Genomic DNA, 104,808 nt, shown 5'->3' with positions numbered 1-104,808 from the left:
GTCTTCAGGGCAGGTTGCCTACGTGTTACTCACCCGTCCGCCGCTAACTCAGTTTGTAGCAAGCTACAAACTAAATCCGCTCGACTTGCATGTATTAGGCACGCCGCCAGCGTTCGTCCTGAGCCAGGATCAAACTCTCCATAAAGGGTAGTTCGACTTGCTCATTTCATTGCTGGTATAACTTTTGCTTCCGCCCCGAAAGGCTTCAGCGTCCGTTTGTTTTAACGCTCGATGTTCAGTTTTCAAGGAGCAATCTTGTCTTCGCTCTCGGCCTCTTGCTCGGCGGCCTCTCAGCGGCGACTTGAATAATATATCACAGGCGCCCAGACGATTGCAAGCTTAATTTCAATAAATCTCACTAGGAATTTTATGACATACATTGACCTTTAATTTGCCCGATTTACGCACCATGAATGGCTTATTTATAAATAGAAAGAGACCGAACGTCTGACCTGTCCGGTCCCTTTCTTTGCTCCGTCCCTCAGGATGAATATACCGCGGTAATAAAGAGGTTCCGATCCTTGGCGAGGTTCACGATCTCGCCGAAGATCGACACCATGGGTCTCGTCGGATTCGCCCTGTCGGTGAATACGATCTCCCCGACCCGGTTGTCGTTCAACTGGACGAGCATACCGTTGTAGAACTGGGTGTTGCGTTCAATAAAGCATTGGATCATCAAAGGATCCAGCTTGCCGAACGCTTCCTTCTGCAACTGCTCCAATACGATATACGGCGATTGAGCCGTTCGGTACGAACGAGCGGACGTCATCGCATGGTACATGTCCGCGATCGCCACGATCTTGGCGTACGGATGAATCTTGTCTCCGATCGCCTTCATGGGGTAGCCGCTGCCGTCGATCCGCTCGTGATGCTGCAGCGCGGTCAGAATGATCCCCTGGTTAAGCGACGTGACGCCCTCTAGCAGCTTGTAACCGTAGACGGTGTGCTGCCGCATCTCGGTCAACTCGTCGGTCGTGAGCCGTCCCGGCTTGCGCAGGATCGTTGAGTCGATTCGCGTATTGCCGATATCGTGCAGCAGCCCGGACAGCGCTACCGCTACCCAGTCCTTCTCCGGCAGCTTCATCCACTTGGCGAGCTGGTAACCCGTCAGCGCCGTCAATACGCTGCCGCGGATCCAAGGCTCCGCAGCAGGATCGTATGGCGGCACGAACGTCAGCACGTGATATTCGTCGATATGATCGAGCAGATCCTTAAGCCCGCCTCGAATCTCGAAAATCGGGAGTTTCTGCCCCGGACCCATCATCTGAAACGTATGTTTTAGCAGCCGCTCCATTTTCAAAAAGTTCTGATGGAGCGAGGAGAGCGGCACCGACTTGTCTTCCTCGATCTCGAGCAGGTCCGACTCCTCGAGGCCCGCTCTCTTGATGTCCGCATCCGGGATGAGGTACGCCTGCAGGATCTCTAGATCGCGCGCGCTGAGCGTACGGCCCTCCGGGAACAGCATATTACCGAAAGACGTCTGCACTTCGCGCAGCAATAGATCTCCCGTCTGTACTTGCGATACCGGCAGCACAGCCACGACGTCTACCTCCCCTTAGATCCGTTCCTTATTCAGAATCTTCCGCGCCTTCGGCGTCTACGCCTTCGGTGCCTGCGCCTTCGGATTCTTCCGCATCTTCTTCATCGTCTTCGTTGCGCGGCGCTCTCGCTACCGTCGCTACGGCGTCTTCGTCCTTGATGTTGATCAGCTTGACGCCTTGGGTGATCCGGCCCATCGTGTTGATCGTGGACATGCTCATCCGGATCAACGTGCCGCCCGAGGTCATGATCATCAAGTCTTCTTCGTCCTGGACGACTTTGAGGCTGACGATCGCACCGTTCTTGTCGGTGACGTTCAGCGTCTTGATGCCCTTGCCGCCACGGGTCTGCGTGCGATACTCGCTCAGCGGCGTACGCTTGCCGTAACCCTTGGAGGTGACGATGAGCACGGTCTGCTCCGGATCGACGATATCCATGTCGATGACCTCGTCGCCTTCGTCCAGCTGAATCCCCTTCACGCCGGTGGAGGAGCGTCCCATCGAGCGGACATCGTCCTCGGAGAAGCGAATCGACATGCCCTGTGCCGTGCCCATGACGACCTCGCGGCTGCCGTCCGTCAGCTTAACGCCGATCAGATCGTCGTCTTCGCGCAGCAGGATCGCGATCAGACCGACCTTGCGGATGTTCGCATAGTCGTCGAGCGGCGTCTTTTTCACGATACCGCACTTGGTCGCGAAGAACAGATATTGATTCGGCTCGAACGATTCGACCGGGATGACCGCGTTGATCGTCTCGCCCTGTTCGATCTGAATCAGGTTGATGATCGGCGTGCCCCGCGCGGTCCGGCTCAAATCCGGTATCTCGTACGCCTTGAGGCGGAATACGCGTCCCTTGTTCGTGAAGAACAGAAGGAACTGGTGCGTATTGGACACGAAGAGCCGCTCGATAAAGTCGTCGTCCTTCGTATCCATGCCTACGACGCCGCGGCCGCCGCGCCGCTGACTGCGGTACGTGGAGACGGGCAGGCGCTTAATGTAGCCGGAATGCGTCATCGAGATAATGACGTCCTCGCGCGGGATCAGATCCTCGTCGAGAATCTCCTCGTCGCTCGTCGTGATCTCCGTGCGGCGGTCGTCGCCGAACCTCTGCTTGATCTCTTCGAGCTCGTCGTGGATGATTTCCAGCACAAGTCCTTCGTTGGCCAGAATCTCTTGATACTCGGCGATTTTGACCATGAGCTCCTGATACTCCTGCTCGATCTTCTCGCGCTCGAGTCCGGTCAGACGCTGCAGGCGCATCTCGAGGATCGCCTGGGCTTGATCGTGGGACAAGCCGAACCGCGTCATCAAACCCTCACGGGCCTGCTCCGTCGTCTGCGAAGCGCGGATCAGTGCGATGACTTCGTCGAGATGGTCGAGCGCGATGCGCAAGCCTTCGAGGATGTGGGCGCGCGCCTGCGCCTTCTTCAGATCGTACTCGGTTCTGCGGCGGATGACTTCGATCTGGTGCTGAATATAGTAATGGAGCACGTCGCGAAGGTTCAATACCTTCGGCTCCTTGTTCACGATCGCGAGCATGTTGATGCCGAACGTCGACTGCATCGCCGTCTGCTTGTACAGATTGTTCAGGACGACGCTCGGATTGACGTCGCGGCGCAGCTCGATGACGATCCGCATGCCGTTGCGGTCGGACTCGTCGCGCAGATCGGTGATGCCCTCGATCCGCTTGTCCCTCACGAGCTCGGCGATCTTCTCTACGAGACGCGCCTTGACGACCTGGTAAGGCAGCTCATGGACAATGATCCGGGCTTTGCCGCCGTTCTCCTCGATCTCGGCGCGAGCGCGCATCGTGACCGATCCGCGTCCCGTGCTGTAAGCCTGCCGAATGCCTTGGCGTCCAAGGATGAATCCGGCGGTTGGGAAGTCAGGACCCGTGATGTACTCCATAAGATCAAGGGCCGTCAGGTCAGGGTTCTTGATGAGGGCCTGCGTGCCGTTAATGACCTCGGTCAAATTGTGCGGTGGAATATTGGTCGCCATGCCGACCGCGATGCCCGTCGTGCCGTTGACCAACAGGTTCGGGAACCGGGAAGGGAGCACGTCCGGCTCTTGCTCTTCGCCGTCGTAGTTCGGGACGAAGTCTACGGTCTCTTTGTTGATGTCGCGCAGCATCTCCATCGCGATCTTCGACAGGCGCGATTCCGTATAACGCATCGCTGCCGCCATGTCGCCGTCGATGGATCCGAAATTGCCGTGACCTTCGACCAGCATATAGCGAAGCGAGAAATCCTGCGCCATCCGAACCATCGTTTGATAGATGGAGGAGTCGCCGTGCGGGTGGTACTTACCCATGACGTCGCCGACGATACGCGCGGACTTCTTGAACGGCTTGTCCGGGGACATGCCGAGCTCGGACATCCCGTACAGGATGCGGCGAAGTACCGGCTTCAACCCGTCTCTAACGTCGGGCAGCGCGCGGCTGACGATGATGCTCATTGCGTAATCCATGAACGATTCCCGCATCTCCACGCCGATATCCCGGTCGCGGAGGGGGGAACGCTGTTCCTCGGCCATGCTGATCCTCCTTCAATACCCTGCACTATTGTCAAATCGCCATGGTCACCCAGGGCAGAAGCGTCATACTCTAAAAAAGGATGAATGAAAACATTATACCATATTGATGGCGCGAAAGGTGGCGTGAACGCCTATGCCGATCAGGCGGATCAGCAGCAAATGGGCGAAAACCGAAGCGCTGCTGGCTTCTACGGAGCTGCGCGGCCTCGTGCCGGACACCCGGCCGTTCGAACCTGATACGGTCCGCGATATGCTGGACGAATACGGCATGATCTACGTGAAGCCGGTGAACGGTACTTTCGGCAATGGCGTCATCCGTCTGGCCAAAACGATCGGGTCCGATGATGGTTACACGCTCCAAGCCGGCGAAAAGCAGATTTCCTTTCCAAGCTTTGACGACATGTACGACGCGCTTCTGAAGTTAAAGCGTCCTCGTCCCTATCTGTCCCAGCAGGGTATCGAATTGCTCAAGCAGGACGGTCGCCGATTCGATTTTCGCGTGATGGTTCAGGTCAGTCCGACCGGACAATGGGAGACGACCGGCATCATCGGGAGACTCGCCCACCCGCGCAAAATCGTGACCAACTACCATGCCGGCGGTACGCCGCTGCCCATGGAGACGCTGATGAAAGCGCACCTGGAAAAGGCGGGGCGAACGAGCCGCGGCTACCGTCTGGAACTCTCGAGGCTCGGCGTGGACGTCGCTTCAGTGCTCGGCAAGCGTTTTCCAGGACTCAAAGAGATCGGCATCGACGTCGCGGTCGACACGGAGCTTAAGCCTTGGATCCTCGAGGTCAACACGCTGCCCGACCCATATATCTTCCTGCGGCTGCCCGACCGCAGCGTATATCGCCGGATCCGTAAGTACGCTACAGCCTACGGACGTTTTCGCCGCGGAACCCGCGCTTCGGCAAATTTCAGGCGACGTCGCGCCGGCAAGCGATAACGGCCATAAAAAAGCACCCGCTGAACGCATCGCTGCGCCCGGCGGGTGCCGAAGCCTCACACGTCCAGATTCTTGACATACCTGGCGTACTGATGGATGAAATCCCGCCGCGGCTCGACGCTGTCTCCCATAAGCGTATCGAAGATCAAGTCGGCCCGGATCGCATCCTCGATCCGCACTTGTAGCATCGTACGGCTGTCCGGATCCATGGTCGTATCCCATAGCTGGTCGGCATTCATCTCGCCCAGACCTTTGTACCGCTGCACGTTGACCTTGGCGCCCTCGCCGAACTCGGCGATGATCGCGTTGCGCTCAGCCTCGGACTGCGCGTAGCGGACGACCTTGTTGCGCTCGATCTTGAAGAGCGGCGGCTGCGCGATGTAGACGAAGCCCTCCTCGATCAGGTTCCGCATATACCGGTAGAAGAAGGTGAGGAGCAGCGTGCGAATGTGCGCGCCGTCGACGTCGGCATCGGTCATGATGATGATCTTGTGATAGCGCGCCTTGGCGATATCGAAGTCGTCGCCGATGCCGGTGCCCAGCGCCGTAATGATCGCCCGGATCTCCGCGTTGGACAGAATCTTGTCCAGGCGCGCCTTTTCAACGTTCAGAATCTTGCCCCGCAGCGGCAGGATCGCTTGGAAGTGACGATCGCGGCCTTGCTTGGCCGATCCGCCTGCGGAGTCGCCTTCGACGATGTACAGCTCGCTGATCGAAGCGTCCTTGGACGAGCAGTCCGCCAGCTTGCCCGGGAGCGAGCTCACTTCGAGCGCGCCCTTGCGGCGGGTCAGCTCGCGCGCCTTCCGCGCGGCTTCACGTGCCCGGGACGCTTGAAGGGACTTGTCCACGACCTTGCGCGCGACGGCCGGATTTTCGCCCATGAACTCCAGCAGCTTGTCGGCGAAGAGCGACTCGACGATGCCTCGCGCCTCGCTGTTGCCGAGCTTGGTCTTGGTCTGTCCTTCGAACTGCGGCTCCGGAATCTTGACCGAGATGATCGCCGTCAAGCCTTCGCGGCAATCGTCGCCGGTGAGGTTCGACTCGTTCTCCTTGACGAAGCCCATCTTGCGCGCGTAGTCGTTGACGATACGGGTGAGCGCGCTCTTAAAGCCCGACTCGTGCGTGCCGCCTTCGTGCGTGTTGATGTTGTTGGCGAACGAATAAATGTTCTCGGTGTAGCCGTCGTTGTACTGCATGGCGATCTCGACCGCGATGCTGTCCTTGGTGCCCTCGACGTAGATCGGCTGCTCGTGCAGCGCCTCGCGCGTACGGTTCAGATACTGAACGAATTCCTTGATGCCGCCGTCGTACTTGAACGAATCGTGCATGCTGGTCCGTTCGTCGGTGAGCGTCAGCTGGATGCCCTTGTTCAGGAACGCCAGCTCGCGAATCCGTCCGACCAGCACGTCGTATTCGAACACCGTCGTCTCGGTGAAGATCTCCGGGTCCGGCTTGAAGCGCGTCTGCGTGCCGGTATCCTCTGTCTCGCCGATGACCTTGAGATCGTATTGGGGCGCGCCTCGGCGATATTCCTGTTGATGGATCTTGCCGTCCCGCTTGACGGTGACGCTGACCCACTCAGAAAGGGCATTCACGACGGAGATGCCGACGCCGTGCAGACCGCCGGACACTTTGTAGCCTTCGCCGCCGAACTTGCCGCCGGCGTGAAGGACGGTCATGACGACCTCGAGGGTCGATTTCTTCAGCTTGGCGTTCTCGCCGACCGGGATGCCCCGGCCGTTGTCGATGACGGTCACGCTGTTGTCTTCATGTATTATGACGTCGACGCGGGTACAATAGCCTGCGAGCGCCTCGTCGATACTGTTGTCGACGACCTCCCAGACAAGGTGATGGAGACCCTTGCCGCTGGTCGACCCGATGTACATGCCGGGACGCTTGCGGACGGCCTCCAACCCTTCTAGTACCTGTATCTGACTCTCATCGTATGTGTTGTGCTGCGAATTCACGGACAACTCTTCCACCGCCTTCTTAACGTTGACGCGCTGCTCCTACAAATCGACCAGATGATGCGCCCGCTTCTTGAGGGTAGAAGACGATATGGGCGAATAATACACTCTCTCCTCGGTGACGACGATAGACTTGGGATCTTCCTCGCCGATCGTCTCCACGATACGGTTTTTCCGGGCCTGCGCCACGAACTGCCTGGACAGCTTCGAGGACTGCTCGATCGAGATATCGAAGATCGCGACCAGCTGCGAAGTCCGGACGATTTTCTCCCCGCCCAGATGAATGTACATATTGAGCCCCTCCACATTCCCTGCCTTAGGGCAGCACGGTACCGCCGCGTACGTGATAGATAGCGGCATCCTTGAGCCTGCTCATGTTAACGCTCTCCAAGCCCGTCGTCGTGATGAACGTCTGCACGCGGTTCTGGAAAGTCTCGATGAGCTGCGTCTGCCGCTCCTGATCAAGTTCGGACAAGACGTCGTCGAGGAGGAGCAGCGGATACTCCCCGATCTCTTCGCGCATAAGCTCCAGCTCCGCCAGCTTGAGCGACAGCGCCGCCGTCCGCTGCTGACCCTGCGAGCCGAAGGTCTGCACGTCCCTGCCGTTAATGGCAAACGCCAAATCGTCCCGATGCGGACCGATGAGCGTCGTGCCGCGGCGGAATTCCTGTTCCTTGCCTTGTGTTAACTTTAACATAAATTGTTGCAATAAAGAAGATTGATCTTGGGGCGGGGTCCCTTCCTCCGCGGCGAGAGAAGGTTTGTAGACGACGGTCAGCGATTCCTTGTCTCCGGTGATGCCGGCGTGGATCTTCTCGGCCCACCCTTGCAGCTTATGAATAAAGTTTTGCCTTCTCTGCATCATTTTAACACCGGAGGCGGCTAATTGTTCATTCCAAACGTCGAGCATCTCGGCGGATGCCCTGGAGGCGTCGGTAGACTTCAGGTAATTGTTGCGCTGCTGGAGGATTCGTTGATACTGCAGGGAGTCGTGCAGGTAGGCCGGATGCACTTGGCCGATCTCCATGTCCATGAACCGTCGTCTGATGCCTGGTGCGCCCTTTACGATGTCTAGATCCTCGGGTGCGAACAGCACGACGTTGACCGTGCCGACGAAGGCGCTGAGCTTGCGCTGCTCGAGTCCGTTGATCTTCGCTTTTTTGCCTTGCGCGGAGAGCTGGAGCTCCAACGTGACCTTGCCGAGCTTGCGCTCGATCTCGGCTTCGATGCGGGCCGACGTCTCGTTCCAGCCGATCAGCTCGCGGTCTTTGGAAGTACGGTGCGACTTGGTCAGCGCGAGTACATGAATGGCTTCCAGCAGGTTCGTCTTGCCCTGCGCGTTGGGACCGATGATGATATTGACGCCTGCGGCCGTCGCTAGCGACAGTTCGCCGTAGTTGCGGTAGCCATGCAGTGCGATCTTGTTCAGCTGCATGCGGGACTTCCTCTCTGGACTGCCCGACGGCAGCTCGTACGAAATACGGCTGCGCCGGCGCAGACTATGGCTTAGCGCGAACGGCGAAGCTGCCGCAGCCAGCCACTTCGATGACGTCGCCGGGGCGCAGCTTGCGACCGCGGCGGTTTTCTTTTTCTCCGTTCACGAGCACTTCGGTCTCCTGCAGGAAATGCTTCACTTCGCCGCCGGACCCGATGCAATCGCCGAGCTTGAGCAGCTGCTGCAACTGGATATATTCGGTCGAGATCTCGATTTCCTTCATGAGTCGCTCCTCAATTCGTCGTCCGGTAAGGAAGAATGAGATGCAGGCTGTTGTCGTGATCGCGCGGTTTGAAGATGATCGGGCTCATCGCGCCGTTGAAGCCGATGTACAGCTGCTCGCTGTCCACGACCTTCAGCACGTCGAGCATATACTTGGAGTTGAAGGCGATTCGCAGAGGCTCGCCGGTCAGATCCGTGGCGTCCAGATGCTCTTGTACGCGTCCGAGCTCGGAGGAGCTGGAGTTGATCTCGATGTTGCCGTCATCCGTCGTCAGCAGGCGGACGATGTTCGTCTTTTCTTCGCGCGAGAGCAGGTAAGCGCGGTCGATCGCGTCGCTGAGCGATTTTGTGTTCAGGACGAGTTCTGTTTTGAACTGGCTCGGAATAATCTTGGAAGTGTCGGGATAAGCGCCGTCGAGCATCCGTGAAAAGAACAACACTTCGCCGAGCTTGAACAGCACCTGATTATCGGCGACGACGATGTCGACGAGGGTGTTCTGGTCGGGAATGATCTTCGACAGCTCGTTCAGCGTCTTGCCTGAGATGACCACGCCGGCGAACTTCAACGCCGGATCGGTGTCGATGTTGGTCTTGCAAGTGGCCAACCTGTGCCTGTCGGTCGCGACGAACTTAAGGACGCCCTCTTGCAGGCTCCAGAGCACGCCGGTCAGGATCGGCGTCGATTCGTTGGTCGTGACGGCGAACACCGTCTGACGGATCATCGAACGAAGCAGGTCTCCCGGAATAGAGAAGACGCGGTCTTCTTCCAATATGGGGAGCACGGGGAATTCCTCCGGATCGAGTCCGACGAGTTGGATCTCGGTCGCGCCGGAATGGATGAGCGTCTGGAAGCGTTCGCCGACTTCAAGATTGACTTCCTCGTGCGGCAGCTTTTTGACGATCTCGACGAAAAACTTGGCTGGCAGCACGACGCTCCCCGGACGTTCGACCTTCACGACCGTCTTGCTCGCGGATTCGAGCGGAATAAAGTGTTGAATGGAAATGTCGGTATCGCTGGCGGTCAACGTGACGCCGCGATCGCTCACGTCTATTTTAATGCCGCTTAGGATCGGTATCGTGCTGCGTGCGGATACCGCCTTGGATACGTTTTGAACCGCTTCGTTTAACTCCGTGCGCAATATCGTCAATTTCAACGGGATCACCTCGTCTATTCGCCTTAATGGTATGGTCTTAAAAGATAGTCGTAGTAGTAGGGGCCCTGAATATGTGGATAAGCCCAAAAAAGCCGAAAACGACAACCTATCCACATGTGTACGAGTTGTGCATAGGTTTTTTCGTTATTCACGTTTTAAATGCGGCGTTTTTGTCCACAGGTGGATATCGAGGTTCGCGTTTACGTCAGGTTTTTGATCTTCTCCGTCAGGTTGCCGACGATCTTGTATAGCTCGGCGTCGACTTTCAGCTGCTGCGTGATTTTCTCGTGGGCGTGGATGACCGTCGTGTGGTCTCTCCCGCCGAAGTTGTCCCCGATCTTAGGCAGCGAATAGTCCGTCAGTTCCCGGGATAGATACATCGCGATCTGCCGCGGGAAAGCGACGGCCTTCGTACGCTTGCGCGCTTTGAAATCCTCGAGTTTCAGTCCGTAGAATTCGCCGACGCGCTGCTGGATATCCTGAATGGTGATGAGACGGTTGCGTCCGTTCGGCAAAATGTCCTTAAGCGCCTCGGCGGCCAGATGCGTAGACACATCCTGGTTCGTCAACGACGAATAAGCCACAATTCGAATCAGGGCGCCTTCGAGCTCCCGGATGTTCGAATCGATCATGTTCGCGATGTATACCATCGCCTCGTTCGGAATGTCCAGATTCTCCGCCTTCGCTTTCTTGCGAAGGATCGCGATGCGCGTCTCAAGGTCCGGCGGCTGGATGTCCGTGATCAGGCCCCACTCGAAGCGCGAGCGCAGGCGCTCCTCCAGCGTCGGGATCTCCTTGGGCGTGCGGTCGCTGGAGATGATGATCTGCTTGCTCTCTTCGTGCAGCGCGTTAAAGGTATGGAAGAACTCCTCTTGCGTGCCGTCTTTGCCGGCGAGGAACTGGATATCGTCGATCAGAAGCACGTCGATGTTGCGATACTTGTTGCGGAAGCTCTCGCCGCGGTTGTCCCGGATCGCGTTGATGAATTCGTTCGTGAACTTCTCCGACGATATGTAGAGTACCTTCGAAGATGGGTTGTGCTCCAAAATATAATGTCCGATCGCGTGCATCAAGTGGGTCTTGCCCAGTCCTACGCCTCCATAAAGGAAGAGCGGATTGTACGCCTTGGCCGGCGCTTCCGCGACCGCGAGGGAAGCGGCATGGGCGAAGCGGTTGCCGGCCCCGATGACGAACGTATCGAAGGTGTACTTAGGATTAAGCATATGTCCGACGGGTTCTTCGGGTCCCGCATTCTTGACGACGGGCACCGCGGGGAACGGCGCGGGCGGCTCGGGCGACCGGAACTCTTCGATCGCGAACCTGACCTCAACCGAATGGTCCAAGTAATCTGCCAACGTCGAAGAGACGAGTTTCTTGTACCTATTCTCCAGCCATTCCGCCGCAAAGGTGGTGGGAGCGGTTACAACCACTGTCTCGTCATTAAGGAAATTCGCTTTGGTGGCTTTGAACCACGTATCGTAACTCGGTTTGCTTAATTTTGTCTGGATGACCGACAAGACCTGCTGCCAGATCTCGTTCGTACGGCTGTCCACATGGAGTCACTCCTTTAACCCGACAGGCGGACAAGAGGGAGGGCGGCGATGTCGAAGGATGTCCTTTGCAACAAGTTATCCACACAATTCCTCTTTATTCTTTATCGAGATGTCCATAAGAAGGGATTTTGTTCACAGATTTATACACAGGGTGTTAATAAAAAGAGGTTTAACAGCCGTTATCCACGTCGAATGGGTGAACTTATCATAGCAGATGAACCCGCTGAATTCAACGGAATTCGCCCTGTTATCCACATTTTCAATAACTTGTGGATGAAATCTGTGCACAACACAAGATATTGTTGATATTCTGTGCGAAGATTCGACAAAATGAGCGACGAGTCTTTTTTCTCTCCCTTTTTATGCACATGTGAATATCTTCCGAAACCGCCTGCCTTTGAGTTCATTGACTTCTGGGCCCCCTTATGGTTTAATAAATGGACATATGAGTTCTTTTCGTAAGGAGGTATCAAGAAGTGGGACCGACATTTAAGCCGAACGTGAACAAGCGGAAGAAGGTACACGGATTCCGCAGCCGGATGAGCTCGAAGAACGGACGCAAGGTTCTCGCCGCTCGCCGTCAAAAGGGCCGCAAAGTATTGTCCGCTTAAGGATAAAGACCACGTGAGGTGGTCTTTTTTCATGTATATGGGAATAACTGATGTACGGACTTCAGTCCATAATCCGGCGATGAGGGATGAGGATGGAAAGAAAACTGCGGCTGCGAAGCAAGGAAGACTTCAGCCGTATCTATAGAAGCGGAAAATCGTTCGCGAACTCGCAGTTCGTCGTCTACTGGCGGCGCAAGCCGGATCCCGGGCTGTACCGGCTCGGGATCTCGGTGAGCAGCAAGCTGGGAGGCGCCGTGGTCCGCAACCGCATGAGGCGGATGATCAAGGAGATCGTGCGGCTTAACGGTTCGCGCATCGTCGAAGGCACCGACATGATCCTGATCGTACGCAAGCCCGCCATCTCTCTTCCATATATAGAGATGGAGCGAAGCGTGCTTCACGTGCTTCGCAAAGCGGGTCTGACCAAAGGGTCCACGCCGCCTCCGGCGCAGGACAGAAGGCCCTACCGGCCGGGGCCTGGCGGAGGCAAACCGAAGACGCCTGGAGGCGCTCCGCGCGCTTTCCATTGCCAATAATCTTATGGTATAGTTGACTTGTGTTTTGGGCTTTGAAAGAGACGGATCTGCCCCTCGGTTCCGGGACGGCGAATTCGTACGGATGCATGAACGGCGATCCGTTTTTTCTGCCGTTTCGCCTATTTCCGGGATCCCCGCAAAGTCCCATTCGGCTTCAAAGTCACGGCTCCACCTTGGTGGGGTTATTTTAGAGGGGAGTTTTGAGGTTTGTTGTTGCGCAATCGCAAATTCTGGATGGTCTCCGGTCTTCTGGTTTCCTTGATGGTATTCCTGTCCGGATGTACGCCGCCCACTACAAGAAAATCCACTGCGGACCTGGCTAATGGGAACTGGTGGGACAGCAATGTCGTATACTGGTTCTCGCTTATGCTGGACAAGTTCGCCGAATGGTTTAACGGCGAATACGGCCTCGCAATTCTCCTGCTCGTGATCATCGTGCGGACGATTATTCTGCCGCTCATGATCAAACAGTACAAGAGCACGAAGGCGATGCAGAAGCTGCAGCCGCAGATGAAGGAGATCCGCGAGAAGTACAAGGACGACACCCGCAAGCAGCAGGAAGAGATGATGAAGCTCTACCAGGAGCATCAGGTCAATCCGCTCGCAGGTTGTTTCCCGCTTGTCATCCAGATGCCGATTTTTATCGCGCTTTATCGCGCCATTACCGTCAACGCCAACGTTTATGAGCATACATTCCTGTGGCTTCAGCTCGGCAAGCCGGACAAGTTCTATATTCTTCCGGTGATCGCCGCATTGACCACGTTCGTTCAATCGAAGATGATGCAGTCCCAGCAGCCGCAGCAGATGGGCGCGATGAAGGGCCTGATGCTGATCTTCCCCGTGTTGATCTTCGTCATGGCGCTTTCGTTCCCGGCCGCGCTTCCGCTTTACTGGATTTACAGTAATATCTACACCATCACGCAGAACTATTTCATGTATGGACGCAAAGCCGAGCCGCAAGGCAACGGCAAGGAGGCCATCGCAGATGAAAAAGGTCGAAGCAACAGGAAAGTCGGTGGAGGAAGCGGTAAGAAAAAGCCTCGTCACTCTCGGGGTAAGTGAGGACCGCGTTAAAGTAACCGTGCTCGAGCAGCCCAGCAAGGGGCTGTTCGGCCTGATCGGCGCCAAGGAAGCCCGCGTGCAGCTGGAGCTGCTGCCGGACGGCGTCGATCACGCGGTCGCTTTTCTTCAGGAAGTAACCGACGCCATGCATTCGACCGTGGAGATCGCTCGGGACGACAGTGCAGACGAAGTCTTGATCAACCTGTCGGGTGCCAACCTGGGCATGCTGATCGGACGCAGAGGCCAGACATTGGACGCGCTTCAGTATCTGGCGAACATCGTCGCGAATCGTCATTCCGACCGTCATCTGCGAATCGTCCTCGATGCGGAGCAGTTCCGGCAAAGACGTAGAGAGACGCTCGAAGCCCTGTCCGACCGTATGGCGCTTCGCGCCGCGAAGACGAGGAAGGACATCGTGCTCGAGCCGATGAGCGCCTCCGAACGGAAGATCATCCATGCGAAACTTCAAGGCCATCCGAACGTGCGCACCTACAGTCAAGGCGATGAACCGAACCGCTGCGTCGTCATTGCTATCAAGTGAATGAATGTCCAACGCAATGGCTTGCAGATGCAAGCGGACCATTGCGTTTTTTGTTTATGGCAGGTATTGGGGTTTATATCAGCTTAGCGCTAAATGAGGGAACGATATGAATGAAGATACGATAGCGGCGGTAGCTACGGCGCTCGGAGAAGGCAGCATCGCCGTCGTCCGCGTGAGCGGGGCGGAGGCGATCGGCAAGGTGGCGCCGCTCTTCAAGTCGCGAGAGGACTTGCGGGAGGTACGGTCGCATACCGTGCATTACGGGTGGATCAAGGATCCGGATAGCGGAGACGTGCTGGACGAAGTGCTCGTGACCGTCATGAAGGGTCCGCGTTCGTTCACCGCGGAGGACGTCGTAGAGATCAGCACCCACGGTGGCATCGTCGCCGTCCAATCGGTGTTGGAGCTGCTGCTGCGGAGCGGAATCCGCATGGCCGAGCCAGGCGAATTTACCAAGCGCGCCTTTTTAAACGGACGGATCGATCTTGCGCAAGCGGAAGCGGTCATCGACCTGATCCGGTCGAAGTCCTCGAAGGCGTTCCAAGTGGCGCGCAAGCAGGCGGAGGGAGCGTTGTCGAAGCGCCTTGTGCCGCTTAAGGAGCAGTTGATCGAATTGCTCGCGCATGTTGAAGTCAACATCGATTATCCGGAGCATGATGTCGCGGAGGTCACTGCCGGCGTTATTAGGGACCACTGCGGCGCCGTGCTACGGCAAGTGGAGACGCTGCTTAAGACGGCAGCGGAGGGAAAGATTCTGCGGGAAGGCATCGTAACGGCGATCGTGGGCCGCCCGAATGCAGGCAAGTCGTCACTACTGAACGCGCTGGTGAAGGAGAATCGGGCGATCGTGACCGATATTCCCGGGACGACGCGAGACATCGTCGAGGAGTCGGTCACGCTGTCGGGCATTCCGCTGCGGCTGCTCGATACGGCTGGCATCCGGGAGACGGAGGATGTCGTCGAACGGATCGGCGTGGAGCGCTCGCGCGGTGCGCTCGGCGATGCGGATCTGATCCTGCTCGTATTAAGCAGAAGCGAAGCGCTTCACGAGGAGGAGCGGCGTCTGCTAGAGGAGCTGAAGGACCGGCCGACGATCGTCATCTTGAACAAGTCGGATCTGGCACCTTGCCTCGAAGAGGAAGAGGTACGCTCTATGTATCCGAGCGAGCGGATCGTCTCTTTATCGGCCAAGGAAGGCTTAGGGATGGAGGATCTGGAACGGGCCGTCTCCAAGCTGTTTATGAGCGGCGGAATCGAGTCGGCGGATGCCACGTATGTTAGCAATGTTCGGCATATATCGCTGCTGCATGCATCGGCGCGTTCGCTGCAGGATGCCATCGACGGCGCGGAGCAAGGGCTGCCTGTCGATCTGATCCAGATCGACATCGCGGCGGCATGGGAGTCGCTCGGCGAGATCGTAGGCGACACGGCATCCGAATCGCTGCTGGACCAGATATTTTCAAAATTTTGTCTTGGAAAATAAATATTTACAACTAAAAAAGGAGTGTTTCCACAGTGGGATATCTAGCAGGCGAGTACGACGTTATTGTTGTCGGCGCCGGGCATGCAGGCGTTGAAGCTGCGCTTGCGGCTGCGCGGATGGGCTGCGAGACGCTGCTGCTTACCATTAATCTCGACATGATCGCATTTATGCCGTGCAATCCGTCGGTAGGCGGACCGGCGAAGGGACATGTCGTTCGCGAGATCGATGCGCTTGGCGGAGAGATGGGGCGCAATATCGACAAGACCTTTATTCAGATGCGAATGCTGAATACGGGTAAAGGACCGGCGGTTCACGCTCTGCGTGCACAAGCCGACAAGTTTCTGTACCAGCATGCGATGAAGGAGACGATCGAGCGGGAGGAGAAGCTGACGCTTCGCCAAGGCATGGCCGAAGAGTTGATCGTCGAAGACGGCGTATGCCGGGGCGTCGTCACGAAGACGGGCGCGGAATACCGTGCGAAGACCGTCGTTATCACGACAGGCACCTACTTGCGGGGCAAGGTCATCATGGGAGAACTGATGTATGAGAGCGGTCCGAACAATCAGCAGCCGTCGGTGAAGCTGTCCGAATCGTTGCGCGAGAACGGTTTAAAGCTCGTACGTTTCAAGACAGGTACCCCGCCGCGCGTTCACAAGGATACGATCGACTTCTCGAAAACGGAGATTCAGCCTGGCGACGACAAGCCGAAGTATTTCTCTTATGAAACGGAGTATTCGGAGCGGGCAGGAGAACAACTGCCTTGCTGGCTGACTTACACATCTGAAAATACGCACAAGATCATTAACGACAACTTGCATCGCGCGCCAATGTTCTCGGGTGCCATCGAGGGGACAGGTCCGCGATATTGTCCTTCGATCGAGGATAAGATCGTCCGCTTTGCCGATAAGCCGAAGCATCAGATTTTCCTGGAACCCGAAGGTGCGAACACGAAGGAGTATTATGTACAGGGACTGTCGACGAGCATGCCAGAGGATGTTCAGCTGCAGATCCTTCGTTCAATCCCCGGTCTGGAGAAAGTGGAGATGATGCGTACTGGCTATGCGATCGAGTACGATGCGGTCGTGCCGACGCAGCTGTGGCCGTCTCTGGAGACGAAGGTCATTTCCGGATTGTTTACTGCTGGACAGATAAACGGCACGTCCGGTTATGAAGAGGCTGCAGGACAAGGCATTATGGCCGGTATCAACGCAGCGCGCAAGGCGCAGGACAAGGAACCGGTCATCATCGACCGTTCCCAAGGATATATCGGCGTTATGATCGACGATCTGGTCACCAAGGGCACGAACGAGCCTTATCGTCTGCTCACGTCTCGCGCCGAATATCGTCTGCTTCTCCGTCATGACAATGCGGATCTGCGCCTCACGCCGCTGGGCAAGGAGATCGGTCTAATCTCCGACGCGCGCTTTGCTTTGTTCGAGGACAAGAAGGAGAAGGTAGAAGCGGAGTTGTCCAGGCTGAAGGAAGTACGGATCAGACCCGACGAGCCCACGCAAGCGCTCCTGGCTTCCATCGAATCGGCGCCGCTTCAGAATACGGTAGACGGCATTACCTTGCTTCGACGTCCGGAAGTGACGTATGCGCATATCGAGAGCTTCTCGCCCTCCCCTGTGGCCCTATCTGAAGATATGAAGGAACAAGTCGAGATTCAGGTGAAATACACGGGATATATCGAGAAGCAGCTGGCCCAAGTGGAGAAGCTGGCCAAGATGGAGAAGAAGCGTATTCCGGACGATATCGACTATAGCGCCGTGCACGGGTTGGCGACCGAAGCGAAGCAAAAGCTTCATCAGATTCGTCCGCTTAATATCGGGCAGGCTTCGCGGATCTCCGGCGTGACGCCAGCCGACTTGTCCATTTTGCTCGTGCACTTGGAGCATTACAATCGCGTGACGGCGGCTAGGAGCAGCTAATGGCTGATGAACTGCAGCGTTGGTTCAGCGAGCGGGTTCGTACGGACTTAGGAATCGAGCTGAATGATATTCAGCTCGATCAGTACGAGTCTTACTATCGCTTGCTTGTCGAGTGGAACGAAAAGATGAATCTGACGGGCATCACGGAGCGAGGAGCCGTCTACGAGAAGCACTTCTACGACTCTTTGACATTAGGTGCGCTGCCCGAAGCTGTATCAGCTCGCAGCATGGCGGATATCGGGGCGGGAGCTGGATTCCCGTCCATTCCTTTTAAGATCGCCTTTCCCCAACTGGAAGTCACCATCGTCGATTCGCTAGCCAAGCGCATTCGCTTTCTGCAGACGGTAGTCGACGAGTTGCAGCTGGGCAACGTTACGCTCGTCCACGGAAGGGCGGAGGATATCGGTCGATTGGGCGAGCACCGAGACCGATACGATCTCGTGACGGCTCGCGCTGTCGCTCGGTTGGCGGGACTAAATGAGTTATGCCTTCCTTTTGTTAAAATCGAAGGACACTTCGTTGCGATGAAGGGATCGGACATCGCAGTTGAGTTGGAAGAGTGCGCCAGAAGTATACGTTTATTGAATGCGAAGCTTAGATATACGCGAGAGCTCAAGCTGCCGCTAGAACAATCCGAGCGCCAACTGATCGTCATCGGCAAGCTTGGAAAGACGCCAAAAGATTACCCTCGCAAAGCCGGAATTCCGCTGAAGCAGCCTCTAGTCTAAATTAATGTTCCACGTGAAACAAAATTGCCATATTTTCGTGTTTCACGTGGAACAAATCAGCCTTCAAAACGAGGAAACTCTTTTCAAGAGAAGGATTCAGGCGTACAATAGAGAATATATATAGTACTGCAAAATCGTCGTGCCGCATATGCGCCTCGAAGGCGTGAAATGGCGGCGCTTTTTTCGTCACTCTGCACCTCCGGCATGGTTTAATCCTTGCCTTTTCTCCATGCAAAGAGCACCTTCGAATGGTAAGTTCCTGCATGCGAATGTCCTGTCTGTCGACGGTTCCTGTCGAATATTGTGTAGATACGGGTAGTTTGAAGGCTGCACCAGACTCTATTAGTCTGCTGTTTAACGTGCTAGAACTAGAGCAGATTTGTTTTAACCGGAACCTCATTACAGATGAACGTGGTGGGATGGAAGACATGAGAGAACCGTTATCTCGTTTGTTCGGATTGTCCGAACGGAGCGGCCAGGAAGAAGTTCGGCAGATTGCCGTAGTGGATATCGTCCCGAGCCCATATCAACCCAGGTCTGTCTTTGATGACGACCGGATCGACGAGCTATGTCAGACGATCAAGACGCTTGGCATCATCCAGCCGATCGTAGTCCGTGTCCGAGACGGCAAATACGAGCTCATAGCGGGAGAACGCCGCTGGCGTGCGGTCACCAAACTGGGCATGGAACACATCCCGGCGATCGTCAGAGAAATTAACGATTCGCAGGCTGCCTCGATGGCTTTGATCGAAAATCTTCAACGCGAAGGCCTGACTTCGATCGAGGAAGCCGTCGCTTATCAAAAACTGATCGATCTGCATCAGTTGACGCAGGAAAGTCTGGCACAGCGACTGGGTAAAAGCCAGTCTACGATCGCCAATAAAATTCGCCTGCTTCAACTGGGCGAGAACGTTAAGTTGGCGCTCATGGAACGCAAGATTACGGAGCGTCATGCCCGTGCCATGCTGGCGCTGCCGAACGAAGAAGCGCAGAACAAGCTTCTTCAAGAGATTATCGATAAAGAACTCAACGTGAAACAAACGGAAACTCGCGTCGCCTTTCTCCTTGAAGCGAGTAAGCCCGCCAAGTCGCGCCGCGTATCTTTTTCCAAGGATATTCGGCTCGCAATCAATACGATACGGCAGTCGGTAGATATGGTTACGGGATCGGGCATCCCGATCAAGTCCAGCGAACGCGAACTGGACGATCATATCGAGATCGTCATTACGATACCGAAGAAAAACAACAGCAATCCAAGCTAGTTGGGAGTCATGATACTCCAGCAAGTTTAGGCGGCTGACGATGAGGTGAACGGGTTGTCCAAAATTATTGCCATTGCCAATCAAAAGGGCGGTGTCGGCAAGACGACAACGGCTGTCAACCTAGGCGCCTGTCTGTCTACGTTGGGACGTAAAGTGCTCATCGTGGACATCGACGCACAGGGCAATACGACAAGCGGTGTCGGCATCAATAAAGCCGATGTGGAATATTGCATCTATGATATCTTAATCAACGAGATCCACCCCAAACAGGCGATTGTGGATACGGCTCTGCCGAATCTGAAGCTCATTCCTGCGACGATTCAGCTCGCAGGTGCCGAGATCGAGCTGGTGCCGACCATCTCCCGCGAGGTTCGCCTGAAAAAGGCGCTAGCGATGGTTCGCAATGAATTCGATTATATTTTGATCGATTGCCCGCCTTCTTTGGGCATTTTGACGATCAATTCGCTGACGGCCTCCGACTCGGTCATTATCCCGATTCAATGCGAGTATTATGCGCTTGAAGGTTTGAGCCAACTGCTCAATACGATTCGACTTGTTCAAAAGCATCTGAACACCTCGCTTCAAATCGAAGGCGTTCTTCTCACGATGTTCGATGCGCGCACGAACCTGGGCATTCAGGTCATCGAAGAAGTTAAAAAGTATTTCCAACAAAAGGTTTATCAGACGGTTATCCCGCGCAATGTTCGTCTTAGCGAGGCGCCATCGCACGGGCAATCGATCATCACATACGATCCTAGATCCAAAGGGGCCGAGGTTTATCTCGAGCTGGCGAAGGAAGTGATTACGTATGAGCAAGCGGCTAGGTAAAGGGCTCGACGCGCTGATCACGTCGCTATCCATCAAGGAAGACGACAAGATCGTAGAGATTCCATTAGCGCAGCTCCGCGCGAATCCGTATCAACCGCGCAAGACATTTGAAGAAGAAGCAATCAAGGAATTGGCTGAATCGATTCGCGAGCATGGCGTCATTCAACCGATCATCGTTCGCACGGCACTCCGCGGCTTTGAGATCATTGCGGGCGAACGTCGATTCAGAGCATCGCAATTGCTTGGCAATCCGACGATTCCAGCTGTCGTGCGTGCATATAGCGATCAGCAAGTCATGGAAATCGCGCTCATCGAAAACGTACAGCGCGAAGATTTGAATGCAATCGAAGTGGCAATCGCTTATCAATCGATCATGAACCAATTCGCTTTGACGCAAGAGGAGCTATCGCTTAAAGTAGGCAAGTCCCGATCCCATATTGCCAACTTTCTACGGTTGCTTGCGCTGCCGGACGAGATCAAAGAGCATGTTTCACGTGGAACATTGTCGATGGGACACGCAAGGGCATTGGCGGGAATCAAAGAAGACGCCAAACGCAAAGATCTAGCGAAGCAGACGCTGGCTAACAATTGGAGCGTCCGCGAGCTCGAGAATGCCGTGCAACAAATGGACGCAGTCGTTAAAGGGAAAACCGTTAAGGCAAAGTCTAAAAAGCGCGATCCTTATATTGAAGAAATTGAGGAGACGCTTCGCGAAAGGTTCCAGACAACGGTGCGGATCAAACCGAACAAGGACAAGGGACGCATCGAGCTTGCCTACTTCAGCAAAGGCGATCTGGAGCGATTGCTAGAGATCCTGCAAGCGATCAAAGCATAAGATCTGCCATCCACGATCGAAGGCTCGTGGCGGAAGCGGAGAATAAAACGGCTTCGCGCTTGGAATGCCAAGAGCGAGGCCGTTTTCGTTCGCGGCGCTTGCGTTCGCCGTTGGGCATAAGACGAGAAACCTTAGCAAATGAATCAAGCAGCAGTAGGTGAAACGAGGAGGCGCTTTAAATGCAGGAAAGGCCATTGATCTATCTGGACAATGCGGCGACCTCCTGGCCGAAGCCTCCGGGCGTGATGGAAGCCATGGAGAAGTCGATGCGTGAGGCTGCTGCCAATCCCGGCCGCGGCAGCCATGAGATGGCGGTCAAAGCGAGCAGGGTGCTGTTCGAAGGACGCAAGATGCTGGCACGTCTGTTCAAGATCGCAAACCCGAACGACATTGCCTTCATGCTCAATACGACGCACGCGCTAAATCAAGCGATTCAAGGACTGCTAAAGCCGGGCGATCATGTCGTAACGACAGCGATGGAGCACAACTCCGTACGGCGTCCACTTGAAGCGCTGAAGCGCAAACTGGGTATTCAAGTGACCTATGTGCCTGTCGGCGCGGACGGCATATTAAAACCGGAAGATGTCAGGCTAGCGATTACCCCGGCTACGAAGCTCGTGGCCGTCACGCATAGTTCCAACCTGCTGGGGACGATAGCACCGATCGGCGACATAGGCACCGTCACGCGAGCGGCCGGCGTGCCGCTGCTCGTCGATGCGGCGCAAAGCGCGGGCGTGCTGGAGATCGACGTGGAAGGGATGAATATCGATCTGCTGGCATTTCCGGGACATAAGGGATTAATGGGACCGCAAGGGACGGGAGGCCTGTACATCCGACCGGAGCTGGAGCTCGAGCCTCTTATGCATGGAGGCACCGGAAGCCGCTCAGAATCGCCTGAGCAGCCTTCTATGAGACCCGACAGATACGAGGCAGGCACGCCGAATACGATCGGCATAGCCGGCCTTACGGAAGGCGTGCGGTTCGTCTTAGGCGAGACCGTGCAGCGTATTCACGCCACAGAACTAAGCTTGACCCGGCAGCTGATGGCGGGCCTCGCAGAGATGCCTGGCGTTCACCTATTAGGGCCGAGTCCGGAGATCGAGCGTACGGCCATCGTCGCCTTTACGGTGGACGGCGTCGATCCTTCGGAGACTGCATTTCTATTGGACCGCCAGTTCGGCATCGCCGTGCGGTCCGGGTTTCATTGCACGCCGCTTGGACATGAGAGCGCAGGGACGACGGAGACGGGGGCAGTAAGAGCCAGTCCAGGATATTTTACGCAGCAATCGGATATTGTATCGTTGATAAGCGCCGTGAAGGATATCGGAGAAACGTTGCGGGCATAAGGCCGGCAGAATGACGGAAGGCGGTCCGGCATCCGCGGGGCCGTCCGATCCGGAGAGCGGGGGAGCAATCGAGCGTGAACGGGATGGACGAGGATGCAAGCTTGGCGGCGCTCGGAGGCGCCGGCATACTGATTTTCATATTGTTGATCTGGGTCATTATCTTAAGCGTCAAACTATCCAAGCTCGCAAGGGCGCACCGGCGAATGATCGGCGAGACCGGCGTTCCGAAGCTAGAAGATGTACTGATGAAGGTTCACGATCGAATGGGGGACGTGCAGGCCAAGCAGGCCGTGCAAGAGGCGACGATGGCGAATCAAGAAAAACGCCTCGTAGCTCTCAAAGGGCGCGTAGGCGTTCATCGGTTCAACGCTTTTTCCGATCAAGGCGGCGAGATCAGCTTCGCGGTCGCTATCGTCAACGATGAAGAGGACGGCGTCGTCCTGACAGGCATTCATAGCCGGGAGCAGACCTTCTTGTATGCGAAGCCGGTGTCCAAAGGAGAGTCGAGTTATCCCTTGACGCCGGAGGAGAAGACAGCGATCAGTCAGGCAGCGCGTAAGGAATAGGTGCGCCGCGAATATTGCGAATGGCGGTGGAGATGCAGCCGGCGATGATGTCGGCCATCTTCACGACCAGATTGAGTCTCGTATTTTGAAGAACGAAGTATTCCATAAAACCGCCGACGTTCACGATGCCCGTCATATGTATATCGCCGACCGGGGGCAGATCCTTGTTCACGCCGGCGCCCGGACGTACGGGACCCGATGCGAGATGGATGCAGCCGACGCTGGCAACTTGTCCGAGACAAGCGTCGATCGCGATGACATAGGGCTGCTTGGAGTTTCGCATGATGGTGTAGAGCGTCTCGCTCAAATTCATCGCATGTACAGGTTCGTCCAACGTGCCGTAAAGATCGAACATGCCTTGCGCATGCCTGGCCAGCGTAGTCCCTACGAGCGGTCCGAGCGCGTCGCCCGTGGACCTGTCGGTACCTACGCAGACGACGACGATCTGCCGGTCGGAGGGAAGGTGAAGCAGCTCGCGCGTGAGCCGCTCGGACAGCCGCTGCATGACGGCAGGTTCGTTGTAGGGTATTTTCAAAGAGAGCGCGGTGGCTTCCGCCGCATAGCCGGCCCTTTTATCCCAAGCGCCATTCATTCGTCCGCTTCGCCTCCTCCGTGGAATAGTAGTAGTATATGGACGAGAGGGGCAATTTATACTTGTTCGGACCGCATGCTAGCAATCGATGCAAGAAGAGGGAGAGGCCATGGATCCATTATTGATCGCGTTCGACTCGACGCAGCAGGCGCTGCGGGCCGAAATGCTGCTTGAATACGCGGAGGTAGAGATCGATATCCGGCCGACGCCGAAGGAGATCACGGCTGGTTGCGCGCTGTCCATCGAATTTCCCCAAGAGGCTCTGGACCAAGTCAGAGGGATCATAGCCGAAGAGAAAGTGGAAATTCGCGGCTTGTTCAAGCGATCGAGCGTCGGCTACGAACGAATCGACTAGAGAGGTGAAGAGAGGATGTCCGGATATCCACAGCCCTTTTTATTGGCAGATGCCGGGGAGGCAATTGAAAAAAAACTAACGCTGTGGCAGCAATTTTTGGACGACATATGGGACTCTTTAAGCAATACCCACATGTGGATGAGCGTATTGAAGGTCGTGCTGCGGATTCTCGTTATCCTCATCGTCAGTCGGATCATTCGCATCGTGATCAACCGGGTTGTGGATAATTTCATGAATCCCAAAGCGTCGAAGAGGCTTAAGCTCAGGACAAGACGCGTTCAGACGGTAGGCAAGCTGCTTAAAAATACGGCGACCTATATTATCAACTTCATCGTTCTCCTGCTCGTGCTGAACGAGTTCAATATCAATCTCGCGCCGCTGCTCGCGGGAGCGGGCGTGATCGGGCTCGCGATAGGCTTCGGCGCCCAGAGCCTGGTAAAGGACGTCATCACGGGATTCTTCGTCATTCTCGAAGATCACTTCTCGGTCGGGGACGTCATCGAGGTCGGGGGCAAGTTTAAAGGAACGGTCGAGATGATCGGCCTTCGCGCGACGCGGATCCGCAGCTGGACAGGCGAGGTATTCATCCTGCCGAACGGCAACATCTCCGACGTCACGAACTATTCGGTCAATAATGCGCTGGCCGTGGTGGACGTATCCGTAGCGGCGACGGAAAATCTCGACCATATGGCGGAGATCGTCAAAAGCGCTGCGGCGAAGTTCGAAGATACGAATATCGTAGGCAGGGCGGAGTTTCTCGGCATTCAGTCGGTAACCGCGAGCGACGTGATCCTGCGGCTAACGGTGCTGTGCCGGCCCAATACGCAGTCGACCGTATCCAGGCATCTGAATGCGGAGGTTAAAAAGGCGTTCGAAGCCGCGGGCAATCCGCGATATTATTCGATCGAGGCCATGGAGAGGGCGGGGAGCTGACGGATGGAAAGGAAGGAATTCGGACTCGGCGACATCGTGCAGATGAAGAAGCCGCATCCCTGCGGCGCCAATGAGATGGAGATCATCCGGATGGGGATGGACATCCGGATCAAGTGCGTCAAGTGCAAGCACAGCATCCTGCTGCCCCGGGCGAAGTTCGAGAAAAGCATGAAGAAAATGCTGCAAGCTGCGCCGCGCGAAGAGGTCGATCCGGCCGAATAAGAGGCAGAATAAGCTTGTACATTTTGATCGCAAAACAGGGTTGCAAGTTGTCCTGGATTGTGATACGATATTCCTTGCTGCGGAGAGGTACCCAAGTGGTCCAAGGGGGTTGACTCGAAATCATCTAGGCGTCGCAAGGCGTGCGTGGGTTCGAATCCCACCCTCTCCGCCATACATAAGACATCAAGCGGTTCCCAATCGGGAGCCGCTTTTTTGCAGCTAAGCGAAGAGACCCGAATGCAAAATTCGGGTCTCTTCTTCTTCGTGCAGCGCCATTCATCTCCGCCTTGGCGGGATGACCTCGATCGAGCAAATCGGATCGATCTCGCGTGCGATTCGGGTCAGGGCGACGGCTTCGATACAGAACACGGGATAGCCGAGTGTCGCCTTGCACCCACACGCGCTTCAGGTTGAGCTGCGCCGAGACCGCCTCGTGAATATCAGCCGCCCGGCGGCTGGTCACGCAAGTGACAGGGCGGAGGAACAGACCGAGCTGGCGAAGGTTGTTGGATAGACCGGCGCTACGAACCGCCAGAGGGACGGCGACAAGCGCCTAAAATGACGAAAGACCCCTTGCGGGGTCCTCCGGGCGACGTTAGTTGAAGCTGGACTTCCATGTCGTACGTGACGTTGCCGGTTCATCCCGGCGCTTCGGCTACTTGAAGGCTCGCTAACGCGATAACGTGTATTGCAAGACCATGTCTGCGACACAACCCCTCGCTTCCTACTCCGTCTTCGACGTTCCTCCTGCGGGTTGTTGCCTGCAAAGGTTCAACGGAACCAACACCTCTCTGTTCGTCGCCGGTAATTAGAATGTCCGCCTACGGGGGGCAATATACGCGCCGTTTAAAATTGTTTCACCTTTTTCCACTTGCGATTGTGATTCGTCGTCTCCGGGAACCGCTCGCCTTTCTCCAGCGTGACATGTTTCGGATCCTCGATGTTCATGTGAAAAGCATCCTCGCTCACTTCCATGTAATGACCGTTGTTCGGCGCGCGATCGCCCGGCTCGAATTGCGTTTGTTCGCCCATTTTGATGATCACCTCCCGGCTTTAGTGTTGCGGGAAAAACCTTGCGGTATGCGGGCCAATGTGATAAAGTATTCAGGTATGCGATAAAAAGGCATACTCCTTGCTCCTCAGCCGTGGACAGGTTCCATGGTATAAATAATGAGGGGCCAAAGACCAAAAGGAGGTAACGAAGATGCGCAACTACGAGTTGATGTACATCATTCGTCCGGACGCGGACCAAGAGTCCGTTCAAGCTGTCACGGAGAAATTCCAGGGCATCATCGCGAACGGCGGCGAGCTCACGAAGCATGAGGTACAAGGCAAGAAGCGCCTCGCTTACGAGATCAACAAGCACCGCGACGGGACGTATGTGCTGGTTCACTTCACGGCCGAGCCGGCTGTGGTCACCGAACTGGAACGCGTACTCAAGATCACCGACGAAGTCATTCGTCACATCGTCGTACGCGATGTCGCTTAAGGAAGTCGCTTAAGTCAGCACAGCACGCAATACCCGGCGGTTAACGCCGTTCAAGTCGTCACTCGCAGGAGGGGACCGAAGATGTTGAACCGTGTTATTCTGATCGGACGCTTAACCAAAGATCCCGAGCTTCGCTACACGCCTGCAGGCGTGGCCGTAGCCCAATTTACGCTGGCTGTAGACCGCCCGTTCTCCCGCGATTCCGGCGGGGGCGAACGCGAACGCGAGGCGGACTTCATCCCGGTCGTCACTTGGCGCCAACTGGCCGAGACGTGCGCGAACTACCTTCGGAAAGGCCGTCTGGCCGCCGTCGAGGGGCGCATTCAAGTGCGCAACTACGAGAACAACGAAGGTCGCCGCGTCTATGTCACCGAAGTCATCGCAGACAACGTACGCTTCCTCGAATCGCCGAACCGCGAAGGCGGATCGCAAGGACGGGACGAGTACGGCGGAGGCAATGGCGGCGGCAATAGCGGCGGAGGATATGGCGGCGGCGGCAGCTACGGCGGAGGCAACTCCGGCGGCAGTCGCAGTTCCGGATCAAAGGGCGGGAACAATCAATCGGATCCATTCGCCGACGACGGCAAGCCGATCGACATATCGGACGATGATCTGCCATTCTAAGACAGGGAAGGACGGTACTATAAATGAGCGAACAACAAGCACCAGCCGCTCGTGAAGAGCGCACTTATACGCCCCGCGAGAACCGCGGACCCGGCGGCGGAGGCGGCGACCGCGAACAACGCGAGCCCCGCAAGTTCCGTCGCGGACGCAACAAGCGCCGCAAAGTTTGCTACTTCACGGTTAACAAGATCACGCACGTCGACTACAAGGATCTGGACCTGCTTCGCAAGTTCATCTCCGAGCGTGGCAAGATTCTGCCGCGCCGCGTGACGGGCACGAAGGCGAAGTACCAACGCATGCTGACGGTTGCGATCAAGCGCTCCCGCCAAATGGCGCTGCTGCCTTACACGACCGACTGAGTCGGCTTCACGAAGGAACCCCCTTTTCTCCGTATCCCGGAGGCTCGGGGGTCCTTTTTGCGTTCGCGCGAATCACGTGGAAGCAAGAGGAAGCGCTCTCTCTAATCGCCTTGGAGGCCGCCTGCGGCGCATGTTATAATGGGTTGGATTCGAATCGCAACGCGCTAGAGGAGAGGAACAAATGAATATCGCGTTTTTCCTCCTGCCGAAGCAGGAGGTCGTATGCCTGCCTTCGAACGCCACGCTGCGTCAGACGCTCGAGCGGATGGAGCGCCATCGGTATACGGCCGTGCCCGTGCTCGGCGAGGACGGGAAGTACGTCGGGACCGTAACGGAAGGCGATTTGTTGTGGTATCTCAAAAATCGCGAAGGGCTATCATTCGAGCAAACCGCTCGCATTCCATTATCGGAAGTGCCTCTGCAGACCACGAACAAGCCGGTACGAATCGATGCGAATATGGAAGATCTCATATCGCTCGCCAAAGGACAGAACTTCGTCCCGGTCGTGGACGATACCAGCGCGTTCATCGGCATCGTTCGTCGCAGCGATATCATCGATTATTGCGCCGGATCGTTGATCGGACACGGCACGGATGATAAAAAGGTAAAACGGGAAGCTTAAAGGTGGAAAAGGATGGCATCGCAAGCAGCGGGCGCCATTCGAAGCTACCTTGGAGGCATCCCGCATGAATAAAAAGAAAACATGGAAAGCGATCGGCTATTCGATCGCGGCCCTGACGGCAGCATCGATCGCTGTCGCGGCTGTAAAAGGAAGCGGCAGTCCGTTCGGGTATCCGGCACGGGAAGCCGCTTCTTTGAGTCGTCCGGAAAAAGCGGCGACGGCCCAGCGCGGAGGGACCAGCGTAGCAAGCGGGGCGATGCCGGCACCCGTACTTGTCGAGCCCTCAGAAGCAGAGCTAGCTCGCGTGTACGACACCGTCATCGTCGGCGGCAGAGTGATTAATCCGGAGACGGGGCTCGACCGCAGAGGCATCAACGTCGCCATCGAAGAGGGCCGTATCGCGCTGGTTACGGACCGACCGGTCAAAGGGCGGCGGACGATCGACGCGCGCGGGCTCGTGGTCGCGCCAGGCTTCATCGACAATCTGTCCTACGACCCGAACCCGCTGGGCGTCTGGAACAAGATCGCCGACGGCGTAACGGCCAACATCGCCATGCACGGCGGCACGGATGCGCCGCGCAAATGGTACCCCTACTACGAACGCGCGGAGACGCCGCTCCACTATGGCGCTTCGTTCTTCTACACGAAGGCGCGCAACAAGCTGGGAATCGGCCTGTACCAGCCCGCGACCGCCGCGCAGACCCGGCGCCTTGCTTCCGAGGCGGAGCAGGCCCTGCAAGACGGCGTGCTCGGCATTTCGTTCAGCCTGGAGTACGTGCCGGGCATCGGCGCCGAAGAGGTGCTGCCGCTCATGCGGCTCGCATACAAGTACAACGTGCCGGTCTATTTTCACGCGAGATACTCCGACATGACCGAGCCGGGCACGAACATCGACGCGATGAACGAGATCATCGGTTACGCCCGGGAAACCGGCGCCTCCGTGCACGTCGATCACATCAACAGCACGGGCGGCACGTTCTCCATGAAGCGGTCGCTCGATATGCTGGCGAAGGCGCGCGCGGAGGGGCTCGACATCACCGCATGCACGTACCCGTACGACTATTGGGGAACGTATCTCAACTCGGCGCGGTTCGACGAGGGCTGGCAGGAGCGCTTCAGGATCACGTATAAGGACCTGCAGATCGCGGGTACGGCGGAGCGGCTGACGGAGACGACGTTCGGCACGTTCAAGAAGGAAGGGAAGCTCGCCGTCGCCTACGCCATCCCGGAGCAGGATATCGAGGACTCGCTGGCCGCGCCCTTCGTCATGATCGGCAGCGACGCCATCCTGGAGCCGGGCAACAACAACCATCCACGCGCGTCAGGCACGTTCGCTCGCACCGTCGGCTTATACGCGCGAGAGCATCGCGTTATCTCGCTCATGGACGCCGTGGCGAAGATGTCGTTAATGCCGGCCAAGCGTCTCGAGCGGCAAGCGCCGGCCCTGCGGAAAAAGGGACGGATCGCGCGCGGGATGGACGCGGACATCGTGATCTTCGACTACGGGAAAATCGGGGACCGTTCCACGGTCGAGCGGCCGGAGCTGCCTTCGGCGGGCATCCGCTACGTGCTGATCGGAGGCCGGATCGCGCTCGACGGTCAGGGGCTGCACAAGAACGTGCGCGCCGGCAAGCCGATCCGCAGCGAATTTGTCCGCGTGCCGGCAAGGGGAGCGGGCTTGCTCGAACTGGCCTCGTCGCCGTCGCGGACTTCTGTGCCGGCGGTATCCTATCGCGGCGAGGCCTACGCTGACGTTCGCGTGCTGGAGGCGCTAGGCTATACGCTGAGCTGGGACGGGCGGTCGCATACGTTCGTGGCGGAGGCGGGTGTTGGAGACGGATCTCGCGCCAGCGATACGGCGGTAGCCGATCAAGCCGTGCCGGCGGGAAGGTCCGAGGCTGCCGCAGCAGCAAAAAAGGCGCCGGAAGCGGGCGAATTGATGCTGGAGCGCGGGCACCGGCTGACATGGCCCGAGGGCGAGGCCGAGCTGCTGTCGATCGGCATCCGGGACTACGTGCCGCTGTCGGTGCTGAAGCGGCTGGGCATGGACGTCCGCGAGACCGGACAGCATGCTTGGACCGCCGTCAGGCCGGGATAGCGAAGGCCTCGCACGGCGAGTCCGACTTCGCTCCTGCAGAGCGGTATCCAAATATAGCTGCACCGGCGGTTGAACCGGTGCGGCTTTTTGATTTTCGCGAAGGGCAAGAGCCTGGCAAGAAAGGAATATTCGGCGGTCCGGGACCGCATGTGCGCCGTCTTAGACTAGCAAATGCCATTGTGGGAGCGGCGAGTTTATGTGCTATAATGATGGATACAGCTTTAGCGCGATATTCGCACGCGGCAGCCGTCAGACAGGGATTTTTTCGGAGGAGGGACACGACTTGTCTTCAATCGATCAGAATCTGGATGTCGCCGGGAGAGCCCGGTCTATCGAATGGCTTAAGAGCGAGGTGCTGGACCAGGTATCCCGTCTGTTCAAGGCCATGTGGGAAGGCAGCACCGCGCGCATCACGGACAGTCTGTCCGGGCTCATCGCGAGCGCGTATATCCTTGGCCGCCGGCTGGGCATCTCCTACCGCGACCTCGACAAGGCGGTCGAAGACAAGCTTAGCCGCCTGAAGCAGGAGGGACATCAGCTGGAGGATCAGTACCGCGACCTCTCGGCGCTGGAAGAACACATTCGCAAGAGGTGAAAACTCGTTGAACACGGCCTTGAAGTCACTGGCCTGGAGTGCCGTGGCGCTGCTGATGCTGCTCAGCGTCGCTACCCCGTTAAGCGGTATTACGATATTTCTGTTGATGACGCCGATGGTCGTGCTCTATACGATGCTGCGGCCCGTTTCGTTTGCCGTCCATATCGCTTGCATCGCCGTGCTGGCTTTCCTTATCCTCGGCAGCTCCGGGGCGCTGGCGCTAACGTTCGGATTTTTCTTTCTCGTGCCTTCGATCGTCATGGGGCATTTATACAAAAAGCGGACCGCCGCTAAAACCGTCGTCACGGTCGGCTTCATCATCCTGCTCGCGCAGCTGGTGACGGAGCTTACGCTGTTTTCGATCCAGTACGACATCGACTTCACCGCGCAGCTCGCCTCCTTCCTGGACGAGCGCATTCAAGAGCTCCAGGCCAGCGAAATGCTGACGGGAGACTGGACAGGTACCGCGCAGGCGTTCGGCGAGGCCGTCGTACGTCTGCTGCCGATGCTGCTCATGCTTTGCTCGTTTTTGCTGGCAATCATTACGCACGGTATCTCCCGCAAGGTGCTCGCTTGGTCAGGCATCGTCGTGCCCGCGCTGACGCCGATGCGCAGCTGGATGCTGCCCAAGAGTACGGTGCTGCTGTACGTGATTGTCTGGATCATCCAGTTTACCATGCCCGCGAACAGCTCCAACTTCTGGGCGGTGGCGTCGGACAATGCCGTGCCCGTGCTGGACTTCTTGTTCCGCATCCAAGCGCTCGCATTCTTCTTTTACCTGGCGCATCAGAAGAAGTGGTCGAACGTCGTGCCCGTTCTGATCGCGATCCCGCTGTTTCTCGTTCAACCGTTGTATTTGATCGGTCTGCTGGATACGGCGTTTCCGCTGCGCCGTTATTTTGACAAGAAGTAGGGGAGCGAAGCCACAATGCCCAAATTTCTCGTTCAGCGGTGGCACGGCATGCACAATGTCTGGGCGCTCGCTCTCATCTTCTTGCTCACGGCCGCGCTTACTTGGTTCTATTGGCCGCTAGGGATCGTCGCCTTGGTGGCGGGGGGCGCCGTCGGCGTCTTCTCGCTGTTTGCCGAGCGGGCCTTTCGCAAGGAATGGAACGACTACGTGCTGACGCTGTCCTCCCGCATCCGAGGCGTCGGCACCGAAGTCGTCGGCGGCTTGCCTTTCGGTATCATTCTCTATAACGAAGACCGCGAGGTCGAATGGCACAACGGATTTATATCTAGCATCATGGAGCGAACGTCCGCCGTCGGCGCGCCGCTGTCGGAGCTGTTCCCCGGCATCCAGCAAGCGAAGGAAAAGGATAAGACGCTGGGCCGCTGGGAGACGACGCTGAACGGCCGGGTGTTTGAGCTCTTGTTCCGCCCGACGGAGCGCATGCTGTTCGTCACGGACGTGACCGATCACTGGACGCTCTCGAAGCGGTACGAGGACGAGAAGCTCGCCATCGGCATCGTGATGATGGACAATCTCGAAGAAGTCGCCCAGGGCATGGACGAACAGCAGCGGGCGCTCATGCTGTCCAAAGTGACGGGCGAGATCAACGAGTGGGCGCAAAAGTACGGCTTGTTCCTGCGACGGCTGTCGTCGGACAAATATATGGTCATCGCGAACCAAGCTGCGCTCAAGCTGCTGGAGCAATCCAGGTTCGAGCTACTCGACGAAGTGCGCGAGATCACGATGAACCTGAAGCTGCCGATGACGCTGTCAATCGGCTTCGCCTCGGGCGCGGAAAACATCGCGGAGCTCGGCCAGCTGGCGCAGGGCAGCCTCGATATCGCGCTAGGCCGCGGCGGCGACCAGGCAGTGGTCAAGTTCGGCCAGCGGCAGAGCTTCTACGGCGGCAAGAGCAACGCCGTGGAGAAGCGCACCCGCGTGCGCGCGCGCGTCATCTCGCATGCGCTGCGCGATCTCATGAAGGAGAGCGACCATATCATCATTATGGGCCACCGAATGCCCGATATGGACTCGATCGGCGCGGCCATCGGAGTGCTCAAGGCGGCGCAGCACGTCGGCAAGGAAGCCTTCATCGTGCTCGAAGGCGTGAATCCCGCGATTCAGCGGATGATGCATATGCTCAAGGAAGACGAGAAGCTGATCCGCCGCTTCATCACGCCCGAGCAGGCTTCGCAGCTCACCGGCAAGCGTTCGCTGGCGGTCGTCGTCGACACCCACCGGGCGTCGATGGTCGCCGAGCCCAAGCTGCTCCAGCAGACGGATCGGATCGTCATCGTCGACCACCACAGGCGCAGCGAGGAATTCATCGAGGATGCGGTGCTCGTCTACATGGAGCCGTACGCTTCCTCCACCTGCGAGCTGGTGACCGAGCTCCTCCAGTACATCCACGAACGGGTCGTGCTGGACGTGCGCGAAGCGACGGCGCTGCTAGCCGGCATCACGGTCGATACCAAGAGCTTCGCGATGCGAACCGGCTCGCGGACGTTCGAGGCGGCTTCGTTCCTCCGCCGCAACGGCGCCGATCCGGCGCTGATCCAGAAGATGCTCAAGGAAGACCTGGAAGAATACATCAAGAAAGCGGAGATCATCCGCAACGCAGAGACGTATATGGAATATATCGCGATCGCGGTCGCCGATCCGGCGAAGCCGGTGCCGCAGCTGCTGATCGCACAGTCGGCGGATACGCTGCTCAATATGACGGGCATCAAAGCATCGTTCGTCATCGCCCAGCGTCCGGACGGCACGGTAGGCGTCAGCGCACGGTCGCTCGGGCAGATGAACGTGCAGGTCGTCATGGAGCGTCTCGGCGGAGGCGGCCATCTGACGAACGCAGCCTGCCAGGTGCAGGGCACCGTCCAGGAGGTCGAGTCGAAGCTTAAAAAAGTGCTCAATGATATTAACGGGGAAGAGGGTCTTTTCGAATGAAGGTAATATTCCTGCAGGACGTGAAGGGTCAAGGCAAGAAGGGCCAGGTCAAGGAAGTATCGGAGGGCTATGCGCGCAACTTCCTGCTGCCGAAGGGCTACGTGCAGATCGCGACCGACGGCGCCAAGAAGACGCTCGATCAGATCCAGGCATCCGTCGACAAGAAAAAGATGCAGGAGAAGGAAGACGCGAAGGCGCTCGCGGCCAAGCTCGGCGAGATGACCGTCGTCATCAAGGCGAAGGCCGGCGAAGGCGGACGCCTGTTCGGCGCCATCACGAGCAAGCAGATCGCCGAAGCGCTCGAGAAGCAGAAGATCACGATCGACAAGCGCAAGATCGAGCTCGACGACCCGATCCGCACGCTCGGCGTCACCCAGGTGCCGCTCAAGCTGTACCCGGACGTCAAGGGTACGCTGAACGTGCAGGTCTCGGAGGAGTGACGGCATGAGCGAACGGGGCGATCAACTGACGTTCGATCGCGTACCGCCTCAGAACCTCGAAGCGGAGCAGGCGGTACTCGGCGCGATCCTGCTCGAGTCCGAAGCGCTCATCACGGCGATGGAGCGGCTGAACACCGAGGACTTCTATAGCGTCGCGCATCAGCGGATCTTCGAGGCGATGGTCGACCTGAACGAGGACAATCAGCCGATGGACCTCATCACGATCACCGCGACATTGCGCGACCGCGGCCAGCTGGAAGAAGTCGGCAGCGTCTCGTATCTCGCCAAGCTGGCGAGCGCCGTTCCGACGGCAGCCAACGTGGACTACTACGCGCAGATCGTCGAGGAGAAGGCGATGCTTCGCCGGCTCATCCGCACGGCGACGCAGATCGTCTCCAGCGGCTACGCCTCAGAGGACGACGTCGGGGCGCTGCTGAACGACGCCGAGGCGCGCATCATGGAGCTGTCCAACCGCCGCGCGGCGCACGGCTTCATCAGCATCCGCGACGTGCTCATGGACGTGTTCGAACGGGTCGAATTCCTGTTCAACCACAAGGGCGGCACCACGGGCATCCCGAGCGGATTCATCGACCTGGACAAGATGACGTCCGGCTTCCAACGCAACGACTTGATCATCGTCGCCGCCCGTCCTTCGGTCGGCAAGACCGCCTTCGCGCTCAACATCGCCCAGAACGTGGCGGTGCGCGCGCAGGAGACGGTCGCGATCTTCAGTCTCGAGATGTCGGCCGCGCAGCTCGTCCAGCGTATGATCTGCGCGGAATCCAACGTGGACGCGGGACGAATGCGGACCGGCTTCCTCGAAGGCGACGACTGGGAAAAACTCTCGATGGCGATCGGCTCGCTGTCCGAGGCGCAAGTATATATCGACGATACGCCGGGCATTACGGTAGCGGAGCTTCGGGCCAAATGCCGCCGTCTCAAGAAGGAAAAGGGGCTCGGCATGATCCTGATCGACTACCTGCAGCTCATCCAGGGCCGCGGCAAAGCCGGGGAGAACCGGCAGCAGGAAGTCTCCGAGATCTCGCGTACGCTCAAGCAGATCGCCCGGGAACTCGAAGTGCCGGTCATCGCGCTGTCGCAGTTGTCGCGGGGCGTCGAGCAGCGGCAAGACAAGCGTCCGATGATGTCCGACCTTCGGGAATCGGGATCGATCGAGCAGGATGCCGACATCGTCGCGTTCCTGTACCGGGACGACTACTACAACCACGATACCGAGAAAAAGAACATCATCGAGATCATCATCGCCAAGCAGCGTAACGGGCCCGTCGGTACCGTAGAGCTCGTCTTCCTGAAGAACTTCAACAAGTTCGTCAGCCTGGACCGGGCGCACGGGGAAGCGATGGTCGGCAGCGCTTCCTGATGACGAAAATCCGAACATTTCCGAACGATCACGGGTACCCCATCCGGATCGTTCGGTTTTTTTATTTGACTTGAACGCTTTAGCTTGCTAAACTAGACAATGCCGCGATAGCGGCCATTTGCCGTCCATCGGGGGAGAGGACTCTTCCCGGTGCGTTGTCGCGTGCGCTCGAAGTCGGCGCCCTCGGCATCCTCGCATCCGTGCGGGCGGCACTAATCATGCCGGCTGGCCAAGCGCCGATACGCCGGATGGAGGGATTGCATTGTCTACAGTAGTTGTTGTAGGAACGCAGTGGGGAGACGAAGGCAAAGGCAAGATCACGGACTTCCTGGCGGAAAAGGCAGACGTCGTCGCCCGCTATCAGGGGGGCAACAATGCCGGACATACGATCCTCATTCAAAACAAAAAGTATAAGCTGACTATGATTCCTTCCGGCATTTTTAACGAAAACAAAGTATGCGTCATCGGCAACGGCATGGTTATCAATCCGGCCGCGTTGGTGGAAGAACTCCAATATATCCGCGACAATGGCTTCAGCACGGACAACCTGCGCATCAGCGACCGCGCGCACGTCATCATGCCGTACCACCTCGTGCTCGATGCGCTCGAAGAGGACCGCAAGGCCGACAACAAGATCGGCACGACGCGCAAGGGCATCGGACCTTGCTACATGGACAAGGCCGCCCGCAACGGCATTCGCATCGCCGACCTGATGGATGCCGAAGAGTTCACGCTCAAGACGCGCCGTCTCGTAGCGGAGAAGAACCAAGTCATCGAGCAAATGTACGGCGGCGACAAGCTGGACGCCGACGAGATCATCTCTACGTATCTGAAGCTCGCCGAAGAGCTGCGCCCGCTCGTGACCGACACGTCCGTCGTCTTGAACGACGCGATCGACGCCGGCCAAAAGGTGCTGTTCGAGGGCGCTCAGGGCGTCATGCTCGACATCGACCAAGGCACGTATCCGTTCGTGACGAGCTCGAATCCATCCGCGGGCGGCGTCTGCATCGGCTCGGGCGTCGGCCCGTCCAAGATCCAGCAAGTCATCGGCGTGGCCAAGGCCTATACGACGCGCGTCGGCGACGGTCCGTTCCCGACCGAGCTGCATGACGATCTCGGCAACTGGATTCGCGACAAAGGCCACGAATACGGCACCGTCACGGGCCGTCCGCGCCGCGTCGGCTGGTTCGACAGCGTCGTCGTCCGTCATGCCCGCCGCGTGAGCGGCATCACGGGCCTGTCGCTCAACTCGCTCGACGTCCTGAGCGGGCTTGAGACGGTGAAGATCTGCACCGCCTACAACTATCGCGGCGAGCTCATCGAGCACTATCCGGCCAACCTCAAGATGCTCGCCGAGTGCGAAGCCGTCTACGAGGAACTTCCGGGTTGGAGCGAAGACATCACCGGCGCCAAGACGCTGGACGATCTGCCGGAGAACACCCGCCGCTACGTGCAGCGCGTCTCCGAGCTGACCGGCATCCCGATCGCGATCTTCTCCGTCGGCCGCAACCGCGAGCAGACGAACCAAGTTACGGAGATCTACGCTTAATCGAAAGCATAGCTACCCATAGACCTTAGATTATCTCAAGCTCTCTTGCCCTCCCTCGCGGATCGGCGGGGGAGCTTTTTTATTTCCGAAAAATGGTTTACATGGGAATCCCTTAAATTGTATAATGTGTACTAGTTAAAGTGGTACACATAAAAGGAGCTGACCCGCTTGCCTTATGATACGAATCGATGAGAGGAGTCCGACGCCGATCTACGAGCAGATCGTGCAGAACTTCAAAGCGCTGATCGCGAAGGGAGGGCTGGCGGAAGGCGATCGGATCCCCTCGGTACGGGAGCTGTCGGCGACGCTGCTCGTCAACCACAATACGGTGGCCAAGTCGTACCAAGAGCTCGAGCGACAAGGGGTCATCGTGTCGCTGCGGGGAAAAGGCGCATTCGTGACGAAGGCCGCGGAGGAGCCTGGCATGGAGCGGGAGCGGCTGCTGCGTCTAAGGGACGAACTGCGCCGGATCGCGGTCGAGGCTCACCACTTGGGCGTCGATAGCGACAAGCTGCTCGCTTGGCTGCAGGAAGAAATCAAGGAATACGGCAAGGGGAGGGAATCCGATGCTGAAGGCGCGCCATCTAAGCAAAAGGATTGACGGCAAGCCCGTGTTGACGGAGGTGGGCTTCGAGCTGGAGGCGGGCAAGGTGGCCGGCTTGATCGGACGGAACGGCGCAGGCAAGACGACGCTTCTTAAAATCATGTCGGGCATCCTCGACCCGGATGGCGGCGAAGTGTTGTTCGAGGACCGGTCAATCCATCGGGAGCCGGAAGCGAAGCGCGAGCTGGTGTTCATCCCGGACACCCCGGAGGCATGGTACGGCTATACGGGCTGGGGAGCCGCCTATATGTTCGGTCAGATCTATCCGCGCTTCGATCCCGTCTATTTCAAGGATACGATGAACCGGTTTGGCCTGCCGCTCGACCGCAACATTCGTCATTTCTCGAAAGGGATGCGGATGATGTTCAGCACGGCACTCGGCCTGTCGACGCGCGCGAGGCTCGTGCTTCTGGATGAACCGACCAACGGGATCGATCCGATCGCCAAAAAGCAGGTGCTGACCCTGCTGATGGAAGCTGCCGCGGACGGCATGTCCCTCGTCGTTTCCTCGCATCTGCTGGAGGAGCTTGAACGGATGACGGATGCGATATGGATCCTGCGATCGGGCACCGTCGAGACGCATGCATCCGAGAGCGCTGCCGAAGGCATTGTATCGAAGCTTCAAGTCGTTTTCCAAGGAGATGCGCCGGCAGCATGGCTGAATTCCGCCGACGTCCGGGTGCTCGATCATATCGGACGCGTCTACACGCTGCTGCTGAACGTCGCCTCCGGGAGCACGGCGGCGGCGGAGCTCGAGTCGATGAATCCGCTGCTGGTCGAACCCCTGCCCGTCCGGCTGGAGGATCTGTACGTTTGGAAGCTGGGAGGCGAGACGTATGCGAACTAAGTCTTTGTGGTACGGCATGCGACCGCTGCTCGGCAGAGAATACGCGCAAGCGCGTCTGTTCATTTTCGCGGTGCCGATCGTGCACTTTCTGACGCTGGGGCTGCCGCGCATGAACGAGTGGCTGTGGAGCGAACAGAGCGCGGGTATGATTGGTCGTTTTCAGAGGAACGCCTCCGCTCACGGCGATCTGTACCGATACGTATACGATAACGGCAATCATGAAGTCGCCGGCCGGTTGTGGCTTTTACTGGCGGCGTTCGTACTGGCGCTCGTACAGATCGGCGTCGAGCGGCGCAATGGCTCGCAAGAGCTGTTGTTCTCGCTACCTTACTCGCGCGGACGCATCTTTGCCGCCAAATGGCTGCTCGGCGCTTCGCTGTTTGGAGGATCGCTGCTGCTGAATACGCTCATCGACGCCGTCGTAATGGCGGCCTCGCCAGCTTCGCATTATTTTCGCGCGGACTACTTCGCCGTTCAATTCGGCTATTCGCTGCTCGTCGTGCTGGCCGGTTATTCCTGCGCGCTCTTCATCGGCACGGTGACAGGCAGCGTCGCCTCCCAGACGATCCTCACCTGGGTGCTGGCCGCGCTCCCGATCGTGTTCGTCGAGCTGCTGGACGCCTCCCTGCAGGCGCACGGGATTTATATGTCGCGACAGGGCGGCTACGACTCTTACTCGCCGATGCTGTGGGGGGACCGTATCCGTATATGGCTCAACTTTTTTGGTTATGCCTCGGCACAGTACCTGGCGATTACGTGGGTCAAAGCGATTTTCCTGATTGGGCTTACGATCGTGAGCGCCGGGTTGGGCCTGCTCGCGTACAGTCGCAATCCGACGGAGAACAACGGCAAGCTCATGGTTTTCAAAAGAGGAGAGACGGTCCTGCGGTACGGCTTCGTCATCTGCGCGTCCATGGTGGCGGGCATGCTCGGTACGGAGCTGTTCAGACTCAGCGCCGGCGATCAGTTCGGTTACGATATCGGCTTCGTGCTGGGCTGCGCGCTGAGCGCGCTTGGCATCCGCAATCTACTGCGTATGCGGTTCAAGTACTAAGACTAGGTTGCGATTACGGGCTATATCGCCATTTTACGCCGTTTGAAGGATATCCCCTTCGGTCAGGATACGGGCTTCCGTTGCTGACAGAGGGGTTTTTTTTGTAAATCCGGATATCCATCGAATCCGACGTAAGCCGGATCTAGTTGCCTGAGTTTCTGATCGAAGGGGATATCGTTAAAACGTGCAGAAGGCGATATTCCTGACCGAAGGGGATACCGTTCAAACGCTGCGAAAGGACGATTCCTGACCGAAAGGGATACTGTTCAAACGCGTCACCACGCTATCATTATTTATCCCGGACGGAATGTCATTCCTGCTGATTGCCCATACTGATGCTATGGAACTTCATAGAGTAGGAGGGCGCATCATGTGGAAATGGATCGGCTGGGCGGGTCAATTAATCGGAGCGGCGCTGCTCGTCAGCTTCTTGAGCATCTGGACGACGGGATATATCGTGACGAGCTACGTGCAGACGGCGCTGGCGGATTACGGCATTACGCTGGATGAGCAGCCGTTCGCGATGAGCGGCGTGTGGGGCAAGCTGTGGGGAGCGGACGGCGAGAAGAACGCGGCGCAAGGGGAAACGAAGGATTCAACAGGAAGCGACGCCGACGAGCAGGCGGTCGGCACGCCGGAGGCGACGGAGTCACCTGATGCCGATGCGGAAGCGGGAAAGGATGAGAAGAGCGCGTCAGCCTCAGCCTCACCCTCACCGGATACGGATGCGGCGGCCGGGAGCGGAGCGGCTACGCCTACGCCAGGCAGCGATGCGGAGAGCGTGCCGTCGCCCGAGCCGGGACCGGAGCCGAGCGGATCGGTGACGAACGGGCAAGCGGCAGGTTCGCCGGGCGAGACGGGCGAGGGCGGCTTGCAGGGCGACGGGGCAGTCCCCGTGTGGAACGGCGATGAAGGCGCCTCGGCGGTATCCGGGCTCACGGACGAGGAGAAGCAGCAGATCTATTCCGTCGTCGTCAGCAAGCTGACAGGCGATCAGCTGGCCCAACTGACCGGGCTGATTCGCAATGGCTTGACCGACGAAGAGGTGCCCCAGATGGAGGCGCTGCTGAAGCCCATATTGAGCGACGAAGAGTATGCGACGATGATGGAGGCGCTGAAGGTACCGCAGGCGCAGTAGTTTTAGATGAGAGAATTCTAAGCGCCGTTTCATTGATAGCCCGATAGACGCTATGCTACAGTGTTGAAGATGTCGCTTTTTGTAAAGCGGCAATCCATCTTACATAGCGATCAAGGAGTTATCTATGAATAACGGCAGCAGAAGCAAGCGAATTGCGGGAGCCGTCAAGGGAGCGGCCGTCTGGATCAAGCGCCGGGCGGGACGCAAGACCGCGATCGCCGTATGCGCGGCGGTCGTCGCGGCAGGCGGAGGCACGGTACTCGTCAAGCAGCATATCGAGGCCCATACGTTGTCTTATTCGGAAGTATGGATCGGCGGCGAGTATGTCGGGGACGTCGGCGACCGAAGCGCCATCGAGCGCAGCGTCGCCGCGAAGGCAGCCCAGCTGGCCCAGGCGGGCGGCGATATTTTGTACGAGCTCGATGAAGGGCAGGTCACCTACAAGGATGCCGAGGCCTACGGCAAAAAGCTGGACGACGCGGCCGTGGCCGCCCAGGTCGGCGATGCGCTGAAGACGCATCCGACCGGCGTCAAGCTGATGGTCGACGGCAAGGCGATCGCGGTCGTGCGGGACAAAGAGACGGCGGAGCGCGTGCTGGAGCAGATCAAGGCGCACTATGCGCCGGCGCCTGCAGCAGCGGCCGCGAAAAACGCGAAGAAGCCGGTCGCCAAGGAAGTGCAGTCGCTCTCCTTCAGCGCTCAGGCGTCGGCGACCGGCGACGAGCTCCCGGCAGCAGGCAGCGGACAAGCCGCCGCGTCGGGCAAGGCGAAGGAGCAAGCGCCTGCGGCCGACGACAGCGCGACTTTCGAGGAGAAGGTCGCGATCGCGGAGCTGACGGAGATCGACGCCAGCCAGATCGAGGACGACGAAGCGCTCGTCAAGCGGCTGATCGCGGGACATACCGTGCAGCGCGTCTATACGGTGAAGGCCGGCGATTGCATCGGTTGCATCGCGGACGAGCAGCAGGTGTCAGAGGATCTCATTTATCAGAACAATCCTTGGATCGAAGAAGACAAGATCAAGATCGGCGATCAGCTGAATCTGACGGTCCAAGAGCCGCTCCTGAACGTCCGTTCGGAAGAAACGGTGACGCAGACGGAAGCGGTCGACGCGCCGCTCGAGATTCGTCAGACGGACGAGCTCAAGGCAGGCATATCGAAGATCGTCAGACCCGGGTCCGACGGCAAGCGAATCGTCACCTATAAGCTGCTTCGGCGCAATGGGCTCGTCATCGAAGAAGAGCAGGTGTCGACCAAGGTGGTGACGCCTGCCCTCTCGACCGTCATGCTGAAGGGCACGAAGGTGACGCCGAGCGAAGGTTCGGGCAACTTCATCTGGCCGGTAGCGGGCCACAGAATCACGAGCTACTACGGCAAGCGATGGGGAAGGCTGCACAAAGGCTTCGACATGGTCGGTTCAAGCAGCGTGAAGGCTGCGGACAACGGCGTCGTCGAGCTCGCGGACGACAGCATGAGCGGCTACGGCAACGCCATCATTATCAATCATAACAACGGCTACAAGACGCTGTACGGTCATCTGAGCAAGATTAACGTCAAGGTCGGCCAAGTCGTCGAACAGGGCGAAGCCATCGGCGTGATGGGCAATACAGGTCATTCCTTCGGTACGCATCTGCACTTCGAAGTCTACTTGAACGGCAAGCTGAAGAACCCTGCGGATTATTTGTAAACATTTACCCATGCAAACGCCCTTCGAAACGCGCTTTCGGAGGGCGTTCTCTGTTGGGCAGAAACCTAGGGTATGTTAAAATAAGGCTAATCATAGCCGCCGGACGATAAAGTTCCGAGGAAGCGGGATAGGGATACGGAGGCCAGCGCATGCCGGGCAAAATTCTGGTCGTGGACGACGAGCGGCCGATCGCCGATATATTGAAGTTCAACCTGGAAAAAGAGGGCTACGAGGTCATCTGCGCCTTCGACGGCGGGGAGGCCGTGCAGCTCGCGTTCGAGCACGATCCGGACCTGATCCTCCTCGATCTGATGCTGCCGGTCAAGGACGGGATGGATGTCTGCCGCGAGGTTCGCAGCCGGCTGTCGACGCCGATCATCATGCTGACGGCCAAGGATACCGAGCTGGACAAGGTGCTGGGTCTCGAGCTGGGCGCGGACGACTACGTCACCAAGCCGTTCGGCACGCGAGAACTGCTCGCGCGCGTCAAGGCGCATCTGCGCCGCCAGCGCAAGCTGGACGAGCCCCGCGGGGGCGCCGAGCAGGAGGCGGAGCCGGAGCGGCAGGGCCTCAAGCTGTTCAATCTTTTTATCGATACGGATATGTACGTCGTTTACAAGAACGGCCAGCCGCTGGACCTGACGCATCGCGAGTTCGAGCTCGTGCATTATCTAGCGCGCAACAGCGGCAAGGTCATGACGCGGGAGCATCTGCTCCAGGCCGTCTGGGGCTTCGAGTACTTCGGCGACGTGCGGACGGTGGACGTGACGATCCGGCGGCTCAGAGAGAAGCTCGAGGACGATCCAAGCAAGCCTGAGCTGATCATGACTCGCAGAGGTCTCGGCTATCTGATGCGCAGTCCCAAGATGGCGGGCGGGTACGGGGGATGAAGCTGTTCGCGCCGCTGCGCACGATTCAGGCGAAGCTGATCATGATGGTGCTTCTGCTCATTCTCATCGCGGTGCAGCTGATCGGCGTTTACTTTATCAGCACGATGAAGAAGTCGCTCATCGATAGCTTCACTTCGGATATCAATAGGCAGGCGCAGCTGCTCGCTGTCCTGCTCGGCTCGGGCGAATTCGCCAAGCAGGACAGCGAGGGCAACCGCTCAGACGAAGCCATCGAGTCGCTCAATCAGCTGGTGGGCAGCCTCTTCAGCCAGAACGGCACGGAGACGCAGGTGCTAGACGCCAGCGGACGCGTGCTCTCGACATCGCTAGAGTCGCACCAGAGCTACATCGGACGCAAAAACACGTCGCTCCTCGTGAGCCGCTCGCTTCAGGGCATCAGCGACAATACCGGCGAGCTGATCGACGAGGATCATATCCGCAAAAAGGTCATCGCCAAGCCGATTCTAAGCGGCGACAGGGTGATCGGCGCCGTCTACGTCGTCGCCGCCATGTCCGATCTGTACAATACAGTGGAGCGGATCAACCGTATCTTCGTCTCGGGAATGCTGCTCGCGCTAGGCTTGACGGCGGTGCTCGGCATCTTGTTGTCGGGCACGATTACGTCTCCGATCAAGGCGCTCACGCTGCAGGTCGCCGCCGTAGCCGAAGGCCGCTTCGACGAGCGGGTGCCGATCTTGGGCAATGACGAGATCGGACAGCTCAGCGCGGCGTTCAACGAGATGACCGAGCGGCTCAGCGAAGCGCTGTCCATCAACGAAGAGGAAAACGAGAAGCTCTCCTCGATTCTCTCGAACATGAACGACGGCGTGCTCGCCACGGACGAGATCGGGCGGGTCATCGTCGCCAATCGACGCGCCCGGGCGATGCTCGAGCAGGAGACGATCGAAGGGATGACGCTGTCCGAATGCCTGGCCATCGACAAGGCCGCTATCGCCGGCACGCTCGAGGGCAAGGAGTCGACTCGCCTCATCTCCCGGATGCAGGCCGTCAGCGAGGAAGAGCTTGTATTCCGCGCGTCGCTCACGCCGATCCGCCGAAGAGATAAGGGCGTGGTCGGCGTCATCGCCGTGCTTCACGACGTCACCGAGGCCGAGAAGCTCGACAACTCGCGGCGCGAGTTCGTCGCGAACGTCTCGCACGAGCTGCGCACGCCGCTCACGACGATTAAAAGCTACACCGAGGCGCTCGACGACGGCGCGCTCGCCGAGCCGCCGCTCGCGGAGCGCTTCGTCGGCGTCATCCGAAGCGAGACGGAGCGCATGATCCGCCTCGTCAACGACCTGCTCCATCTGTCGCGCTTCGACTCCAAGCAGGCGCAGCTTCGTCGCCAGATGACCGACGTCGGCGAGATGATGGAAGACGTCGTCGACCGCTTTTCGCTGCAGCTGCGGCAGAAGGCGATCACGGTCAAGGTCGAGGTCGATCCGAACCTGGCCAAAGTATGGATCGATCGCGACGGCATCGACCAAGTACTCGACAACATCGTGTCCAACGCGATCAAGTACACCCTTGATGGCGGTTCGGTGCGTTTGACCGCGGGACCGACCGAGTCGGGTCAGCTCTCGGTTTCCGTGCGCGACACGGGCATCGGGATTCCGAAGAAGGATCTGGCGCATATTTTCGACCGTTTCTACCGCGTGGACAAGGCGCGCTCGCGCAATATGGGCGGTACGGGGCTCGGCCTCTCGATTGCCCGGGAAATCGTCCGCGCCAACGGCGGCAGCATTCTCCTCGATTCCGAGCCGGGGGTCGGCACGACCGTGACGGTCACGCTTCCGATGGTGCAGGAAGGAAGTGAGTACGCTTGATCGATAAAGTCAAATCCGTCGCGCTCGCGCTGCTCGTCGTCCTCAGTCTCGTACAGAGCTATTTTCTCGCCTACAGCATGCCGAACCTGGAGACGCAGGTGAAGACCGAACAGGACTATGTCAAGACCGAAGAGCTGGGACCCGAAGAGAAGGTCGAGAACCTGCTCTTCCCCGAATCGCTCGTCATTCATATGGGACAGGACAAGCATACGGTTTTCTATCCGCACGACACCTTCTACGGGATGGTGCTGGATAAGCTGTCAAGCCGCGAGTTCAAAGGCTTCCAGCGAGCCGAGGCGAGCGCGATCGACTGGGAGCAGGTGCGCAAGCAGGACGAGGGCATCGAGATCCGCTTCGGGCGCGATATTCCCTTCTCGATGCTCCAGCGTGCGTTCAAAGGCATCGACGGCGAAGCGCTCCTCGCCGAAGGAGCGGTCGACCGGATCTGGATCTTCGCCCGTCCGGACAGCGGTGAGGTGCGCAGCTTCTTCCTGAACGCCGAAGGCACCCAGGTGTACGAAGCCGCCCAAGTCGACCTGACCGCCCAGGACGTCGAACAGAGCGTCGGATTCGGTCAGTATTGGAAGCCTTTCAGTTACTGGGCCAACGGCGTGTACGTGCCGGACCGATCACTCGCGCTGAGCCGCTTTGAGGTGAGCTTCACCAAATACACGGCCGATCAGATGCAGCGCAATCTGTTCAACGACCCGACGACGACGCGCATGATCCAGGACAGTCAGGACGGCGCGCAGATCTATGCGGACACGAAGCGAGGACTCAAGGTGGAGCAAGGAGGCGGCTGGCTGTCCTTCAAAGACCCCGTCGCGCGGGCCGAGGGGCGGGACGATCCCGCCGAGAACATCACTTCGGCCGTTCAGTTCGTCAACCAGCACGGCGGCTGGAACGGCTCATTTCGTCTGACGCAGGCGCCCGGCTCGAACGAGTCGAACGACGCGGATCCTTCGATCCGCTTCCAGCAATATTACGGCGACGTGCCGCTCCTCTCCGAAGGAGAGTTTAGATTCGGTTATATGCAGCTCGCCGTGCAGCAAGGCTTCGTCAGCTCTTATGAGCGGTCCCTGCTCGTACTGGGGGACAAGGTCGGAGCTGCGCAGCCGTACAGCCTGATTTCGGGCAACCAGCTGTTGGTTAAGGTCCGCCAAGCGGCAGGCGGGCAGCAGGTCGAGTCGCTATTCCCGGCTTACCGTACGACATTAGCGCAGGATAGACTGGTGTTGGAGCCGGTATGGGCGATACGCACGTCAGACGGCGAAGTTCGCTTCGCCGTCTGATCCGAACGACAAAGCAAATTTTCGAGGAGGGGGGAGCGAAGGTGGACTGGGGAAGAGCGAAGACCGTTCTCATCGTCGCTTTTTTTGCGCTGAACATCGTGCTCGGTTATCAGCTTTGGCTTGAGTGGCGGGAGAGAATCGACTCGACGGTCGACTGGACCTCCCTGCCCGCCGAGGCCAGGCAGATCATGCAGGAGAAGAACATCCGCATCGAGGCCAAGATTCCGACGGATACGCCGAGCCTGCGCGATATCACGTACAAGCAGCAGGTGCCCGCCGGTACCGCAGGCGATCAGCGGATCGCGATCGAGCCGCCCCGGGAGACGCGCATCGTGTTCAACAACAAGGAGCTGCAGCAGGCGCTGGGGGAAGTCATTCCCGATCTAACGAGATATCAATTCGATTATTACGGCAGCGCCGGGGAAGGCGAGTACGCATTCAATCGCACGGTGGAGGGCCTGCCTCTCTTCGACGCCAAGCTGATCCTCTACTACAGCGAGCAGAAAATTCAGGGATACAGCCAGGACCTGATCGAGACGCTGCCGTCCGAGGGCGGGCCGGACCAGAAGGTGCTGCCGGCGACTCAGGCGCTCACGAGCCTGATCCTCAAAAAGTACTTGCCGGCAGGCGCCGCCGTCAAGGAAGTGCAGCTCGGTTATCACGGGCAAGGCATCTTCAACTCCGATACGCAGGTCGCCGCGCCTTCCTGGCGTATCCTGCTTGAAGACGGAGGCGTATTTTACGTCAACGCGGCCAGCGGCGAAGTTTCCACGGACAAAGAAACTTCGCTCGAACCGCTCTCTGTACCGTAAAATTCGCGAGCGCGACATGAAGTAATTAACGCTGAAGGGCTCTAATCTGATAGAATAAAATAGAGTGCGCGACTATAAAGATCCTTAGAGAGACATATAGCCTTGCCGGAGAGAAGAGAGAAGGGAAACAAAGCTTATGGGACTTCGCTTCACGGTGCTGTCCAGCGGATCGACGGGCAACGCGACCGTCGTGTCCTCAAGCGCGGCGACGGTGCTCATCGATGCCGGTCTAAGCGGCAAAAAAATCGAATCGCTCATGCAGGAGCGCGAGGTGTCGGGCAGCGAGCTGGACGCCATCTTCGTGACGCACGAGCATTCTGACCATATTAAAGGACTGGGCGCATTTGCCCGCAAATACGGCCTCCCCGTCTATGCGAACGAGAAGACGTGGGGCGCTATGAACAAGCACGTGGGCGAGCTGCCGGACGAACAACGCAAGGTGCTGCCCACAGGCGGCGTGATGGAGCTGTTCGATCTGCGAATCGAATCGTACGCCATCTCGCACGATGCGGAAGAGCCGGTGGGCTATTGCTTCCGGTCCGACGGCGCAAAGCTGACGCTGGCCACCGATCTGGGCTATGTCAGCGACAAGGTCATGAGTCAACTGCTGGAGTCGGACGTACTCGTGCTGGAGGCCAACCACGATATCAACATGCTCCGGATGGGCCGATATCCTTGGAATATCAAACGCCGCATCCTCGGCGACATGGGCCATCTGTCGAACGAAGCGGCCGGCGATACGCTATGCCGGCTCGTATCCGAAGGCCGCACCAAACGCGTGTACCTCGCTCATTTGAGCCAGGAGCACAATTTGATGGATTTAGCGAAGCTTACGGTGAATACCGTATTAGAAGATAACGGCGTTTTCTACCAGAAGCACGAGTTCGCCTTGTGCGATACGTATGCGGACCGGCCTACGGCTTGGGATCTGGTGAAGGCCTAAGTCCGTCAGAGCAGATGGCGTTCCAGCTCTTCTTCCATCTCTTCCGACTTCAGGCGCAGTTCCTCTGCGGTGACGATGCCTTTATCGACCAGCACTTCGATCAGCGTGGTAAGCGCCAGCAGCTGGCGATAACGGTCGTCCTTCAGATCGGCGAGCTGCGCCGCGAAGTCTACGAACGACCAATGGGGAGACGTGGGTTTCACGCGCTTGTCCTCCTTGCATTACCAATGGGATTTGTCGTCGGTTTGCTTGCTATGGATCTGTGAATCTATTACTATTTTAGTCAAATCGCTCGCCGTACATTCCATTTTTCTTGGCTTTTATTCGGTCAGCGAGGGAGGCGTCTCATGGGCTTTTTCAAAGACGATTTTTACTCTACCAAAGTAAAGCGGAGCAGCCGGGAGCCGTCCGGCTCCTGGAACCGGCCGAGCCGTTGGGGCCGCCAGAACTCCGCTTTGAAAATAGCGCTCGTCTCTTCGCTGGCCAGCTCCGTGCTGGTTGCATCCCTTTTTTATCTGACCGTCGACCGTCCGAAAAGCGGCGCCGCGGCGCCGGCTATATCTTCCAGCGTCACCGGCGGTTACGACACGAATGAGCGGATCATCTCCGCCGCCGCCAAGGTCGGTCCCGTCGTCGTGAGCGTCATCAATCAGACGCAAGGCGGGTCCGCGAACAACGAGGCAGCGATCCAAGAAGGCACCAGCTTGGGCTCCGGCGTGATCTTCCTGAAGCAAAAAGGGAAGGCCTATATGATCACGAACGCCCACGTCATCGCAGACAGCGTGAAGCTTCAGATCGTACTGTCGAACGGCACCAAAAAGACGGCGACCGTCGTAGGCAAGGATACCATCACCGATCTGGCCGTCCTTGAGACGGACGACAAGGGGATCAATCAAGTCGCCGATATCGGGGATTCGGGCAAGCTGCGCAAGGGCGAGACCGTCATCGCGGTCGGCAATCCGCTGGGGTTCAGCGACTCGCTCTCTAACGGCATCGTCTCCAATCTGAAGACGACGGTGCCTATCTCCCTTAACCAGGACGGCGTCTACGATTGGGAGGAAGAGGTCATCCAGATCTCGGCGCCGATCAATCCGGGCAATAGCGGCGGCGCGCTGGTCAACCTGAACGGTCAAGTGGTCGGCATCAACAGCATGAAGGTTGCGGACACGAGCGTAGAGGGCATCGGATTTTCGATCCCGATCGACGATGCCATGCCGATCGTCGACCAATTGATGGAGCACGGCAAAATCATGCGTCCTTATCTGGGCGTCTACTCGATGGATCTGTCCATCTATCTGGACAATAGCGCCAACTCGGAGGATGAGGCGCCATCCGACGACGCCGAAGCTACGCCCGACTCGAACGGCGACGACGACGATGTTCCGACGGGCGAAGAGCTCGTCGTACCGGACGGCGTGACGGACGGCGTAGTCGTCCTCGAAGCCGTCGGCCCGGCTAAGGCGGCGGGTCTTGCCTTTAACGATATCATCGTAGCGCTCGACGGCCAGCCGATCAGCAGCACCCTCGATTTGCGCAAGTTCTTGTATACGAAGACCAAGATCGGGGATACGCTAGATATCACCTACTATCGTGACGGGAAGAAGGGCGAGCTCAGCGTGAAGCTCGTCGAGAAGACCGAGAACGACGGCTAACCACATGAGCCGATCTTCGGCAAGAGGAAGGACATCTCATCATGTATTGCGTATGTAAAGAACACGTAGAGCTCGCGATCGACACCTTCGTCGACGAATACGAGGATGCGCCCGATCTCGTCAATTTGCAGGAGACCAAGTTCTCCGCCTGGGATCCGCCGCAGCACTGCGAATATTGCAAGGAGCCGGTACACTTTCTCGTCGTCTGAACGAGGCTGCCGAAGCTCCGCCGTTTAGAGAACGCAAGACGCTCCTCAGGGGGCGTTTCGGCGTTCTCTTTTTTATGTCCCTGCTGCTTTCCGCTCCAATGTCCGCTGGATCTCCATCGGCCTGAGTCTACTCTCCGACACGTTTTAACGATATCCCCTTCAGTCAGGAACGATGGCTTGTGCATACATTTTAACGATATCCCCTTTACTCAGGAACGATGGCTTGCCCGACACGTTTTAAAGATATCCCCTTCGATCAGGAGACGACGCTCGCTTCGCAAGGATCGGTACCCGCACCGAAAAGCAAAAAAACAGTAGCTAAGTTAACCATTTTTTGCTATAATAAGAACAAATGTTCCCTTATAGCGAGGTGTAGGCCATGGGCGGAAGCCGATATTCGATTGGAGACGGGATGCCGGTTTATAGCGAGGAAGACTGCGAGGGCGCCCTCTTTATGGCGAAATGGCCGAACGGGTACAAATGTCCCCGTTGTTTGCATCCGCACCATTACAACGTTTCATCAAGGGGACGCCGGTTGTTCGAGTGCATGTCCTGCAGGCACCAGACTTCGCTCACGGCAGGCACGGTACTTGAAGGCACGCGCACGCCGCTCTTCAAGTGGTTTCAGGCGATGTATCTCATGCAGATCGGCATCAGCGCCACGCTGTTGTCCGAGCTTATTCAGGTCACTTACAAGACCGCGTGGCTGATGAATCACAAGCTTCGTTATGCCATCGAACAATGGGACCGGGAGCTCCCGCTGCAAGGACAGCTACAGGTGCTTGGGGAGTTTTACGCATACGAATACAGCCGTCGTTTTAGCAGCATGGGCGCGGAGGCCGAGCATAGGGCGCATCCCGTGATCGTCGGCGCTTCTGTAGTCGAGTCGTCCGGCACCATGACGCGTTTGAAGATCAAGCGGATGGAATCCGCCGCCGGCAGTCCCAATGATTCGTGCGAATTGGAACGTTTTTTGCAGAATCATGCAATCCTTGCGGGGGACGAATCTCACGAGATCAAGGTCTTTGATCGCCGCAATCGGAGAGAACGTTCGGCGCTGCATGCGATATGGAACGAAGCCGTCAGGTGGCTGGCCCGGACGTTCGGAGGGATCGGCCCGAAGCATTTGCAGGCGTATCTTGACGAGTTTTGTTTCCGCCGTATGTTCCGAAGCGATACGATGATCGAATTGATCGGTTTGTGCGGCATGACGAATACGATTATATACCGAGATTTGGTTGGAAAGAGAGGCGGCATCCAACCGATCAAATGGGGTCGCAAGCATGCAAAATCGCGTCAAAAAATCGCTTCATAAGCGCCTCGCGATATATGCAACCGTGTCAATCGTTCAAGAAACGGCGGTATATGCGGAGGATAGCGCACGAATAACCGTATGCACGAAGCTCCGCTCAACCGCCTATGCTTAAGTTACGTACTTTCGTTCGCTTCCTGAGCGAAGGGGATATCGTTAAAACGGGTGAAGAGGGGTGGTCTTCCCGACCCGCGGCCTCACTTGCGCAAACCGGCGAAGAGGGTTAGGGCCCCGGCTCGTGCCCTCACCTATCTATGGCGATATGTGAAGTCGTCGGGCATACACGTGCGTGCCCGACGACAGCGCGACATCAGCTTTTGAACCGCTTGAGCAGCTCCCGGCCCCACTTCCACAAGATGTTGCCGGTGAGGAGGAACGCGACGAGCAGGCCGCTGCAGGTGACGGCGAGCGCGATCCATTCGAATGGCGAATAGCCGGACATTTTGCTCCATTTGATCGGATTTTTCAGATCCTCGATCACCTGGTTCATGCCGTAGATCCCGCTGATGACGGTGTAAATGGTGAGGACGGTCAGCAAGTAGCTGGAGCGGCGCGAGTTGGCGTTTTCTTGATATTTGAACAGATCGGTAAGGGTCTGCTTCACATCCTCGAACAGCTCGTCGTTGCCATACATCCTGCGCAGTTGGAGGAAGATCTCCCGCCCCTGGGATTGCGAGACCACCTCGAGGAAGTTGTACTTGGCCGAGAATGTGGTGATGTCGCGGATGAGCAGCTCAGTCTTCTCCGAATCTCGTTCCATCTGGACGCGGGAATAGGCGTTCGACAGCTTCAACAGGACGATGCGGTGAAAAAGATTCAGCAGCAGGCCGTAATAATATTCGCCGTACATTTTGTTGACGATGGCGTCCGATTTGCGCTCAGGCAGGTTGTTCAGGCAGCAGAAGCAGCTCTCGTCGGTCTGGTAGTAGGCATACGGCGCCCACCGCTCGAGGCCGGTGCTTCGGCAGTATTCCTCGATGTAGGGCATATAATAGGCGCTAATATAGGGATTGCCGTTGTCGTCTAGTCCGTCTAGCCTGGAAGCGCGATAGCGATCGAGGAGCGTTATCTCCGTATTTTCGGGAAAGGAATAGCTCGCCATGACGTACATACGCTCGTCGATCAGGTAAGGCAATTCTTCGAAGTACGCGCCATCCATCGGCGTGCGGTCGAGATGTTCGACCATATGAGGCACGATGGCTTGGAAGATGAAATCCTGGACCTCTTTATAGCACTCGCCTTCGTACTCGACACTCGCGGCGCGGTCCTCGCTGTGGGCGTCCTGGAGCGCGCGGAGACGGTCGGCGAATTCGATCGCCTCCGTCAAGGTTATATTCTCCTTGAGCAGCTGGACGCGAAGCGTAATGAAGCCGGTGTCGAACGGGCAAAGCACGACGTCTACGGCATGCAGGACGAACGGCGCATCGAAATAGCGCGTTCGGAGCACGGCCGTCGTGCCCAATGCTTTGCTCATGCGCTGAAAGCTTTCCTCGTTGTCTTCCGAAGGAAATAGGACATGGTTCGTGAACGGCAGGTAATAACGCTCCATATCGCGGTGCGACACGCGATGCTTCGGTCCGTAAAATGCCTGTTCCAGCTCCAGCGCGCTCAGCCGAAAGGGCGTGAAGCCTTCCCGTTCCAGCGTGTTTTTCACGTCTTTGTGGCAATCGGTCGTCAGGGAGAAGGGAAACAGAAATTGAAAGTGCGCTTCCCGAATCGGCCGATCCGATTCGTCCCCGCGATGAAACGGCTGTACCACGCTATGGTTCTCTTTCTTCATAAAGGTGAGACCGCCTGCCTTTCGTCGCGTTCCATGACCTTCTTCGCTTCAAGTTCGGCGCCGAACGAGCGCTTGATCTGTCTCATGCTCCCGTATACGTACAGCACGTCTCCCGCCTCAAGCGGCGTTTCCATGCGGCGATCGCGGATCGCGATGGTGCCGCGCTTGATCAAGAGGATATTCACGTCCGGCAACCTGTCGCACAAATCCTTGATCGTACGGCCGATGGCGGGCGACGCCTCGCCGATCGGAATGTCGATGAAGGCATCTTCCTTCTCTAAGTATAGCACCTCCTGAATCGCGAGCTCGTGAATCGCGAAGGATTGACGGAAGGCGCCGCTCATTCGCTTCTCCAGCTGCTTGGTCACAGCGGGTATGCGGAGAGCGAGGTAAACGAGAACGAGCGCGCCGGACGCCAGCGACAGCGGGTACAAATGAAAAGCGGGGGCGATGATGGCGCTGACGCAGGAGATCATGACGGCGAGCGAGAAAGCCCCGAACAGAATCAAGAAGATGCCGATCCTTCTGCGCACCGGGTGTCCCAGGATCAGCTCGGACTCCCTGGTCGTGAAGCCGGTGCCGGTCAGGAGCGAGACGACCTGAAAACGCGCGATGGGATGCTCGAGCCCCGTCGCGCGCATAAGGATGGCGGAAATCTCGATGACAAGAAACACGATCAGTATGTAGACGAGTATAAACCCCATAAGGGCGCCGCCTTTCGTTCAAATCCGCGAGCAAGCCCGCGGTGTATATACTTCAGTTATACCCTTTGAACCGGACGCTTCAAGCGTGAGGACGGGCGGAGACGACCCATAATTTTCCGAATACCCCATTGACAGCTTCAGTGGGCCGATGGTAAAGTGGCAAAGTGTCAAATACATTTCACAATTGGAAGGGAGGATTGCGTTCGATGCGTACATTCATGATTGTTCCAGCTGCCGTCGTTGCTGCCTTTGGAAGCGAACGTAATCCGTTAAAGCCCGTTTAATCCAACGATGGATATCAAGGGCGCGCGATTACGTATCCGTAATCGTGCGCCCTTTCTTATTCGCCCCGGAACGAACGAATGTTCGAAAACCGGGACCGAATGCATAGAATAGGCGTATCGCTTACGGGCGGTGCGCCTTTTTGCATGCTTGGATGCGATCGGGAACAGAAGAGAGGGAAAAAATGCTTAGCGTACTTATCAAGTTAAAATGGTTTTTCAGAGCGCATTGGAAAAGGTATACGATCGCGGTCGTGCTGCTCGCCATCGCGGGCATCGTCGACATCGTGCCTCCCAAGCTGCTCGGCAACACGATCGACGGGATCCAGCAGGGGACGATGTCGCAGGGCGATTTCTACCACATCGTCATGCTATGGCTCGGGCTGACGATCGTCGGCTACTGCATCAACTACGTGTGGATGTATCAGCTTTTCGGAGGCTCGATGGTGCTTGAACGGCTGCTTCGTACGAAGCTGATCCGTCATCTGCTGCGAATGACGCCGACGTTTTACGAGCGCAATCGGACGGGCGACCTGATGGCGCGCGCGACGAACGATTTGTGGGCCATCTCGAACACGGCCGGCTTCGGTATCCTGACGCTGATCGATTCATCCATCTTCATGGTCACGATCCTGTTCATGATGGCGGGAATGATCAACTGGAAGCTGACGCTCGCGGCGATGCTGCCGCTGCCGCTCATCGCGCTGGCGATGAAGCACTTCGGCGGCAAGATTCACGACCGCTTCATGAAGGCGCAGGATTCGTTCGGCGAGCTGAACGACCAGGTGCTCGAATCGGTGACGGGCGTTCGCGTCATTCGCGCCTACGTTCAGGAAAAGGCGGACGAGGCGCGGTTTCACGAGAAGACGAACGAAGTGCTTGATCGCAATATCGCCGTCGCCCGCATCGACGCGCTGTTCGAGCCGACGAATAAGATTCTGATCGGACTCAGCTATATTATCGGCGTGTGCTACGGCGGATATCTGGTTTTTCGGAGCGAGATCACGCTCGGAGAGCTCGTGTCCTTTAACATCTTCCTCGGGATGCTGATCTGGCCGATGTTCGCCATCGGCGAACTGATCAACATTATGCAGCGCGGCAACGCTTCGCTCGACCGGGTCAACGAGACGCTCGGTTATGTGCCGGACGTCCAGGACCCGCAGCGGCTCGCCGAGGTGAAGGCGCCGGAGACGCTCGCGTTCAAGGCAGTGACCTTCCGCTATCCGTCTTCGGCGGTAGACAATCTGATCGACGTCGGCTTCGAGCTGAAGCGCGGCCAGACGCTCGGCATCGTCGGGCGCACGGGCAGCGGCAAGACGACGCTGCTCAAGCAACTGCTTCGGGAGTATCCCGCGGGCAGCGGGGAAGTGTCGATCTCCGGCGTGCCGATCCAAGACATCGGCATCGACCGTCTGCTCGCCTGGGTTGGCTACGTGCCGCAGAACCCGATCCTGTTTTCCCGGACGATACGCGAAAATATCTTGTTCGGTCAAGAAGAGGCCACGCCGGAACAGCTGCAGCATGCGCTCGTCCGGGCCTCTTTCGCCAAGGACATCGCCTTCCTGCCAGACGGGCTTGAGACGCTGGTCGGCGAGAAAGGCGTGGCGCTGTCCGGCGGGCAGAAGCAGCGCGTGAGCATCGCCCGGGCGATGATCGCCGATCCGGAGATCCTCATGCTGGACGACGCGCTGTCCGCCGTCGATGCGCGGACCGAGGCCGAGATCATCGAAGGCATCCGCACGGAGCGGGCCGGCAAGACGACGCTCATCGCGACGCACCGGCTGTCCGCGGTTCAGCATGCGGACCTCATCCTCGTCCTGGACGAAGGCTATGTCGTCGAGCGAGGCACGCATGAAGAGCTGCTGGCGCACGGCGGCTGGTACAAGGAACAGTACGATCGGCAGCAGCTCGAAGCGATCGTCGAGGGTTAAGCGCCGATATTCGCGCAAGCCATCCTAGTCGTCCTTAACGAAGCGAAGAGAAGAGAAAGAAATGAAGGTGACCAATCATGACAGGCAAGCGTTTATACCGCTACGCACTGCTGTATAAAAAAACGATCATCTGGGCGCTGGTGATGCTGGCGTTGGCGGTGTGCGCCGAGCTGCTCGGACCGATGCTGGCCAAGCGGATGATCGACCAGAACATTCTGGGCATCGAGAAAACCTGGTACCAGGTTCAGGCCAAGCAAAGCGACGCGGTCTCCTACCGAGGTAACTGGTACGTGAGAAACGACCATCTGCCGGCAGACGCGGACCGCAGCCCGGCTCTGGCCAAGCGCGTGCTCCAGGAGAAGCGCAGCTACTACTGGGTCGACAGCGACTTGGCGTTCGACGGCGCGCGTTCGGTCACGGACGGCACGATGACCGTGACCGCCAAGGACGGCCGCAGCGCGCAATATGCGGCCACCAAACTGACGAAAGCCGAATTGTACCAGTTCTACAAGCCGGAGGTGCCGATGCTGCTGCAGCTGGCTGCCGCGTACTTCGGGCTGCTGCTGCTCGCCGCGGCGTTCACCTACGGGCAGAAGCTGCTGCTGCAGACGTCGGCGAACCGCATCGTGCAGCGCATGCGCGAGGACGTATTCGCGCATACGCATCGCTTGCCGGTGCAGTACTTCGACAACCTGCCTGCGGGCAAGGTCGTCTCGCGTATAACCAACGACACCGAAGCCGTGCGCGAATTGTTCGTGGCGGTGCTGGCGAACTTTTTCTCGGGCATCGTCTACATGACCGCGATCCTGGGGGCGCTGTTCCTGCTCGACACGAGCCTCGCGCTCATCGCCCTGCCGCTCATACCGATGTTGGCGATCTGGATCGTCCTTTACCGCAAGTATGCGGGCAAGCTGAACAACGTGATCCGCGCCAAACTAAGCGATATCAACGGCATGATCAACGAGTCCATCCAAGGGATGACGATCATCCAGGCGTTCGGCAGACAGAAGAAGATGGCCAAAGAGTTCGACGAGCTCAACGAGGACTACTTCAATCACCAGACGAAGCTGGTCAGTCTGAACTCGATTACCTCCCACAATCTCGTGAACGTCGTGCGCAATCTGATCTTCCTGGCCGTCCTCTGGATGTTCTGGGGCGGATCGCTCAGCAGCGCGGTCACGGTCGGCGTGCTGTACGCGTTCATCGACTACATGAACCGGATGTTCCAGCCGATCGTCGGCATCGTCAACCAGCTCTCCAACCTGGAGACGGCAAGAGTATCCGCGTCCCGCGTATTCGAGCTGCTGGACGAACCGGGCATCCCAGTCGAGCAAGGCACCGCGCCTCGCAGCGGCGGCGACGTCCGCTTCGAGCATGTGACGTTCGCCTACAAGAAGGGCGAGAACGTGCTCAAGGACGTGAACTTCCACGCCCGCCAGGGCGAGACGGTCGCGCTCGTCGGACATACAGGCTCCGGCAAGAGCTCGATCCTGAACCTGCTATTTCGTTTCTACGATATCGAAGAGGGCAGCATTAAGGTGGACGGCGTAGACGTCCGCGATATCCCGAAGCAGCAACTGCGTACGCATATGGGCATCGTACTGCAGGATCCGTTCTTGTTCACGGGAACGATCGCGTCGAATGTGAGCCTTGGCAACCCCGCGATCACGCGGGAGCGGGTCGAGCAGGCGCTGCGCGACGTCGGCGCTTACGACATGTTCATGAGCTTGCCCGGCGGGCTCGACGAGCCCGTCATCGAGAAGGGCGCGACGCTGTCCGCGGGCCAGCGGCAGCTGATTTCCTTCGCCAGGGCGCTGGCTTACGATCCGGCGATTCTGATCCTAGACGAGGCGACGGCCAGCATCGACACCGAGACCGAAGCCATCATCCAGGCGGCGCTTGACGTACTCAAGAAAGGCCGGACGACGTTCGTCATTGCCCACCGGCTGTCCACGATCCGTCAGGCCGATCAGATCCTCGTGCTGGACCACGGCGTCATCGTCGAGCGCGGCGATCATGAGCGTCTAATGCGGCTGCAGGGTAAATACTATGCGATGTACCAGCTGCAAGGCGGCGCTGCAGTCGAGCATGCCGACGTCGAAGCGACGGAAGCGGCGGCTAAATAAAGCGGGGAGAGAAACGGAATGACGAATATTCGCACGGAAACGAATGAGGATATCGAAGCGGTCAGGGAGGTCCACTTGGCCGCCTTCGGCGGGCGGGAGGACGAGAGCCGGCTCGCGGACCGCATACGCGAGTCCGCCGGTTTCGTGCCCGAGCTGTCGCTCGTGGCGGAGTCGGACGGCCGGATCGTCGGCCATATGCTGATCAGCAAAGCGGAGCTTGTGGACGGCCAAGACGCGACGGACACGCTCGTGCTGGCGCCGATCGGCGTGCTGCCTGACGCGCAGGGACGCGGCATCGGGGGCGAGCTGATCCGGGAAGGCATCCGCCGGGCGGAGCGGCTTGGCCACAAGCTTATTTTCCTCATCGGCCATCCGTCCTACTACCCGCGGTTCGGCTTCAAGCCTGCGGTAGATAGCGGTTTTGTCCTGATGCAGTTCGACGTGCCGGACGACGTGTTCATGGTGCTGGAGCTGGCAGAAGGCGAGCTGGCCCGTCTCGCGGCGACGCGCAAGGAGAAGTACGGGGAGCTGAAGTATCCCCAGACGTTTTTTGCCTGACCTGCGAAGCAAAAGATCGCATGGTCGCGCTCGAATCCTTCCCCGAAGGGTACTATAGTAGCGGAAGCCTGGGCCCCAGTCCATTAGACAAGGACCCTTCATTCCCTATAAACTAGACCATAGGAAATCGGAATCGGGAAAGGGAGTAGAGCGTACATATGTCATTCCTGGAAATTCTAAAAGGCATCATCATCGGCATCGTCGAAGGCGTCACGGAATTCGCGCCCGTCTCTTCTACCGGTCACATGATCATCGTCGACGATCTGTGGCTCAAGACGGAGGACTTCCTCGGCTCGGACGCGGCGGTCGCATTCAAGGTCGTCATCCAGCTCGGCTCGATTCTGGCGGTCGTCGTGCTGTTCTGGCGGCGGTTCATGGACTTGCTCGGACTTCGGAAACTCAAGGGCAAAGACGCGCGCATCGAAGCGGAGCATGAGGGGACGGGAGAATGGAGCGGTACAGGCACCGGCCGGCTGAAGCTGATGCAGGTCATCGTCGGACTCATCCCGGCGGGCATCCTGGGCTTCCTGTTCGACGATACGATCGAGGAACACCTCTTTTCCACCGAGACGGTGCTCGTCGGCCTCGTCCTGGGCGCGATCCTCATGATCGGCGCGGATCGGCTGGCGCCGAAGCGTCCGACGGCGAATACGGTTGACCAGATTACCTATAGACAGGCGCTTCTAATCGGCCTTATTCAGTGCTTCTCGCTGTGGCCGGGCTTCTCGCGGTCCGGCTCGACGATCTCGGGCGGCGTTTTGCTCGGACTCAGCCACCGTGCTGCGGCCGACTTCACCTTTATCATGGCCGTACCGATCATGGCAGGCGCGAGCCTCATCACGCTGCTCAAGAACTACCAGTACATTACGGCCGACATGCTACCGTTTTACATCGCAGGCTTCGTCGCAGCGTTCTTGGTCGCGCTGGTGGCGATCCGGTTCTTCCTGAACCTGATCAACCGGATCAAGCTCGTACCGTTCGCCATCTACCGGATCGTGCTGGCCGTCGTGCTGGCGCTGGTAATCTGGCTGTAACTAATAAATACGGCTGGCCGGGCATTGTCCGGCGCAGCCGTTTTTAATGCGTAGACCGTTTTAACGGTATCCCCTTCCGTCAGGAGAGGAAGCCCGTTACAAGAGGGTTTAAGCAGATTAGACGGCATTCGAACGCATTTGAACGATATCCCCTTCCGTCAGGAAGAAAGATGCATCCTGATCGAAGGGGATACCGTTCAAATGGGTAAAATAAGGAGACGGCGCCATGGAAATAAAGGGCGGGCCGAAATGCGGAAATCGACAATTAATGTGGTAGGATAGGAGTACGAATGCGCGGACAGCGGTCCGCGAATATAAATGAGGTGCTATTGTGGCAGAGTTTGGACCATTGGGTGTGGCGGCGCGCGCATCCGAATTATTGCATAGCTTGGGCATCAAGCAGCCGACGCCGGTGCAGGCGCAGACGATCCCGGTCGCCCTGACGGGCAAGGACGTCATCAGCCAGGCGCAGACCGGTACGGGCAAAACGCTCGCGTTCGTGCTGCCGATGCTGGAGCGGATCAAGCCGGAGGTGCCGTATCTGCAAGGGTTGATCGTGACGCCGACGCGCGAGCTCGCGATCCAGATTACGGCGGAGATCAAGAAGCTGCTGCCAGTCTATGAGGGCGTGCGCGTGCTGGCAGTCTACGGCGGCCAGGACGTCGAGGCGCAGCTGCACAAGCTGGAAGGCAACATGCACATGATCGTGGCGACGCCGGGCCGGCTGCTCGATCATATGCGGCGCGAGACGGTCAGGCTGTCCAACGTGCGCATGATGGTGCTCGACGAAGCCGACCAGATGCTGCACATGGGCTTTCTCGGCGAGGTCGAGGAGATCATGTCCAAGACGCCGAAGGACAGGCAGACGATGCTCTTCTCGGCGACGATACCGGACAAGATCCGGAATCTGGCCGGCCGCTATCTGCGGGACCCGCAGGAAGTGACGGTCAAGGCGAAGCAGGTGACGGTCAAGGATACGGCGCAGCTCGTCATCGAGACGACGGACCGGGCCAAGCAGGCAGCGCTGGTGGCGATGATCGAGGAGACCCAGCCTTACCTCGGCATGGTCTTCTGCCGGACGAAGCGGCGCGCGAGCACGCTGAACGAAGCGCTGCAGGCGATGGGCTACAGCAGCGACGAGCTGCACGGGGATTTGTCGCAGGCGAAGCGGGAGCAGGTCATGCGGAAGTTCCGCGAGGCGAAGCTGCAGATTCTGGTGGCGACGGACATCGCGGCGCGCGGGCTTGACGTCGAAGGCGTGACGCACGTATATAACTACGACGTGCCGCAGGACGCGGAGAGCTATATCCACCGCATCGGCCGGACGGGCCGTGCGGGCGAGTCGGGCATGGCGATCACGTTCGTCTCGCCCAAGGACCGCGGGGACCTGGGCGTGATCGAAGACGGCATCGGCATGTTCATCGAGCGGCGCAAGATCGGCGAGGCCGGCGGCAGCGTGGCTGCCGAAGGCTCGGCGACGGTGAAGACGCGGACGCCTGGCGCATTCGGCAAGCGCGCGGGCGCAGCGGGCGCTGGATCGCGCAGCGGCGCGACGCGAGGCGCCGGAGGCGGGCGCCGCGGCGAGAGCCGCGGAGACGATCGCGGCGCGCGGGGCGAAGGCCGCGGCGCGGTACGCGGCGGCGTCGTGCGCGGGGCGCGCGGCGATAGCGCAGCGGCGCTCGGCGGTCGCGGTACCGCGGAGCGGGGTCTGCGCGGCGGCGCCGCGAACGCAGGCGCCGGCCGCGGCAAGGGCGTACCTGCGCGCGGCGGACGCGACGCAGGTGCCGGTGGCGGCGCAGGCGAGGAGCGCGCCGCCAAGTGGTGGGAGCAGGGCGAGTACTTCGCCCCGGCTCCCGAAGAGCGCGCGGCGGAGCCGCAGGCTCAGCGCCGCAGGCCGGGCGCGGGCGGCCCGGGCAATGGCCGCCGCGAAGCCGGCGCCGGCAGGCCGCAGGCGGCGCCGGGCCGCGGGCCGCGCAGCGGCGGCAGCAGCGCGGGCGAGGGCCGCTACGCCGGCGCATCCGCGCTGGGCGGCAGGGCCGAGCGCGCCGGCAAGCCAGGCGCGCCGGCAGAGCGGCCTAAGCGCGGCGGCGACCGCGCATCGTCGGGCCGCGGCGAGCGCAGCTTCGGCGCCGGCTCAAGCAGCGGCGGCGCGGGCAGCTTCGCCCGCGGCAGCGAGCGGCCGTCCGGCGGACGCAGCGGCGGCAGGCCCCAGGCCGGAGGCTCGCGGGACGGCGGACGCAAGCCGTCTACCGGCGGGCGGGGCGGCTTCGGCGGCGCTCCGGGCGGCGGAGCGGGCCGCGGCAAAGCGCCTTCGCGTTCGCCGAAAGGCCGCAAATAAAGCCTGACAAGCAGCGAAACGCTTCGCGTACGAAAACGTGCGCGAGGCGTTTTTTTGTTTTTTCTTCAGCTGAATCTTGCCGTTCTTATCAAACGATTGAATGACTCACAAATGTAGCATGGAATCGCCGATAAAAGCCGTAGGACGCTTTTGTCCGTGCCGACGGCGCTAAGAATATATTTTTTTCCATTATTCGCAAAAGGGGATAACGAAATGAAGACGGAAATTTTGCAGCAGGTGACGATCGTAGACATGAACGAGGAGTTGTTGACGCGCGTCGACTTCTCCCATGCGGTGGACGTGCCCGGCTCGCTGGCGATCGGCTGGTCGGTCGTCACGTACCCGCTCGGCTTGAGAGAGTTCGAAGTCGTATACGACCGCCGGGAAGAACGCACGGTGAGCAGCAAGGTTGTCGATATCGAAGTGGATACGACGGGAGAGAAGAGCGCGCTTCGCGCATACTTGGAACCGATTACGCTGATCATCGGACAGCATGACGTAGGGGCGGCGGAGTAGCGCTTGGACAGCGTCGCGACGCTTTTATTACTTGGAAGTAACTAGATGACTTGAAGGTGCGTACTGTTCACTTCTCCTCCTTTGCCGCACAATGGGTTCAACCGAAGCGAGGAGGAAGATGAGCATGAATGATACGAATACGGAAGTCCGCAAAACGGCATTGGTGATCGGCGCGAACGGCGTGATCGGGCGGAACCTGATCGATTATCTGGCGACGCTGCCTGAATGGGACATCGTCGGCATATCGCGGCGCGGTGGCGAAAATACCGGTCGCATCCGCTACGTGGCGGCCGATCTGCTAGACGAGGCGGATACGCGCGACAAGCTGGGCGGGCTGACCGATATCACGCATATTTTCTATGCGGCCTATCAGGATCGTCCGAGCTGGGCCGAGCTCGTCCAGCCGAATCTGGCGATGCTCGTCCATACGGTGGACGCTGTCGAGCCGATCGCGCCGGGCCTCCGGCATATCAGCTTGATGCAAGGCTACAAGGTCTACGGCGCGCACCTCGGTCCGTTCAAGACGCCCGCGCGCGAGACGGATGCCGGTCATATGCCGCCGGAGTTCAACGTCGACCAGCAGCAGTTCCTCGAGCGGAGGCAGCCTGGCTCTACGTGGACTTGGTCCGCGCTGCGGCCCTCCGTCGTAGCCGGCTATGCGACCGGCAACCCGATGAACCTCGCGATGGTCATCGCGATCTATGCCGCGATATCCAAGGAGCTGGGGCTGCCGCTGCGCTTCCCGGGCAAGCCTGGCGCATACGGCAGCCTGCTGGAAATGACCGACGCCGGCCTGCTGGCCAGGGCGACAGTATGGGCGGCGACCGATCCGCGCTGCGCGAACCAGGCTTTTAACATCGCGAACGGCGACCTCTTTCGCTGGAACGAGCTATGGCCGAAGATTGCGGCGAACTTCGGGCTCGAGACCGCGCCTCCGCTTCAGATGTCTTTAGAGACCGTGATGGCGGACAAGGCGCCGCTGTGGGATGCGATGGTCGAGAAATACGACCTCATGCCGAACAGTTACGACGATGTCTCATCCTGGCGGTTCGGGGATTTCGTTTTTTCGTGGGATTACGATTTCTTTGCCGACGGCACGAAAGCGCGCCGCTTCGGATTCCATGAATTCATAGACACCGAAGAGATGTTCATGGGGATCTTCGAGGACCTGCGCCTGCGCAAGGTCATTCCTTGATCCAGGCGCATGACGAGGCCGGCTTCGCCGTTACTGGCGGGGCCGGCTTCGTTCGTTCAATCGGCGTCCTGCGGCGGCTCGAACAGCACGCGTCCACGGTCGCCGTAGGAACGCTCGATATGCGCGTCGCCCCATTTGCACATGAGATGAAGCAAATCTCTCAAGCTCCGGCCGTAAGGCGTCAACTCATATTCGACCTTGGGCGGCACCTCGTTGTAAACGATGCGCGAGACTACGCCGTCTGCCACTAATTCGGACAACTGCTGCGATAGAACCTTTTGCGTAATCGAAGGGATAAGCCGCATCAATTCGCCGTTGCGCCGCTTGCCGAAGGTGAGGTAGAAGAGGATGACCGGCTTCCACTTGCCGCCGATGACTTCGAGCGTCGCCTCGACGGCGGTGTTATAAACTTTTACAGGCTGCTCTTGCATCGCGATATCGCCTCCCTGGCCTTACACGTATCGTATCGCTTGAACGCTGCAGCCGCAAGAGAAGGCGTGTATCGTAACGACCAAGTTTAGGGGGTTGCCGCGGCGACCCCGATCCAGATGACGTGATAGATAGCGACGACTGCGTACAAAGCGGTAGCGAGCGAGGTCCCGACACGAACGATCGGACGCTCGGGCGTATGACGGAGCAAGAGCAGCAGGAGAAGCGGCAGGAGGGTCTTGTAGCCGTAGAAAAGGAGGACGTGGGATTCGTACAACGCCTTCGCGATCGGATTCGCTTCTTGGACCAACTGCAGTCGAATGCCGGAATCCGTCGCCAGCGCATCGAATACGGAAAGTACCAGGAGCAGATACGGGTTCCGTGCGCTGCCGCGGGCAGTCAGTAACATAACAGAGTGCCTCCTTTAGATACATATTGTATCATTGCGGAGACACTTCAGCTAGTCCATGTCCACGAAGATGCACCGGGCTCGCCGTCTTGATATGATGAAAGGGTCGGACAAAGCGAGAACAGGCAGCCACAGATGTGCTTGGTACAGGAAGGAATGAGCGTATATGGCAGGCAGCGGGCGGAACCGCAGCGACGTCAAGCCCGGACTGACGGTGGATATCGTATTGAAGCAGGATCAGCGTACGGGGAAGCTGACACGAGGCATCGTGAAGGATCTGTTGACCAATTCGGCCACGCATCCGCACGGCATCAAAGTGAGGCTCCAGGATGGTCAGGTCGGCAGAGTTCAGGCGATTCTGACCGAAGGGGAGTAAGCGTCGAGGGAGCTGCAGCGCGTTTGAAGGATATCCCCTTCGCTCAGGAGGTTGATTCCTGATCGAAGGGGATACCGTTAAAACGTGCTGGAGACGGCTTCGCAGCTTCAAGCAAAATAGTAAAGGACCGCGTCGGCGAGTGATGCCGCACGGTCCTTTGCCGTTTCAGGCTGTCCCAGCTGTCCTGGCATGGGATATCAAGCAATCGATCTTTGGTACGCAGACCTGAAAGGCAAGCGATGCACGCCTAACTACGCATACCATTTTGCAACTTTAACCAACGTGTCGCGTCCTTATAGTCGAAAGCATGCGCATTCATCGACCGGCGGAGTAGGGATGCGGAAATTTGGGGAGCGGGTTATGAGACGCGAATACATCCTGCTAGCGCCGATCGGTCCGTCGCCGAATGAGTCATAGACTTGAATGCGCACGTAGGCAGGCAGATCAAGAAGAGGAGGAATGTTTATGTCTACTATCGTAAAAAGAAGCTTGCTCATGGTAACGGCGGCATTCGCCGTATTCACTGCCAGCGCGATCTCGCCGGCAGCGGCAGCGGACGCGGATACGCAAGCTGCGAATGAAGTTACGCCGGTTTTGGTCGTTGATCCCGCGCCGGATGTCGCCAGGCTCGACCTGGTCCGGCACGAGATGAAGATCAAGCTGAACGGCTCGGGCGCCACGCTCGACGGCAAGGCGGTGGCGACTGCGAAGCCGGTCCTCAAGGACGGCCGCGTCTACGTGGCGCTGCGCACGCTCAGCCAATCCGGCGCAGTATCGGCGATCGCCTGGGACCCGAAGTTGAAGCAGTTGCGCGTCACGGCGAATGCCAAGATCAATCCGGGCCTGACGGAGCTGAACTTCCGCATCGGCTCGGACCGCGTCTACGACGGCGAAGGGAACATGCTGCCGGCCGAATACTATACAGCGCCCAAGCCGTTCCTCCAGGACGGCGTCGCCTATGTGCCGGTGAAAGCGCTGACTTGGCTCGGTCTGTCGGCGGCGACGGCCGACGGCCAGGTCGTCTGGAAGTGGAGCGAAAAGCCGGCGCAGGTCATGCGGGCTTCCTGGGATACGAACGAAGCGGAGACGACGTTCACCGTGCTGTACCGCAAGGAGCTGTACGCGCCGCAGCTGATGGCCTCGACCAGAGCAGGCTCCTGGGCGGGCGGCTCGGACGGCAGCCAGGTCGTCGCCAAGGATATCGAGATCGACGGCAACCTGTACAATCGGATCCGATTCACTGCGCAGCTCCATCCGGGCATCAACCTTTTGCAGGCTGCCCCTGTCGGCTCGAGCGGCCCGGAGTTCAAGGTCGTCCGCCACGTCGACGATCCGAGCACCGTGCCGGTCAACCTCACGGAGGAAGCGCAGAGCTACCTGACCGTCGAGGCGCCGACGTCGGGCTTCGTCGAGACGAAGGCGGGGACGCCGATCGCCGTAGCCGGCAAGGTCAACGACCCGCATAACCTCGGCTTCGACGAGGTGACGGTCGTCATTCAGAAGTACGCGCCGCAAGGCTCTGGATTTGCTCACCAGGTGTACGAGACGGTGGGCAAGCAGGACATCGCGATCAAGGACGGCGCGTTCAGCGGCTCGATCACGCTTAAGGAAGCGGGCTCCTACTGGATCGCGATCAATAGCCCTGCGTATATTCCCTTCCCGGAGAGCGGGCTTTCGGCTACCCGTTGGGCGGATTTTTTCGTAGAAGCGAAGTAGAGAGGGAGCATTCTTCGATAGACTATAAGGGTTCAAACCCGCGATTTGCAGGTAAGGGATTAGACGAACGATTGCGATCGCGCGTCTCCGCAGCCGGCCATCGGGCACCCGAGCCGAGGAAGAGGGGCGCGCATGCTCATCATAAAAGCAAAGGAGCTGAGTTCCATGTCGCAGCACGAGCAGATGAACCTGAATCTAAAATTGGATGAAGCCGGTCGCGCCGCGGACACGGAGGCATCCGCAGGAGACATCGTCCTCTACGAGATGCCGGGCTTCGAGGCCGTCGGGTTGAAGTGGGAAGGAACGTTCGCAGGCGCGGAGGCGGGCGAAATCCGGGATCTTCAGGACGAGTTAAAGAGGCAGCTGGACAAGATTCCAAAGTTGACGCAGCCCGATATTTTGCTTGGCCTCTCGTCCCATGTGGTTAAGGAAGGCTTCTTGCATTACGCCGCCGTGGAGGTGCCGGAAGGCGCCGCGGTGCCGGGAGACATGATCCGCATCGAGGTGCCCGCGCTGACCTGCGCCAAATACGAGCATAAGAAAGGGCAGTCCATCGGCCTGTCCTATAGCAATATGTACGCCTGGATCGAGAAGCAAGGCTACAAGGCGGCGGGCGGCGAATTCACGCATATCGAGCTGTACCCGATGGCGCAGGATTCGCACGATCCGAACCCTGCCTTCACGATTCTCATCCCGATCTCTTGACGGCCAGCGAATAGCGAGCGGTATACCCGCTTCTCGTTTCCGCTTGCGGCCTGTTGCCGCCGGAGCGCGCGTCTTGCGCGTCCGGCGGTTTTTTCGTTTGTCCGCGGTCTTTTTCCGCTCATTCCTTGCTTGGCTCCGCCGACTACTTTCCTTGTTTCTGGATATCCTACCCTTTTAGAAGACCGCGGGCAAAAGCGCGGCGGCGAATCGAATCTTGGGCGAGGGGTGATCGCGGTGGGAATCCTGTCTCTGTTCGGCGGCAAACACAAGCGAAAGTCCCAACGGCCAAGCGGAAATCCAGGGAGCCAAGCGCTTCCCGACGAGCCGTTCGCGACCGATCTGCGTTCGAATCTGGACAAGCTGAGCGAGCTTTTCCCCGACACGCTGGATCTGACCGTGCGGCGTCTCCATATCCGGGCAACGGGCCAAGATGCCGCATTGGTCTACATCGACGGACTGACCGACAAGATCGATATCAATACCAGTATCATAAGGCCGCTTCTCATGCAGACGGGAATAAGCGGAGAAATACCGATCGAGATCGGTCGCATGATTCGAATCTACGGCTGGAACGATCTGACCGTCGCCGTCCTGAAGGGAAGCAGCGTACTCCTGGTCGAGGGCTCGGACGAGGCGATCGTCATGCGCACGGGCGGCTGGCCCCAGCGGAATCCGACCGATCCCAAGATGGAGACGTCGCTGCGGGGCGCGCAGCAAGGCTTCGTCGAGACGATCGAACAGAATATCGCGATGATCCGCCGCTATCTGCCGAACCGGGAGCTGAAGTTTAAAAATTTCAATGTCGGGCGTCGGGGAAATACGCAAGTGTCGATCGCTTATCTGGAGGACGTCGCCAATCCGGATATTCTCCGGGAGCTGGAGGACCGGATCGGGCGGCTGGACATCGATCTTATCATCAACACGGGCGAGCTGGCCGAGCTGATCGAGGACAATCCGTACTCGCCTTTTCCCCAACTGATGATCACCGAGCGACCCGATGCGGCAGTCTCGCAGATCGCTCAGGGACGATTCGTCGTACTCGTGGACCGTTCTCCGACCGTGCTGATCGGCCCGTCTTCTTTCGTCACGTTCTTTCAAAATATCGACGACTACAGCACGCGCTGGTCCATCGCGACCTTTATCCGCATGCTCCGCTTCCTTGCGTTTTTTATATCGATTTCCCTGCCTGCCTTCTATATCGCGGTCACGTCGTTCAACTTCGAGCTCGTCCCGATCAAGCTCCTGATCACGATCGGCACGTACCGGGGGACCGTGCCGTTCGCCCCGTTCATCGAAGCGGCCTTCATGGAGCTGACGCTCGAGATGATCCGCGAAGCGGGCGTCAGGCTGCCGTCGCCGATCGGCCAGACCGTCGGCATCGTCGGCGGCATCGTCATCGGGCAGGCGATCGTGCAGGCCGGCCTAATCAGCAATATCATGGTCGTCGTCGTCGCATTCACCGCCATCTCCTCGTTTATTCTGCCTAACCTGGATATGGTGGCCGCCGTTCGTATCATCCGCTTTTCTTTCATGGTGGCCGCCTCCTTGTTCGGTATATTCGGGCTGCTGGTCGGCTTGATGATTCTCGTCGGCCACATGATTTCCCTAGAGACGCTCGGCACGCCGTTCAGCACGCCGTTCGCGCCGATGCGATTTTCCGATTGGCGGGATACCGTCGTGCGCAGCCCGCTCTGGAAGCTGACGCGCCGCCCGGTAGGCGCGCATCCGATCCAGACCCGCAGGCAAGGAGACAATCGTCCGAAAGGAGACGGATGATGAAGAAGTACGCCTTCAATGAGATCACGACGATGCAGTTTATTTTTATTATTAGCGGCATAGCCATTAGCTACGGGTTCATCGAGATTCCCCAAGTTCTGTACAATGGCGCGGGGAACAGCGGGTGGATCACCCTGATTTTCGGTTCGTTGACGACGACGGCTGCGAATCTGGTCATCGTGCAGGTCATGAAGAAGATGCCCGACGGGACGATTCTCGAGCTGCTCGCCAAGTATGCGGGCAAGTGGGTCGGCCGGGCGGCGGCGATCGTCTTGTCCGCGTACTTTCTCTACTTCGCCTATGGCGGCATCGTCTATTCGACGCGCGTCATCAAAGCCCGCATCTTGCAGGAAACGCCGGCCTACATGACGCTGATTATGCTTCTTATCCCCGCGTATGTCGTCGCGCGCGGCGGCATTCGCATCGTCGGACGTTATGCGGAGGTCTCGATGGGGCTGTCGCTGTGGATCCCGCTTGTCTTCATGGTCGTGTGGGGGCATACGCATTGGCTTTATTTGCTGCCCGTGCTGCCTGAAGGATGGCGGCCGGTTCTGACCGCCGTGCCGAGCACGTTTTTCTACTTTCTCGGCTTCGGCGCGACCGCCTTTCTCTACCCTTTTCTCAAAAACAAAGAAAAGGCGGCGCTCGGCGTATGCTGCTCGCAGCTGATCACGCTGCTTGCCTACCTATTCATCACGCTGCTGAGCTTCGCTTTTTTCAGCCCGGGCGAGATTACGAAGATCAATCAGCTGTCGATTTATATGCTGAAAGCCGTCGAGCTCCCTTTTCTCGAACAGGTGGAGGGCTTGTTTATCGTGCTCTATCTGTTTATTTTTTCGATGTCCTGGATTCCGCTCTTCCTGCTCTCCTCTTTTTGCATGAGCTGGCTGGCCGGGCGGGCGGATCATCGGATCTTTTTGAGAATCCTATTGGCCGGAACGGCCGTGTTTTCCTACTTTTACGTTCCAAGCTTCAACGTCACTTATGAGATGGGGGATTGGCTCGCAAAATTCGGCATGGCCATCGAATATGCGGCTCCAGTGCTGCTCCTGGGCTATCTACTGCTGTACGACGCGATTCGCGGACGGCGGAGGCTGTCGTGAAGCGGATTGTGCATGCGCTGGGTATATCTCTGCTATCGCTCGGGCCGCTGACAGGCTGCTTCGACCGGGTCGACTTGGAGGATGCTTCGCTGTCCCTCGTCGCGGGCGTCGACATCACGGAAGATCATCGGACGATGAGCTATACGTCCATCCCGGTGTTCAGCAAGGCCGAGAAGAAGAGTCAGGAGCTCAAGGTCGTCGCGAATACGCAGCGCGAGGGGCGGGGCAAGCTGGACGCCTTTACGGTCGGCACCTTCAATGGCAGGAAGATCAAGGTAATCGCATTGTCGAAACGCTTCGTGCAGGAGACCCCCGACTGGTTCCGTTACATGGACATTTATTTCAGGGATGGAAGAAATCCGATCACGCCAAGGGTAGTCGTATTCGACGGTACGCTCGACCAGCTGTTCTACTACCATTCGCCGAACCAGCCGATTCTCCCTCTCATGCTGATGGGCATGATCAAGTCAGCGTCCGAGCGTTCGGAGACGGTCGACACGACGCTGCAGGAGTTGCACAGACAGATGAACGAGGAGGGTCAGACGCCCTTCCTGACCGAAATGTCGATTAAGCAGGATGCGATGATCGACGGGACGTCGCTGCTAGATCACAAGGGCCGGTATGTCGACATGCTGAGCATGCCGGAGACGGTTCTGCTGCGGATCTTGCAGAAAAACGCGAGGCAGTCCGTCGGTTTTTCTTTGCGCATGCCGTCCAGTCTGACCGGATCCACGGCGAATGAGGATTGGGTTAGCATCGCGACGGAGCGGGTGAAGGTGAAGATCGATTCCGCGTATGCGGGAGGGCGCTTTCGATTCTTCGTAAACCTTCGCTTTTCGGCTAGCGTCGTGGAGAAGCTGTCCGGGTTGGATCTTGACGACCACCAGGGGGGAGCGGAGGCCGCATGCGCGGAGGAGCTTCGCGACAAGTTCGAGGCGTTGATCGCCAAGCTGCAGCGCAAAAAGGTCGACCCGGTCGGGTTCGGCATCTATGCGAGGGCGCATCACTACAAGCGGTTCAAACAGGTCAAGGAGAATTGGGGCGAAGCGTTCGGGCAGTCGGAAGTGAAGGTCCGCGTCAGCGTCGGTTTTGCCGACGAAGGCTCCGTTAAATGAGACTCGGCAATAGATCGGGCATTAGATTCGGCGCTTAATAAGTCAAAACCGCCCTCCCGACGCGACGTCGGACAGGGCGGTTTCCTCTATGTGCAGGGGGTGGTGTGAACGAAACTAGTCTATTAAAGTGGCAGGACGCCGGCTTCCGAATTTTCGCCGAGGTCCGCCTCAAGTTCGGGAACGGCCGCGAGCATCCGCATGCTTCAAATCCTGACCATCTATCGAGCAAAACTACACGACAGAGATCAATAACCTCTCGTCGTTCCGCCTATCGCGCAAATGTGCAGGATTTCCTCCTAAAACACGCTGGATCTCGCTCAAAGAGGCGTGCTACCACGCACATTTGCGCGATAGATCGTAAAAACCCGCCATCCTGGCTTTGAATGATGTATTTTTGCAGGATGGCACGAAGTTTGTTAGCCTTCGGTCGTAGCCGTTGCGGAAGCCGAGGTGCCGGAAGCAGCGTCGGAAGCGGCAGCGTCCGACCGAGCCTTGCCGCCCTTGCCATGGGCGCCGTCGTGGCCGGTGAACGTACGGCTCACGATCCGGGTCGCCTGGTCGGCGAGTTTGGCCTTCTGAGCGTCGTACGCCGTCTGCGTGATTTTGCCGTCCGCGAGACGCTGGTCGAGCGCCGCCGCGAGAAGCGTGACGACTTTGGCCGTGACCGTATCGACGGCGACGCCCTTTTCTCCGGCCAAGTCCGAGAGCGACTTGCCGGCTTCAAGCTGCGTGGACAGCTCGTCCGTCGTCAGCCCAAGCAGGGAGGCGATATCGGCGTTGTCCTTCAGGTCGAGACCGCCGAAGCCACCGCGTCCGCCCCCAAACCCGCCTTGCCCGCCTTTGCCGCCGCCCTTGCCGGAGAAGGCGCCGGTCAGCGCATCCGCCGCCCGGTCGGCGAGGGTCGCCTTCTGCTCGTCATACTGCGTCTGCGTGATCTTGCCGTCCGCCAGACGGCTGTCCAGCTGCGCGGTCATCGCCGAGAGGATCAGGTCCTGCACCTTCTGCGCGTCGACGCCCTGCGCAGAGGCGATATCGGACAGCGTCTTGCCGGCCGCAAGCTGCGTCTTGAGCTCGTCCTCGGTCAGGTTCAGCAGCGCGGCGAGCTCCGCGCTGTTCCAGCCGGCTCTGAAGCCGCCGCCTCTGTGATGTCCGTCGCCTTTAACCTGCGTGGACTGCGCGGTCGAGGTCGCCGATTGAGTCTGCGCGGTCTTAGCGGTCGTCTTCGTCGTGGCGGCGAACGCGCTGCCTACGGAGACGGCGCTGCCGAATACGGCGACGGCGAGGGCAAGGGAGGTGACGGCGAGCTTCTTATGCTTCTTCGGATTCATCATGGTAGATCCTCCTAAGGTAGATGTTGTTATCGTTCTTGAATCCATCATAGCCCGCTTGCCTGAATCTCCCGTGAACCCTCGCTGAACGCTTCCTGAGAATAAAAAAGACGGACCCCGACGCTTCGCCGAAGCGCAGCAGGGTCCATCCGTCGTTCATTTCATATCGAGATCCCGATCCTTATGTTAGAAAAACCGCTCCAGCTCGGCCTTGATCGCCGCGTTCGAGCCGCCGACCTGCTTTTGGTGCTGCGGCTTGCCGAACAGCGCGCCGATCTGCTCCGGATACGTCTGCTCGATGCCGCGCAGGCGGATCGACTCGTCGAACTTGGCCGGGTGGGCCGTGGAGAGCGCCACCGTGACCTCGCCTTCTTCGGTCAGGCGATCGCTCGCCGCGACGCCGCAGGCCGTATGCGGATCGAGGAGATAGTCGTACTTGGCGAAGTAGTCGCCGATCGTATCGAGGCACTCGTCGTTCTTGACGCCGTAGGCGGCGAAGTCGGCTTGCACTTGGCCGATCCGGTCGGAAGGGATGACGATGCTGCCTTCGGTCGTGAACTGCCCCATGAGGCGGGAGACTTCGACGGGATCCTCTCCGTACAGGTAATACAGGTAGCGCTCGAAGTTGCTCGCCACCTGGATGTCCATCGACGGGCTGTGCGTGCCGCGGAACTCGCCGGGCTGATACACGCCTTCGTTCACGAAGCGCTCGAGGATGTTGTTCTCGTTGGTCGCGAGGATGAGCTTGCCGATCGGCAGTCCCATGCGCTTGGCCAGATAGCCCGCGAAGATGTCGCCGAAGTTGCCCGTCGGGACGCTGAAGTTCATGCGCTCGGACTGCCCTTGCTGGGCGAGCTGAAGGTATGCGTAGAAATAATAGACGGTCTGCGCCAGGATGCGCGCGATATTGATCGAGTTGATGGCGCGCAGATGATACTTGTGCTTGAACGCGACGTCGGCGAACAGCTCCTTGATGATGCGCTGGCAGTCGTCGAACGTGCCGTCCACGGCCAGGTTCAGCACGTTGGCGTCGTCCACGGTCGTCATCTGCAGCTCCTGCACCTTGCTCACTTTGCCCGACGGATGAAGGATGCAGATGCGGATGCCTTCTTTGCCGCGCACACCTTCGATCGCCGATGCGCCCGTATCGCCCGAGGTCGCGCCGAGGATGTGGATGATCGAATTCGTCTGCTTCGACACGTACGCGTACAGATTGCCGAGGAACTGCAGCGCGATATCCTTGAAGGCGAAGGTAGGGCCGTGGAACAGCTCGAGCACGTACAGCCCGTTGTTGATCCGGCGCACCGGCGTCACGTCGGCGTCGCGGAACGTGCCGTAGCTGTCCTCGACCAGCCGCTGCAGCTCGTCCTTCGGGATCTCGTCTCCGATATATAAGGTGAAGATCTCGAGCGCCAGCTCCGCGTAGGTGAGCTTGCCCCATGCCTGCAGCGTCGCGGCGTCCACTTGCGGCACAGCCATAGGCACGAGCAGGCCGCCGTCGTCCGCCAGTCCCATCAGAATCGCGTCGATAAAGCCAAGGGGAGCCACCTGGCCCCGGGTGCTGATATATTCCATCTCGATCCCCTTATCCGTGTGAATGTTTGGTCTATTGTATCAAAAAAGAGGGGCAATGCCCACAATGTATCGAACCTCGTCGCAAGATTCGACGTATTTATGATACGATCAATTGGACAGACCATGCGCGTCGCCGGGAACCGGGCAGGGCGGGCGAACAAAGAGCTAACGGAGTCGATCATCTATGGGAACCCCCTATTCCGCCATACTAACGCTAATCATCACGGCCGGCGTCATCAACGTGCTCATGGGCATTTACGCGCTGTCGGGCCGCTCGAAGGTGTCCATGGTAAGGACGTTCGTCGCCTTCAGCCTGATGTCGGCCATCTATACATTCGGATCCGCGCTGGAGCTGGCCGCGGGCTCCCTCGAGGAGATTATCCTCTGGATCAAGATTCAGTACCTGGGCATGCCGTTCCTGCCGCCGCTTAACCTGCTCCTGATCATGTACTTCCTCGGCATGGAAAAGTATTTGAAGCGCTCGCTGCGCATCAGCCTCTTCATCGTGCCCGCGATCACCCTGATCCTCGTCATGACGAACGAGGCGCATCACCTTTATTACCGGGATATCGTGCTGCGCCCGGACACGCTCACCCCCAAGGCGGATCTGGTCGCGGGACCCTGGTATCTCATCGCGGGCGCCTATACCTTCGGCTGCATGATCGGCGGCGTCGTGCTGCTGCTCGTCCAGTGGCGGCGCAAGAAGACGTACCGCTTCCAGCTCGTCACGCTGCTGATCGGACTGCTCCTCCCCCTCGTCGGCGACTTCTTCTACCTCGGGGGCGTGACGCCGGACGGCGTGGACCCGATTCCCGTCATCATGACGGTGACTTCCGCGGCTTATATGTGGGCGCTCGCGTCCCGAGGCCTGTTCCACGTCGTGCCGATCGCCCGGGACAATTTGTTCGAGAGCATGCGCGACGGCGTCCTCGTGCTCGACATGGAGGACCGGCTGGTGGACTACAACGCGGCAGCCGCGACGATCATCCCCGAGCTGGCGGCGCCTGACATCGGGCATCGGCTGGACCGGCTCTGGCGGCAGCATACGGACGCCGCGCTCCTGTCCCGGGATGCGGGGGGCGAAGCGATGGCCAAGGCTTCGGACGGCGCGGATATCCAGGAGATCCCGTGGACGGTGGAGGACCGGTCGTACCATTACCAGGTACGTACGTCGATCGTGCGCAACCGTGGCGGGCTGGAGGCGGGCAAGCTTATCGTCCTGATCGATATCACGCAGCGGGTGCAGCTGCAGGAGCAGCTGCGCCAGATGGCTTATTACGACGGCCTGACGGGCGTCTACAACCGGGCGCGCTTCATGAGTCTGGGCACGTCGATGCTAAGCGAGGCCGAGAGCGCCGGCGAGCCGATGGCCGTCATTCTTTTCGACATCGACCACTTCAAGCGCATCAACGATACGTACGGGCACGATGTCGGCGACCAGGCGCTGCTCCATATCGCGGATCTCTGCCGGCGCGCGCTGCGGACGGAGGATCTGCTCGCGCGGTACGGCGGCGAAGAGTTCGTCATCGCGCTGCCCGGCTTGACCGCGGCGCGAGCGGAGTCCGCGGCGCATCGCATCCGGCGCGAGCTCGCGGCGCAGGCCTTGGACGTGCCGGGCGGCGAGCTGCGGATGACGGCGAGCTTCGGCATCGCGTCGATGGAGAGACTGGCGGACGGCGCGCGGACGGATGCGGTCGAAGGGGCCGGCGCGGATGCAGGGACCAAGCTCAAGCGGCTGCTGAAGCAGGCGGACCTGGCGCTGTACGCCGCCAAGCAAGGCGGGAGGGACGCGGTGCGACTGGCCGAGGTCGGCGGCGCGAGCGCTTGATGTTCCACGTGGAATAACCGTGGAATTTAATGGTAGGCGTGGGGCAAGCCATGATATAATCTTCGCAAATCGAAGCGGAGGGATCGCACTTGATGCGCAGCGGCAATCCAACATTGAACGACAAGTCATTTGAAAGGCAGGGCCAGGCTTACGGCCGGGATACGATGACGATCGACGGCACGGTGAACAAAGCGTTCATCATGCTCGTCCTGCTGATGGCAGGCGCCTTCGTCGCCTGGAACAACTACTTCGACGGCGGCAACGTCATTCCGTTCGCGGTCGGCGGAGCGATCCTCGGATTCGTGCTGGCGCTCGTCATCAGCTTCGCGCCGAAGACTGCGCCGTATCTCGCGCCGGTCTACGCGGTGGCGGAGGGTGTCTTCCTGGGCGCGATATCGGCGAATTACGAATCTTACTACGACGGCATCACGCTCCAGGCTGCGCTGCTGACGATGGGGATCTTCGTCGCGCTGCTGCTTGCTTACAAGACGCGGCTGATCAAGGCGACCGAGAACTTCAAGCTCGGCGTGTTCGCGGCGACGGCCGGCATCGCGATCGTGTACCTGCTGAGCTGGGTGCTCGGCATGTTCGGCGTGACGGTGCCGTACCTGCACGACAGCACCCCGCTCGGCATCGGCATCTCCGCCTTCATCGTCGTCATCGCGGCGCTGAACCTCGTGCTGGACTTCGACTTCATCGAGAACGGCGCCCGTCAAGGCGCGCCGAAGTACATGGAGTGGTACGGCGCGTTCGGACTGCTGGTGACGCTGGTGTGGCTGTACCTGGAGATCGTCAGGCTGCTGGCGAAGATTCGGAGCCGGGATTAGAAGCTCGGACGCAGGATGGGAAAGCAAGCAGAAAGCTCGTGCCAGGGGCACGGGCTTTTTTCGTTGAGCGGGTTGGGGGCGGTGGTTCGCCGTTGTGCGAAAGTATCGCATAACTCCGAGGTAATCCGTCGCTCAGGGCGCCGTTGTGCGATGATACCGCATAACTCCATGGCAAACTGTCATAAAAGGCGGAGTTGTGCGGCAGTGCCGCACAACGTCGTGAACAACTATCGTTCGGAGCCGTGTTGTGCGGTAAAAACGTGTATCTCCGTGGCAAACTTTAACTGGGGCAATCGCCCTGCAAAAAAATTGACAAAAACCGGCCGGCGGCAATGCCCGTTTGCGCTTATCGGCACTTTCGTGCGCGCCTCGGAGGCGGCGATAGTGTGCTAACGGCGCTTCTCGGTACCTCCTTGAGGGCCGCGGAACAGGCGATAGTGTCTGATGGCGCTTATCGGTATCCTCTTGAGGGCCACGGAGGCGGCGATAGTGTCTGATGGCGCTTATCGGTACCCTCTCGCGGGCCGCGGAGGCGGCGATAGTGTCTAATGGCGCTTATCGGTACCCTCTCGAGCGCCGCGGAATGCGATAAAACCGCATCTCTCCGCGACAAACCGACGCCCGAGCGTCTCCCGCTATCGATTTCCATGCGCCTTTCGGTCGGGGAGGTCGAACGAAACCGTCGTGCCTTGGCCCGGCTGGCTGACGATGCGAAGACCTTCGCCGTACAGGCGCTTTAGCCGGCGGTTCGTGTTGTACAACCCGACGCCGCGTCCGGCGGAGGCAGGCTGCGTCAGGGCGCGCTTCGCCTGTTCGTCGGTCATGCCGACGCCGTCGTCTCCGACTTCGATGCGGACCCGGCCGTCGGCCCGCAGGATGCGGATGCGCACGGCGCCGCCCCCGCTCTGCTTCAATACGCCATGCTTGACGGCATTCTCCACGAGCGGCTGAATCGACAGCGGCGGGACGAGCGGCTCGAGGCCGGGCTCCGTCTCCCAGCTGACCTTCAGCCTGTCCCCGAAGCGTTCGCGCTCGATGAACAGATAGGCTTCGGTCAGCCCGATCTCATGGGACAGCACGACCATCTCCCCGGTATTGATCGAGTCGAAGCTCATGCGGAGGAACGAGGCAAAGGCATGTCCCAGCTCGCGCATGCGGTCGGGATCGGTCTCCCCCAGAGAGATCATGGAATTGAGCGTATTAACGACGAAGTGCGGCCGGATCTGGGCTTGCAGATACGCGGCCTCCATTCGCAGCCGCTCGCTGGCGGAGCGCTTAAGCGCGACAAGGGCGCGGATGCGGTACCGCAGCTCCGTCGCATCCACCGGCTTGGCGACGTAGTCGCTCGCCCCCGCCTTGAAGCCCGCATAGATGTCCGAAGGCTGGCTGCGCGCGGTCAGGAGAAGAATGGGGAGCTCCGACATATCGTAGCGCTCTCTCGCCTGTCGGGTCAGTTCGTAACCGGACATGCGCGGCATCATCACGTCCGCGATGAGCAGATCCCACCGCCGTTCGCCCAGCATGGCGAGGGCTTCCGGCGCGGCGTGGGCGAACGAGACGTCGTAGGGCTCGCTCGAGAGGATGCCGGCAAGGACATTCAGGTTCACCGGATCGTCGTCGACTGCGAGAATCCGCGCGCGGCCTTCCGGAGGCAGGTACAGCGCCGCGGCAATGTCTGAGGCAGCAACCTCCGAGGCGGCGGTCTCCGAAGCGAGGATCTCCGAAGCGAGGCTCTCCGAAGCAGCGATCTCCGAAGAGACCGTCGCCGCCGCTTCGTCGTCCGCTCGCGCAGCCGACGTCTCTGCGCCCGCCTCCGAGAAGGAGGCCGTCGCGAATGGCACGGAGGCGGGCAGCGCCGCGGCCGTCTCGGAGAGGGAAGCTGCCGAGCCTAGCGGCAGATCAATCGAAAACACCGATCCGCTGCCCGGCGCCGACCGCACCGACAGCGTGCCCCCGTGCAGCTCCGCGAGCTGCCTGGAGATGCTGAGGCCGAGCCCGATGCCGTCGCCATGGTCGCCGGCACCCTGCTCGTAACGCCGGAAGACGCGGTCCTGCGTCTCCTGGTCCATGCCGCTGCCGGTGTCGGACACCGAGACGAAGACGCGTCCGTCCCGCAGTTCAGCGGTCACGGAGACGACGCCTTCGTCGGTGAACTTGACCGCGTTGTGCAGCAAATTATATAGAATTTGCACGATGCGCTGCTCGTCCGCGAGGACTGCCGGCAGCGTGTCCGGAATGTCCGACCGCAGCCGTACGGTCTTGCTCTCCGCGAGAAAGCTCAGCATGTCCAGCACGCCCGGCACGATCGACTGGATGCGCATCGGCGCGATCCGCAGCTTGACCCCGCCGTCCTGCAGCCTGGCGACGTCCAGCAGGTCGTTCAGCAGATGCGACATGCGGCGGCTGACGCCGACGAGCAGGTCCATATCCTTCAACGCGCCCTCGCTGAGCCGGCCGCGCTCCTTGGCCATCACGGTTTCCGCGATGTTCATGATGCCGTGCAGCGGCGTGCGCAGCTCGTGCGACGTATTGGCGAGGAACTCGTCCTTGAGCTTGTCGGCGGCCCGCAGGCGTTCGTTAAGCTGCGCGTTCTCCCTCGCGTTGCGGAAGTAGACCTGGAACCAGTAGGACGAGAAGCCGATGATCGCCACGATGACGTCGATCGGATAGTACATGGGCGTGAAGCCGATGATGCCCCAGACGACGCTCGACAGCACGGCCAAGCCCGCGGCCATAAGGAACACGGAGCCTTCGTCGTTGCGCTTGCGAGCGTACATCCGGCCGATGAGCCAGGCCATCCTCGCGAACGGCACGAGATAGAAGGCGCCGAATACGTGATAATGCCGAGAAGCGTATACCCAAGGGGACGGAGCGATCGCGATGAACGCCGTGTAGGCGCACAGCGCGGCGGTAAAGACACGGGAGCCGGTCTTCCATGGGGGCTCCGGAAGGAACCGTTTGTAAAGCTGGAGGATCAGATAAGACAGCCACATGTAGGAGAGCAGCCGAATCTTGAGTCCCCAGGCGAAGTCGAAATTCAGCCAGAGCAGAAGCAAGTTGTCGTGATCCGAAGTCACGGTCAGGCCGGCGGCGAACGTGAGCAGGCTGAAGAGCAGGAACGTGGGATTGCGACGGTTGAGCATATACAGCGTGAAGGCGTATAAGCCGTGGAGCAGCAGGACGACGAAGGTGATCATCTGAAAGCCGATCGAATACCACCTGATATAGTCGATCGAAGACTGCGCGCCGAATATGACGGAGCGGGTGAAGCCTCCCTCAAAGGGCTGTTCGAAGTTGGACACCTGCACGAGCAAGTCGATCTCCGTCGCGCCGGTTGCATCGTAGGTCGAGGTAAAGGAGATGCTCTTCGGCAAATAGGCGTCTTTGGTCGTACCGACCCGGCCGATCGTTCCCTCCGTAAATCCGTTCATCGACACGCGGGATACGGACTGGACGCGGCTGAGCCACGCCGTGACCGGCTTCTTCAGCGGATCGGTCAGAATGCGCAGCCTGTAGGTGCCGTAGCCGTAGGAGGGCGCTCCCTCATGGGCGTCCAGTGCGCGTCGCCAGTCTCCAGGCACCCGAATAGGACGGGACTCGTACGTCTCCGCCCTGGCTTCTTCCTCGGAGAGGAGGCGGGAAGGGTAAAAAAGCCACTCGCCGTCCAGCGCGAACGGCGGCGAGGCTTCCAGATCGACGCCGCGCAGATCGAGCACGCCGTCTTCGATGACGGGATGCTCGATCGGGAAGAAGAGATGCGTCCAGGACCATCTAAGTCCAAAGAGGAGGGCGAAGAACAGCGCGGCGACGGCGATATATTGACGAGTGGATAACGGTTTACGTGTCATAAGTGTCATAACGTGCAAGATTCGACAAAGCCCCGCGAATCTCCTAGCGGCAGGCTTATTTTTTTGCTTCGAGCGGGAGCGTCACCGTGAACGTCGTCCGCTCGCCGGGCGCGCTCTTGGCGGAGATCCGGCCGCGATGCTGCTCGACGATCGACTTGGCGATGGCGAGGCCGAGGCCGTAGCCGCCCTGCTTGCGCGAACGCGAGGCGTCGGCACGGTAGAAGCGGTCGAAAATGCGGTCCACGTGCTCCGCGGGAATGCCCGCGCCGGTGTTCGAGACCGCGAGCTGGATCTGGTGATGCTGCTTCTTGAGCGTCAGCGAGATCTCGCCCTTGGGCTCGTTGTACTTGACCGCGTTGTCCAGCAGGATCATGACGACCTGCTTGAGCTGCTCGGCGCTGCCGACGGCGGTCAGGCCGGGCTCGACGTCGTACGCGAGCGCGAGATCCTGCTCGAAGATGACGGCCTCCATCGTCAGGAGGACGCCTTCCACGGCGTCGCTGACGTCGAACGGCACGAAGATCGTCCGCGCGCGGGCATCCTCCATCTCGGTCAGATACAACAGATCGTTGGTCAGCGTCTTCATGCGCTCGGTCTCCGACTTGATATGATGCAGCCACTTCGCTTGAGAGGCGATCGTATCGCCCTCGTTGGCGAGCAGCACGTCGGCGTTGGTGTTGATGACGGCGAGCGGCGTCTTGAGCTCGTGGGAGGCGTCGGCGATGAACCGCTTCTGCTTGTCGAAGGCGTCCCGTACCGGCGCGATCGAGCGTCCCGCGAAGTAACGGCTCGTGCCGTAGATAACCGCCAGCATGACGAGCGCGACCGCCGAGAAGGTATACACGAGATTCGTGAGGATCTTCTGTTGGGCGGTCATGTCCATATAGGAGACCGTATATCCTGACGGACCGGGCTCCACGCTGTACGCCCAACGCGTGTCGCTCAGCGTGAAGCGTCCGCTGTCCACGGGATCCCCCTTCGCCTTTTTCAGCACCGCGGCATAAAATTCGTCGTCCATGTCGTAGCGGGAGTCCGTGGAGACCAGGTTCCACGACGCGTCCGTCCGCAAGGCGAAGGATACGGAGCGCTCCGCGAATGGACCCATGCCGCCGTCGGCCATCTGCTGCGGAGGCCGGCTGCCGTCCTGTCCCTGCCGCTGCTTGCCCCCGTTCATGGCGTCGCCTTTATGGTAGAAGTCCGCGACGCGGTGCAGCTCCATGTCGATGTCCCGCTTGGTGTTCTGGTACGTGATGATATAGATAGAAGCGAAGGCCACGAGCATGATGATCGTGATGATGACCATGTTCATAAGGAGAAACCGATTGCGCAGCCGGTTGAACATCAGTCCGCCGCCTCCAGTACGTACCCGACGCCCCGTATCGTGCTTATGCGCGCCGACGCGTTCAGGAAGGTCAGTTTTTTTCGCAAAAAGGAGATGTAGACCTCCACGTTGTTGTGCTCCGCGTCCGAGTCGAAGCCCCACAGCTTCTCGATGATCTGCTCCTTGCTCGTCACCGCCTGCCGGCGCGAGATCAGCAGCTCCAGCAGCTCGCTTTCCTTCAAGATCAGCTTCAGCTCCTTGCCCTTGCACGACAGCTTGAGCGTCGACGCGTTGAGCTCGAGATCGCCGAACCGCAGCCCGTCGTCCGGGATGACGGCCTCGCCCTTGCGCCGCAGCGCTGCCCGGATCCGCGCCAGCAGCTCGCCCGTGACGAACGGTTTCGCGATATAGTCGTCCGCCCCGTAGTCGAGCCCCGCGATCTTGTCGTCGGTCTCGCCTTTGGCGGTGAGCATGATGACGGGCGTCTGCACGCCTTGCTCGCGGAGCGTCCGCAGCACCTCGATCCCGTCCATTTCAGGAAGCATGATATCGAGCAGCAGCAGGTCGTAGATGCCGCTCATCGCGTTGTCCAGCCCCGACTGTCCGTCGTGCACGGTGTCTACGGAATAGTGGTTTTTGCGAAGAATCTGCGAGAGCGCCTCCGCCAGATGCACCTCGTCTTCTACGATGAGTATCCTCATGGTCGTCCGAACCCCTTCGTCTATCGTCTTGCCCTTAATTGTAGGGAGAAAACCTTTAATCAACCTTAATCGTACCACTGCGGCGCGCCGGACAATAAGTTTTTACACTGCGTTTACAATTTAAGATTCGTTAAAGGTTCCCCCGCTAAGCTTGAGTCATGGAAGGGCGAGGCAGTCGCCGACAAGGAAGGGAGCGCGGGCGCATGGCGATCGAAGTTTTCAACCGCTACGAGAACAAATACCTGATGGACACGAAAGCCTTCTACGGCATCTACAACCGCCTGACGGCATACATGAACCTCGACGCGTACAACAAGGACGACAAGTTTTACTCGATCAGCAACCTTTATTACGATACCCCGCAGCACACGCTGATCCGCGCGAGCCTCTCGAAACCGAAGTATCGGGAAAAGCTGCGGATCCGGGCTTACGGCGTGCCGGAGCCGGACGCGAAGGTGTACCTGGAGCTGAAAAAGAAGGTGTTCGGCCTCGTGAACAAGCGCCGGACGTCGCTGAGGCTTGGCGAAGCGTACGAATTCGTCCGGACGGGCCGGCCGCCGGCCTTCCGCGAGGGGATGAACAAGCAGGTCATCGCGGAGATCGAGTACTTCCTGTCGCGGTACGAGCTGGTGCCGATGACGTATCTGGCGTACGACCGGATCGCTATGTTCGCGAAGGACGGCCGGGATCTGCGGATCACGTTCGATACGAACATCCGGTCGCGGCGGCATGACCTGGCTCTGGAGGCTGGAGACCACGGCGAGCAGCTGATGGAGAAGGGCCAGTGGCTCATGGAAGTGAAGGCGGAGAAGACGGTGCCGGTATGGCTGTCGAGGCTGCTGTCGGAGCTGTCGATGTACCGGACGGGCTTCAGCAAGTACGGCAACGAGTACAAGAAGTCGATCCGCTACGCAGGCAAAGTGCCGGAGCTGTACGCGGCTGGCGCCGGCGGGGTTGACGTCAACGCGATGGAACGGACGCAAATGGAAAGGGAGAGATTTTTGCTATGATCGACTCGATATTCAGCACGGTGGCCGCGGATGCGGAGCTGACTTTGACGCATGCGCTGCTCACCTTCGGCATCGCCATCCTGCTGGGAGGCATCATCAGCCTTACTTATATGAAAACGCAAGTCGCTTACTCCCCGAGCTTCACGCTCACGATGATGGTCCTGCCGACGATCGTCGCCATCATCATCCTCCTGATCGGCAGCAACATCGCCCGGGCGTTCAGCCTGGCGGGCGCCTTCTCGATCATCCGGTTCCGAAGCGCGCCGGGCGACTCGAAGGACATCTCCTACGTGCTGTTCTCGATGGCGGCGGGCCTGGCCTGCGGCGTCGGCGCTTATGGCTACGCGGCGCTGTTCACGGTGTGCCTGTGCATCCTGATGTTCGTGCTCAAGGCGGTGGGCTTCGGCGCGAACAGAGCGCAGACCAAGCTGCTGAAGGTCACGATTCCCGAGAATTTGGGCTATGAAGAAGCGTTCGACGAAATCTTCCGGAAATTCGGCGTCGGCTACGAGCTGAAGAAGGTGCGTACGACGGAGCTTGGCAGTCTGTACGAGCTCGTGTATGCGGTCCAGATCGGGCCGCAGACCAGTCAGAAGGAGTTGCTCGACGCGGTAAGGACGCGCAACGGCAATCTGGATATCACGCTCACGATGAACCCGGTCGTGCAGGAGTATTGATCGATTGGTTCGATTAAAGCGCAAGACGATACGCAGCATCATCCTAACCGAGAAGAGGGAATCCTATGAAACATTCGCATCAAGCAAAAGCAATCGCCGTCGCGCTCCTCGCCGCCATGCTGGCCGCAGGCTGTAGCGCAAAGTCGTCGGATGCGGCCGGCGCCGCGTCCGCGAGCACGGTCCAGACGGCGTCCGCCGCGTCATCGGGTACGCCGATCACGCTGGCCAGCGTGAATCTGGACGACAAAGTGACGTTTGATGAGTCAGACACGACTGCGACGTGGTCGGCGGACGGAGCGACGACGATCGCGCTGGACGGCGGCGCGGCGACCGTGACCGGATCGGGCGCGACGGCTCAGGGCGGCGCGGTCAAGATCGCGGCGGCGGGCACGTACGTGCTGAGCGGCACGCTGGACGACGGGCAGATCGTCGTCGAGGCCGGAGACGGCGACGTCGTGCGCCTCGTGCTGAACGGCGCCGACATCACGAACAAGAACGGCTCCGCCATCTACGTCAAATCGGCCGACAAGACGGTCGTGACGCTCGCCGACGGCACGGAGAACGCGGTGACGGACGGCGCGACCTACGCGGATACCTCCGAAGAAGCGCCGACGGCCGCGCTGTTCAGCAAGGACGATCTGACGATTAACGGCACCGGCAAGCTGACCGTCGCCGGCAACGCGAACGACGGCATCGCCGCCAAGGACGATCTGAAAATCGTGAGCGGCACGATCGCGGTCAAGTCGGCGGACGACGGATTGATCGGCAAGGATCTCGTCGCGATCCAGGACGGCGACATCACGATCGACGCGGGCGGCGACGGCATCAAGTCGACCAACGACAAGGACGCGGACAAGGGCTTCGTCGCGATCGCGAACGGCACGTTCAAGATCACGTCCGTGAACGACGGAATTCAAGCGGAGACGGCACTCCTAGTGGCGGACGGCACGTTCGACATCGTGACGGGCGGCGGCGCGGCGGCTTCGACCATCGTGCATACGGAGAATGGGCCGGGCGGCATGGGCGGCGGTTTCGGCGGCGGGCGTCCCGATTGGCAGGGCACGGACGTCGAAATGCCGCAGATGCCTGTGGACGGGCAAATGCCGGCCGACGGACAGCCGCCGACGGACGGCCAAGGACCAGGCTCGAGCGGCGTGACGGATTCGGCGCAAGCGGCGCCTTCGGATAGCGCGACGGCTTCGGACTCGACGGCTTCCGGCGCGGCGGCTTCGAGCGATACGGCTTCGGGTTCAATCGATAAGAGCGGGAACGACGCGGATGAGACGACTGCGGCGTCGTCTGAAGAGACCGAATCGACGAGCGCCAAGGGACTGAAGGCTGGGGGCGACATCGCCGTCGCAGGCGGCACGTTCGCCGTGGATGCGGCGGACGACGCGATCCACGGCAATGCCAACGTCGGCATCTTGGGCGGCACGTTCAGCCTGCAGAGCGGAGACGACGGCATTCACGGCGACGCGACGCTCACCATCTCGGACGGCACGATCGATATCGCCAAGAGCTACGAAGGCATCGAGAGCGCGAGCATCGCGATCGCGGGCGGCGAGACGCACGTCACGTCCAGCGACGACGGCGTCAATGCATCCGCGGGCACCGAGCAGGCGCTGCTAACGATATCCGGCGGCTACATCTACGTGGATGCGGGCGGTGACGGCCTCGATTCCAACGGCTCGGCCGTTATGACCGGCGGCACGGCGATCGTCAACGGCCCGACCAACGCAGGCAACGGTCCGCTGGATTACGACGGCACGTTCGAGCAATCGGGCGGCACGCTGATCGCGGCCGGCGCAGCGGGCATGGCGCAAGCGCCGTCCGAGGACTCGAAGCAGGTATCGCTGCTCATGACGTTCCCGAGCACGCTTGATGCGGGCACCCTGGTCACGCTGACGGACAGCGCGGGCAATGCGGTCGCGACCTTCGCCCCGATCAAGCCGTTCCAGACGCTCGTCTACTCCTCTCCTGATCTGAAATCCGGCGAGAGCTACACGATCTCGACGGGCGGCACGTCCGGCGGCACGCCGAAGGACGGCCTCTATACCGGCGGCGGCACGGCCGGCACGACCAAGGTCGTCACGTTCGAGCTCGGCGACAAGACGACGTACGTGAACGAGTCGGGCATCACGACCGGCGGCGAGATGGGCGGCATGGGCGGCGGTCGCGGCGGCTTCGGAGGCGGCCGGGGCATGGGTCGTCCGGGCACGACCGACGGCACGACCGGCACTGACACGACCGGCACTGACACGACCGGCACGAACGGTACAAGCGGTTCGAGCGGCAGCTCCGCCAGCACAACCGGCGCCAGCACTTAAAAGGCCTTATATACGGTACAAAAAAAAGGGATGAAGCGGCGTTGTCTGCTTCATCCCTTTTTTAGCAGAACGCAAATTAAACTACACTAGCTTTAGAAAGTTCGCCTCGCAGGTTGGATTTGGCATGACCGCTGCAGCAAGCGAGAAAAGCAACGTTACAGAAGCGACGATGGCGCGGGAGCGTGCTGTTAGCGAGAATAGCGCGGTTACAGGAGAAGACCGCCGCTGCATGAGAGAAAAGCAACGTTACAGAAGCGACGACGGCGCCGGAGCGTGCTGCAAGCGAGAAAAGCGCGGTTACAGGAGCAGGACCATGCTGTATGCGAAACGAAAAACCGTCAAGGCGATCCGCGATCCGCTCTGACGGTTTCTTTTTAAAGTCATTTAGTGGATATCGTGCTTCTTGAAGTTGCCGCCCTTGACCTCGGCCACGTCGTAGACCATGACGAATGCGCTCGGGTCGATTTCGTAGATGATTTCTTTCATTTTGCTTTCTTCCAATCGGTTGATGACGCAGGTGATTTCTTTAAACTGTTCGTTCGAGTAACCGCCTTCTACGACATTGTAGGTGGCGCCGCGCCCCAAGCGATCGCGGATCGTCTCGACCATGGTTTCGGGGTGCTTGGAGATGATCTTGAACGTCTTGGCGCCGCTTAAGCCTTCTTCGACGATATGGATTACTTTGGAGGCGATGTAGTAGGCGATGCCCGACATGATCGCGCCCTGCAGACCGAAGACGGTCGAGACGACGATAAACACGAACGCATTCAGGAACAGGATCAGGTCGCTTGTGCCGAAAGGCAGCTTGCGGGACAGCAGCACCGCCAGCATGTCGATCCCGTCCAGCGCGCCGCCGTTGCGCAAGGCCAGACCCATGCCAAAGCCGATAATGATGCCGCCGACGACGGTGACCAGCAGCGTATCCCCTTCCAGAATGGGTTTGATATGATGCATCGTAATCGTGCCGATGGCCAGCGACGCAATGCCCAGCACCGAGTTGATGGCGAAGCTTTTTCCGATCTGCTTGTAGCCGAGAAAAATAAACGGAATGTTCAGAACCGCGATCAACAGACCCAGCGGCAGTTCGATCAGCTCCGATCCTACGATGCTGAGACCGGTCACGCCGCCGTCGGATACGTTGTTCGGAATCAGCACCGCTTCAAGACCATAAGCCGTTATGAATGCGCCGATGATGACGGCTAATCCTCGCAGCGCTTTTCTTAAGACGACAGACTGTTTTTTTCCGCTTCCCAATATCGAGACCTCGTTTCCGAATGATGTACTTCTGTTTTATTTTATCGGATTGCGAGGCGAATATCGAACCGCATGGCGCCGCACGTCGACTGCAGGCGGTACAAGCGGACAAAAAAAAATTTCCAGAATGTAGTCTGCGTTACAGAACCCTTCCCGCATATCGAGTATGATGAAGTCACAGGAATTCAACCGGGAGGGGTTATTAAAATGAACAAGAAGACGGTATTGAAGGCAGCGGGGATCTTCGTAGCGGGTTTGGCGGGCGGGATCGGTCTTATGATGAGCAGCGACGCCTATAAGGCGATCAACGACGCGCTAGGAAATTCGACGAGCAATACGATCTGGCAGCAGAATCTGGCGGGGCAAGGCGCGCTGAAGCAAGTGCAACAGCAGCAGGCGCAGGTCGGAAAGCTCGTTCAGGACGCAGAAACGCTGAAAAAGCAATCGGATCAAGCAGCGCAGAAGAAAGCGGATGAAGCCGCGAAAAAGAATGAAGAGGCAGCATCGGCGCAGCAGCAACAACAAGAACAGATGCAGCAGCAGATGCAGCAGATGATCCAGCAAATTCAGCAAATGCTGCAGCAAATGCAGCAATCCCAGAATGAGACGATCAAAGCGCTGACCAAGGCCTAATCGCCGGCGCCTTCCGTCTCCGACCGGTTCACCTTGTGCCGCACGTATGCGGAGGGCAGGGTGCCGGTTATTTTTTTGAACACCTTGTTAAAATACGACTGCTCGCAAAAGCCCAGGTAATCCGAGATCTCTCTGACGTTCATCTGCGAGGTCAGGAGCAGGTCGCAGGCGGACGCGATCCGGATCTGCTGCATGTAGTCAGTCAGCGTACGGCCCGTCGATTGGCGGTACAGCGCGCTGACGTAGTTCGGCGTCTTCCCAACATGGGCGGCGAGCTCGCCGACAGCGATCGTCCTGCGGTAATGGAGCAGCATGTACGCCTCCAGCCGATAGACGAGACCCGCGGCGGCGCCTTGGGAGGCCGCGGATTCGGACGCCTCCGCGAACAGCGCGAGCAGCTCCAGCAGCGCGGCATGGCAAAGCGCCGGCCGGCAAGGCGACTGCCGAAGCCAGTATTGGACGAGTGCGGCGAAGCGGTTGCGCACGTAGTCGTAGTTATGGGGCCTCGCGACGCGCGCCTGCGGCACAGTCAACAGCGGCAGGCCTTCACCCTCTCCCTCATATTGAAAATGCGCGACGAACATCTCATGCGGCTCCTCGGGCGAATTGGATGCGCTCCGTTCGAGGCCCCTCGGCATGAACAGCATATCTCCCCGGCTCAGCCTGAAGCTCCCCTGCTCCGTCTCGAATACCGCCTGCCCCTCCGTCACCAGCACCGCGATATGGTTATTCGTCCGCGATCGCGGCACCTGCCACCCCGCCTCGCAATGCTCGTAATAAATCGCTACCGGCTCGATCATCGCCCTTTTTCCCCATTTTTCGCGCGCATTCCTGCTTCCTCCCTCTCTCGACACCTGCATGTAGTATAGCAGAGATCGTAATATTTTTCTAAAATATAGATCGTTCTCTCATGCGATATAGAAGGATGAATTCATAATTTATGTAAAAAATTAGATGTAAATGATTGACATGAAAAATTCGGAATGCGATCGGAGGGCAGGTCCGAAGTTTTGGCGGGGCGTGATCTTAAAGGATTTAACCGCATTTGCGTTGCGACAGACGTTGAGGGGAGAACTGAGCTTATATTTCGTGAGAGGATTGCATCAGGAAAGCGCTTACCGATAGTCGGGATGTTAATTGCTGTATGCCGCGACTACGATTAGTGTCAAGTCGAAGGGATCCAATCGCGCCGTTCATCCGGTTCGTCCTACCTCTGCCCTTTATAAAAGTAATCGTAGAATTATTCCAAAAGGAGTTGGAGATCTCATTGTTACGATTCGCCTGTTTGCCTACGATGAAGAAGAGGGTTTTACAAGACGAAGAGGAGGACTTTGAACATGTCTAAAAATTTCCAACGTGCACGCGCGCGTGTCGGCGTCATGACGGTGGGGCACGAACCTTACTGGGAGCAGTTTTCTGGACTGCGAGAGGAGCTCGCGGGTTACGGGCAGGAATTCGAAAACCGGCTGCGCGAGATGGACGTCGAGGTCGTCAGCGCGGGATTCGTCGATACGGTGGACAAGGCGTTCGCGGCGACCGAGTATTTGAAAAAGCAGGACGTCGATATGCTGTTCAGCTTCCTCAGCACGTACGTCACGTCCTCCACGGCAGCGACGCCGATTCTCGGCTTGTCTGTACCGACCGTGCTCGTCGCCTTGCAGCCGAGGCAGCGTCTGGACTACACGAACACGACCACCTACATGCAGCTGGCCAACGACAACATCTGCTCGCTGCCCGAGATCGCGGGCGTGCTCGTTCGGGCGGGGCGGCCGGCGGCCGGTATGATCGTCGGCACGTTGTACGACGACCCTGCGGCCACGGCCGAGCTGCGGTCTTGGTGCCGCGCGGCGAATGCGCGGCGCGCGTTCAAGTACGCGCGGATCGGCTATCTCGGCCATACGTATGAAGGCATGTACGACATGAACTCCGATCCGACCGCTTTCACGGCGTCGTTCGGCGCGCACGTGCAGATGCTCGAGATGTGCGACCTGGCCAAGGCCGTGAATGGTGCCACCCAGCGGGAGATCGACGCCAAGCTCGAAGAGATTCATAGCGTGTTCACCGTCTCCGATCCGTTCATCGATCCGGTCACGCGGCCGATCAAGCCCGAGGATCTCGCCTGGTCCGCGAAGGTCGCGGTCGGCCTCGACAAGCTCGTGGACGAATTCGGCCTGACAGGCCTTGCCTACTATTATAAGGGGCTCGACGACAACGAGTACGAGCGCATCGGCTCCAACATGGTGCTCGGCAACTCCCTCCTGACCGGCAAGGGCATCCCGCTCGCGGGCGAAGCCGACCTTAAGACTTGCGCGGCCATGCTCATCATGGACCGGCTCGAAGCGGGCGGCTCCTTTGCCGAGCTGCATCCGTGCGACTTTAAGGACGACATCGTGCTCGTCGGTCACGACGGTCCGCACAACATCAAGATTGCGGACGGCCGGCCGGTCATTCGGGGGCTGGAGCTGTTCCACGGCAAGCGCGGCTCCGGCATCGGCGTCGAGTTCAGTATCCAGGCCGGGCCGGTCACGCTGCTCAGTATCGGGCAGACGGCGCAGGGCCGCTACAAGATGATCGTCGCCGAGGGCGAATCGATCAAGGGGCCGATCCCGCAGACCGGGAACACCAACACCCGCTGCAGCTTCGGCCGCCCGGTCGCGACGTTCGTCGAGCAGTGGTGCAGCGCGGGCCCGACCCATCACTTCGCGCTGGGCGTCGGCAGCAAGGCGGCGGAGATCAAGCGTACCGCGGGTATGCTGGGGATCGAGGTTCAGGTGATCTAAGCGGTAGGCCAGCATAACGATAGGGCAAGCAAAGCGGGCTTTGCGCCGGGAGCGGCGCAGGGCCCGTTTTTTATGTTTAGCTGCTGTCGCACGGCTTTGTTAGTGAAGTTTGTTCGGGGCGGGGGGTTGATCTTGCGGGTTGACGGTTTCCGCGAAAATGTCGGCTTGCGGCGGAGGGGCGGGGATGGCGATCTGCGGAAAGTTCGCTTTTAAAATCTCCTCCAGATCGCCCCTCGTTAACGGGCGCGCATGCGGCATGAGCTCGTAGCCGAGTTCGCCGTTCGTCTCGATCGTTCCGTACCGCACATCCTGAACGCGCGCGATGCTATCCAGCCGCAGCCGTTTTTCCAGATCGTCCACGGACAGCCGCAGTTTTTTCATATTGGCGGTCAACAGATTGCCGTTTTCGATCACCGGCACCGCCGCGCCTTTTAATACCCTTTCCGCCAGATTCCACTTGAGCGATATCCATTCCAGCAGGTAAAGGACGGCCAGAAACGTAAACACGGCAAACAAGGTCTCCGCCAGTCCTTTACCGGCGACCTCGGAGCCCAGTATCGCGCCGATCGTCAAGAGTACGCCGATCTGAGGGATCGTCATTTGAGAGATCGATTTTCGGCCGCTTAGTCGAAGCATGAGAATGCCGGCGACAGCCAATACGAGGGACTGCCAGAATACGGTTAGCATGGCGGGACTCCTGTCTTGTATGCTTTTTTTGGAAACGGAATTAGTCTTGCCGCAGGAAAAAACTTGTATACTGGAAGGAACGGGGAGAGCGTACGCGAGAGAGTATTCAATCCAGAACGATAGATACGGAGACGGGAGACACTTCAATGGACGCCTATATAAATGAGAGTTTAATTGAAGCGGATATCGCTTCATTACAGGCTGCGATGGAGGCAGGGACATTAACGTCGGAGGCTTGCGTGCGGTGGTACCTTGAACGGATCGAGCAGTTCAATCCGAAGCTGAGAGCGGTGCTCGAGGTCAATCCGGACGCGCTCGCGGTCGCCGCGGCGCTCGACGCGGAACGGCGGGAGAGCGGATCGCGCGGGCCGCTGCACGGCATCCCGATTCTGCTCAAGGACAATATCGATACGGGCGACCGCATGCACACGAGCGCGGGGTCTATCGCGCTTGCGGCGCACTTTTCGCCTGCGGATTCGGCCGTGGCATCGCAGCTGAGGGCTGCGGGCGCGGTCTTTCTCGGCAAGGCCAACATGACGGAATGGGCAAACTTCATGTCCGGTACGATGTGGGCGGGCTACAGCTCCAGAGGGGGACTCACGCTTAATCCATACAGCCCAGGCGAGTTTTTCGTAGGCGGATCGAGCTCGGGCTCAGGCGCAGCGACGGCCGCGAACCTGTGCGCCGCCGCCATCGGCACGGAAACGTCGGGTTCGATCATCAGCCCGGCCTCGCAGAATAGCCTCGTGGGTCTGAAACCGACGATCGGACTCGTCAGCCGTACGGGCATTATCCCAATTACGCATAGCCAGGATTCGGCCGGTCCGATGACCCGCACGGTCAGGGACGCTGCGATCTTGCTCGGCGCGATGACGGCGGTGGATCCGGCGGATGCGGCTATGGGAGAGAACGGGCGAATCGCATACCCGGATTACACGCCATTCTTGGATGCGGACGGCTTGCAGGGCGCGAGGATCGGCGTTGCCCGGCACTATTATCAGGGATTGGACGAGGCGCGGGCGGAGATTATCGAACGGGCGATCGAGCTGTGCAAAGCGCGCGGCGCGATCATCGTCGATCCGGTATCCTTGCCTTGCGAGGAAGCGAAGTGGGATTGGAGCGTGATGCCGTACGAATTTAAGAAGGGACTGAACGATTATCTCGCCAAAGCCGGTTCCGGTACGTATGTCCGCACGCTAGATGATCTCATTGCCTACAACGAAGCGAATCGCGACGCCGCGTTAAAATACGGGCAGGACACGCTCATCTGGTCGAACCGGACAAGCGGCACGCTGACCGAGCCTGAATACGTGGAGAGCTTGCGCCTGAATCGCGAGCTGGCCCGGGATCAGGGTATCGACCACGCAATTCGAGAGCATCGGCTTGATGCGCTGCTGTTTCTCGGCAATGAGGAGGGGCTCGACTTGTCCGCGCGCGCGGGATATCCGGCGATAACGGTGCCGGGCGGGTACGCGGAGACGGGGGTTATTGCGGAAGGCGGCTATACGACCAAGGGACCGCAGGGCATTACCTTCGTAGGAACCGCATACAGCGAGCCCGTGCTGCTCCGTCTCGCCTATGCCTACGAACAAGCGACCAGGTACCGTTTTGCGCCGCCTGATCCGGTTTAGTTTTCAAAGCTGGCCTTGGGTTGCTGGGAGACGCCGGACAGGATAGAATCGGAGAAAATGGGCGAAACGGGGGAACGGTTGATGAAGACGAACGAAAAGCTGCGGACGTACGCGCTGTCGGAGATTGCGCACACGAAGGTGCATGGGCGCACGACGGGGCGCCTCGATCCGTTGACGTTGTTCTGGACGGGGAGCGGCGTCGAATGGAACGTGAAGGCGAGCGAGCTGTGGATCGAAGTCGAGGCGGACTACGATTATTGCGAGCCGTGGATCAGCGTCGTCGTTAACGGCGCCTGGGTGAGCAGACAGATGATCGCGGCGGGCAGGCAATGGCTGTGCGTGTTCAGAAGTATGAATGAAAATGCGGTCAAAAACGTGCGGGTCGTCAAGGACACGCAGGCGATGAGCGGCGACCCGGCGTGTCTGCTGCAGATCCGGTCGGTCCGCTGCGACGGCGAATTCTTGCCTGTGGCGGATAAGCCGCGGAAAATCGAGTTCGTCGGCGACAGCATCACGTCGGGGGAAGGCGCGATCGGCGCGACCGTCGAGCAGGACTGGATCCCGATGTGGTTCAGCGCCATCGACAACTACGCCGCGATGACGGCCGAAGCGCTGGACGCCGAGTACCGGATCGTGTCGCAGAGCGGCTGGGGCGTGGTGACGGGTTGGGACAACAATCCGCATGCGAGCCTTCCGGCTTATTACGAGCAGGTATGCGGACTGCTTTCGGGCGACCGGAATCGGGAGCTGGGCGCTTTGGAGGCGAACGACTTCGCCGCCTGGCAGCCGGATGTGGTGGTCGTCAACCTGGGAACCAACGACGACGGGGCGTTCCACTATCAGGCATGGAGGGACCCGCAAACGGGCGAGACGTACGAGCAGCGGTTAAATGAAGACGGCACGTTAAACGCGGACGACGTGGCGGTCTTCGAGCGGGCAGTGGCGCAATTCGTGGGCAAGATGCGGCGATGCAATCGGGACGCGCACATCGTATGGGCATACGGCATGCTCGGCACGGCGATGCTGCCCGCGATCGAGCGGGCGGTGGGCGCGTATCGGGCGCAGTCGGGCGACGAGCGCGTGTCGGTCGTTCGGCTCCCGGAGATGACGGCCGATGCCGTCGGCGCGCGCAATCATCCTGGCAAGCGGGCGCATGCGCATGCTGCCGCTGCTTTGGTAGAAGCGATCCGGCCTTTGCTTAATTAAAAAGGGAGAGGGGCATACGATCATGTTGGCAGTCATCCAATCGATCGAGAACGGCGGCGCTTACGAGGCTCGATTTGAGCGTGTATTGGGCCACTCGGTCGCGTCCGTCTGGGCGATGCTGACCGATAATGGGCAGCTTGCGAAATGGTTTCCCGAGCTGAGCGTGGACGACCTGCGCGTCGGGGGCGCATTCAAGTTCGACATGGGCGGCGGCAACGCGGAGCGGATGGAGATTCTCGCGCTCGAGCCGCTCGCCGTGCTCGCGTATACGTGGGCGGAGGACCGCGTCCGCTTCGAGCTCGCCGAGACGCCCGAAGGCTGCCGGCTCGCGCTGATCGAGCGCATCGCGCAGATCACCGATCATACGCCGCGCGATCTTGCCGGCTGGCATGTGTGTCTAGATGTCATCGCCGCGCTGCTGGACGGTAGGACGGTCGAGTCGCGCAAGGCGGCGTGGGAGAAGGAATACGAAGCGTATAAGGAATTGATCGAGCGGGTACGTGCGGGATCGGACGAATAAGCACGAAGCCGCGTGAGGGAGCATCGGCAGTTCGGCATTTCAGTGCTATGAGATCCGGACGCTGCCGGCTCTTGTTGCGGTGGAAGATACGACAAGCTTGAGCGTATAACGAAGAATGGCGGCCGCAAGGCCGCCATTTGTATTGACGGATAGACCCGATCAATCGCTCGGGGTCACTTCGCGGCGTCGATCGACGCCTTCAGGACGTCGCGCATGGAAAGCGGCGAGCGGCCGAGCAGTTGGCCCAGCGTCGGATCGATGTCCGCGAATTCCCCTTCCCTGCTGGCATGGAAGATGCCGAGCAGCATATTCGCTTGCGCTTCGGGGACGCCGTGCGAGATGAGCGTGTCCCGATACTGATCGTCGGAAACGATCACGCGCTTAATGCGGCGGCCGGTCAATTCCGAAGCGATGGCGGCAATGCCGGCGAGGTCGATCGCATCGGTCGCGGTGAGGCCTGGCGACAGGCCGTCGAGACGCTGCTCGGTCAAGGCGATGGCGGCCGCCTCGGCGAGATCCGGGTGCGCGGTCCAGGAGACCGGGCCATCCTCGGGGGCGGCCAACTCGCCGGTCGTGAGGGCATTGCCGAGCAGCATCAGCGCCGATGCGGCGTAGAAGCCATTGCGCAGCGAGGCGAAGGCGACACCGGATGCCTGAAGCGCCTCTTCGGTAGCCGCGTGATCGATCATCGGCGCAAAATGCGAGGACGGGGACGAGCCCATGTGGCTCGTATACAGAATTCGGCTCGCTCCGGCCTTCTTGGCCGCGTCGATCGCCGTACGGTGAAGCTGAACGCTAGCTTCGCCGAAGCGATCCGAGGAGACGATCAGCACTTGGGTCGCGCCTTCAAAGGCATAGGCGAGACTGTCGGCGTCGCTGAAATCCCCTTTTCGAACGCGTACGCCCTTTGCTTGAAGATGCTGCGCCTTCTGCGGATCGCGTACGCTGACGCCGAGCCGTTCGGCCGGAATACGTTCAAGCAGCCTTTCCACCGTCATTCTTCCGAGTTGACCGCTTGCTCCTGTTACGATAATCATGTTGAATCACCTTTCTTTATCGTTATGCTAGACTGTACAGTGTAAAGGTAAACGGAAAGCGGAACCCGAACAACCAGCATTCGGGCGATTACGTTGCGAAGCCGACACGGAGGTCGAAATGTCGGTTTGGAACGCCGGAAGGGAAGAAGTCGAATATGCCAGTGAACCTGGAGGATCCCCGCGTGAAGCGGACGCGTCAGTTGATGCTGCAATCCTTTATGGATCTGCTCGAGCAGAAGAAAAATATTTACTCCATATCGGTACGAGACATTGCGGCCCACGCGACGGTCAATCGCGCCACTTTTTATGCCCACTTCGAGGATAAATACGCATTTCTGGCATGCTGGATGAGCGACAAGTTCCGCAAGGTGGCGGAGATGCGCCTGCCTGCTTATGCGCTGACGGGAATGGACGACCTGCAGACGTTGATTCATGTCACGTTTGAATTCCTGGCGCGACTGCGTCAGTATTCATCGCCGGGCGACGTCCAGTTCGAGCCGATGTTCGAGATCGCGATTCAGAAGGAGATCGAGAATCTGCTGCTCCGATGGCTGCGCAAAAGAGAGGGGCCGCAGGCACCCGTCGCGGAGGGGAAGATCAAGACGACAGCGGAAGTGATCAGCTGGGGGATATTCGGATCGGCCATGCAGTGGAGCCGCCACCCCGGTCAACGTACGTCCGAGGCGATGACGCGGGATGTGCTGGCCGTGGCTACGGCAGTATTGGCGCCCGTAGGCTGACGCAGTGCGTTTGTACGGCCATGCGGCCGATTGGATAAGCTATAGGTAACAGAATGAGGGTCGGAAGGACGGTTAGATCATCATGATGCAAATTCAGATCGTATGCGTGGGCAAGCTGAAGGAGAAGTATTGGTCGGACGGCGTGGCCGAATATTCGAAAAGACTGGGCGCCTACGCCAGGCTCGACATCCGCGAGCTGCCGGACGAGAAGACGCCGGACGCTATGAGCCCGGCCGAGGAAGAGCAGGTCCGCGTCCGCGAAGGCGAGCGTATCCTCGCCGCGCTCAAGCCCGACGCGCACGTCGTCGCGCTCGCGATCGACGGCGACGCCTGGTCCAGCGAGCAGCTCGCCGCGCACCTGGACCGCCAAGCCGTCTACGGCGGCGGCGCCGTCGCCTTCGTCATCGGAGGCTCGCTCGGTCTCTCGCCCGCTGTCTTGGCCCGCGCCGACAAGAAGCTGAGCTTTGGGCGTATGACCTACCCGCACCAGCTCATGCGAGTGCTGCTGCTGGAGCAGGTGTACCGGGCGTTTAAGATTAATCGGGGGGAACCGTATCACAAGTAGGGCGAAATTTAAGGTTTAATAATGTTGATGGATGAAAGTTACTATTAATATTTGGAAAGACAGATGTTATAGTCTGACTACTATGGTGATATAATTAGTTTTATTAGGAAGTCCTAAGGCGATTAGGAGGAAATAGCATTGGAAACTCTTAGAGTTGTCGATAAGCAATTTGATACAAAGCTAGGCGCTATAAGCATTTCAATTACGATGAGTATCAGAGATTATCTAATGTTATGCGGTGATCGGATAAAAAATAGTCATTATCAGCGAAGGGTATTGCCACCCTCTAGGAATAAGGTCTTCAAAAGATTAATTCAAGATTTAAAAGAAGGGTGTACGATTCCAACGATCTCCTTAGCGATTCTTTCTGATAAAAAAATAAATTATGAAGACACGTTAGCGGAGATCGAGACAAAGCTGAAACCAATCCATTCAGAGGAAGTGTCTATACTGGATGGAATTCAGCGTACGAATTGCTTATTACAGGTTCGTTCAGAACTAAAGGAAGAACAGCTAAATACTTTTTTAAGTAATAAGTTAAGACTAGAGCTCTGGGTCAATATCTCAATGATGTCCTTACTTTATCGAATGGTAGCGCTAAATGCTGGACAAACAGCTATGACACTTAGACATCAGTTGGAGATACTGCACACCCCACTAAAGGGTAAGCTTTCTGAACTGATTCCAGAATTGGAGTTATTTGAAGAGGGTAAAGAAGTCAGAAAAAGAGTTAAGTCACTACAATATCAGTTTGCTGATGTTATCGAGGGGTTCATGTCATTTATTCAAGGTGATCCCGAGATTGATAAGCAAAATGAGGTGGCTCAGAGACTAGAAAGAATTGAGTTTTTAGAGAGCCATTCTAATAGGTTGGATGATACTAATAATCAACTTGAAACCTTTGCATTTATTATAGGCGATCTAGATCTTGCAGTATGTGAAAAATACGAGAAGATAAGGGAATGGTTACCTGAGTATAGTGGTTCTTACTCAATTCTTGCTTCGGTACCTACTCTGACCGGCATTTGTGCAGCTTGGGGAAAAGGGTATTTGAAGTATGGATCCGAATATATGCGGTTAGTTTCCGATGGACTATTAGAGGAAATTAAAAATGGGGATTTAGAGGACCCACTTTTCTTACGGATGTTTAGCGAGATAAAACAAGGTTCACAAACTAAAAGAATCGGGGAATTTGAAAGAAGATTAGTTTATCGTGCATTTCTTGAATATATAGAAGAACAGGATCCTACTCAATTTGATAATTACTGGGGCAAGGCATTAAGGCGAGAAGGTGAGTAAGTTTGAATGATTAATTACCTCAAGGTACAGAACCTTTTTAAAACTTTATTGTCTTTACCAGAAATGTCAGTCTTTCGCGGGCGATTTTCATTAAATGAAACTATTCGCGATTTTATGCATGACTACAGGTACTTCCAGAGAAGTGGGCTTAACGGTTCCATTGATGTTTATGTAAGTGGAACCCAAGTCTGCTCTATCCCAAAACAACTACTCGATAATTTGGGTGCTTTATCAATTGAATCAAATTATTGGCAACATAAGGGCATTAAGTATAAAGGTAATATCGTAATCCCACTTTGGAATTATAGTGGTAGCGTAACTCCTTCAGGATTTTGGAATTTTCAAAATAGTGGGGGGATAAGGATAGCCGAAGTTAATCAGACTGTCAATTATAATGACCCAATTGTTGCAGAGTTACTATTTACATTCCCAGAACTATGGATTAAAAATATTGACTTCTCTAACGATTTAACTGCAAGTCTCGTTGAAATAACAGGATATGCAACGTTCTATACTGAAGATCAATCAGAAATTGAAAGTGTTTTACTAGCCCTTGCCTCCGTAGGACTTCATGCATTTGAAAAGCTAGGCAATTGGTGTCATAGTCTAGAGGTAGGTTGTCATTTACTTGAGATCACACCTGGGCTTGTTGAAGTAAATTGTACACCAAGGTTTAATCTTGAAAGAGCAAGGATGTTCAGATTTGCTTGTTCTGCACATGATCCTTTCGATGCTATCATTAGGTATTGGCACATAGTTGAACATATGTATGATGACCTTATCTATGATAGCATTTCTAGTCTCCTTGCTGTTACACCTAGGCAACTGAAATTCGGCAAATCGATTCAGGATATTGCATCAGAGACAAAATGTGCAAGAGAGATATTTATTAGAAATATTGATGATGTTTCATTTAACTCTCTTATACAATTTGTTAACAGGAACGGTCTGCAAACACACATTACTAATGCTGTTACAATTTTAGGTGGACAGATTGGCCAGATGGCATTTTGGAACAAAAACGCATACAATGGTAAAGAAGCACTTGGTGCATTACTGTATTCATGTCGAAACGCCATTGCTCATCGTAGGGAAAGCGAAAGTTGGTTTAATCGCTTAGACATAACACACTATCAAAGTGTTAAGGAAATTATCCCTATATTTCATTATTCCATACATACAATGTTACAAGACATGTAGTAGTAATAAAAAGGCACATCCTGTATATAGTGGGTGTGCCTTTGCACTATTCAAAATATCGGGTTTAATTTTTTATAAAGGAGGTAGCTTCTTCTCAAGATATTTCGCTTTATAGATGATACGCCGAACCGTATCATAAGTAGGGCGAAGTTTTTGGCCTTAACCACTTGCCGGGTGCAGAACGGATTCATACCCTTCCTCCTTGGCTTTTCCTCCCGTGTGGGTTAATCCCTCAGCCCCGCGCCATCGCATTCGAAAGTGCATCCGGAAAGTATTTCCCCGCAAAGCGCAAAATTTTGGAGAAGCCAGGAACGACCCGTTTTTTGTTATGCTCCATCCCTTGGATTCCACGCTTTACGAGCGTCTCCAGGCTCATGCTGGGAATGCCGCCGCCGCTCTGCATGTCTGGCAGAAGATTAGTTTCCGCTACTAGGGGTGGGACAAGCTCTATCACGTGTATGTTAGGTTTCGATTTCTTGAGTTGGATTCGCAGTGCGTCGGTAAACATATGCACTCCCGCCTTAGTAGCCGAATAAACGGGATGAAGGGGTGACGATACGTAGGAAAGACCGGAGCTTACGGTCACGATCATCGCTTCGTTTTGTCTGGCCAATTGCGGGAGCAGCGCCTCCGTCATCCAGATGGTCCCGTTTAAGTTCGTTTCGACCTCTGCGGTAGTCCGCTCCAAATCGAGGGCACTGTCCATCACTTCGAAGGCGCGCATAATACCCGCCGAGTTGAATAGGATTGAGACTTCAGGGTAGCGGTCACGAAGGAATGCGGCCATCTCGCGAACGGAGTTCACATTGGAGACATCGCCTTGCAGTCCGATGAGTCCTTTATGTTTGTTCGTCACTTGATCGAGGGTTGCTTGATTCCGGCCGATCACGATGACTTTATTGCCGCGATTCAACAAATCCAAGGCGAATGCAAGACCGATGCCCGAAGTGCCGCCTGTAACGACGATTGTACGATTTGAAAGCTTCATGAAGGATTCTCCTTTTAGTTACGTTTTTTAAAATTTGTAACCTGAGTACGACCTAAGCATACCGCGGCAAGTTACAAAAGTCAACAGTTGTAACCGTTGGTGTCAATCGGTATAATAAAATCATGAAAAATTTAAGCAGAGAACTCATAATGGAAACCGCACATCGAATGGTTGTCGAACAAGGGATGGAGAAAGTCAATCTGTCAAAAGTCGGCTCTGAGTTGGGGACGACTCATGCGGCGATCTATAAGTATTTTTCGGGCAAGGAAGAGTTATGGACCGAGCTTGCGTTGTCGTGGCTGGATCATGAACTGGCGCGGCTTTTTCCATTTAACACGGATAAGTACTCGTCCAAGAAGGACATTGTGCACGAATGGTTATGGGTATTAAGTGAATCGAAATATAAGGCTTATGTGCGTGAGCCTGAGATGTTTAAGCTGTATACTGCCTATATCGATCAAAATCCGACTGTCGTTGCTCGGCACATCGGCGATTTGGTGGACAGCTTAAAGGCCGCGAGCGGCATTGAGGAAGTTGGGCGACTGTATGCCATTTTAATGGCATTTTCTTATTTTTCCACGCCAGCCCATGCTGACAATTGGCTGCGTATGGATTTCAAAGCAGAGTTCGAAGCGGTCTGGAAGCTGGTCGAGGCGGGGATTGAGGGCTAGTAAACAAGCGGCTGGTATAAGCATAACGAAGTCTGGCGGCCACAGGGCCGCCATTTGTTTTCGCCGATAGACCCGTTAAGGGGAACCGTATCACAAGTAGTTCGTCCCAGTACTCCCCGGAGTAGCCGAACGGGTTGTCGATGGTCTCGTTTGCGGCGAGCGGATTGCCCCAGAAGTCTCGTTCGGTCATCAGACCGACACCGTTGTACTTATAGCTGACAGTATCGCCGTTGCGCGTGACAGTGCTGAGTTACTCGGCATCATCGTGCGTGACAATTGCCAAACGGCTTTTCGGTTACGGCAGCGTCTTCTGGTGTTCGTGTTCGTATAGGTCGGGGCGGCGGTCGTAGAAGGGTGCTACCGCGCCGCGTTCGCGATTCTCTCGGAGCTTTTGGAAGGCGAGTTCGGCCAGCACCATCATGTTTTCGTTCGTTTCACCGACCTGCAGGATACCATCCGCGGCAAACGGAAGATCGCATGGGGTGAATACGCCCGCTTGGCAGAAACCAATGTCCACCTGCGGACGATCCTCGGACAAGGCTCCGACGAGGCCGCTCAATACGACGAACAGTTGATTCTCGATCGCCCTCGCTTGGGCGCAATGACGCACGCGATGGTACCCAAAGGAACTATCGGTATAGGAAGGGCATAGAAGCAGTTCCGCGCCGCGAAGCGCGGCTGCCCTCGCCAGCTCCGGGAATTCGATGTCGTAACAGGTCAAGATCGCCATCTTGCCCCACTCCGTGTCGAATACGTTAAGCTCGTCACCCGCGGCCAGAGGCCAGCGAATCTGCTCCTCTGGCGTAAGATGCAATTTACTCTGCGTCTCCACCCGTCCATCGGGAAAGAAGAGGAATGCCTTGTTCGAGTACTTGCCCTCTTCCTCTAAGCAAATATGCGTCCCCGCTAATATGGCAATATCGCATTCTCGGCTGAGCTCTCCGAAGAACTCGATATATTTATCCGTCAGCCCGTTCAGAAAATAACAAGCTTCATCGTGCAGCATCGACGGCTCTAAGCTTAGCAAGTGGGCCGTCATGTATTCCGGGAACACGATCATGGAAGCGTCCTGCTCGGCAGCATGCCGAACCTTCGTATCGATTCCCGTCCAGAACTCTTCTTCGGAACGGATATCGGTGAGACCGTATTGCGTTGTTGCTATCGTTAACTTCTTCATAGACACCTCTGGTATGTTTTAAGTACGAATTTGTAAGGAATAGATGTCTGTCCGGCGATCCTTGAATGACAATGCATCGTTGGACTTACGGTACCTTTCCAGCGTTTCCATGTCTACCTCGGCCATGATGACTGTCTCCGTATTCTCGCTGCACTCCCCCGCGATGCCGTCGCGAGAGAAAGAGAAATCGGCCGGCGTATAGATACCAGACTGGGCGTACTGAACATCTACGTTGTCTACATGGGTTAGATTTCCTACCGTTCCGGCGGTCACTATGAACATTTGGTTCTCGATCGCTCTGGCCTGTGCGCAGTACTTCATCCTCAGGAACGTCTGCCTATCTTCCGCGCAGAAAGGAACGAATATGATTTGCGCTCCCTCCTCCGCGACGATCCGCGACAACTCCGGGTATTCGATATCGCTGCTGAGTTGAATCGAAATTTTACCGCAATCCGTGTCGAACACCCCGAGTGAGCTACCCCCGTTGATGCCCCACCACTTCCGCTCGTTCGGAGAGATATGCAGCTTGTATTGCTGCTCAATCGAGCCGTCCCGGCGAAACAAGTGAGCCACGTTGTAGATCCGGTTATTATTCTCGACGAAGTGGGAGCCGCCAACGATATTTACGTTGTATTTGACTGCGAGTTCGGAGAATAACTCCACATAGTTGGTCGTAAATGTCGTGAGCTTCCGGACGGCCAAGCTCGGAGACCGTTCATCTAAAAAGGAAAGCAACTGCATGGTGAAGTTCTCCGGGAAAACGGCGAAATCGGATTTGTAATCCGATGCCACGTCCACGTAATGCTCGCACTGGGTGGCGAATTCTTCGAAAGAATCAATCTTCTTCATCATATACTGGACCACGCAAATGCGGACGGGGAAAGACATTTTATAAAGCGTCTTGTTGATGCTCGGCTTGTATTCAATATTATTCCATTCTAACAGGGCAGCGAAATTCTCGGAATCGGAGTCATCGGACAAATAATTGGTAATGATCCGCTTCAGCGTAAATCCGTTCATCATCTGAAAAGTCAGCACCGGATCGTAGATGTTCTGCTGCAACACTTCCTCCGCGTAAGCTCTTGGCGACAACTTATCGGAATAGTTGTGATACCCCGGGATGCGTCCCCCTACGATAATACTCTTGAGGTTAAGCTGCTCGGCCAGCCGTTTCCTTGCCTCGTATAACCTTCTGCCGATTTTCATGCGACGGAAATCCGGATGCACCATGACTTCCATCCCATAGAGGTTCCCGCCCCGGGGGTTATGATTGCGGATATAGCCCTTGTCCGTAATTTCAGAATACGTATGCTGCTCCAA

Annotated in this window: 96 protein-coding genes, 1 tRNA gene and 1 rRNA gene (1 of these 98 only partly in view); 70 read left to right on the top strand and 28 right to left on the bottom strand. The window is 58.3% G+C overall.

Annotated elements, in window-relative coordinates; translation table 11 throughout:
• From BM235_RS24545 to gyrA, 3 genes are all read right to left on the bottom strand, one after another.
• Window positions 1–145 (bottom strand): 16S ribosomal RNA (locus BM235_RS24545); the annotation flags it as partial.
• A 336-nt stretch (window positions 146–481) separates the two neighbouring features.
• Window positions 482–1,540, bottom strand: a complete 1,059-nt coding sequence (locus BM235_RS24540) for an HD-GYP domain-containing protein (protein WP_090116872.1) — start codon at window positions 1,538–1,540, stop codon at window positions 482–484.
• A gap of 28 nt (window positions 1,541–1,568) precedes the next feature.
• Window positions 1,569–4,073, bottom strand: a complete 2,505-nt coding sequence (gene gyrA, locus BM235_RS24535; protein WP_090116871.1) for a DNA gyrase subunit A — start codon at window positions 4,071–4,073, stop codon at window positions 1,569–1,571.
• 133 nt (window positions 4,074–4,206) lie between these two features.
• On the opposite strand from gyrA, the gene BM235_RS24530 reads away from it, so the two are divergent.
• Window positions 4,207–5,019: a YheC/YheD family protein gene (locus BM235_RS24530; RefSeq protein WP_090116870.1), complete on the top strand. Its 813-nt coding sequence runs from the start codon at window positions 4,207–4,209 to the stop codon at window positions 5,017–5,019.
• A gap of 56 nt (window positions 5,020–5,075) precedes the next feature.
• Here BM235_RS24530 and gyrB read toward each other — a convergent pair whose 3' ends face one another.
• The 6 genes from gyrB to dnaA form a co-directional block, all read right to left on the bottom strand.
• Complete coding sequence (gene gyrB, locus BM235_RS24525; protein ID WP_090116869.1) at window positions 5,076–6,992, bottom strand: DNA topoisomerase (ATP-hydrolyzing) subunit B; 1,917 nt, start codon at window positions 6,990–6,992, stop codon at window positions 5,076–5,078.
• A gap of 36 nt (window positions 6,993–7,028) precedes the next feature.
• Window positions 7,029–7,277 carry an extracellular matrix regulator RemB gene (gene remB / locus BM235_RS24520; protein WP_090116868.1) on the bottom strand — a complete coding sequence of 83 codons (249 nt, stop codon included), beginning with the start codon at window positions 7,275–7,277 and terminating at the stop codon, window positions 7,029–7,031.
• 25 nt (window positions 7,278–7,302) lie between these two features.
• Window positions 7,303–8,421, bottom strand: a complete 1,119-nt coding sequence (gene recF, locus BM235_RS24515) for a DNA replication/repair protein RecF (protein ID WP_090116867.1) — start codon at window positions 8,419–8,421, stop codon at window positions 7,303–7,305.
• 64 nt (window positions 8,422–8,485) lie between these two features.
• Window positions 8,486–8,704 (bottom strand): S4 domain-containing protein YaaA, encoded by a 219-nt coding sequence (yaaA, locus tag BM235_RS24510; protein WP_090116866.1) that lies wholly within the window; start codon window positions 8,702–8,704, stop codon window positions 8,486–8,488.
• A 10-nt stretch (window positions 8,705–8,714) separates the two neighbouring features.
• Window positions 8,715–9,857 (bottom strand): DNA polymerase III subunit beta, encoded by a 1,143-nt coding sequence (dnaN, locus tag BM235_RS24505; RefSeq protein ID WP_090116865.1) that lies wholly within the window; start codon window positions 9,855–9,857, stop codon window positions 8,715–8,717.
• A 200-nt stretch (window positions 9,858–10,057) separates the two neighbouring features.
• Window positions 10,058–11,410, bottom strand: coding sequence for a chromosomal replication initiator protein DnaA (gene dnaA / locus BM235_RS24500; RefSeq protein ID WP_090116864.1), 1,353 nt, complete (start codon window positions 11,408–11,410; stop codon window positions 10,058–10,060).
• A 476-nt stretch (window positions 11,411–11,886) separates the two neighbouring features.
• Here dnaA and rpmH point away from each other — a divergent pair, with 476 nt between their 5' ends.
• The 12 genes from rpmH to BM235_RS24435 all read left to right on the top strand — a co-directional run bounded on the left by rpmH (window position 11,887) and on the right by BM235_RS24435 (window position 23,139).
• A complete protein-coding gene (gene rpmH, locus BM235_RS24495) occupies window positions 11,887–12,021 on the top strand; it encodes a 50S ribosomal protein L34 (protein WP_090116863.1) in 135 nt (44 codons plus the stop codon).
• A 92-nt stretch (window positions 12,022–12,113) separates the two neighbouring features.
• Entirely contained in the window at window positions 12,114–12,557 is a 444-nt protein-coding gene (gene rnpA / locus BM235_RS24490; RefSeq protein WP_090116862.1) for a ribonuclease P protein component, read from the top strand.
• Window positions 12,558–12,791: 234 nt separating this feature from the next.
• Window positions 12,792–13,619: a YidC/Oxa1 family membrane protein insertase gene (locus BM235_RS24485; RefSeq protein WP_090116900.1), complete on the top strand. Its 828-nt coding sequence runs from the start codon at window positions 12,792–12,794 to the stop codon at window positions 13,617–13,619.
• Window positions 13,543–14,160, top strand: coding sequence for an RNA-binding cell elongation regulator Jag/EloR (gene jag, locus BM235_RS24480; RefSeq protein ID WP_090116861.1), 618 nt, complete (start codon window positions 13,543–13,545; stop codon window positions 14,158–14,160). Before BM235_RS24485 ends, jag begins: the two co-directional genes overlap by 77 nt.
• 106 nt (window positions 14,161–14,266) lie before the next feature.
• Window positions 14,267–15,643 carry a tRNA uridine-5-carboxymethylaminomethyl(34) synthesis GTPase MnmE gene (mnmE, locus tag BM235_RS24475; RefSeq protein ID WP_090116860.1) on the top strand — a complete coding sequence of 459 codons (1,377 nt, stop codon included), beginning with the start codon at window positions 14,267–14,269 and terminating at the stop codon, window positions 15,641–15,643.
• A gap of 32 nt (window positions 15,644–15,675) precedes the next feature.
• A complete protein-coding gene (mnmG, locus tag BM235_RS24470; RefSeq protein ID WP_090116859.1) occupies window positions 15,676–17,574 on the top strand; it encodes a tRNA uridine-5-carboxymethylaminomethyl(34) synthesis enzyme MnmG in 1,899 nt (632 codons plus the stop codon).
• A complete protein-coding gene (gene rsmG / locus BM235_RS24465) occupies window positions 17,574–18,302 on the top strand; it encodes a 16S rRNA (guanine(527)-N(7))-methyltransferase RsmG (protein ID WP_090116858.1) in 729 nt (242 codons plus the stop codon). The genes mnmG and rsmG overlap by 1 nt, the downstream gene beginning before the upstream one ends.
• Before the next feature lie 428 nt (window positions 18,303–18,730).
• Window positions 18,731–19,564 (top strand): nucleoid occlusion protein, encoded by an 834-nt coding sequence (gene noc / locus BM235_RS24455; RefSeq protein ID WP_090116899.1) that lies wholly within the window; start codon window positions 18,731–18,733, stop codon window positions 19,562–19,564.
• A gap of 54 nt (window positions 19,565–19,618) precedes the next feature.
• Entirely contained in the window at window positions 19,619–20,392 is a 774-nt protein-coding gene (locus BM235_RS24450) for a ParA family protein (protein WP_090116856.1), read from the top strand.
• Window positions 20,373–21,227 (top strand): ParB/RepB/Spo0J family partition protein, encoded by an 855-nt coding sequence (locus tag BM235_RS24445; RefSeq protein WP_090116855.1) that lies wholly within the window; start codon window positions 20,373–20,375, stop codon window positions 21,225–21,227. Before BM235_RS24450 ends, BM235_RS24445 begins: the two co-directional genes overlap by 20 nt.
• Before the next feature lie 179 nt (window positions 21,228–21,406).
• Window positions 21,407–22,573: an aminotransferase class V-fold PLP-dependent enzyme gene (locus BM235_RS24440; protein ID WP_090116854.1), complete on the top strand. Its 1,167-nt coding sequence runs from the start codon at window positions 21,407–21,409 to the stop codon at window positions 22,571–22,573.
• Window positions 22,574–22,656: 83 nt separating this feature from the next.
• Complete coding sequence (locus tag BM235_RS24435) at window positions 22,657–23,139, top strand: DUF4446 family protein (protein ID WP_090116898.1); 483 nt, start codon at window positions 22,657–22,659, stop codon at window positions 23,137–23,139.
• Here BM235_RS24435 and yyaC read toward each other — a convergent pair.
• Complete coding sequence (gene yyaC / locus BM235_RS24430; protein ID WP_090116853.1) at window positions 23,114–23,731, bottom strand: spore protease YyaC; 618 nt, start codon at window positions 23,729–23,731, stop codon at window positions 23,114–23,116. The genes BM235_RS24435 and yyaC overlap by 26 nt on opposite strands.
• A 109-nt stretch (window positions 23,732–23,840) precedes the next feature.
• On the opposite strand from yyaC, the gene BM235_RS24425 reads away from it, so the two are divergent.
• From BM235_RS24425 to BM235_RS24410, 4 genes are all read left to right on the top strand, one after another.
• Window positions 23,841–24,086, top strand: coding sequence for a putative Se/S carrier protein (locus BM235_RS24425; RefSeq protein WP_090116852.1), 246 nt, complete (start codon window positions 23,841–23,843; stop codon window positions 24,084–24,086).
• Between the two features lie 138 nt (window positions 24,087–24,224).
• Window positions 24,225–25,019 carry a mechanosensitive ion channel family protein gene (locus tag BM235_RS24420; RefSeq protein ID WP_255374572.1) on the top strand — a complete coding sequence of 265 codons (795 nt, stop codon included), beginning with the start codon at window positions 24,225–24,227 and terminating at the stop codon, window positions 25,017–25,019.
• Window positions 25,020–25,022: 3 nt separating this feature from the next.
• Window positions 25,023–25,241, top strand: a complete 219-nt coding sequence (locus BM235_RS24415; RefSeq protein ID WP_090116850.1) for a DUF951 domain-containing protein — start codon at window positions 25,023–25,025, stop codon at window positions 25,239–25,241.
• An 81-nt stretch (window positions 25,242–25,322) separates the two neighbouring features.
• A tRNA-Ser gene (locus BM235_RS24410) sits at window positions 25,323–25,413 on the top strand.
• Window positions 25,414–26,087: 674 nt separating this feature from the next.
• Here BM235_RS24410 and BM235_RS24405 read toward each other — a convergent pair.
• Window positions 26,088–26,273 (bottom strand): YjzC family protein, encoded by a 186-nt coding sequence (locus BM235_RS24405; RefSeq protein WP_090116849.1) that lies wholly within the window; start codon window positions 26,271–26,273, stop codon window positions 26,088–26,090.
• A 172-nt stretch (window positions 26,274–26,445) separates the two neighbouring features.
• On the opposite strand from BM235_RS24405, the gene rpsF reads away from it, so the two are divergent.
• The 21 genes from rpsF (at window position 26,446) to BM235_RS24300 (ending at window position 48,393) form a co-directional block, all read left to right on the top strand.
• Window positions 26,446–26,730, top strand: coding sequence for a 30S ribosomal protein S6 (gene rpsF, locus BM235_RS24400; RefSeq protein WP_090116848.1), 285 nt, complete (start codon window positions 26,446–26,448; stop codon window positions 26,728–26,730).
• Between the two features lie 81 nt (window positions 26,731–26,811).
• Complete coding sequence (ssb, locus tag BM235_RS24395; protein ID WP_090116847.1) at window positions 26,812–27,354, top strand: single-stranded DNA-binding protein; 543 nt, start codon at window positions 26,812–26,814, stop codon at window positions 27,352–27,354.
• Between the two features lie 23 nt (window positions 27,355–27,377).
• The gene (gene rpsR / locus BM235_RS24390) at window positions 27,378–27,713 is read left to right on the top strand and encodes a 30S ribosomal protein S18 (protein WP_090116846.1); all 336 of its coding nucleotides are present in this window, start codon (window positions 27,378–27,380) and stop codon (window positions 27,711–27,713) included.
• Between the two features lie 181 nt (window positions 27,714–27,894).
• Window positions 27,895–28,335, top strand: a complete 441-nt coding sequence (locus BM235_RS24385; protein WP_090116845.1) for a CBS domain-containing protein — start codon at window positions 27,895–27,897, stop codon at window positions 28,333–28,335.
• A 64-nt stretch (window positions 28,336–28,399) separates the two neighbouring features.
• A complete protein-coding gene (locus BM235_RS24380) occupies window positions 28,400–30,433 on the top strand; it encodes an amidohydrolase family protein (RefSeq protein WP_090116844.1) in 2,034 nt (677 codons plus the stop codon).
• Window positions 30,434–30,725: 292 nt separating this feature from the next.
• The gene (locus BM235_RS24375; RefSeq protein WP_177244283.1) at window positions 30,726–31,028 is read left to right on the top strand and encodes a MazG-like family protein; all 303 of its coding nucleotides are present in this window, start codon (window positions 30,726–30,728) and stop codon (window positions 31,026–31,028) included.
• Window positions 31,029–31,035: 7 nt separating this feature from the next.
• Window positions 31,036–31,941 carry a DUF2232 domain-containing protein gene (locus BM235_RS24370; protein WP_090116842.1) on the top strand — a complete coding sequence of 302 codons (906 nt, stop codon included), beginning with the start codon at window positions 31,036–31,038 and terminating at the stop codon, window positions 31,939–31,941.
• Between the two features lie 15 nt (window positions 31,942–31,956).
• Window positions 31,957–33,927, top strand: a complete 1,971-nt coding sequence (locus BM235_RS24365; RefSeq protein ID WP_090116841.1) for a DHH family phosphoesterase — start codon at window positions 31,957–31,959, stop codon at window positions 33,925–33,927.
• Complete coding sequence (rplI, locus tag BM235_RS24360) at window positions 33,924–34,367, top strand: 50S ribosomal protein L9 (protein ID WP_090116840.1); 444 nt, start codon at window positions 33,924–33,926, stop codon at window positions 34,365–34,367. Before BM235_RS24365 ends, rplI begins: the two co-directional genes overlap by 4 nt.
• Window positions 34,368–34,371: 4 nt before the next feature.
• Window positions 34,372–35,748, top strand: coding sequence for a replicative DNA helicase (dnaB, locus tag BM235_RS24355; RefSeq protein ID WP_090116839.1), 1,377 nt, complete (start codon window positions 34,372–34,374; stop codon window positions 35,746–35,748).
• Between the two features lie 262 nt (window positions 35,749–36,010).
• A complete protein-coding gene (locus BM235_RS24350; protein ID WP_090116838.1) occupies window positions 36,011–37,297 on the top strand; it encodes an adenylosuccinate synthase in 1,287 nt (428 codons plus the stop codon).
• Window positions 37,298–37,472: 175 nt separating this feature from the next.
• Complete coding sequence (locus tag BM235_RS24345) at window positions 37,473–37,898, top strand: GntR family transcriptional regulator (protein WP_090116837.1); 426 nt, start codon at window positions 37,473–37,475, stop codon at window positions 37,896–37,898.
• Window positions 37,864–38,748, top strand: coding sequence for an ABC transporter ATP-binding protein (locus BM235_RS24340; protein WP_090116836.1), 885 nt, complete (start codon window positions 37,864–37,866; stop codon window positions 38,746–38,748). The genes BM235_RS24345 and BM235_RS24340 overlap by 35 nt, the downstream gene beginning before the upstream one ends.
• Window positions 38,738–39,802 (top strand): ABC transporter permease subunit, encoded by a 1,065-nt coding sequence (locus tag BM235_RS24335; protein ID WP_090116835.1) that lies wholly within the window; start codon window positions 38,738–38,740, stop codon window positions 39,800–39,802. The genes BM235_RS24340 and BM235_RS24335 overlap by 11 nt, the downstream gene beginning before the upstream one ends.
• A gap of 370 nt (window positions 39,803–40,172) precedes the next feature.
• Entirely contained in the window at window positions 40,173–40,940 is a 768-nt protein-coding gene (locus tag BM235_RS24330; protein WP_090116834.1) for a hypothetical protein, read from the top strand.
• Between the two features lie 124 nt (window positions 40,941–41,064).
• Complete coding sequence (locus BM235_RS24325) at window positions 41,065–42,627, top strand: LysM peptidoglycan-binding domain-containing M23 family metallopeptidase (RefSeq protein WP_090116833.1); 1,563 nt, start codon at window positions 41,065–41,067, stop codon at window positions 42,625–42,627.
• A 149-nt stretch (window positions 42,628–42,776) separates the two neighbouring features.
• Entirely contained in the window at window positions 42,777–43,517 is a 741-nt protein-coding gene (yycF, locus tag BM235_RS24320; RefSeq protein ID WP_090116832.1) for a response regulator YycF, read from the top strand.
• On the top strand, window positions 43,514–45,346 hold the full coding sequence (walK, locus tag BM235_RS24315; RefSeq protein ID WP_090116831.1) for a cell wall metabolism sensor histidine kinase WalK: 1,833 nt from the start codon (window positions 43,514–43,516) through the stop codon (window positions 45,344–45,346). Before yycF ends, walK begins: the two co-directional genes overlap by 4 nt.
• A complete protein-coding gene (locus tag BM235_RS24310; RefSeq protein WP_090116830.1) occupies window positions 45,343–46,638 on the top strand; it encodes a YycH family regulatory protein in 1,296 nt (431 codons plus the stop codon). The genes walK and BM235_RS24310 overlap by 4 nt, the downstream gene beginning before the upstream one ends.
• 41 nt (window positions 46,639–46,679) lie before the next feature.
• Window positions 46,680–47,450 carry a two-component system regulatory protein YycI gene (gene yycI / locus BM235_RS24305; RefSeq protein WP_090116829.1) on the top strand — a complete coding sequence of 257 codons (771 nt, stop codon included), beginning with the start codon at window positions 46,680–46,682 and terminating at the stop codon, window positions 47,448–47,450.
• 136 nt (window positions 47,451–47,586) lie between these two features.
• Window positions 47,587–48,393: an MBL fold metallo-hydrolase gene (locus BM235_RS24300; protein WP_090116828.1), complete on the top strand. Its 807-nt coding sequence runs from the start codon at window positions 47,587–47,589 to the stop codon at window positions 48,391–48,393.
• Window positions 48,394–48,398: 5 nt separating this feature from the next.
• On the opposite strand, the gene BM235_RS24295 is transcribed toward BM235_RS24300, so the two are convergent.
• On the bottom strand, window positions 48,399–48,596 hold the full coding sequence (locus tag BM235_RS24295) for a hypothetical protein (RefSeq protein ID WP_090116827.1): 198 nt from the start codon (window positions 48,594–48,596) through the stop codon (window positions 48,399–48,401).
• Window positions 48,597–48,740: 144 nt separating this feature from the next.
• On the opposite strand from BM235_RS24295, the gene BM235_RS24290 reads away from it, so the two are divergent.
• The 3 genes from BM235_RS24290 to BM235_RS24280 all read left to right on the top strand — a co-directional run bounded on the left by BM235_RS24290 (window position 48,741) and on the right by BM235_RS24280 (window position 51,569).
• Complete coding sequence (locus BM235_RS24290) at window positions 48,741–50,045, top strand: S1C family serine protease (protein WP_090116826.1); 1,305 nt, start codon at window positions 48,741–48,743, stop codon at window positions 50,043–50,045.
• Window positions 50,046–50,086: 41 nt separating this feature from the next.
• Window positions 50,087–50,254: a CxxH/CxxC protein gene (locus BM235_RS24285; RefSeq protein ID WP_090116825.1), complete on the top strand. Its 168-nt coding sequence runs from the start codon at window positions 50,087–50,089 to the stop codon at window positions 50,252–50,254.
• Between the two features lie 379 nt (window positions 50,255–50,633).
• Window positions 50,634–51,569: a transposase gene (locus tag BM235_RS24280; protein WP_090116824.1), complete on the top strand. Its 936-nt coding sequence runs from the start codon at window positions 50,634–50,636 to the stop codon at window positions 51,567–51,569.
• Window positions 51,570–51,876: 307 nt separating this feature from the next.
• Here BM235_RS24280 and BM235_RS24275 read toward each other — a convergent pair whose 3' ends face one another.
• Together BM235_RS24275 and BM235_RS24270 are read right to left on the bottom strand one after the other, a co-directional pair.
• The gene (locus BM235_RS24275) at window positions 51,877–53,346 is read right to left on the bottom strand and encodes a magnesium transporter CorA family protein (protein WP_090116823.1); all 1,470 of its coding nucleotides are present in this window, start codon (window positions 53,344–53,346) and stop codon (window positions 51,877–51,879) included.
• Window positions 53,343–54,050: a TrkA C-terminal domain-containing protein gene (locus tag BM235_RS24270; RefSeq protein WP_090116822.1), complete on the bottom strand. Its 708-nt coding sequence runs from the start codon at window positions 54,048–54,050 to the stop codon at window positions 53,343–53,345. The genes BM235_RS24275 and BM235_RS24270 overlap by 4 nt, the downstream gene beginning before the upstream one ends.
• Window positions 54,051–54,516: 466 nt before the next feature.
• Here BM235_RS24270 and BM235_RS24265 point away from each other — a divergent pair, with 466 nt between their 5' ends.
• From BM235_RS24265 to BM235_RS24235, 7 genes are all read left to right on the top strand, one after another.
• Entirely contained in the window at window positions 54,517–56,262 is a 1,746-nt protein-coding gene (locus BM235_RS24265) for an ABC transporter ATP-binding protein (protein WP_090116821.1), read from the top strand.
• A 77-nt stretch (window positions 56,263–56,339) separates the two neighbouring features.
• Complete coding sequence (locus BM235_RS24260) at window positions 56,340–58,388, top strand: ABC transporter ATP-binding protein (protein WP_090116820.1); 2,049 nt, start codon at window positions 56,340–56,342, stop codon at window positions 58,386–58,388.
• 18 nt (window positions 58,389–58,406) lie between these two features.
• On the top strand, window positions 58,407–58,946 hold the full coding sequence (locus BM235_RS24255) for a GNAT family N-acetyltransferase (RefSeq protein WP_090116819.1): 540 nt from the start codon (window positions 58,407–58,409) through the stop codon (window positions 58,944–58,946).
• 158 nt (window positions 58,947–59,104) lie between these two features.
• Window positions 59,105–59,980 carry an undecaprenyl-diphosphate phosphatase gene (locus tag BM235_RS24250; RefSeq protein WP_090116818.1) on the top strand — a complete coding sequence of 292 codons (876 nt, stop codon included), beginning with the start codon at window positions 59,105–59,107 and terminating at the stop codon, window positions 59,978–59,980.
• A 331-nt stretch (window positions 59,981–60,311) separates the two neighbouring features.
• Entirely contained in the window at window positions 60,312–62,318 is a 2,007-nt protein-coding gene (locus tag BM235_RS24245) for a DEAD/DEAH box helicase (protein ID WP_090116817.1), read from the top strand.
• Window positions 62,319–62,531: 213 nt separating this feature from the next.
• A complete protein-coding gene (locus tag BM235_RS24240; RefSeq protein WP_090116816.1) occupies window positions 62,532–62,834 on the top strand; it encodes a hypothetical protein in 303 nt (100 codons plus the stop codon).
• Window positions 62,835–62,958: 124 nt separating this feature from the next.
• The gene (locus BM235_RS24235; protein WP_090116815.1) at window positions 62,959–64,029 is read left to right on the top strand and encodes an SDR family oxidoreductase; all 1,071 of its coding nucleotides are present in this window, start codon (window positions 62,959–62,961) and stop codon (window positions 64,027–64,029) included.
• 56 nt (window positions 64,030–64,085) lie between these two features.
• On the opposite strand, the gene BM235_RS24230 is transcribed toward BM235_RS24235, so the two are convergent.
• Window positions 64,086–64,460 carry a winged helix-turn-helix transcriptional regulator gene (locus tag BM235_RS24230; protein ID WP_090116814.1) on the bottom strand — a complete coding sequence of 125 codons (375 nt, stop codon included), beginning with the start codon at window positions 64,458–64,460 and terminating at the stop codon, window positions 64,086–64,088.
• 86 nt (window positions 64,461–64,546) lie between these two features.
• Window positions 64,547–64,867, bottom strand: a complete 321-nt coding sequence (locus BM235_RS24225; protein ID WP_090116813.1) for a DUF5658 family protein — start codon at window positions 64,865–64,867, stop codon at window positions 64,547–64,549.
• 166 nt (window positions 64,868–65,033) lie between these two features.
• On the opposite strand from BM235_RS24225, the gene BM235_RS24220 reads away from it, so the two are divergent.
• The 6 genes from BM235_RS24220 to BM235_RS24195 all read left to right on the top strand — a co-directional run bounded on the left by BM235_RS24220 (window position 65,034) and on the right by BM235_RS24195 (window position 71,658).
• Window positions 65,034–65,243: a YwbE family protein gene (locus BM235_RS24220; protein ID WP_090116812.1), complete on the top strand. Its 210-nt coding sequence runs from the start codon at window positions 65,034–65,036 to the stop codon at window positions 65,241–65,243.
• Window positions 65,244–65,708: 465 nt separating this feature from the next.
• Window positions 65,709–66,959 carry a stalk domain-containing protein gene (locus BM235_RS24215; RefSeq protein ID WP_090116811.1) on the top strand — a complete coding sequence of 417 codons (1,251 nt, stop codon included), beginning with the start codon at window positions 65,709–65,711 and terminating at the stop codon, window positions 66,957–66,959.
• A gap of 132 nt (window positions 66,960–67,091) precedes the next feature.
• Window positions 67,092–67,664, top strand: a complete 573-nt coding sequence (locus tag BM235_RS24210; RefSeq protein ID WP_255374571.1) for a GyrI-like domain-containing protein — start codon at window positions 67,092–67,094, stop codon at window positions 67,662–67,664.
• A 234-nt stretch (window positions 67,665–67,898) separates the two neighbouring features.
• Window positions 67,899–69,440, top strand: coding sequence for a spore germination protein (locus tag BM235_RS24205; protein WP_255374570.1), 1,542 nt, complete (start codon window positions 67,899–67,901; stop codon window positions 69,438–69,440).
• The gene (locus BM235_RS24200; RefSeq protein WP_090116810.1) at window positions 69,440–70,543 is read left to right on the top strand and encodes a GerAB/ArcD/ProY family transporter; all 1,104 of its coding nucleotides are present in this window, start codon (window positions 69,440–69,442) and stop codon (window positions 70,541–70,543) included. Before BM235_RS24205 ends, BM235_RS24200 begins: the two co-directional genes overlap by 1 nt.
• Complete coding sequence (locus BM235_RS24195) at window positions 70,540–71,658, top strand: Ger(x)C family spore germination protein (RefSeq protein ID WP_090116809.1); 1,119 nt, start codon at window positions 70,540–70,542, stop codon at window positions 71,656–71,658. Before BM235_RS24200 ends, BM235_RS24195 begins: the two co-directional genes overlap by 4 nt.
• A 416-nt stretch (window positions 71,659–72,074) precedes the next feature.
• Here BM235_RS24195 and BM235_RS24190 read toward each other — a convergent pair whose 3' ends face one another.
• Together BM235_RS24190 and thrC are read right to left on the bottom strand one after the other, a co-directional pair.
• Entirely contained in the window at window positions 72,075–72,989 is a 915-nt protein-coding gene (locus BM235_RS24190; protein WP_090116808.1) for an SHOCT domain-containing protein, read from the bottom strand.
• 183 nt (window positions 72,990–73,172) lie between these two features.
• Window positions 73,173–74,561 carry a threonine synthase gene (gene thrC, locus BM235_RS24185; protein ID WP_090116807.1) on the bottom strand — a complete coding sequence of 463 codons (1,389 nt, stop codon included), beginning with the start codon at window positions 74,559–74,561 and terminating at the stop codon, window positions 73,173–73,175.
• A 184-nt stretch (window positions 74,562–74,745) separates the two neighbouring features.
• On the opposite strand from thrC, the gene BM235_RS24180 reads away from it, so the two are divergent.
• Window positions 74,746–76,389 carry a histidine kinase N-terminal 7TM domain-containing diguanylate cyclase gene (locus BM235_RS24180; RefSeq protein WP_090116806.1) on the top strand — a complete coding sequence of 548 codons (1,644 nt, stop codon included), beginning with the start codon at window positions 74,746–74,748 and terminating at the stop codon, window positions 76,387–76,389.
• Window positions 76,390–76,481: 92 nt separating this feature from the next.
• A complete protein-coding gene (locus BM235_RS24175) occupies window positions 76,482–77,216 on the top strand; it encodes a Bax inhibitor-1/YccA family protein (RefSeq protein WP_090116805.1) in 735 nt (244 codons plus the stop codon).
• 635 nt (window positions 77,217–77,851) lie between these two features.
• Here the strand turns inward: BM235_RS24175 and BM235_RS24170 are convergent.
• Genes BM235_RS24170 through BM235_RS24160 form a run of 3 tightly spaced genes read right to left on the bottom strand, consistent with a single transcriptional unit; the run spans window position 77,852 to window position 83,086 of the window.
• On the bottom strand, window positions 77,852–81,064 hold the full coding sequence (locus BM235_RS24170; RefSeq protein ID WP_255374569.1) for an ATP-binding protein: 3,213 nt from the start codon (window positions 81,062–81,064) through the stop codon (window positions 77,852–77,854).
• 55 nt (window positions 81,065–81,119) lie between these two features.
• Window positions 81,120–82,406: a sensor histidine kinase gene (locus BM235_RS24165; protein ID WP_090116803.1), complete on the bottom strand. Its 1,287-nt coding sequence runs from the start codon at window positions 82,404–82,406 to the stop codon at window positions 81,120–81,122.
• A complete protein-coding gene (locus BM235_RS24160) occupies window positions 82,406–83,086 on the bottom strand; it encodes a response regulator transcription factor (RefSeq protein ID WP_090116802.1) in 681 nt (226 codons plus the stop codon). The genes BM235_RS24165 and BM235_RS24160 overlap by 1 nt, the downstream gene beginning before the upstream one ends.
• A 203-nt stretch (window positions 83,087–83,289) precedes the next feature.
• On the opposite strand from BM235_RS24160, the gene BM235_RS24155 reads away from it, so the two are divergent.
• From BM235_RS24155 to BM235_RS31755, 4 genes are all read left to right on the top strand, one after another.
• Window positions 83,290–84,096, top strand: a complete 807-nt coding sequence (locus BM235_RS24155) for a polyphosphate polymerase domain-containing protein (protein WP_090116801.1) — start codon at window positions 83,290–83,292, stop codon at window positions 84,094–84,096.
• Window positions 84,093–84,773: a DUF4956 domain-containing protein gene (locus BM235_RS24150; RefSeq protein WP_090116800.1), complete on the top strand. Its 681-nt coding sequence runs from the start codon at window positions 84,093–84,095 to the stop codon at window positions 84,771–84,773. The genes BM235_RS24155 and BM235_RS24150 overlap by 4 nt, the downstream gene beginning before the upstream one ends.
• Before the next feature lie 65 nt (window positions 84,774–84,838).
• Window positions 84,839–87,100 carry a carbohydrate-binding domain-containing protein gene (locus BM235_RS24145; RefSeq protein ID WP_090116799.1) on the top strand — a complete coding sequence of 754 codons (2,262 nt, stop codon included), beginning with the start codon at window positions 84,839–84,841 and terminating at the stop codon, window positions 87,098–87,100.
• Window positions 87,101–87,224: 124 nt separating this feature from the next.
• Window positions 87,225–87,464: a hypothetical protein gene (locus BM235_RS31755; protein WP_143106727.1), complete on the top strand. Its 240-nt coding sequence runs from the start codon at window positions 87,225–87,227 to the stop codon at window positions 87,462–87,464.
• 20 nt (window positions 87,465–87,484) lie between these two features.
• Here the strand turns inward: BM235_RS31755 and BM235_RS24140 are convergent, their stop codons facing one another.
• Complete coding sequence (locus BM235_RS24140) at window positions 87,485–88,354, bottom strand: YitT family protein (RefSeq protein ID WP_090116798.1); 870 nt, start codon at window positions 88,352–88,354, stop codon at window positions 87,485–87,487.
• Window positions 88,355–88,426: 72 nt separating this feature from the next.
• On the opposite strand from BM235_RS24140, the gene BM235_RS24135 reads away from it, so the two are divergent.
• Window positions 88,427–88,987: a phasin family protein gene (locus BM235_RS24135; RefSeq protein ID WP_143106726.1), complete on the top strand. Its 561-nt coding sequence runs from the start codon at window positions 88,427–88,429 to the stop codon at window positions 88,985–88,987.
• Here BM235_RS24135 and BM235_RS24130 read toward each other — a convergent pair.
• Entirely contained in the window at window positions 88,984–89,787 is an 804-nt protein-coding gene (locus BM235_RS24130) for a helix-turn-helix domain-containing protein (protein WP_158544052.1), read from the bottom strand. The genes BM235_RS24135 and BM235_RS24130 overlap by 4 nt on opposite strands.
• Before the next feature lie 537 nt (window positions 89,788–90,324).
• On the opposite strand from BM235_RS24130, the gene BM235_RS24120 reads away from it, so the two are divergent.
• Window positions 90,325–91,767 (top strand): L-fucose/L-arabinose isomerase family protein, encoded by a 1,443-nt coding sequence (locus BM235_RS24120; protein ID WP_090116794.1) that lies wholly within the window; start codon window positions 90,325–90,327, stop codon window positions 91,765–91,767.
• Window positions 91,768–91,866: 99 nt separating this feature from the next.
• Here the strand turns inward: BM235_RS24120 and BM235_RS24115 are convergent, their stop codons facing one another.
• On the bottom strand, window positions 91,867–92,454 hold the full coding sequence (locus tag BM235_RS24115; protein WP_158544055.1) for a DUF421 domain-containing protein: 588 nt from the start codon (window positions 92,452–92,454) through the stop codon (window positions 91,867–91,869).
• 146 nt (window positions 92,455–92,600) lie between these two features.
• Between BM235_RS24115 and BM235_RS24110 the strand changes: the two genes are divergently transcribed.
• The 3 genes from BM235_RS24110 to BM235_RS24100 all read left to right on the top strand — a co-directional run bounded on the left by BM235_RS24110 (window position 92,601) and on the right by BM235_RS24100 (window position 95,811).
• Window positions 92,601–94,085, top strand: a complete 1,485-nt coding sequence (locus BM235_RS24110) for an amidase family protein (protein WP_090116793.1) — start codon at window positions 92,601–92,603, stop codon at window positions 94,083–94,085.
• 81 nt (window positions 94,086–94,166) lie between these two features.
• On the top strand, window positions 94,167–95,291 hold the full coding sequence (locus BM235_RS24105) for a GDSL-type esterase/lipase family protein (RefSeq protein WP_090116894.1): 1,125 nt from the start codon (window positions 94,167–94,169) through the stop codon (window positions 95,289–95,291).
• Between the two features lie 22 nt (window positions 95,292–95,313).
• Complete coding sequence (locus BM235_RS24100; protein WP_090116792.1) at window positions 95,314–95,811, top strand: SRPBCC family protein; 498 nt, start codon at window positions 95,314–95,316, stop codon at window positions 95,809–95,811.
• Between the two features lie 173 nt (window positions 95,812–95,984).
• On the opposite strand, the gene BM235_RS24095 is transcribed toward BM235_RS24100, so the two are convergent.
• Complete coding sequence (locus tag BM235_RS24095) at window positions 95,985–96,848, bottom strand: SDR family oxidoreductase (protein WP_090116791.1); 864 nt, start codon at window positions 96,846–96,848, stop codon at window positions 95,985–95,987.
• 182 nt (window positions 96,849–97,030) lie between these two features.
• Between BM235_RS24095 and BM235_RS24090 the strand changes: the two genes are divergently transcribed.
• The 4 genes from BM235_RS24090 (at window position 97,031) to BM235_RS31750 (ending at window position 100,652) form a co-directional block, all read left to right on the top strand.
• The gene (locus tag BM235_RS24090; protein ID WP_255374567.1) at window positions 97,031–97,588 is read left to right on the top strand and encodes a TetR/AcrR family transcriptional regulator; all 558 of its coding nucleotides are present in this window, start codon (window positions 97,031–97,033) and stop codon (window positions 97,586–97,588) included.
• Window positions 97,589–97,673: 85 nt separating this feature from the next.
• Entirely contained in the window at window positions 97,674–98,153 is a 480-nt protein-coding gene (gene rlmH / locus BM235_RS24085) for a 23S rRNA (pseudouridine(1915)-N(3))-methyltransferase RlmH (protein ID WP_090116893.1), read from the top strand.
• Between the two features lie 138 nt (window positions 98,154–98,291).
• The gene (locus BM235_RS24080) at window positions 98,292–99,452 is read left to right on the top strand and encodes a hypothetical protein (RefSeq protein ID WP_090116789.1); all 1,161 of its coding nucleotides are present in this window, start codon (window positions 98,292–98,294) and stop codon (window positions 99,450–99,452) included.
• A 6-nt stretch (window positions 99,453–99,458) separates the two neighbouring features.
• On the top strand, window positions 99,459–100,652 hold the full coding sequence (locus BM235_RS31750; RefSeq protein WP_143106725.1) for a hypothetical protein: 1,194 nt from the start codon (window positions 99,459–99,461) through the stop codon (window positions 100,650–100,652).
• 232 nt (window positions 100,653–100,884) lie between these two features.
• Here BM235_RS31750 and BM235_RS24075 read toward each other — a convergent pair whose 3' ends face one another.
• Entirely contained in the window at window positions 100,885–101,640 is a 756-nt protein-coding gene (locus tag BM235_RS24075) for an SDR family oxidoreductase (RefSeq protein ID WP_090116788.1), read from the bottom strand.
• Between the two features lie 149 nt (window positions 101,641–101,789).
• On the opposite strand from BM235_RS24075, the gene BM235_RS24070 reads away from it, so the two are divergent.
• Complete coding sequence (locus BM235_RS24070; RefSeq protein ID WP_090116787.1) at window positions 101,790–102,311, top strand: TetR/AcrR family transcriptional regulator; 522 nt, start codon at window positions 101,790–101,792, stop codon at window positions 102,309–102,311.
• 295 nt (window positions 102,312–102,606) lie between these two features.
• Here BM235_RS24070 and BM235_RS24065 read toward each other — a convergent pair whose 3' ends face one another.
• Together BM235_RS24065 and BM235_RS24060 are read right to left on the bottom strand one after the other, a co-directional pair.
• Window positions 102,607–103,488, bottom strand: a complete 882-nt coding sequence (locus BM235_RS24065) for a carbon-nitrogen hydrolase family protein (RefSeq protein WP_090116786.1) — start codon at window positions 103,486–103,488, stop codon at window positions 102,607–102,609.
• An 18-nt stretch (window positions 103,489–103,506) separates the two neighbouring features.
• A protein-coding gene (locus BM235_RS24060) for a bifunctional GNAT family N-acetyltransferase/carbon-nitrogen hydrolase family protein (RefSeq protein ID WP_090116892.1) crosses the window boundary here: on the bottom strand, window positions 103,507–104,808 show its 3' portion. 237 nt of this gene lie beyond the right edge of the window; the window shows 1,302 of its 1,539 coding nt (coding positions 238–1,539); its start codon lies off the right edge, out of view — the gene reads right to left on this strand; the stop codon is at window positions 103,507–103,509.

This window comes from Cohnella sp. OV330 (genome assembly GCF_900112065.1).
In the GTDB taxonomy this organism is placed as follows: Bacteria; Bacillota; Bacilli; order Paenibacillales; family Paenibacillaceae; genus Cohnella.
The sequence above is the reverse complement of the archived record's forward strand: the minus strand, read 5'-3'. Positions and strand labels throughout refer to the sequence as shown.

Coding starts and splice junctions, on each gene's coding strand:
- BM235_RS24285 (WP_090116825.1), top strand. CDS start 50,087: ATGTATTGCGTATGTAAAGAACACGTAGAGCTCGCGATCGACACCTTC.
- BM235_RS24280 (WP_090116824.1), top strand. CDS start 50,634: ATGGGCGGAAGCCGATATTCGATTGGAGACGGGATGCCGGTTTATAGC.
- yyaC (WP_090116853.1), bottom strand. CDS start 23,731: ATGAATGGCGCTTGGGATAAAAGGGCCGGCTATGCGGCGGAAGCCACC.
- BM235_RS24380 (WP_090116844.1), top strand. CDS start 28,400: ATGAATAAAAAGAAAACATGGAAAGCGATCGGCTATTCGATCGCGGCC.
- rplI (WP_090116840.1), top strand. CDS start 33,924: ATGAAGGTAATATTCCTGCAGGACGTGAAGGGTCAAGGCAAGAAGGGC.
- BM235_RS24220 (WP_090116812.1), top strand. CDS start 65,034: ATGGCAGGCAGCGGGCGGAACCGCAGCGACGTCAAGCCCGGACTGACG.
- BM235_RS24070 (WP_090116787.1), top strand. CDS start 101,790: ATGGAAACCGCACATCGAATGGTTGTCGAACAAGGGATGGAGAAAGTC.
- BM235_RS24275 (WP_090116823.1), bottom strand. CDS start 53,346: ATGAAGAAAGAGAACCATAGCGTGGTACAGCCGTTTCATCGCGGGGAC.
- ssb (WP_090116847.1), top strand. CDS start 26,812: ATGTTGAACCGTGTTATTCTGATCGGACGCTTAACCAAAGATCCCGAG.
- BM235_RS24325 (WP_090116833.1), top strand. CDS start 41,065: ATGAATAACGGCAGCAGAAGCAAGCGAATTGCGGGAGCCGTCAAGGGA.
- rpsF (WP_090116848.1), top strand. CDS start 26,446: ATGCGCAACTACGAGTTGATGTACATCATTCGTCCGGACGCGGACCAA.
- BM235_RS24415 (WP_090116850.1), top strand. CDS start 25,023: ATGGAAAGGAAGGAATTCGGACTCGGCGACATCGTGCAGATGAAGAAG.
- BM235_RS31750 (WP_143106725.1), top strand. CDS start 99,459: ATGATTAATTACCTCAAGGTACAGAACCTTTTTAAAACTTTATTGTCT.
- BM235_RS24160 (WP_090116802.1), bottom strand. CDS start 83,086: ATGAGGATACTCATCGTAGAAGACGAGGTGCATCTGGCGGAGGCGCTC.
- BM235_RS24445 (WP_090116855.1), top strand. CDS start 20,373: ATGAGCAAGCGGCTAGGTAAAGGGCTCGACGCGCTGATCACGTCGCTA.
- mnmE (WP_090116860.1), top strand. CDS start 14,267: ATGAATGAAGATACGATAGCGGCGGTAGCTACGGCGCTCGGAGAAGGC.
- BM235_RS24145 (WP_090116799.1), top strand. CDS start 84,839: ATGAAACATTCGCATCAAGCAAAAGCAATCGCCGTCGCGCTCCTCGCC.
- BM235_RS24115 (WP_158544055.1), bottom strand. CDS start 92,454: ATGCTAACCGTATTCTGGCAGTCCCTCGTATTGGCTGTCGCCGGCATT.
- BM235_RS24170 (WP_255374569.1), bottom strand. CDS start 81,064: ATGACACGTAAACCGTTATCCACTCGTCAATATATCGCCGTCGCCGCG.
- BM235_RS24155 (WP_090116801.1), top strand. CDS start 83,290: ATGGCGATCGAAGTTTTCAACCGCTACGAGAACAAATACCTGATGGAC.
- rnpA (WP_090116862.1), top strand. CDS start 12,114: ATGGAAAGAAAACTGCGGCTGCGAAGCAAGGAAGACTTCAGCCGTATC.
- gyrA (WP_090116871.1), bottom strand. CDS start 4,073: ATGGCCGAGGAACAGCGTTCCCCCCTCCGCGACCGGGATATCGGCGTG.
- BM235_RS24225 (WP_090116813.1), bottom strand. CDS start 64,867: ATGTTACTGACTGCCCGCGGCAGCGCACGGAACCCGTATCTGCTCCTG.
- walK (WP_090116831.1), top strand. CDS start 43,514: ATGAAGCTGTTCGCGCCGCTGCGCACGATTCAGGCGAAGCTGATCATG.
- BM235_RS24065 (WP_090116786.1), bottom strand. CDS start 103,488: ATGAAGAAGTTAACGATAGCAACAACGCAATACGGTCTCACCGATATC.
- BM235_RS24330 (WP_090116834.1), top strand. CDS start 40,173: ATGTGGAAATGGATCGGCTGGGCGGGTCAATTAATCGGAGCGGCGCTG.
- noc (WP_090116899.1), top strand. CDS start 18,731: ATGAGAGAACCGTTATCTCGTTTGTTCGGATTGTCCGAACGGAGCGGC.
- BM235_RS24215 (WP_090116811.1), top strand. CDS start 65,709: ATGTCTACTATCGTAAAAAGAAGCTTGCTCATGGTAACGGCGGCATTC.
- BM235_RS24300 (WP_090116828.1), top strand. CDS start 47,587: ATGGGACTTCGCTTCACGGTGCTGTCCAGCGGATCGACGGGCAACGCG.
- BM235_RS24335 (WP_090116835.1), top strand. CDS start 38,738: ATGCGAACTAAGTCTTTGTGGTACGGCATGCGACCGCTGCTCGGCAGA.
- dnaB (WP_090116839.1), top strand. CDS start 34,372: ATGAGCGAACGGGGCGATCAACTGACGTTCGATCGCGTACCGCCTCAG.
- BM235_RS24250 (WP_090116818.1), top strand. CDS start 59,105: ATGTCATTCCTGGAAATTCTAAAAGGCATCATCATCGGCATCGTCGAA.
- BM235_RS24270 (WP_090116822.1), bottom strand. CDS start 54,050: ATGGGGTTTATACTCGTCTACATACTGATCGTGTTTCTTGTCATCGAG.
- BM235_RS24095 (WP_090116791.1), bottom strand. CDS start 96,848: ATGATTATCGTAACAGGAGCAAGCGGTCAACTCGGAAGAATGACGGTG.
- BM235_RS24340 (WP_090116836.1), top strand. CDS start 37,864: ATGCTGAAGGCGCGCCATCTAAGCAAAAGGATTGACGGCAAGCCCGTG.
- BM235_RS24265 (WP_090116821.1), top strand. CDS start 54,517: ATGCTTAGCGTACTTATCAAGTTAAAATGGTTTTTCAGAGCGCATTGG.
- yycF (WP_090116832.1), top strand. CDS start 42,777: ATGCCGGGCAAAATTCTGGTCGTGGACGACGAGCGGCCGATCGCCGAT.
- recF (WP_090116867.1), bottom strand. CDS start 8,421: ATGCAGCTGAACAAGATCGCACTGCATGGCTACCGCAACTACGGCGAA.
- BM235_RS24385 (WP_090116845.1), top strand. CDS start 27,895: ATGAATATCGCGTTTTTCCTCCTGCCGAAGCAGGAGGTCGTATGCCTG.
- BM235_RS24165 (WP_090116803.1), bottom strand. CDS start 82,406: ATGTTCAACCGGCTGCGCAATCGGTTTCTCCTTATGAACATGGTCATC.
- BM235_RS24130 (WP_158544052.1), bottom strand. CDS start 89,787: ATGATCGAGCCGGTAGCGATTTATTACGAGCATTGCGAGGCGGGGTGG.
- BM235_RS24235 (WP_090116815.1), top strand. CDS start 62,959: ATGAATGATACGAATACGGAAGTCCGCAAAACGGCATTGGTGATCGGC.
- BM235_RS24440 (WP_090116854.1), top strand. CDS start 21,407: ATGCAGGAAAGGCCATTGATCTATCTGGACAATGCGGCGACCTCCTGG.
- BM235_RS24435 (WP_090116898.1), top strand. CDS start 22,657: ATGGACGAGGATGCAAGCTTGGCGGCGCTCGGAGGCGCCGGCATACTG.
- BM235_RS24175 (WP_090116805.1), top strand. CDS start 76,482: ATGCGCAGCGGCAATCCAACATTGAACGACAAGTCATTTGAAAGGCAG.
- yaaA (WP_090116866.1), bottom strand. CDS start 8,704: ATGAAGGAAATCGAGATCTCGACCGAATATATCCAGTTGCAGCAGCTG.
- BM235_RS31755 (WP_143106727.1), top strand. CDS start 87,225: ATGACCGCTGCAGCAAGCGAGAAAAGCAACGTTACAGAAGCGACGATG.
- rpsR (WP_090116846.1), top strand. CDS start 27,378: ATGAGCGAACAACAAGCACCAGCCGCTCGTGAAGAGCGCACTTATACG.
- BM235_RS24135 (WP_143106726.1), top strand. CDS start 88,427: ATGGCGCCGCACGTCGACTGCAGGCGGTACAAGCGGACAAAAAAAAAT.
- BM235_RS24255 (WP_090116819.1), top strand. CDS start 58,407: ATGACGAATATTCGCACGGAAACGAATGAGGATATCGAAGCGGTCAGG.
- BM235_RS24290 (WP_090116826.1), top strand. CDS start 48,741: ATGGGCTTTTTCAAAGACGATTTTTACTCTACCAAAGTAAAGCGGAGC.
- BM235_RS24485 (WP_090116900.1), top strand. CDS start 12,792: ATGGTCTCCGGTCTTCTGGTTTCCTTGATGGTATTCCTGTCCGGATGT.
- BM235_RS24190 (WP_090116808.1), bottom strand. CDS start 72,989: ATGATGAATCCGAAGAAGCATAAGAAGCTCGCCGTCACCTCCCTTGCC.
- thrC (WP_090116807.1), bottom strand. CDS start 74,561: ATGGAATATATCAGCACCCGGGGCCAGGTGGCTCCCCTTGGCTTTATC.
- BM235_RS24110 (WP_090116793.1), top strand. CDS start 92,601: ATGGACGCCTATATAAATGAGAGTTTAATTGAAGCGGATATCGCTTCA.
- jag (WP_090116861.1), top strand. CDS start 13,543: ATGAAAAAGGTCGAAGCAACAGGAAAGTCGGTGGAGGAAGCGGTAAGA.
- BM235_RS24240 (WP_090116816.1), top strand. CDS start 62,532: ATGAAGACGGAAATTTTGCAGCAGGTGACGATCGTAGACATGAACGAG.
- BM235_RS24180 (WP_090116806.1), top strand. CDS start 74,746: ATGGGAACCCCCTATTCCGCCATACTAACGCTAATCATCACGGCCGGC.
- BM235_RS24345 (WP_090116837.1), top strand. CDS start 37,473: ATGATACGAATCGATGAGAGGAGTCCGACGCCGATCTACGAGCAGATC.
- BM235_RS24405 (WP_090116849.1), bottom strand. CDS start 26,273: ATGGGCGAACAAACGCAATTCGAGCCGGGCGATCGCGCGCCGAACAAC.
- rlmH (WP_090116893.1), top strand. CDS start 97,674: ATGCAAATTCAGATCGTATGCGTGGGCAAGCTGAAGGAGAAGTATTGG.
- BM235_RS24420 (WP_255374572.1), top strand. CDS start 24,225: ATGAGCGTATTGAAGGTCGTGCTGCGGATTCTCGTTATCCTCATCGTC.
- BM235_RS24425 (WP_090116852.1), top strand. CDS start 23,841: ATGGATCCATTATTGATCGCGTTCGACTCGACGCAGCAGGCGCTGCGG.
- BM235_RS24365 (WP_090116841.1), top strand. CDS start 31,957: ATGCCCAAATTTCTCGTTCAGCGGTGGCACGGCATGCACAATGTCTGG.
- BM235_RS24260 (WP_090116820.1), top strand. CDS start 56,340: ATGACAGGCAAGCGTTTATACCGCTACGCACTGCTGTATAAAAAAACG.
- BM235_RS24075 (WP_090116788.1), bottom strand. CDS start 101,640: ATGAAGCTTTCAAATCGTACAATCGTCGTTACAGGCGGCACTTCGGGC.
- BM235_RS24210 (WP_255374571.1), top strand. CDS start 67,092: ATGCTCATCATAAAAGCAAAGGAGCTGAGTTCCATGTCGCAGCACGAG.
- BM235_RS24230 (WP_090116814.1), bottom strand. CDS start 64,460: ATGCAAGAGCAGCCTGTAAAAGTTTATAACACCGCCGTCGAGGCGACG.
- remB (WP_090116868.1), bottom strand. CDS start 7,277: ATGTACATTCATCTGGGCGGGGAGAAAATCGTCCGGACTTCGCAGCTG.
- rsmG (WP_090116858.1), top strand. CDS start 17,574: ATGGCTGATGAACTGCAGCGTTGGTTCAGCGAGCGGGTTCGTACGGAC.
- BM235_RS24530 (WP_090116870.1), top strand. CDS start 4,207: ATGCCGATCAGGCGGATCAGCAGCAAATGGGCGAAAACCGAAGCGCTG.
- BM235_RS24105 (WP_090116894.1), top strand. CDS start 94,167: ATGAAGACGAACGAAAAGCTGCGGACGTACGCGCTGTCGGAGATTGCG.
- BM235_RS24200 (WP_090116810.1), top strand. CDS start 69,440: ATGAAGAAGTACGCCTTCAATGAGATCACGACGATGCAGTTTATTTTT.
- BM235_RS24120 (WP_090116794.1), top strand. CDS start 90,325: ATGTCTAAAAATTTCCAACGTGCACGCGCGCGTGTCGGCGTCATGACG.
- BM235_RS24150 (WP_090116800.1), top strand. CDS start 84,093: ATGATCGACTCGATATTCAGCACGGTGGCCGCGGATGCGGAGCTGACT.
- BM235_RS24100 (WP_090116792.1), top strand. CDS start 95,314: ATGTTGGCAGTCATCCAATCGATCGAGAACGGCGGCGCTTACGAGGCT.